This is a genomic window from Paraburkholderia sp. USG1, assembly GCF_031570135.1.
Taxonomy (GTDB): Bacteria; Pseudomonadota; Gammaproteobacteria; order Burkholderiales; family Burkholderiaceae; genus Paraburkholderia; species Paraburkholderia dioscoreae.
In genome coordinates, this window is the sequence record NZ_JAMWXW010000006.1 from 230,686 (window position 1) to 343,413 (window position 112,728).

Sequence of the window (112,728 nt, forward strand, 5' to 3'; positions counted from 1 at the left end):
CGCGTGGCAGCAAGCCCAGGAAAAACCCGCACCAGCGCGGCGCTCACTGAGTGTTCCTTCTAGCGAAGCCGCGCGCGGCAACGTCCTAAGCGTGTACGCTGTCGGGCAGTGTTTGAGGCGCGCGTAAAACGCTGGACGCGGCGCCGGGACCGCCCACCGTTGATGGTCCCGCTCAAACAATAACGACAACACCGTCTGCGCACGGCGCGACGGCCAGGGACCACGGAGGAAGACACGATGCAATTCGATGCCGAATTGCTGCTGCTCGGCATGGCGCCAGTCTTTCTCGCATGCATCGGCTGGGAAGCCTGGCACCTGAAGCGCACGCGCCCGGGCGCGCAACTCTATAGCTGGCACGACACGCTCTGCAACGCCGCGCTCGCGCTGATGCAGCAAGCCGCCGACAAGCTCGCGTGGCTCGCCATCATCCCCGTCTACGCCTTCTTCTACGACCACTACCGCGTTGTCACGTGGCAGGCGAACCGGGTCTCGTTCGTCGTCCTGTTCGTCGCTCAGGATCTGCTCTACTACGTGTTTCACCGTTGCAGCCATCGTGTGCGCTGGCTGTGGGCCGCGCATGTCGTACACCACTCGTCGGAACGCATGAATTTTTCGACCGCGTTTCGCCAGAGCCTGATGTATCCGGTTGCGGGCATGTGGCTGTTCTGGATTCCGCTTGCCGTGCTCGGCTTTGCGCCGAAGCAGATCGTCGCGATCGTGCTGATCAACCTGGGCTTTCAGTTTTTCGTGCATACGCAGGCCATCGGCAAACTCGGCTGGCTCGAATACGTGTTCAACACGCCGTCGATCCATCGCGTTCATCACGCGCGCAACGACCGCTATATCGACCGCAACTATGCCGGCGTGCTGGTGATCTGGGATCGCCTGTTCGGCAGCTACGTGGAGGAAGACCCGCGCGATGCGCCCGCCTACGGCATCGTCGAGTCGCTTCACACATACAACCCGCTGAAGGCGACGTTTCACGAGTGGGCGTCGATGGCCGCCGACTTCGCAAGCGTATCCGGCTGGCGCAACAAGCTGCGCGCGCTGTTTGCGCCGCCCGCGTGGGCCGCGGATTATCATGCGCGGCGCGGCGGCGCCGGTGCATCGGTGTCGCGTGCGGACTCAAGTGAAAATTCAGGCGAAGCGATTCGCGTGAAGCAGGACCATACGGCCGCGTTTCGAGCACCACGCAGGCCGTAGAAGATTCTGTAAGCTGTCGTCACGCCGCTCAAGCGGTGGGCGCTGCCTGCAGCACATGGCATAAGGGCCACACATACGAGGAGATGTAGTCAACATGAAGCAAACAGCATCGAGGAAACAACATTGGCTGCGCGTGACGCAGATCGCCGTCGCCAGCACGGCTTTTGCGTTGCTTGCGGCTTGCGGCGGGGGCGGCGATAACAACAATGCGAGCAGCACGCCTGCCGGCGGCGTCAAATTGCAGGTCGTGTCGTTCGGCGACAGCCTGTCGGATGTCGGCACGTACGCGCCGGTGATTCAGGGGAGCTTCGGCGGCGGCCGCTTCACGACGAACCCGGGTGAAGTGTGGACACAAAAGGTCGCGGAGTATTACGGCGACACGTTGAAGCCGGCGTATCTCGGCGGCTTCGGCCAGCCGCTGGTCGCAGCGGGCGGCTACGGCTACGCGCAGGGCGGCTCGGACGTCGTCAACGCCCAAGGCCAGGGTTGGGCGCCCAATAACATGGCCGCGACGACCGTGCCGGTGGTGGCGCAGGTGGCCAACTACCTGGGCGAGCATACGAGCTTCAACGCGAACCAGCTCGTGCTGATAAACGGCGGTGCGAACGACATCTTCCAGTTCGCGGGAACCACCGCCAATCTGACCGCGCTCGGCGCCGCGCTGCAGACGCAGTACCCGCTGCTCGTGCAGGCCGGCAAACTGCCGAACTCGCAGGCGGGTCAGGTGGCGTTCATCGTCGGCTACCTGCAGCAGCTGGCCAACCCGCAGATCGCGCAGGCCGCCACCCAGCTCGCCGCGCAAGTGCAGACCATCGTCAACTCGGGCGCGACTCACGTGGTGGTGTCGACGGTGCCGGACATCGGCAATACACCGCTCGGCGTTGCAGCCAACGCGAGCACGCCTGGCTCGGCTGCACTGCTGACCGGGATTACCGCGGCGTATAACTACCTGCTGGTTCAGAACATGACGGCCCTTGGCCTGATGGGTACGGGCAAGGTCATCGTGGCCGATGCGTTCACGTGGCTGGATCAGCAGTTGCCGAACTACCAGGCGCTGGGCTTCGCGGTGTCCAACACCGGCACGGCCTGTAACCTGACGTCGATGCAGAACAATGCGACCGCGTACGCCACCGCCAATCCGAGTGCGACGAACGGGCTGACTCCGGCCCAGTATGGCGCCCAGTTCGGCTCGTCGCTGTTCTGCTCGCCGCAGACTTATACGGTGGCTGGCGCTGACCAGACGTACATGTTCGCGGACACGGTCCACCCGAGCTCGCACCTGCATGCGTTGTTCGCGCAGTACGTGCAGCAGCAGATCGCGGCAACGGGATTGGGGAAGTAAATTGAGGATGGCCGCGTCGCAGGTTTGGGCCAGCGGCGTGGCCCTGTTTGTTGGGCTGGCTTTTTTGGTCTTTTCTTGAGTTGTTAATGGTCTATCAGTCTTGCGCTGCAAACGCAGCCGCAGCCCGCCCCAACCGATCATTAACAGCAATCCACTCAATCGTATCCGGCAGCTTCTCGATAAGAATTCGCGAAACGTTCGCGTGGTCGAGAACCCTCAGCAGGCCGTACAGTTCACGCGCATAGACATGCGGATCTTCAGGCGCTGCGATGAAATGCACGCCCTCGGCATCGGCCCAATGTCCCGCACGCGAAGCGCGCGCCACCAACGCCACGCGCTCATCCGCTTGCCGCGCGGCAAGCAAAGTCTCCAGCGCGCCAAACGGCAATAGCGCCAACGGCGTGCGCGGCGCATAGTGCGCCTTCAATGTACCGGACGCGCGCGGCGCAGTCGCGTCCGAACCGTCGGGCAAGCGCGGCGCCTCGCCGAGCACGTCGGCGATATCTTGCGGCGTGACGCGCCCCGGCCTCAACAGCGCCGGAAAGCCGCGCGACAAATCCAGAATGGTCGATTCGATACCGACATCCGACGCGCCGCCGTCCAGCACATGAATCGTGTCGCCGAACTCGTCTCGCACATGTTGCGCCGTGGTCGGGCTCACATGCCCGAACCGGTTCGCCGACGGCGCCGCCACACCGCCATGTCCACTGCGCAATGCGCTGAACGCCTCCAGCAAAGCTTGCGCAACAGGATGCGATGGACAGCGCAACCCCACCGAATCCTGCCCGCCGCTCACCGCCGCCGGAATACGGGCGGCGCGCTTCAGTATCAACGTGAGCGGCCCCGGCCAGAACGCGTCGATCAGCCGCTGTGCTTCCGCAGGCAAATACTCGACCCAGTAGTTCGGATCGCCTTGCGGCGCAAGATGCACGATGACGGGATGATTCGCCGGCCGGCCTTTCGCCGCATAAATACGCGCGACCGCGTCGGGATTCTCCGCGTCGCCGCCGAGACCGTACACCGTCTCCGTGGGGAATGCGACCAGCTCTCCCGCATCGAGCAAGGCCGCCGCGTGTTCGATCTGCGCGGCGCTCACAGGCAATGCGCCTTCGGCGGGTTTCTGTTGATCCGGCATGGCTTTCGTATCAGCTCGTGATGATGTGCAGAAGCCGTGCGCAATCGCGCGCAGCGGTACGGGCTTCTTCGAGCGTAGCCGCCGTGAAGTTCACGTGGCCCATCTTCCGGCCACAACGCGCCTCTTCCTTGCCGTACAGATGCAAACGCGCCGCCGGCATCGCGGCGACCTCCTGCCAGGGCGGCGTGACCGCCGGGCGCTTCGGCCCGTCCGGAAACCACACATCGCCGAGAATGTTCAGCATCACCGCCGGCGAATGCTGACGTGTATCGCCCAGCGGCATGCCGGTCATGGCGCGCACCTGCTGCTCGAACTGACTGGTCGCGCAGGCGTCGACGGTGTAATGGCCAGAATTGTGCGGACGCGGCGCCATTTCATTGGCGACCAGCGAACCGTCTTCGAGAATGAAGAACTCGACGCACAGCACGCCCACGTAACCGAGCTTGTCGGCGATTTGCAGCGCGGCCTGTTGCGCCTGCTGGACGAGCGTCGGGCTCGCGTCCGGCGCCGGGACGATGGTGTGCGACAGCACGCCGTCGCGATGCGTGTTCTGCGCGAGCGGATAGACCACCGAGGCGCCGCTCGCCGCCCGCGCAATCAGCGCGGACACTTCGAACTTCAACGGCAAACGCTTTTCCAGCACGCACGGCACGCCGGCGAGCGAAGCATGCGCCTCGCGCACTTCCTCGGCGTTGCGCACGCGAATCTGGCCTTTGCCGTCGTAGCCCATGCGGGCGGTCTTGAGAATGCCCGGCAGCACGGCTTCGAGTTTGGCGTCGTCGAGCGCGGCGAGCGCATCCGACGACTCGATCACCACATGCGGCGCGACCGTCACGCCCGACGACGCAATGAAGCGTTTCTCGGCAATACGGTCCTGCGCCACGGCGACGCAGCGGCCAGCCGGACTCACGAAGGTGGTCCGCGCGAGGAAGTCGAGGCTCGCGGCCGGCACGTTCTCGAACTCCGTGGACACCGCCGCGCACAGCCGCGCGAGTTCGATGAGCGACGCTTCGTCGTTGTACGCCGCGCGCAGATGGCGATCGGCAACGGCGCCCGCCGGACTGTTTTCGTCCGGATCGAGCACGGCGACGCGATAGCCCATAGCCTGAGCGGCAAAGCAGAACATGCGGCCGAGCTGGCCGCCACCGACCATGCCAAGCCATGCGCCGGGCAGAATCGGTGAAACCGGTGTGTTGTCTGGGTTCATCTTAGTAGTCGGTCGCGGCCGGGTGTGCATGCAATGCGATGGCAGGCACCCGGCCGGGGGTCGGACAGGGGGACGTCTTGAAGCAATCAGTCTGTGCGCTTACAGCGCCGGCAACACCATAGCGTGGGCCGCTTCGTTCTGGCGCACGCGGAATGCAGCCAGCTTCTCCGCGTATTCATTGCTCGTGCCGCTCAGCAGCGACACGGCGAACAGTGCCGCATTCGCCGCGCCTGCTTCGCCAATCGCAAACGTAGCGACCGGCACGCCCTTGGGCATCTGCACGATCGAATGCAACGAATCGACGCCCTTCAGGTACTTGCTCGCCACCGGCACGCCGAGCACCGGCACCGTGGTCTTGGCCGCCAGCATTCCCGGCAGATGCGCCGCGCCGCCCGCGCCGGCGATGATCGCGCGAATGCCGCGCTCACGCGCGCTTTCAGCATAGGCGAACATTTCGTCGGGCATGCGGTGCGCGGACACGACCTTCGCTTCGTAGGGCACGCCGAATTCCTGCAGAATGGCCACGGCGTTTTTCATGACTTCCCAGTCGGAACTGGAACCCATCAGCACGCCGACAACCGGCGCGCCGTGCGTATGGGCGGTTTGAGCTTCACTCATGTTACGGCTTCCTTGTTTCTCGAGAGCGCCCCGGAACCGGTCGCTTCGCGCCAGGTCCAGAGAGGGTGATTCCCCAATCCCTTCCGGGACTTCCTTCGGGGCGAGGTACTTTCCCTGGCGAAGGACTTCCTGCGGCACGGAACCGTTGAGGCGGCCTTTTCAGGCGGCGCGAATCCAACCGGTGCGCGGAATCAGGCGAGCTTGTGCCCGGTCAGGCGTTCGAGCGCTTCCTGGTATTTCTCGCCCGTCTTCGCGACCACGTCGTCGGGCAGCTTCGGTGCTGGCGGCTCTTTCTTCCACGGCTGGGTTTCGAGCCAGTCGCGCACGAACTGCTTGTCGAACGACGGCGGATTGGTGCCGACCTGATATTGATCGGCCGGCCAGAAACGCGACGAGTCCGCGGTCAGCGCCTCGTCCATCAGGTACAGCTTGCCGTGGTTGTCCAGCCCGAACTCGAACTTCGTATCCGCGATGATGATGCCGCGCGTGGCCGCGTAATCTGCGGCTTCCTTGTACAGCTTGATCGAGATGTCGCGGATCGTGGCCGACAGTTCGGTGCCGATGCGGCGTTCCATCTCGTCGTACGTGATGTTTTCGTCGTGGTGACCCATTTCCGCCTTGGCCGCCGGCGTGAAAATCGGCTCGGGCAGCTTCTGCGCGTTCTGCAGACCCGGCGGCAATACGACGCCGCACACCGAACCGGTAGCCTGGTAATCTTTCCAGCCGCTGCCGGCCAGATAGCCGCGCACCACGGCTTCGACGAGGATCGGCTCGAGACGCTTCACGACCACCGCGCGGCCCTTGACCTGCTCCACTTCGTCTGCCGCCACCACGGATTCGGGCGCGACGCCCGTGAGGTGGTTCGGCACCACGTGCTTGAGTTTTTCGAACCAGAAGTTCGCCATTTCGTTGAGCACACGGCCCTTATTCGGAATCGGCTCGCCCATGATGACGTCGAACGCCGACAGACGGTCGGTCGTGACGATCAGCAACTGGTCGTTGCCCACCGCATAGTTGTCGCGGACTTTACCGCGGCCGAGCAGCGGCAGCGAGTGGAGCGTGGATTCGTAGAGGGTAGACATCGTCGTGGTTCGCTAAAAATGGGACAAAAAGTGTGACCGGAACAAAAGGGAAACGCCGTTCCCCGGATGATGCGGGAACGGCGATCTAACAACAACCTGGCCAAACGGCCAGGCGCAGTGCATGTTGACAGCTTAGCGGACGACTTGCGCGAGCTCGCCCGACTTGTACTTCTCCGCGATTTTATCAAGCGTAACCGGCTTGATCTTGCCTGCCTAGCCTTCGCAGCCGAATTGCGTGTAGCGCTCGATACAGATCTTCATCGCCGCTTCGCGCGCCGGCTTCAGGTAATCGCGCGGATCGAACTTGCCCGGGTTGGTCGCCATGTAGCGGCGGATCGCGCCGGTGATCGCCAGACGCAGGTCGGTGTCGATATTGACCTTGCGCACGCCGTTCTTGATGCCTTCCTGGATTTCCTCGACCGGCACGCCGTAGGTTTCCTTCATGTCACCGCCGAATTCGCGGATTTCAGCCAGCAGTTCCTGCGGCACCGACGACGACCCGTGCATCACCAGGTGCGTGTTCGGAATGCGCTGGTGGATTTCCTTGATGCGCTGGATCGACAGAATGTCGCCCGTGGGCTTCTTGCTGAACTTGTACGCGCCGTGCGACGTACCGATCGCGATAGCCAGCGCGTCGCACTGGGTCAGCTTGACGAAGTCGGCCGCCTGCTCCGGATCGGTCAACAGCTGCTCGCGCGTCATCGTGCCTTCCGCGCCGTGGCCGTCTTCCTTGTCGCCCTTCATGGTTTCCAGCGAACCGAGCACGCCCAGTTCCGCTTCCACCGTGATGCCGATCGAATGCGCCGCTTCCACGACCTTGCGCGACACATCCACGTTGTACTCGTACGAGGCGACCGTCTTGCCGTCGGCTTCGAGCGAACCGTCCATCATCACGCTGGTGAAACCGCTGCGGATCGCCGCCATGCAGACCGCTGGCGACTGGCCGTGGTCCTGGTGCATCACGACCGGAATATGCGGATACGACTCGACCGCGGCTTCGATCAGGTGGCGCAGGAACGCCTCGCCCGCGTACTTACGCGCGCCGGCCGAAGCCTGCATGATGACCGGTGCGTTGACCTTGTCGGCGGCCGCCATGATCGCCTGCACCTGCTCCAGGTTGTTCACGTTGAATGCCGGAAGGCCATAGCCGTTTTCAGCGGCATGGTCCAGCAGTTGACGCATTGATACGAGAGGCATGCTTAACTCCTTAGATTGAAACGAATTCCTGGGCCGTCGGCATCTTTTGGGCGATTTTATCGCGAAGCAAGCTGCATACCCGTCACACACGCCCTGAAGCGCGGAGCGGTGCTGCCCGCTGCAACGCGCGACTGGAGCCTGTGCGCCGCCTCTCGCGGGGCACGGCAGCCTGCTTCGGCCAATCAGCCGGGTGCCGATCGAGCCGTGTGCGTCGATCCGGAGGAAGGGCTTCAGCACTTCCTCCGTTGCCACGCAGCACGATCAATACGGCTCGCCGACCCGTACGATCTTCAGCGTATTCGTGCCGCCGGCCTGCCCCATCGGCTCGCCGACGGTCAGCACCACCATGTCGCCGCGCGACGCGTAGCCCTTGCTCACCACGGTTTCCAACGCCTGCTGCAACGCGGTGTCGCGGTCTGTGTTGGTATCGAGGTGCAGCGACGTCACGTTGCGGTACAGCGCCATTGCCCGTTCACTGCCCACGCGCGGTGTGAGCGCGAAGATCGGCACGTGAGTCCAGTGACGCGACATCCACAACGCGGTCGAGCCGGATTCCGTCAACGCCACGATCGCCTTCGCGCCGAGATGGAACGCTGTGAAGAGCGCGCCCATTGCGATCGACTGGTCGATCCGCGTGAACGTGCGGTCGAGGAAATCCTTGTCCAGCTCCGACTGCTCCGACTTCTCGGCTTCGATACAGATCGCCGCCATGGTCTCGATGGTCTGCACCGGATACTTGCCCGCCGCCGATTCCGCCGACAGCATCACCGCGTCCGTGCCGTCCAGCACGGCGTTGGCGACGTCCGACACCTCGGCGCGGGTCGGCACCGGCGCGTGAATCATCGACTCCATCATCTGCGTGGCGGTGATCACGAATTTGTTCGATTCGCGCGCCATACGAATCATGCGCTTTTGCAGCGCCGGAACTGCGGCATTCCCCACTTCCACGGCCAGATCGCCGCGCGCAACCATGATGCCGTCCGACGCGTCGAGAATGCCTTGCAGCGCCGGAATCGCTTCGGCGCGCTCGATCTTGGCGATCATCTTCGGCTTGACGCCGAACGGCGCGCCGGCAATGTTCGCCAACTGGCGGGCCATTTCCATGTCGGTCGCGTTCTTCGGGAACGATACCGCGACATAATCGACGCCGAGCGACATGGCGGTGCGAATATCTTCCATGTCCTTGGCGGTCAGCGCCGGCGCGGAAAGACCGCCGCCCTGGCGGTTGATGCCCTTGTTGTTCGACAGCTCGCCGCCGATCTTGACGACCGTGTGGATCTCGTTGCCGATCACGCGCGAAACGCTCAGCACGATCAAGCCGTCGTTGAGCAACAGCACGTCGCCCGGTTTCAGGTCGCGCGGCAGGTCTTTGTAGTCGAGGCCGGCGCGTTGCTCGTTGCCGAGTTCGCAGTCGGCGTCGAGCACGAACGGCTCGCCGGCGACCAGCATGATCTTGCCGTTTTCAAATTTGCCGACCCGGATCTTCGGGCCTTGCAGGTCCGCCATGATGGCGACTTCGCGGCCGGCCTGGCGGGCCGCCTCGCGCACGAATTCGGCGCGCTGGCGGTGGTCGTCGGCGGTGCCGTGCGAGAAATTGAGCCGCACCACGTCCAACCCCGCCTGAATCATTTGCAGCAGGATTTCCGGCGTATTGGAAGCCGGTCCGATGGTAGCGACAATCTTGGTGGCGCGATGCATGAGTCTCCTCGTCTGGGTGAGATCGCTGGAAAGAACGCTGCGAGTCGGATGCGGAGGCTGCGCACCGAAGGATGCTGCCGGGGGCTGCGCGCCGGTTGAAACCAGCGTCGCTTTATAGGGTGAAGCGGTGTTCGATGCCAGCACGGGGGGTGCCGGTGGGGAGATGAGCGTGATCTCGTCGTCCGGGAGTTCCGCGGGAGAGGGGGCGCTTTGCACAGCGTTTGTGCTGGACGATTCCGCAGCCTTCCCTGCAGTGGTCAACTCCACGCGCGCGAGCGGCGAGCCGGATTCTTCGTGTTGCTTGCCAGCTGGGCCGCTCGCGGACTCAACCGCGGAGCCGGCCGCCGCCGGAGTGGCGGCAGAGCGCGCCGCGCGCTCCCCTGCCGATGCCGCTGCGCTGTTGCGCGGCTTGCCGCCACGCGCTTTCGCAGACTTTGCCGTGGGGGAGCGCGTCGCCACGTTAAGCCCGCGATTCCAGAACTTCGACCGCCGGCAGCTTCTTGCCTTCGAGGAATTCAAGGAAAGCGCCGCCGCCCGTGGAGATATAGCTGACCTTGTCGTGGATGCCGTACTTGGCGATCGCAGCGAGCGTATCGCCGCCGCCGGCAATCGAGAACGCCGACGATTTGGCGATAGCCTCCGCCAGCGTCTTCGTGCCGTTGCCGAACTGGTCGAATTCGAACACGCCGACCGGACCGTTCCAGACGATCGTGCCGGCCTTTTCCAGTTGCGCGGCGAGCACCCTGGCGGTTTCCGGCCCGATGTCGAGGATCAGGTCGTCGTCCTGAACGTCGGCGACGGCCTTCACTTCTGCCTTGGCGGTCGGCGAAAACTCCTTGGCCGTGACCACGTCGGTCGGGATCGGCACCGAGGCGCCACGCGCTTTCGCGGCGTCGATAATGGCTTTGGCTTCGCTCACCAGATCGGCCTCGGCGAGCGACTTGCCGATCTTCAGGCCCGCGGCCAGCATGAACGTGTTGGCAATGCCGCCGCCCACGATCAGTTGATCGACCTTGTCGGCGAGCGACTTCAGAATGGTCAGCTTGGTCGACACCTTGGAGCCGGCGACGATCGCCACCAGCGGACGCTTCGGCGCGCCCAGCGCCTTGCCGAGCGCTTCGAGTTCGGCCGCGAGCAGCGGGCCTGCGCACGCGACGGGCGCATATTTGGCGATGCCGTGCGTGGTGGCTTCGGCGCGGTGAGCGGTGCCGAACGCGTCGTTCACGTAGATGTCGCAGAGCTTCGCCATTTTTTGCGCGAGTTCGTCGGAATCTTTCTTTTCGCCCTTGTTGACGCGGCAGTTTTCCAGCAGCACGACCGAGCCCGGCGCGACGTTCACGCCGTTTTCGACCCAGTTCGCCACCAGCGGGACGTCGCGGCCGAGCAGTTCGGCCAGCCGCTTCGCGACCGGCGCGAGCGAGTCTTCAGGCTTGAAATCACCCTCTGTGGGACGGCCCAGGTGCGACGTGACCATCACGGCGGCGCCCGCGTCGAGCGCAGCTTTGATGGCCGGCACGGAAGCGCGGATACGGGTGTCTTCGGTGATGTTGCCTTGATCGTCCTGCGGCACGTTCAGATCGGCGCGGATGAACACGCGTTTGCCGGATAGCTTGCCTTCGGCGATCAGATCGGAGAGACGCAATACCTTGTTCATGGGCGTGTGTGTGCGAGTTGATGGGAAGGCGGTGGCGGACGGCGCGCGGCACTCGGGCGCGGTGAACTCCAGCGCTCAGGCACGGCAGCGGCTCCACTGAATCGGGTGCCGGCGGCTGGGCCGCGGCTGCGCGCGCCTTGCAGCGGCGCGGTTATCCCGGAAACGACCATTTTAACTGATCCACACTGCCTTCTGACCCGCAACGGGGCGAATGTCCCGTATTTGAAGGATGCGGCGCGCATGCCGCGGCGCAGCATTTCCTGCCTCGTCCATCACATGAAGAGGCGCAACAGCGTGAACACAACCATTCCGACCACAATGGTGCCGAGCATGGTGCGCCGCCACAAAAACCATCCGAGACCCGACAGCGTGGCGTAGAACTCATGGTTCGACAGCGCGAACGACAGGCCCTCCGGGGTCGCCAGCACGTCCGGCAACACCACGGCGGCGAGCGCCGCGGCCGGTGCATAGCGCAGCATCCGCTGGATCCGCGCCGGTAAAACCGTGCGCTCGCCGCCGATTAGAAACATGGCGCGTGTCAGGGTGGTGACGAAGGTCATGCCGAATATGGCCAGCCAGATCTGCGTGGAGGTCATCGGGAGCCCCCGGTGCTGTTACGGATGCGGCGCAGGTCGGCGCGTTCGACCATCAGGTCGGCGGCGCTGCCGGCAACGATCGCCGCGATTACCGCGAGCGGCAGCCCGAGCCGGTACGGCAGGTCGAACGCGAGCAGCGACACCACGCCGGCGATCGCGACCGCAACCAGCGTGGAGCGCGTCGCGATCGCCGACACCATGATGGGCAGCAAGGCCAGCGTGCCCGCCAGCGCGAGACCCCAGTTGTCGGGAATCAGGCTCGCCAGCAGAATCCCGACGATCGACGACACTTGCCACGACAGCCAGCTGCACAGCGCCATGCCCCAGTAGTACGCCTCCTTGCCCGGTACATATCCGGTCGGGAAGCTCTTCTTCTGGAACAGCAGATAGATCACGTCGCCGTTGAAGTAGCCGAGCACGATGCGCCGCCACATCGACAGATAGGAGAAGTGCGGCGCCAGACCGACGCTGAAGATCACGAAACGCGTATTGACCATCGCGGCGGTAAGCAGCACGGTCCAGACCGGCAGCTTGGCGGCGAGCAGCGGCAGCACCGCCAGTTGCGACGAACCGGCATAGCACAGCAGCGACATGGTGAGCGCCTGCGGCAGCGTGAGCACCGATTTGCTCATGGCAATGCCGGTGACAAGCCCCCAGGAGAGGATCGCCATCAGCGTGGGCGAATAGTCGCGCGCGCCCTCGCGGAAGGCACGGCGATCGGTTTCTGACAGGCGAGCGAGCATGAGGCGAAACGCGGGCGCGAGAGGCGTCGTAACGAAGGGAAGTCGGCGCCAGGTCGTCAAGCACCCGCTGGCGCATCCGGATTTGAATTATGCGTGCGCCGGATTATAGCGTCCGGAATGCGGCCAAATGCTCGTTCCGCGCGCAAAAGACGCTAAAATGCCGGTCTTGGCTATGCCTGTCATAGCTATGCCTAACAACGCACCTGCTGGAGAATCGTATGTCAATGGCCGACCGCGACGGCAAGATCTGGATGGATGGCAAGCTTATCGACTGGCGCGATGCCAAAATCCACGTGCTCACCCACACGCTGCATTACGGCATGGGCGTCTTCGAGGGCGTACGCGCCTATAAGACGGTGGACGGCAGCACCGCGATTTTCCGTTTGCAGGAACACACCAAGCGCCTGCTGAACTCGGCCAAGATTTTCCAGATGGACGTGCCGTTCGACCACGAAACGCTCGCCGCCGCGCAATGCGAAGTGGTCCGCGAAAACAAGCTCGAGTCCTGCTACCTGCGCCCCATCATCTGGGTCGGTTCGGAAAAGCTCGGCGTGTCGGCCAAGGGCAACACCATCCATGTGGCGATCGCCGCCTGGCCGTGGGGCGCTTACCTCGGTGAAGAAGGCATTGCCAAGGGCATCCGCGTGAAGACCTCGTCGTTCACGCGCCACCACGTGAACGTGTCGATGGTCCGCGCCAAGGCGTCGGGCTGGTACGTGAACTCGATCCTCGCCAATCAGGAAGCCATCGCCGACGGTTACGACGAAGCCCTGCTGCTCGACGTGGACGGCTATGTGTCCGAGGGCTCGGGCGAGAACTTCTTCCTCGTGAACAACGGCAAGCTGTACACGCCGGACCTGGCGTCGTGCCTCGACGGCATTACGCGCGACACGGTCATCACGCTGGCGCGCGACGCGGGCATCCAGGTGATCGAAAAGCGCATTACGCGCGACGAGGTCTATACCTGCGACGAAGCGTTCTTCACCGGCACCGCCGCCGAAGTCACGCCGATCCGCGAACTCGACAACCGCACGATCGGCTCGGGCGCACGCGGTCCCATCACCGAGAAGCTGCAATCGGGCTTCTTCGATATCGTGAACGGCAAGAGCGACAAGTACGCGCACTGGCTGACCAAGATTTAACGTGCGTTGCGCCGGCACAGCCAGCGCAACGCACGCCCCCTGCATACAACGAGAACCCCTCATGAGCGAAATCAAGGAAATGCCGCTGGTCGAACTGTCGGCAAAAGATCTGCCGGCTTACTGCCCGAACCCGGCCATGCCGCGCTGGAGCGCCCATCCGCGCGTTTTTATCGACGTCACGCACGGCGAAGCCAAGTGCCCGTACTGCAGCACGCGTTACAAGCTGCGCGACGGCGAAGTGGTCAAGGGTCATTGAGCCCCGCGCACTGAGTACTGATTGCTTGTGGTGGCGCTTGCCGGGCCGGCTGCGTGCTTCGTCGCGGGTTGCGTTTCGGGTCGCGCTGCGGTTTGCGTTGCGGAGGTCGCTTCGTGACCTGCCGCGTGTTGCGCGGCCCGGTTCGCTGTTCGACAGGCCGGCCGTGATCGTGCTGCACACGGTGGTCACGCCGACGCGAAAGCAAACGCGACCGCGCACCCCAATCCGACAGCAGCCACGCCACAGCAGGGCCGCCGCCGCGGCGCGTCCGGCCACGCCGGAATCGCGCTACGCGGCTTGCGGCTTTACCCCTGGCTTTACCCCTTTTACCTATCCGAATGCCACGCGCATGGCTCGCGCGAGGTTTCGTTTCGACACCGGACACTCATTCTGATGCGTCGCGCGTTGGTTATCGCACCGAACTGGATCGGTGACGCATTGATGGCGCAGCCGCTGTTTGCGCGCCTCGTGAAATTGCATCCGCGCATCGTCATCGACGCGGTCGCGCCCTCCTGGGTCGCGCCCGTACTTGAACGCATGCCGGAAATCCGCGACGTCTACGCCACGGATCTCGCGCACGGCAAGCTGCAGATGCTGCGCCGCTGGCAGCTGGCGAGCGACCTGCGCGACGTGGGCTACGACGCCGCCTACGTGCTGCCGAACTCGCTCAAGTCGGCGCTGATTCCGTGGATGGCGGGGATCCGGCTGCGCATCGGCTACACCGGCGAAAGCCGCTACGGCCTGTTGAACGTGCGCCACGCGAATCCGCGCAAGGACGAGCGCCCGCCAATGGTCGGCCAGTACGCCGCCCTCGCCTACGCGCCCGGCGCCAAGGTGCCCGACGACCTGCCGATGCCGCGCCTCGAAGCCGACCTGAACGAAGCGGCGCGCGTCTCGGCGCGCTTTAACCTCGATACGCGCGTGCCGCTGCTGGTGTTCTGTCCGGGCGCCGAATACGGCCCTGCCAAGCGCTGGCCGCCCGAACACTTCGCGGCGCTCGCGCAGATGGTCGGCCAGTCGTTCCCGTACACGCAGATCGTCGCGCTCGGTTCGCCCAAAGATGCGCCGCTCGCGCAGGCTATCGCCGAGAAAGCGCCGAACGTGCGCAACCTGTGCGGCCAGACCGCGCTGGGCGAGGCGTGCGCGCTGATCTCGCGCGCCAACGCGGTCGTCACCAACGACTCCGGGCTGATGCACGTGGCCGCCGCGCTGCGCCGGCCGCTGGTGGCCGTGTACGGGTCGACCGATCCACGCCACACGCCGCCCTTGTCCGAGCTTGCGAAGGTACAATGGCTTCATCTCGAATGCAGCCCCTGTTTTGAGCGCGAGTGTCCGCTCGGTCATCTGAACTGCCTGAAGCAGTTGAGCGCCGAGCAGGTATTCGGCGATTTGCGCGGCATGTTGCTCGCGCAACGCTGAGTCTGTCGGCACCGCTGACACTTGCACGCAACACCGCACGCCCCTGAGCGCGTCGCGTCATGTTCGCGCCTTGCGGCGCGGGCATTCTGGCGCTCGGGTGCGATTGTCCGGTGCTCCGGACTGTCCCGCTGACCGCTGCCCGCAACCGCGCGCCGCGCACAAGAGACTGACGAGCCATGCCACGTTTTGCCCATATCTTCGAAGCCGCCGCCGATACCCTGAACGCCTATTACCAGGCCGTCGCCGAGGTCAATATCGACAGCTTGATGGGTCTGTGGATCGATGAAGAGTTCGTCAGTTGCATCTGCGCCGACGGTTCGCACCTGCACGGCCTCGAGAGTATTCGCGCCGGCCTGCAGATCCAGCTCGAAGCCGCGCCCGTTTCCATCGAACCGCTCGACATCCGCGTCTACGACAGCCTCGGCACGGTGGTCTACGCGATTGCCGAAGCACACCGGCCGGCCGATCCGAAAGCCACGCCCGCAATGGTGTTCACTACTTACGTGATGGTTCACGAACGCGGCGAATGGCGCATTGCGCACATTCACGCGAGTCCGATGCCCAATGAAGCCGCCAGCCAGTTCGCCACGAAAATGCGACATGGCCAGGGTTCGCTGCACTGACGCGTTGCACGCGTTTTACCTTTTTCGAAGCAGGCATGAGCACGCCCCGCAGGAAGTCCTCCACACCGAAAGAAGTCCCCTTGGGGGATTGGGGGACGGCGCACGACAAAGCCGCGTCTTCGGGCACGGCACGCGCCGCGGCCGCCGTCGAGGCTGCCGTCGGTGCTGCCGTCGGTGCCACTGTCGAGATGCTCTACCGTGCACCGCTCTGGCTGCCGAACCGGCACGTGCAGACCATCGTCCCGTCGCTGTTCGCACGCCGCCCCGCGGTTTCGTTTCGGCGCGAGCGCTGGGACACGCCCGACGGCGACTTCATCGACCTCGACTGGGTCGAGCATGACAGTCAGGCCCAGTCAGCGCTCGCGCGCGGCGCCGTACCCCGGATTCCCGCCGACACCGCTCCGCTCTTCGTGCTGTTTCACGGCCTGGAAGGCAGTTCGGGCTCGCACTATGCCGCCTCGTTGATGGCAGCCGCACGCGAGTACGGCTGGCACGGCGTGGTGCCGCACTTTCGCAGTTGCAGCGGACCGATGAACCGGATGCCGCGCTTCTATCATCTCGCCGACAGCAACGAAGTCGACTGGATCCTGCGGCGTTTGCGCGCCGCGCATCGCGGGCCGGTCGTCGCGGCCGGCGTGTCGCTCGGCGGCAATGTGCTGCTGCGCTGGCTGGGCGAGCGGCGCGAGGACGCGGCGTCGGTGGTCTCGGCCGCCGCGGCGATTTCGACGCCCATCGACGTGCATGCCGGCGGGCGCGCATTGTCGCAGGGTTTCGGACTCGTCTACACGCGCAGTTTCCTCAAGACGCTCAAGCAGAAAGCAGAGCAGAAGCTGATCCAGTTTCCCGGCCTGTTCGATCGTGACGCGATGCTGGCGAGCCGCACCATGTACGAATTCGACAACGTGGTGACCGCGCCGCTGCACGGCTTTCGCAATACCGACGAGTACTGGAGCACGGCGACCACGCGCCCGCTGCTGCCGCACATTCAGGTGCCGACACTGGTGCTGAACGCGCGCAACGACCCGTTTCTGCCCGCTGAGGCGTTGCCGGCGCGGCATGAGGTATCGGCGGCGGTGGAACTCGACCAACCCAGGCACGGCGGCCACGCCGGCTTTATGACCGGGCCGTTTCCGGGCCGCATCGACTGGCTGTCGCGGCGCGTGTTCGGCTATCTGGAGCGGCACGTCGATCATGGATGACATCGTCAGGCAGGCCCTGGCCAAGTGGCCGAATGTACCCAGTTGCACGGGGTGGCTGATGCTGGATCGGCGCGGCAACTGGCGCATGCGCGACGAGGCCGCGCAGGCGAGCGGTTCGCCGGGCACGCCGATCCGCCATGAAGCATTGCTCGGGTTCATCAACCGGAATTACGACGCCGACGAACGCGGGCAGTGGTTTTTCCAGAACGGCCCGCAGCGCGTGTACGTGGAACTGGGCTATACACCGTGGGTGGTGAGGTTGTCGGCCGATGCCGACGGCGCGCTCGCGTTGCAGGATCAGGCCGGCGGCGCTTTTGAACCCGCGGCCGTGTTCGTGGATGAAGAAGGCGGAATACTCTTTGCCGACGGCTCGGCGCAACCGAGAGTCGCGGTCTTGCACGATCACGATCTGGACGTGTTCTCCGAGCACGCAGCGCTCGCGGACGACTCGATGAGCGGCGAGTTTCGCTGGAACAACGGGATGACGTTGCCGCTGCAGGCCGTACGGCGAGGCGATGTTGCCAGCCGGTTCAGGTTTGTGCCGAGTCCGGCAGCCGCGGGCGCTTAAGTACCATAGCGGCTTGCGCCGTGGCCTGTTTCATCGGGCAAGGTCGGAGAAACGCAGCGAACCGTGAGCAACAGCTAGCTCTTTTCGTCCAGCCGCTCCTCCTTATAGCGGCTCTCCATCTCATGCAACCTCGCGTCGACGGTCGCGAGATCATAATAGCCAATCGCCTTCAGATCGCGCGCGTCCTTCAATTGCCGAATCGCCGAAGGCCATGCTCCTTCGAGCGCGAACTTTTCAGCCATCGCCCGATGCTGCGTCAACGCGTCGCCCGTGCCGGCGCTGGCCTGCGCGAGATACAGCCACCAGGCAGGCTGATCGGGCTCGGCACGCGTCTCTTTTTGCGCGAGCGCCTGAGCATCGGCAAAGCGGTGCAACGTCAGCAAGGTGCGGATATGCATGTCGATTGCGGCGTTCGACTGCGGCCAGCGCTTCTGCGCGAACTCGGCCAGACGGGCGGCCTCGTCGTCGCGGCCGGCACGCCGCGCGATGTCGGCGGCTAGCACGTCCAGGCTCGGCGAACTCCGCGCGGTTCCGCCCTCGGCCTGTTCGCCCGCCGCGAACGCCGCGCGACACGACGCCAACGACGCCACTGCATCGTCGTAACGTTCGAGCAGCATCTGCCCGTATGCAATGCCATACCAGTTCGCCGCGACGTTGACCGCCGTGCGGTCCTCGATCTCGGAGCGCAGGCGCGAAATCTCATCCCCGTACTCGCTGCGCGACTGGTCCTGCAGCAGCCGCGAGCGAGCGCGCACAAAGCCATACTCGGCCGATTGATGCGGCTGCCGGTAAGGCGCTCGGCGCGCACGGTCCTCCATGTCGGCAATCCGTTCGCCGGTCAGCGGATGGGTACGTGCGTAAGCCGGGATACCCGTGTCACTCATCGCGGCGCGATCGAGCCGGCCGAAGAAGGTCGTCATCGCGTACGGATCGTAGCCGGCGCCGGCGAGCAGCAGAAAACCGACGCGGTCTGCCTCCTGCTCGGCGGAACGCGAGAAACGCAACTGGTTGTCGACCGCATACGCCTGGCCGCCGATCGCAATCGCGCTGCCCAGATCGCCGCTATGCGCAAGCACGCCGGCGAGCACACCGAACAGCAGGCCGGCGAGCGCGGCATAGGTGCTACGCTCGCCGGCCGTGATCATGCGCGAGATGTGCCGCTGCAACACGTGTCCCATTTCGTGACCCAGCACCGACGCCAGTTCGGATTCCGTCTGCGTCGCCACGATGAGGCCGGTGTTCACGCCGATAAAACCGCCCGGCAGCGAGAAGGCGTTGATCTGCGGATCGCGCACCGCGAACAGATCGAAGTCCGGACGATACCCGCCGATATAGAGCGCGCTCGCCGCCGCAGCAAGTTTCGCGGCGACCGAGTTCAGGTAGTCGCGTACCAGCCAGTCGTCGAGATAGTCGGGATCGCGGCGCAGTTCGCGCATCACACGCTCGCCGAGTTTGCGCTCGGCCTGCGGCGTGAGCGAGCCCGAACCGCCGTTGCCCAGATCGGGTAATTGCTGCGTGACGATCGGCGCCCGCCAACTGGTGTTCGCGCCGGAATTGCCGGAGAAGCGGCTCTGCGCCCCGCCATACACGCCGAACACACCTTGTGCGATGTCGGAGGGGATGAGCGGATCGGCGTAAGTATCGGCCGGGCCACTGACCAGCGGTGGTTCCGCGGAGAGCGTGCTGGGCGCCGCGCCCGAAATACCCTGCGATTGCGCGAACGCGCCCGGCGCCGTCGCCAGCGCAACAGACAACAACGCAGCAAGGAACCGTTTCGGGCGCATCGCGAGGTCGATATGACGAAGTCGAAAGCGAAGCCCGCCGCTCGGACTAAGATAGCGGGCATGGGGCAATTGTAATCAGTCGTCGTGCGAATTCGTGTGATTCACGTCATGGCGATTCGGGCGTAGTCGGGCCTTCCAGGCGATCGCCGCGCCGCAAGCGCCGTGTAACTACAAACCGACGATGCCCTTGCGCAACGGCGCGCGCCAATGCACTGCCGCCGCCGTCCGGCCGCGCCGCTGCTATGATAGGCGCCCTCTGAAGGAGCCCGACCATGTCTGAACTCACTCATTTCGACGCCGCCGGCCAGGCGCATATGGTGGATGTCGGCGGCAAGCAGGAGACCAAACGCATTGCGGTTGCGCGCGGCTCGATTCGCATGCTGCCGCAGACGTTCGCGCTGATCCGCTACGGCAACGCCAAAAAGGGCGACGTGATCGGCATCGCACGGATTGCCGCGATTCAAGGTTCGAAGCGCACCGCCGATCTGATCCCGCTCTGTCATCCGCTCGCGCTCACGCGCGTCAAGGTGGATTTCGAGCTCGACGAAACGCTGCCTGGCGTGCATTGCACGGTTCAGGTCGAAACGCTTGGGCGAACCGGCGTGGAGATGGAGGCGCTGACCGCCGTGCAGGTCGGGCTGCTGACCGTGTACGACATGTGCAAGGCGGTGGATCGCGGGATGACGATTACTGATGTGCGCGTGCTGGAGAAGCACGGCGGGAAGTCGGGCGATTGGATGGCGGGTTGACGACCTTCTGGACCGTCGCCCCGCGTCACCTTCACAACCCTTTGAAACGAAGATAGCGAGCGGCTCAATCCTCGTCGCTGTCGTCGTCCTCATTCACGTCACCAGGCGGCGCACCGTAGCGCTTGACCAGCTCCGCCTTGAAACCGGCCAGCGTTTTCTGCTCGTCGCAGAGTTCGTACAGATAGCTCAGTTGCGACGGCCAGTCCTTCAACTCCTCGGCGAAAATCTTCAGGCGTTCGACAGTGTCGAACGCCGCCGTCTGGTCGCCGCTCAACGCCTGCAGCACCGCATAGCGGCGCAACACGGTTTCGCCCGGCAGCAGCGCAATCGCCTGTCTGTGCATAGCGAGCTTGTGCTGCAGATCCATCGAGTTCATCGGCAAAAGCGTCGCCATTCCATACTCGCCCCACGCCTGGAACAGGAACGACGGATCCGCACGATACTGCTCGGCGGGACGCGAGCCGTAGTACAACACCTCGGCGCGCGCGTAGTCGCGATACACCGGATACAACGCGGCCAGCCCGCCGAACACCACCACGGCAAACGCGCCGAACGACACGCGTGCGGGCACGAGGCGCAGCGGCCGCGTTTCCAGCAAGCCGAACACGAACATTGCCGGCAACAGGAAGAACATGTACTGCTGCGGATATTCGACCAGTGCGTGCATAGCCAGCACACCGATCAGCGCAATGCCGAACACGCGCGCCGAGCTTTGCGGCGCGCGCACCGCACGCACGAGCCATGTGATCAGGCCGAACAGCACGATCGCGAGGCCGATCAGGCCGGTCTTCGCGAGCAGGTCGATGAAGATGTCGTGCGAATTGTTGGCGATCTCGACGCCGCCAAGCGACTTCACAAACTCGTACTGGTAGCTCGGAAATTCGCCCCAGCCGACACCCAGCAGCGGATGCGTCCTGAACATCGTCCAGCCGTACTTCCACAGCGCGAGACGCGGCGCGATCTGGCCGGCGTCCTTGAAGCGCTCCGCAGCGGACTGTCCGAGTTCCAGGTGATAGTGAACGTTGGCCCAGCGAATCAGCGCGTTGACCACAAAAAACAGCACGGCCAGCACAATTGGAATAATCCACTCGCGGTTGCTGCGGCGTAGCTGTAACTGATTGCGGGTCTGCGCGAATGCCATCCAGAAACCCGCCACCACGATCACGCCCATTTGCAGCCATGGACCACGCGATACGGTCAGAGCGAGACCAATCGCGAAAATTGTCGACACGAGGAACCAGATGCTGACGGCGATCCGCCGCGTCTGCACGAGAAACAGTGCGCCCGCCATCGCAAATGCGATATAGGTAGCGAGGTGATTGGCCTGTGCCATATTGCCGAACGGCCGGCGCTCGACGGTCACGTTATAGGCAACGACGAGCGGCGAAACGCGTGTTTCGAGGTGAAACAACTGGATAACCTGGCAGAACACCGCGAACAGCCCACCGACGATCAATGCCCCGGCCGCCCAGCGCAACGCGGTCTCGTTGAGCTTGGCCCGCGTGAAACCATAACCGGCATGGGTCGCCATGAAGGCCGCCAGCAGATAGCCGCCGCCGAGCCAGTTCATCGACGGCTGCGAAATCGGCAATACCACCGATTGCGCCACTACCAGCAGCCCGAACAGCAATGGCACCAGCGCGACCGTCGGCGAGGCGAACGTCACGCGCGGCCTCGCGCTCGCCACCAGCAGCACGACGCCCGCGCCGGTCAGCAAATACAGCGCGAGTGCCGTGAATTCAGCGTAAAACGTCGGAATCGGATACGTATGGTTGACAACTGCATAAGGCAGCACCAACGCGAGAGCCAGCAGAATGAAGGACAGGTAGCGCGCAAAAGGGGTGGGCATCGAATAACCGGTGGGCGTCAGCAACCGGCGCACTATACAAAAAAATTCTCCTGCTGTGCGCCGGCCGGGCTGAAATATCCCGGAAATCAGCCTTTTACGTGCAAACGGCGCGGGCGGCCACGGACTGGCCGGCGCTCGCGGTCATCGCGCGCCTAGCTGTCCCTCATCTCTTCATGACTTCACGAGCGGCACTCCGGCGGGGCGAGATTCGACGCCAGGCTGGGCGCATCGGCAGGTGCCGGCCCGGCACCCGGCGCCGGCAGCGAGGACGCCGTTTTGCCGCCCGCGAAGCATTCCCACGTGAGCGCACCCGCCTGCACCGCGCCCTTGCTTAGCGCAACGCGCGCAGTCGGCGCATCCACATTGTCAGGAACCGACGGCACGAGCGTGAGCGTGTTCGAACCCGCGGGCGCGACGCGCGTCGTGAAAGCGACGGTGATCTGGCCGGTGTCGTCGTCGACCCGGATGGATTCGACGTTGCGGGTAGCGGGCGGCGATGCATAACCGCCGCTGAATGCATTGCCGCTGGCGGCGTTTTCAGATACGGCGAGGCGCGCGGAAGCCGCCAGCGACAGCCCTTCGCCGACGCGGCTGCGAGCCAGATAGTCCTGATACGCGGGAATCGCATAAGCGGCGATCACACCGACGATCGCCAGCACGATCATCAGTTCGATCAGCGTGAAACCGACGCCGAGGCGCCGGCAGGCACGGGCGAACCGCGCGGACCAGGCGGCACGGCCCAATCTCGAACGCGTGGCCAGCGAGGACTGGGAGTAAGGGGAATACGGCAAGGTAACGATCATCGGCAGGCTCCTGAAACGAAAAACGCCTGCTCCACGGATCGGGAACAGGCGTTTCAATCGTAGCCAGCGGCGCTCGTGTCGGACAGTCAGCCAAATGGCTAACGTTGCAGCGTGGTTCGGCTCAGGTTCACACCACCTGAAATTCAATCGTGTCGGCACCAATCGCAGTCTCAAGCCGCCGCGCGACTGGCATTGCGGCGCTTGAGCAGATACCCGAGTATCACGACGAACAGTGCGCCCGCGATGCTCATGCCATATTCGGCCAATGGCGTATCGAGAATCGGCCAACGGTCGCCGGCCGGGTCGTTGATGATCAGCCCGCCCGCGATCCAGCCCAGCAATGCGGCGCCGAGCGTGATCACGATCGGGAAGCGGTCGAGCAGCTTGAGAACCAGCTGGCTGCCCCACACGATCAACGGAATGCTCACCAGCAGGCCGAAAATCACCAGCGCGAGACGGTGTTCGGGATCGGCGGCCTCGGCCGCGCCCGCAATCGCGATCACGTTGTCGAGGCTCATCACCGCGTCCGCGACGATGATGGTCTTGATTGCCGACATCAGCTTGTCGGCCGGCTTCACGTTCTCGTGCGCGTCGTGCGCGGGCGCCATCAGGCGCACGCCGATCCACAGCAGCAGCAAGCCACCCGCGAACTTCAGCAACGGCACATCGAGCAGCACGACCGCGAACGCGATCAACGCCACGCGCAACACAATGGCGCCGGCCGTACCCCACAGCACGCCCTTCGTGCGCTGCGACGGCGGCAAATTGCGGCAGGCCAGCGCGATCACGACGGCGTTATCGCCACCCAGCAGAATGTCGATGACGATAATCTGAATGACAGCGCCCCAATGGAGCGTGGCGAAGAACTCGAGCATGATTGAAAGAATAAGAAGAAGTCCGGCGCGCGGCCAATAAAAAAGCGGAGGAGTCTGCACTCCCCCGCTTTTTGAACCGCACGCTCACGAAAGGGTCTCGTAAGCGTATCAAAAAAAACGCCGTGACTGCGCGTGAATTTCGATTTACAGCATCGCCTTCAGAAGACGCGCCATTTCCGACGGGTTCTTCGTGACCGTGATGCCGCAGGCGTCCATGATTTCCAGCTTCGCTTCGGCCGTATCCGCACCGCCCGAGATCAGCGCGCCGGCGTGGCCCATGCGCTTGCCCGGAGGCGCCGTGACACCGGCGATGAAGCCAACCACCGGCTTCTTCATGTTGTCCTTGATCCACTCAGCCGCATTCGCTTCGTCCGGACCACCGATCTCGCCGATCATGATGACGGCGTCCGTTTCCGGATCGTCGTTGAACATCTTCATCACGTCGATGTGCTTCAGACCGTTGATCGGGTCGCCGCCGATACCGACCGCTGACGATTGGCCGAGGCCAATCGCCGTCAATTGGCCGACTGCTTCGTACGTCAGCGTGCCTGAACGCGACACGACGCCGATGCGGCCCTTGCGGTGGATGTGACCCGGCATGATGCCGATCTTCAGCTCGTCCGGCGTGATCGTGCCCGGGCAGTTCGGACCGAGCAGCAGCGTCTTGCGGTTTTCAGCGCGCATACGAGCCTTCAGCTCGATCATGTCACGGACGGGAATGCCTTCCGTGATACAGATCGCCAGATCCAGATCGGCTTCGACGGCTTCCCAGATCGCAGCAGCAGCGCCTGCCGGCGGCACATAGATCACCGACACGGTCGCGCCCGTTTCAGCCTTGGCTTCAGCGACGCTAGCGTAGATAGGAATGCCTTCGAAGTCTTCGCCGGCACGCTTCGGGTTCACGCCCGCAACGTACGCTTCGCGGCCGTTTGCATATTCACGGCAAGCACGCGTGTGGAACTGACCGGTCTTGCCGGTGATGCCCTGCGTGATGACCTTGGTGTCTTTGTTAATCAGAATCGACATGTATTGACCTCTGTTCGTTTGGCGTCGCGCTATTGCGCCGCGCGGCGGGATGTTCTTCGCCTGCCCCGCTCATGCGCCATTCCCGCGCCGCCATTCGTAATCCTGGTTACCTGGAAAAAGCGTCTCGCAAAAACTTGCGGACCAGGCTTAAGCCTTGCCCGAAGCGGCCGCGACGACCTTTTGAGCCGCTTCTTCCATGCTGTCCGCCGCAATGATCGGCAGGCCGGATTCAGCGAGCATCTTCTTGCCGAGGTCTTCGTTCGTGCCCTTCATGCGGACCACGAGCGGCACCTTCAGCGAAACGGCCTTCGACGCCGCGATCACGCCTTCCGCGATCACGTCGCAACGCATGATGCCGCCGAAAATGTTGACCAGAATCGCGGTCAGGTTCGGGTTCTTCAGCATGATCTTGAACGCTTCCGTGACCTTCTCGGTCGTGGCGCCACCGCCCACGTCCAGGAAGTTCGCCGGTTCGCCGCCGAACAGCTTGATGGTGTCCATCGTTGCCATGGCGAGGCCGGCGCCGTTCACGAGACAGCCGATGTTGCCGTCGAGCGAGATGTACGCGAGGTCGAACTTCGACGCTTCGACTTCAGCCGGATCTTCTTCGTCCAGATCGCGATACGCGACGATTTCCGGATGACGGAACAGTGCGTTCGAATCGAAGTTGAATTTCGCGTCCAGCGCGATGACCTTGCCGTCGCCGGTCAGGATCAGCGGGTTGATTTCGGCGAGCGATGCGTCCGTTTCCCAGAATGCCTTGTACAGGCCTTGCAGGATCGCGCGAGCTTGCGGCAGCGAAGCGGCGGGCACGCCGATCTTCGTTGCGAGCTCGTCGGCTTCGGCGTCTTTCAGACCGGTTGCCGGGTCGACAGCGATCTTGTGGATCAGCTCAGGCGTCTTTTCCGCGACTTCTTCGACGTCCATGCCGCCTTCGCTCGATGCCATCACGACGATCTTCTGCGACACGCGATCGATCACGAGGCCGACATACAGTTCCTTCTTGATGTCAGCGCCTTCTTCGATCAGCAGACGATTCACCTTCTGGCCTTCCGGGCCGGTCTGGTGCGTGACGAGCTGCATGCCGAGGATCTGGTTCGAGTATTCGCGAACCTGTTCCAGCGACTTGGCGACCTTCACGCCGCCGCCCTTGCCACGGCCACCCGCGTGGATCTGAGCCTTCACGACCCATACCGGGCCGCCGAGCTCTTCCGCGGCCTTGACCGCATCATCCACCGAGAAGACCGGCTTGCCGCGCGGTACCGCGACGCCGAATTTCCGCAGGATTTCCTTACCCTGGTACTCGTGAATCTTCATGCGTGATTCCCTTCAGTCTGAGAGTTGGATTGAACTTCGTTTCCGCTGCCGTCGTTCATGCCGGACGTGTCGCCGCCTTCGGCTGTCTGGCGAACTGCTCCGTCGCCCGACGATGCCACGCGTTCCGCTGAACGCGGTGCGTGGCCATACCAGCGCGGATAAAACTGCTGCACCGCCTCGCCGTCGAAACGCAGCGCGTGGCAGCGTCCCAGCTGGAATGGCGGTTTATCGTTGGAATGCTCGCCTGTGCTGTTAGACGATTCGTCTCCTGAACCCGCTTTCGCGCCTGGCGCGCTGTCACCGGTATTCCACACTTCGCCGGCGAATGCCTGAATCGCGGCGGTCGGCAGGATGGCGCACAGCTCGGTGAGATGCGTGCAACCCACCGTGCCGCCCAGCAAGCGAGCAGCTTCACGACGGAAGTTTTGACGGAGATTGAGCCCGATGAGGGCACGATAGGCGGGATTGCTGACTTGGCACAAGCCAGGATAGGGCACCCAGTCGGACGACGCCTCGGCGTCGACGACATTGAGCTTGCGATCGATGGTGATGCGAAGCCAGAGTTCATGGATCGGCTGACCATTGGGCCGGACGCCCGACGCAAGCACCACGTCGCGCGGTTTTTCGTCGGTCAAGCACGCTTCCACGTCCCACAGGCCATCGGCTCGCTCATAGGCTTCCGCTCTGATTGCGCGACGATGGCGCAACTGACGGGACACTGGCGGGGAGAGCGGCATGCGGGAAGGGAAGGCCGGATTGGAAAACCCACGAATTTTAGCATACTGAGTATTTGAGACAGATTGGAATGCGCTCGGCCGCGCTACAGGCGGCTGAGCGCGCAAGACGCTGTCCCAACGGCTTGTACGCGGACAAAAGACGACGCGGCTACTCGCCAGCCCACTCCTCGTCGATCCCCTTCAGGACTTTGCCGATCGTGGCGCCCGAAAATCCGCGCGAGGCCAGAAAACGCGCCTGCTTCGCCCGCTCGGCGGGCGTTTCGGGAAGCCGGCCGAATTTTCTCTGCCAGACGGCCTGGGCACGGGCGAGCTCCGTTTCGCGCAATTGCGCGCTCGCCTCTTCGACGAGGGTCCGGTCGACCGCGTGCTGCTTCAATTCGCCGACAATCCGGCTCACGCCCAGCCGCGACGACCGGCGATGAATCAGGCTTTCCGCGAAACGTGAATCGGATAGCCAGTTTTCGGCTTCGAGCGAATCGAGCAAGGTGTCGAGCGAATCGGTTTCCTCGACGAACGGCTTCAGCTTGCGCGCGAGTTCGGTGCGGCTGTATTCGCGGCGGGATAAATAGCCGAGCGCGCGGCCTTTTAGCGACCGTGCCGGACGTTGGGATTTTTTGGCTTCGTCCTGCTCGGGTTTCGCTTCGCCTGGAACGCGACGCGAGCGGGTGTAGGTGGTTTCCGAAGGATCGGAACCGGAGGACGGGGAGGTTTCAAACTGAGCGCGCTGTGGATTGCGGCCCGCAGCGCGATCGTGTGCGTCGAACGATTCGAACGGATCGAACGACTCGTCGTTTTCATCACGCGGGCCGGCCGCATGGCGTCCGGTATCGGACAACGGCCGGCCCTTGCGTATCACGTGATGGTTACTCTTCTTCGTCCGCGACTTCAGCGCTTGCGACAGTCGCGGCTTCAGCCATAGCATTCACACCCAGCGATTCGCGGATACGGTTTTCGATCTCGCGAGCGATATCCGGATTTTCACGCAGGAATTCGCGCGCGTTGTCCTTGCCCTGACCAATACGTTCGCCGCTGTAGCTGTACCACGCGCCGGCCTTGTCGACGATCTTGGCTTGTACGCCCAAGTCGATGATTTCGCCCTGACGCGAGATGCCTTCGCCGTACAGAATGTCGAAAATCGCTTCCCGGAACGGTGGCGACACCTTGTTCTTGACGACCTTCACACGCGTTTCGTTGCCGATCACTTCGTCGTTCTTCTTGATCGAACCAATGCGGCGAATGTCCAGACGCACCGACGCGTAGAACTTCAGCGCGTTACCGCCCGTGGTGGTTTCCGGATTGCCGAACATCACACCGATCTTCATGCGGATCTGGTTGATGAAGATCACGAGACAGTTCGTGCGCTTGATCGTGCCGGTGAGCTTGCGCAGCGCCTGCGACATGAGACGCGCTTGCAGACCCGGCAGCGAGTCGCCCATTTCGCCTTCGATTTCAGCCTTCGGCACGAGTGCCGCGACCGAGTCGATCACGATCATGTCGATCGAGCCCGAACGCACCAGCGCGTCGGCGATTTCGAGCGCCTGCTCGCCCGTGTCCGGCTGCGAAACCAGCAGATCGTTCACGTTCACGCCGAGCTTGCTCGCGTACTGAATGTCCAGCGCGTGTTCCGCGTCGATAAACGCCGCCGTGCCGCCGATCTTCTGCATTTCGGCGATGACTTGCAGCGTCAGCGTGGTTTTACCGGATGATTCCGGGCCATAGATTTCGACCACACGGCCACGCGGCAAACCGCCGACGCCCAGCGCGATGTCGAGACCGAGCGATCCGGTTGAGACCACCTGAATGTCTTCGATTACCTCACCCGCGCCGAGCCGCATGACCGACCCTTTGCCGAACTGCTTTTCGATCTGCGCGAGTGCGGCAGCGAGTGCCTTGCTCTTTTCAGCAGTCAGTCCAGCCGAGCCTTTCTTGCTTTCTTCCATGAATCGTCCTTTGCTATGATGAACGGCGTCTGAGGCGGATGTGCGACCCCGAGTTTCAACCTACTCGCAAAGGACAGCACAGGAAACCCAGACACTGTATAAAAAAACAGTAGTTTTGGCAAGCGCGATTCTCATGCGAACACGCATTTTTACCGTCGCGCGGCCCAAACCACCCACAATAATTTTCGGAGACCGCTGTGCGCCGGGGGACACCCCACGGTGCCGGCAATGCCAGGCTGGCGCACCATGCGAATTCTTATTGCCGAAGACGACAGCATACTCGCGGACGGTCTGGTTCGATCACTCCGCCAATCGGCCTATGCTGTCGATCACGTGAAGACCGGCGTCGAGGCCGACACCGCGCTGTCGATGCAGACTTTCGACCTGCTGATTCTCGATCTGGGCCTGCCGCGCATGTCGGGGCTCGAGGTGCTGCGCCGCCTGCGCGCCCGCAATTCCAATATGCCGGTGCTGATTCTGACCGCCGCGGACAGCGTCGACGAACGCGTCAAGGGTCTCGACCTCGGCGCCGACGATTACATGGCCAAGCCCTTCGCGCTGAACGAACTCGAAGCACGCGTGCGCGCCCTGACACGGCGCGGCGCGGGCGGCGGCCCGACGGTCGTGCGGCACGGCTCGCTGTCGTTCGACCAGGTCGGGCGGATCGCCTATGTCAACGAACAGGTGATCGATCTGTCCGCGCGCGAGTTGGGCTTGCTCGAAGTGCTGCTGCAACGGATCGGCCGGCTGGTTTCGAAAGAACAGCTCGTCGACCATCTGTGCGAATGGGGCGAGGAAGTCAGCAACAACGCGATCGAGGTCTACGTGCACCGCCTGCGCAAAAAAATCGAACCGAGCGGCGTGCGCATCATCACCGTGCGCGGGCTCGGCTACTGCCTCGAGAAAGCGGCGGCGCCGGCTAGCGCGAACCCGAGCGCCAACGCCCTGCCCACGCCCCCGCCCGTCGAACCCGAACCGCCCCCATCGCCGCCGTCCGGCGCGATGCCGGCGAGCCACCACTACAAATAGAGGACGCCCATGTCCGCACGCGCAGACCGCGCTACGGCGCACGCGGCGGACCTCGACGAGGCGCGCGACGAGCGCTACGCCAACCCGTTCGCCCCGCCCGACGAAACCGAAGCCGCCGCCGAGGCTCGCCCGCGTTCGCTGTTCGGTGAGATTCTCGACTGGATGCTGGCGCCGCTGCTGCTGCTTTGGCCGATGAGCCTTGCCGTCACCTATCTGGTCGCCAAGTCGATCGCGAACGGCCCGTTCGACCGCGCGCTGGAAACCGACGCTTACGTGCTTGCCCGGCAGATTCATCCGGTCAACGGCGTGGCGGAGTTGTCGCTGCCCGATTCCACGCGCGACTTTCTGCGCGCCGACAATGTGGACAGCGTGTTCTACCAGGTGCTCGGCACGCGCGGCGAACTGGTGGGCGGCGAGCGCGACATGCCGCTGCCGCACGAGGAAGACCGGCCGCAGCCGGGTCTCGTCGAATTTCGCGACGATGTGTTGCGCGGCAACGATATCCGCGTCGCCTACACGACCGTCGAGTTTCCGCAGACGCCCGGCGCGCAGTCCGTGCTGGTACAGGTGGCAGAAACGCTCGACAAGCGCAGCCAGCTTGCCAACGACATCATCAAAGGCGTGATCCTGCCGCAGTTCGTGATTCTGCCGCTCGCAATCCTGCTGGTGTGGTTCGGCCTCTCGCGCGGTCTCGCGCCGCTGCACGCGCTGCAAGCGCACATCCGCGCGCGCCGCCCGGACGACCTTTCGCCGCTGGAAGCGCGCCGCGCGCCGCCCGAAATCGAGCCCCTCGTGACCTCGTTCAACGATCTGCTGACGCGCCTCGAACAGAACATGGAGTTGCAAAAGCGCTTTATCGCCGACGCCGCGCATCAGATGAAAACGCCGCTGGCCGGCCTGCGCACCCAAGCCGAACTGGCGTTGCGCCAGGACGCCTCCACCGAAGTGCATCGCTCGCTCGAACAGATCGCCACCAGTTCGGAGCAAGCCGCGCGACTCGTCACGCAGTTGCTGGCGCTGGCGCGCGCGGAAAATCGCATGTCGGGGCAGATCTTCACGCCGGTCGAGGTGACGGAAGTGGCGCGCAGCGCCGTGCGCGACTGGGTTCAGGCCGCACTCGCCAAGCAGATGGATCTGGGCTACGAAGCGCCTGACGAACCCGTCGAAGTCGACGGCAATCCGGTCATGCTGCGCGAAATGCTGTCGAATCTGATCGACAACGCCATCCGCTATACGCCGCCGGGCGGGCGCATCACGGTCAGGGTGAGGCACGACGCGCCAGAGAGGCTCGTGCATCTGGAAGTCGAGGATACCGGGCTCGGTATTCCGGTGGCCGAGCGTTCGCGGGTGATCGAGCGCTTCTACCGGATTCTCGGACGCGAGGGCGACGGCAGCGGCCTGGGGCTTGCGATCGTCCGCGAGATCGCGACCATGCATGGCGGCGAGCTGATGATCGACGACAACGTCTATCAAACCTCGCCGCGGCTGGCCGGCACGCTCGTACGCGTCAGTTTGCACGTGCATGAGCGGGGCGGGACTTACCCTAACGCGTCCTGATCACGCAAACGCGCAATCTCAATATTGAGATAATTAAGCGGTCTGTTAGGCGAATTTAAAGTCAGGTTAGCTGATTTTTAACGAAATCCGCCGATACACGTCAAACCACAATTTCGCCCCGCCACGTCAGTACACCGTAAGTTTCCACTCCAATAATCGGTTTCACGGGAACGCCGTCACCGGCAGACCGCGTGCATATCAATATTGGAGATGACATATGGCTACCGTTGGCGGGCAAATCTCGCACGTGCCGATGACGAACGAAGAGAAGCGGGTAATCTTCGCCTCGTCGCTGGGTACGGTTTTCGAGTGGTACGACTTCTATCTGGCCGGTTCGCTTGCGGCCTTCATCAGCAAGAGCTTCTTTTCCGGCGTCAATCCGACCGCCGGCTTCATCTTCACGCTGCTCAGCTTCGCCGCCGGCTTCGCGGTCCGGCCGTTCGGCGCGATCGTGTTCGGGCGGCTCGGCGATCTGGTCGGACGCAAGTACACGTTCCTCGTGACGATCGTGATCATGGGTCTGTCGACGTTCCTCGTCGGTTTTCTGCCGGGCTACGCGGCGATCGGCATTGCTTCGCCGGTGATCTTCATCGCCATGCGGATGCTGCAGGGCCTCGCGCTCGGCGGCGAATACGGCGGCGCGGCCACCTACGTGGCCGAACATGCGCCGGCGGGACGCCGCGGCTTCTATACGGCCTGGATCCAGACGACCGCCACGCTCGGCCTGTTCCTGTCGCTGCTGGTGATTCTCGGCGTGCGCACGCTAATGGGTGAAGACGCGTTTGGTGCCTGGGGCTGGCGCATTCCGTTTGTCGCGTCGATCATCCTGCTGGGCGTGTCGGTGTGGATTCGTCTGCAACTGCATGAATCGCCGGTGTTCGAGCGCATCAAGGCCGAAGGCAAGACCTCCAAGGCGCCGCTGTCCGAAGCGTTCGGCCAGTGGAAGAACCTGAAAGTCGTGATTCTCGCGCTGATCGGGCTGACCGCCGGCCAGGCCGTGGTCTGGTACACGGGCCAGTTCTACACGCTGTTCTTCCTGACGCAGACGCTGAAGGTGGACGGCAGCAGCGCCAACATCATGATCGCCATCGCGCTCCTGATCGGCACGCCGTTCTTCCTGTTCTTCGGCTCGCTGTCGGATCGTATCGGCCGCAAGCCGATCATCATGGCCGGCCTGCTGATCGCCGCATGCACGTACTTCCCGCTGTTCAAGGCGCTGGCGCACTACACCAACCCGGCGCTGGAAACCGCAACGGCGAAGGCGCCGATCGTCGTGATCGCGAATCCGGACGAGTGCTCGTTCCAGTTCAACCCGGTCGGCACCTCGAAGTTCACGAGTTCCTGCGACATCGCCAAGAGCGCGCTCTCGAAGGCCGGCCTGAACTACGAGAACGTCGCCGCGCCGGCGGGCACGCTCGCGGAGATCAAGGTCGGCGATACGGTGGTCAACACGTATGACGGCAAGGCCGCCGACGCCAAGGATCGGGGCAAGGCGTTCGACACGACCCTCGCGACGACGCTGAAGACCGCGGGTTATCCGCCAAAGGCCGATCCGTCGCAGATCAACTGGCCGATGAGCGTGGTGATCCTGACGATCCTCGTGATCTACGTGACGATGGTCTACGGTCCGATCGCGGCCATGCTGGTGGAAATGTTCCCGACGCGCATTCGCTACACCTCGATGTCGCTGCCGTATCACATCGGCAATGGCTGGTTCGGCGGCTTCCTGCCGGCCACCGCGTTCGCGATCGTGGCGGCGAAGGGCAATATCTACTCCGGGCTGTGGTATCCGATCGTGATCGCGCTCATTACCTTCGTGATTGGCATGCTGTTCGTCAAGGAAACCAAGGACTCGGACATCTACGCGAGGGACTGAAACGCCTGATGCCCACAGCAACCTGAAAAAGTTGCGCGCCGGGGGTTGACAGCCTCCGGCGCCATCCGCATAATCTCGCTTCTTTCGGCGAATTAGCTCAGTTGGTTAGAGCGACGGAATCATAATCCGCAGGTCCGGGGTTCGAGTCCCTGATTCGCCACCAGTTGCAAAAAAAAAGCCGCTGATCCGCAAGGTTCAGCGGCTTTTTTGTTTTGGCTTTCCAAATCGCAACTTCAAGGAGGTTTCTTGATGACGTTCCGCACCGCCATGCTCGCCGTGGCCGCCGTTTCCATCACGTTTCTCGGCGGCACTGCCGCGTCGGCCGCCCAGGCCCAGACACCGTCCGACAGCCAGTGGCGCACGAGCGCGACCACCCTCTCCACGCTGCTGCAGGACGGCTACAAGATCGTCGCGGTCGTCAACGGCGCCCACGGCAACGCCGGCCCGGCCGAAACGATTTTCGTCCAGCGTGATCAGAGCGCCTTCAAATGTATCGACCCGCAGCAGCCTGACGCGAAAACGAAAACGTCCGTCGCGCCGCCGGCATGTTTCGAACTCGTGCCGCCGTCGGGAGCGGCCGGAGTCTCCGGAACGAACTAGCCGCGCTTATCCAGGCATGACGCAAAAAAGGGAGTCAGCGCGAGGCTGACTCCCTGTGAAGTGCCACTTCTTGCGCTCCTCGCGCGGTCCTGCTGCTGCCTTAACTCGTCACGCCCATTGCCGGGTCGCTGACGCTATCCTTGCCGGTTTCGATACGGCCGGCAAAACGCCGCGAAAACCCACCGGCCGCGCTCAGCGTGAAGTCGTACCAGCCACCCACGGCGCCGGTCGACCAGTACGGCTCGACCTGCATCCCCGCCGGCACCGCATACGTCCACGGACCGTCGCTGCGATACGCGTTCGACGTCACCGTGACGTTGGCGACCGCATTGCCCGTATTCATGATCGTCAGATAGACGGCGTTGTTGACCACGTCGTAGCAGACGCGCACTTCCGGATTCGGTCCGGTCGCCACCGTGGCGACATTTCCCTGAAACGAACGATGGAACCCGTTCGGTCCTAGCACCCATAGACTGTAGTTACCATGGTCGTCGGCGAGCGCGCTCCATGAGTCCGACAGTTCCTTGCCGGCTTCGACGGTATAGCGGCGCGGCACGCGGTCGAGATGCAACTGGTCGTACACATGGAAAACCGCGCCCGCCGTGCCCGTGTTGCTGAAGACCAGCCAGATCAGGCCATCCTGCACGTCGGCGTTGGCACTCACATGCAGCAGATACGGCAGCGCGCGCGACGGCCGCGACATCAGCACCTGCTGCGGCATCTGCTGACTGGCCGCCGACGGCACCGGCACCGCGCCGAGCGCGCTCTGCTGCGTGTTCTGCGCGTCCGCCTGGGCCTTGCTCGGGGCCGCTGGCAGCGAAGCCGGCGGCGCGTCGTTCGGATTGCGGAAGTTGAACGCCGACGTGAGGTCGCCGCACACCGCGCGCCGCCACGGGCTGATATTGGTTTCGGTCACACCGAAACGCTGCTCGAGGAAACGCAACACAGAAGTGTGATCGAACACCTGCGAGTTCACCCAACCGCCGGTGCTCCACGGCGATACGACGAACATCGGCACGCGCGGCCCTGGGCCGAAACATTGTCCGTCCGGCACGATCGGCGACGAATCACCCGGCGGGTTGGCTTTCGTGAAATATTCGTACTGCGTGTCCACGGTCGACTTGCCGGCAAACGTGCCGTCCGCATTTTTGCTCGGCGCATCGGGCGGCGGCATGTGATCGAAGAAGCAGTCGTTCTCGTCGTAATTGACGAACAGCACCGTCTTGCTCCACACGTCGGGGTTCGCGGTCAACGTGTCGAGCAGCAGTTGCAGATAGTAGGCGCCCTGCCCCGGCGTCGAGGCGCCCGGGTGTTCACAGTACGCCTGCGGCGACACGATCCAGCTCACTTGCGGCATTTGCCCTGCGGCGATGTCGTCTTTCAACGCCTGCAGGAAACCGCCGTCGGGCATCGTATTACCGATGCCCTTGTACAGCGGCGCCACCGCTTCGAGCGACTGCGTGTACGGCAGCAACGGCGAGCCGGGCAGCGTCTCGTTGACCTTGCGATAGGTCGCGAAGCCGGCGAGCGAATTATCCGTATAGTTGTCCGGCATGTTCTGGTAGACCTTCCAGCTCACGCCCGCTGCCTGCAGGCGCTCGGGATAAGTCGTCCACGTCAGGCCGGTGGCGGAAGCGCCGAGGCCATCCCAGCCGTCGTTGTTGACCACCGGATTGGCGCCCGCGCTCGCGCCGTTGGTGCCGGTCCACAAGAAAATGCGATTGGAGTTGGTGCCGCCATGCAGCGAGCAGTGATAGGCGTCGCAGATCGTGAACGCGTTCGCCAACGCGACATGGAACGGCACGTCGGCCTGGTTGAGATAACCCATCGACACATCGCCCTTGGCCTTCGGCCATTGCGTCATGCGTCCGCTGTCCCAGGCCTGATGCGCGTCGCTCCACGAATGCGGACCACCGGCGAGCAGCGCGTTGCCTTGCGTGCTGTCGAGATGGAACGGCAGCACGGTGCGCGTACCGTCGTTCTGCTGAAACACGGTCGTGCCGCCGAGCTGGGGAATCGCGAAGCGGTCGCTAAAGCCGCGCACGCCCGGTAGCGTGCCGAAATAATGGTCGAACGATCGGTTCTCCTGCATGAAGATGACGACATGCTGCACGTCGTTGATGGTGCCGGTCGTGTTGTTCGCGGGAATCGCCAGCGCGCGGCGAATCGCGGGTGGGAACAGGCCGAGCGCGGCAGCGCCCGCGGCGCTGCGCAGGAAGGTACGGCGGTCCAGTGAGGTCATGTTTGGTGTGTTGGGATCGTCAGAATCTGTGCGCTTGCGTGGCCGCCGTATGGGACGGCCGGAAGGTCGACATAACAGGCGCACGCGGCAGGGGTCGCGTCAGGGCGCGCAGACAAGCTGCGTGTTCTGCAACGGTTGCACGGCACTCGCCCCCGACGCGGCGCACGCGCCGGAAGCGGGTGCCGCGACGATCGCCACCGCTGCGCTCGCGCCGCCCGCGCCGGCCGGCGCGCTGTTGGCTGCCGGGGCAGCGCCGTTCGCGGCGCTGGTGCCGTTGCCGCCGCTTGAGCCGCTTGAGCCGCCATCGCAGCCGGCCAGCGTGACGCACACCGCGCACAAGGCCGCCGCTGCAAGCAGCCCGCGCTTCGCCGCCTCGCCGCAGCGCGCGAGAGCCTCACCTATCTCATGCGCCTCGCGCACCTTCGAACAGGAAGTGGTCGGGTTCATTGCGGAACTCCGTTTAGTGGATCAGGGTGGAGAGCGGTTGCCCGGAACCGTAGACCGACTGCAACTCGGCTTCAGTGACGATACGGGTCCAAAGCGCGAGATCGCTGAATGCCTGTACGTCCGGCGGCGTGGCCGCGCACTCGCCAACGGTGTACGGTGGGCTGTCGTTACAGGCATTCATGTAGTAGCGGCCCGTGCCGTCCTCGTTGAGCCCGAACACGCCGAGACCCGGCAGCTTGGCGATGTTCACGCTCAACGTCTGGCCCAGCACCTTCTGCTCGCCTAGCACCGGGTCGAAGATGTACGCGTTGATCGTCTTCGCGGCGGTGTCGATGCTCAGCGCGAGATACGTCCATTTGTTCGCACTGACGTTCAGGCTGTTGATGTCGTTGCGCGTACTGCCGTCGCCGACATTGAAGCGGATGTTGCAGCTCGTGCCCGAGCCGGGGAACAGACCGATCGCGATGCCCGCATTGCCGCCCGAGTAGTAGTTCTTGTTCGAGAACACCGGCGTGCCATTGCCCGTGAGATTTGCGCACGACGTATAGAACCAGAAGCCGATCGTGAACTGCGCATGCGTCGTCACGTCGTCGATCTGCGCGAGCTTGTAGCCGTCGAAACCATTGCTGTCGACCGTGTGCGTGTCGATCTGCAGGCCCTTGCCGCCGAACGGGTCGGCGACGAGTGTGCCGGCGTCGGCGTCCGCGGCCCACGGACCCATCGTGCTGGCATTCAGACGGTCCGCCGGCGGCAGTGCGCCGAACGGGTAGTAGCTGCTCAACCCCGTGGTCAGCGTGGTGGCCAACGGCGGCGGCGGGGGCGGCGGAGGCGGAGGTTGCACGTACACGACCTGGGTGATGGTCGAGAGCGGCGCGCTGCCGGCCACCACGGTGTAGTTGAACGGGTACACGCCGGTGGTCGTCAGACCGAGCTGGTTGTCGGTGTAGGTTGCCGTGCCGGCAGGCAGGCTCGCAATCACGCTACCGTTGCGCAGCACGCTGATCGCGCCGCTGGCCGGCGCCGTCCACTTCAGCACGAGGCTGGCGTTGTCGCTGCCGGTCGTGCCGAGCAGTTGCGAGACCGGCGTGGCGCCGAGCAGTTGGCCGCCGTCGAGCGCATAGGACGCAGCGTCCGGCAGTGCGCCCTGATAGGCGAGCAGCGTCGGCGTGACGTCTGCGATGCTGGCGCGCGTGTAAAGCGCGGCCATCGTCGCCGGCGCGGCGGTGTTGCCGAGGCGCGCGTTCGGCGTCTGGTTCAGCGCGATAAAGCTGGTCGACTCCGGCGGCAGCGGCAATCCGTCGGTGCCGCCGGCCGCGTTCAGCCCGTGACCGGCGGTCACCATGACGAGCCAGCTCTCGTTGCTGCGTTTGGCGGTTTCGCCGATCAACGTGCCGACCGCGGCATCCAGTTGCACCAGCGTGTTCGCATAGTTCGTCGATGCGAGGCCGGTGTTGAGCGCGGCGTCCTGCGCCGAATGGTATTGCGCGACCACGAACGAATAGCCGTTGCCGATCATGCCGGCGCCGGTCTGTGTCACACAGGTATCGACCGATGCGCAGTTCACCAGCGTGTTCAGGTAGCCGGCATTCTGATCCGGGCTCAACAGGGCCGCGAGGCTTTCCGAATCGACGACCGCGCCCGTCGAACCGGCGCCCGCGCTCTTGAGCCTCTGGAACACGGTACTGCTGTGCAGAGCCTGATTGGGCGCGTCGGAATTGATCTGGTGACGGTCCGCCCATGTGCCGGTGAGCACCGAGGCCCAGCCTGGCGTGTCGAGGTTCGGCTGCTGCGACAGCGTGCCGTTGACGCCGCCGCTATAGGCGGGCGCCACGGTCAGTTTGGCGAGGTTCGGCAGCTTGCCACCGGCGATGCCCGCACTCAGCGCGCTATACGTCACGCCGTCCAGTTCGATCAGCAGCATTTTTCTGGCGGGCGGCGCCGTGCCTGCCGCCGGTGTGCTGGCGGGCGTGCCGCCCGCACCGTTGTTGACGTTACCGCTGCCCGACTGCGAAGCGCCGCCGCAGCCGCTCAGCGCTGCCGTTGCGCCGAGAGCGCCGAGCAACGCCAGGCCGCATGCGAATTGCGCGACGGTGTGCCGTGTCATGTTGGTCCTCTCTTCGATGCCGATGTGCGCCGGACCATCCGGCGAGTCGGTGCAACGATAGGGACCGCGGACGACGCGGGTATGTCGTTCTGCGCAAGCTAGCCGATAACCGCATCAGCTTTTTTTGTGGGCTGCCGGGTACAGGCGTCGACGTTGGCCATGAACGAGGTAATCAGACGCGAACCGGCTCGCGCTTGCAGGTAGTACAGATACTCCTGCAGGATCGGCGCATCGGCTTCGAGAGGAACTTGTCGCAGATCGGGATGCGCAGGCGCCTCGCCGAGTGGCATCAGCGTGCAGCCCATGTTGTGGCGGATCGCTTCGTAGATTGCTTCACGGCTGCCGATCTCGATCAGCACGGCCGGCTGCACGCCGATTCGCTTGAGCGCCATCTCCGTCGCCTCGCGAGTGCGCGACCCGGGTTCGCGCAACAACAGCGTATGCGCGGCGATATCGGCGAGCCTGACCGTTTTCTGCGCGGCGAGCGGATGCCTGCAATGCGCGACGACGACAAGCGGGTCGTCGGCAATCGTGCGGCGTGCGAAACGCGGGTCGTCAACGCGCTGCGACGACACAGCCAGATCGACGCGGAAGTCGAGCAGCGCATCGAGAATCTGCTGCGAATTGCCGATCTCGACGCAAATCTTGACGGCGGGATAGAGGCGATGAAACGCCGCGATGGCCGGCAGAATGTAATAAGGCCCGGTCGCGCCGACCCGCAGATTGCCGGCCGCCAGCTCACGCTCGTTGCGCAGCGTGAAGTCGATGTCGCTCTCGATCTGCTGCATCCGGTCGATCAGCGGCATTAACGCGGCGCCCGCGTCGGTCAGATCGAAGCGGCTGCCGCGCCGGTGGAACAGCTCGACGCCGTACTGCTTTTCGAGTTGCTGGATACGCGCCGTGATTGTCGGTTGACTGACTTCGAGACGCTTCGCGGCGGCGGTCACGCTGCCCTGTCGGACAGTTTCATAAAAAGCGACCAGTAGCGGAGCGAGCATGGAAGAGTCGAAAGAAAACTTTCAATCTATTGCCGCGACGTGGCAATTTCGTTACGAACGGCTTTTATTTCCGTAAGCTGGTCCACCGGCCGGTGCGCTCCGCCGCGCGCGATATTCATACATCAGCGATCCACCAGCCGGCTCAGATTGCCCCGCACCCGCTGCAACAGCGCAATCAACTGCTTCGCCTCTTCGTCGGTGAAGCCGTTCAACGCTTCGAGCGCGACCTCGTCACCCACCTTGCGGGCCTTGCCGAGCGTGCGCTCGGCCTTAGGCGTCATGTGCACCTGGCGTTCGCGGCGGTCCTGCGGATTGGCGGTCCGCTCGATCCAGCCGCCCTCTTCCATCCGGTCGAGCAGACGGCCCGCCGAAATCGGCGCGACTTCGAGCAGATCCGCGAGCCGCGCCTGATTGGTGTCGCCATAATGCGCGAGATAGGCCAGCACGCGGCACTGCGCGCGCGTCAAATCGACTGAAGACTTCGCGAGATCGTCGAAACGCTTACCGGTCAGCCGGCCGACGTCGGAAATCAGGAAGCCGAAGCGCTCATCGAGTTGGGTTTTCATGCGCGAATTATACGAAAGGCCTTCGTTCTTCAGCGCTGAAACTGGCGAATTCAGGCTCCGCATAATTCCCGATGGCGCGCACGCACGCAACCGATATACTAAGCATGCTTACTATATCGACGACCTCCGCTCATTCATGTCTTCCGACACCCCGGCGGCCAACACCGCCGCGCCGCTCAACCGGCCGATGATCACCATCTCGATCATGCTGGCGACGTTGATCCAGACGCTCGACAGCACGATCGCCAACGTGGCGCTGCCGCATATGCAGGGCACGCTGTCCGCGTCGCAGGACGAGATCACGTGGGTGCTGACCTCGTATATCGTCGCCGCCGCGATCGCCACGCCGCTCACCGGCTGGCTCTCGGACCGGCTGAGCGTCAAGCGCCTGCTGATCGTCGCGATCGGCGGCTTCACGGCGTCGTCGGCGCTGTGCGGGTTGTCTGAGACGCTTACGCAGATCGTCGCGTCGCGTTTGCTGCAAGGCGTTTTCGGCGCGTCGCTGGTGCCGCTGTCGCAGTCCATCCTGCTCGACATCAACCCACGCGAAAAGCAGGGCCAGGCTATGGCGGTGTGGGGCATGGGCGTGATGGTCGGACCGATTCTCGGCCCGACGCTCGGCGGCTGGCTCACTGACAGCTACAACTGGCGTTGGGTGTTTTTTATCAACGTGCCGATCGGCGCGTTCGCGCTGTTCGGCGTGGCGACCTTTCTGCCCTCGCGCGAACCGAAGCACGACGTGAAGTTCGACGCGTTCGGCTTCGCCACGCTCGGTCTCGCCATCGGCGCATTGCAGGCCATGCTCGATCGCGGCGAGCAACTCGACTGGTTCGGCTCGAACGAGATCGTCATCGAGGCACTGACCGCCGCGATCAGCTTCGCGTTCTTTCTCGTGCACACGGCAACGGTCGGCAAGAAGTCGTTCTTCAAATACGAACTGTTGAAAGACCCGAACTTCGCCACCGGCACGTTCTTCATCTTCGTGATCGGCGCGGTGATGTATGCGACGCGCGCATTGCTGCCGCCCATGCTGCAAAACCTGATGAACTATCCAGTCGCGACCACCGGCCTCGTCACGGCGCCGAGCGGCGCGGGCACGATGGTCGCCATGCTGTTCGCGGGGCGCCTGCTGAAACGGATCGACGCGCGGATCCTGCTGCTCACCGGCTTCCTGATCTCGGCGTTCGCGCTGTGGCAGATGATGCATTACACGATCGTGCTGTCGGCGTCGGACATCGTCTGGCCTGGGGTGGTTCAGGGCTTCGGGCTCGGTCTGGTGTTCGTGCCGCTTAGCGCGCTGACCTTCTCGACGCTCACGCCCGAACTGCGCGCGGACGGCACCGCGACGTACAGCCTGATGCGCAATATCGGCAGCAGTATCGGCATTTCGATCGTGCAAACGCTGATGACGCGCAACACGCAGGTCTCGCACGCGGACCTCGCGGCGAATATCACGGCCTTCAATCCCGCGGTCCAGCCCATGCTCAATACCGGCTCGAACTACGACATGGCCGCGCTGAATGCGTCGATCACCCAGCAGGCGTCGATGATCGCCTATCTGAACGACTTCAAGCTGATGTTCATGGCGACGCTGCTGGTCATTCCGCTGCTTCTGCTGATCCGCCCCACGCACAAGGCGCCGGACGCGTCGGTGGCGCACGCCGCGATGGATTGAAGCGCGGCGGCGTAGTCAGCCGCGAGGCTGACGCCTAAGCCTCGATGCGCGCGCGTGTCACACCTAAAAGTCCCGCCATCGCTGCGCGCGCCGCAGAGGCGTCGCGATCGCGAATGGCTTCGAATACCGCCGTATGCTCGGCCAGCGACGCATTGAACACGTCCGCGCGTTTCGCGTTCAGGCGCAGTTGCGCTTCGAGCGTCCGCTCGATCAGCGTGCCGAGTGGAATCAGCAATTCATTGCTGCACGCAATCAGCACGCTCAAATGAAACCGCAGATCGGCGCGCACCCATTCGTCGACATTGCGCGCCGCGATCATGGCCGCATGAGCTGCGTCGAGTGCGCGGAAAGTGTCGTCCGTGTGCGAGGCCGCCGCCAGACCCGCGGCGTACGGCTCGATCATCTCGCGCATTTCCTGCAGCTTGAGTGCGAACGCCATCGGCTCGGCGACCCGCGAGTACCAGTCAAGCACATCGACATCGAGCAGATTCCACGCACGCTTCGGCCGCACCCGCGTGCCCACGCGCGGACGCGATTCGATCAATCCTTTCGACGTGAGCGTGCGCAACGCTTCGCGCAACACCGTGCGGCTCACGCCGAAGGTCTCCATCAACTCCGCTTCGCGCGGCAGGATCGACTCGGGCGCATAGTCGCCGCGCAGAATCGCGGTCGCCAGCAGATGGGCGACACGCCCATGCAGATCATGCTGAATAGCTTTCTCCTAGCTGCCTTGCGGCGCTATTGATATCGGAACCGAGCCCGGCACGGGCGCGATTATCCGGCACCTCGACCGTGACACCCACTGCTTCGACAAAGCCATGTCGAGGAGATGACGTCGCCACTATGTGGCCAATAGTACTATTAATAGTACTTAAAAGCGCTTTTGTTGTAGCATGTGAATCCTCGAAATATTTCGCAGGCGCCCAAGCCGCAAGGAGACGCACACCATGAAAATCACCAGGCTCGAAACTTTCATCGTCCCGCCGCGCTGGTGCTTCCTGAAGATCGAAACCGACGAAGGCATTGTCGGCTGGGGCGAGCCGGTGGTCGAAGGCCGCGCGCATACGGTGGCGGCCGCGGTGGAAGAACTGTCCGATTATCTGATCGGCAAAGATCCGCTTCTGATCGAAGACCATTGGCAGGTGATGTACCGCGCGGGCTTCTATCGCGGCGGCCCGATTACGATGAGCGCGATCGCCGGCGTCGACCAGGCGCTGTGGGACATCAAGGGCAAGCATCATGGCGTGCCGGTTCATGCGCTGCTCGGCGGCCAGGTGCGCGACAGGATCAAGGTGTATTCGTGGATCGGCGGCGACCGTCCGAGCGACGTGGCCAACAACGCGCGCGCCGTGGTCGAACGCGGCTTCAAGGCCGTGAAGATGAACGGCTCGGAAGAACTGCAGATCATCGACACCTTCGACAAGGTGCAAGGCGTCATCAACAACGTAGCGGCGGTGCGCGAGGCGGTCGGACCGAACATCGGCATCGGCGTGGACTTCCACGGCCGCGTGCATAAGCCGATGGCCAAGGTGCTGGCGAAAGAACTCGACCCGTACAAGCTGCTCTTCATCGAAGAGCCGGTGCTGTCGGAAAACGCCGAAGCGCTGCGCGACATTGTCAACCAGACCAATACGCCGATCGCGCTGGGCGAGCGGCTGTATTCGCGGTGGGACTTCAAGCATATTCTGTCGGGCGGCTACGTCGACATCATCCAGCCGGACGCGTCGCACGCGGGCGGCATTACCGAATGCCGCAAGATCGCGTCGATGGCCGAAGCCTACGACGTCGCACTCGCGCTGCATTGCCCGCTCGGCCCGATCGCTCTGGCGACCTGCCTGCAGATCGACGCAGTGAGCTACAACGCATTCATCCAGGAACAGAGTCTCGGCATCCACTACAACCAGGGCAACGATCTGCTCGACTACATCAGGAACCCGGAGGTCTTCAAGTACGAAGACGGCTTCGTGTCGATTCCGCAGGGCCCGGGGCTCGGCGTCGAGGTCAACGAGGAGAAAGTGCGGGAGATGGCGAAGGTCGGCCACCGCTGGCGCAATCCGGTGTGGCGCCATGAAGACGGCAGCGTCGCCGAATGGTAATCAGGTGAAAGAACGCCGCCCGTGGGCGGCGTTTCCGATTGGCGCGGACGTTCGTGTTTTGACGTCGGCGTTTTCAAGCGTTCTCGTGAGACGCGCCGAGCGCGTTACGGTGACGTGACGCGCCTGGCGTCGCAGTTACGTAACATCCCGGACCGAAGGGCCCGAAACAGGCGCTTCCCAGCCCTTCCCCGCCCTGCAAACCTCCCCATAAAGCCTTATCCATCAAGGCTCTCGCACCGTTTGTTCGGCATCGGACATACGCATGGCCCACTCCTTGCTCAAATGCATTCAAACGACAAATGCATCGGGGTACATCATGGGCGAATTCCTTCCTGACTATCTGTTGCGCGAACAGGCCGCCGTCGGCGCGCTGGTGGTGTTCGGCGTGCTGCGCATCATCGGCGCGGCGCTGGCATTCGAGCGCGGCTGGCGCATCTCGACCGTCGAGAAATGCTTCATCGGCGCCGCGGTGGTCTACTGCCTGCCGCAACTGTTTGATCTGCTGACACATACGTACGGGATGCGCGCCGCCGGCGCCGAACTCGAAGGCAAAGCCGCGGGCTGCGCCATCGCGCTCTTTTGCGCGCCGATCCTCGGACATCGGCTCGGCTTCGAATAAGCGGAGGGCCATCATGCGGCTGCCCAGGCGTCTCACGAAGCGCACGAAACCCGCGTATCGCTCGGGCGACGTCCTGAAGCTCAAGTCAGGCGGCCGCCCGATGACCGTGACCTGGAGCGGGCCCGTGCTGTTCGCGCCGGGCAACTGGCTGATCTGCCAGTGGTTCAGCGACGCCGGCGAGTTGCAGCAGGAGATGTTTCCGGAGGAGACACTGGAGCGGGCAAGCCACATGGTCGCCGCCTGAAGAGCAGTAACGGATTGCCGGCGACCGCGAGGCGATTCCGTGGATTGCGCCGCACGTGTTTGCCGTGCGGCGCTTTTTGCGGCTTGCAGGACGCGTGCGAGTCTTCGCAGCACCGAGCCACGGCGGACGCGCCTGCGGCCCAGGCGGCATGGCGGCCTTCATGCCACGTGAGCCGCCCACCCTCTCGCGCCACGGCCTCAACCGAGCGCAGCAAACGCCGGCACGCTATGCGACAGCGCGGCCGCCACGACGAATGCGCCGATCATTGCCAGCGCTTCCAGATACAACACGTTGACGAACGTATGGGCGTCCATTGTCGAAGCCGTCCGGCGCAGGCGCGGCAGCGCCGAAAAGCGGTTGAGTCCGCCGAGCACGAGCGCGAGTGCGACAAGCGCGAGCTTGAGCATCAGCACATGGCCCCACGTGCTCAGCTCGATCGCCTCGAACGAGCCGCCCGAACCCCGCACCGCGTTGAAGATGCCGGAGAGCAGCACCAGCGCAACGGCCACCACCGAAACGTTCGACACCTGAGTCGCCGTGCGGATCAACATGCCGCGCGCGGTCGAAGTACCGAGCGCCGGCAGAACCGCAAGCCCCGCCGCCATCGCCAGCCCGCCCCACACGCTGGTGACGAGCACGTGCAGCGTTTGCATGGCGATTGCGGCCGAGGCGGGCCCGGCATCGGCCGCATGCCCTAGTGACGCCTTGCCCGCGGCGACCGCGATCACGGCCAGCCACAGCAGCGCATTGCGCAGCATGCCGGTATGACTGGCCATCGCCGTGCCGAGCAGCATCAGCGCGCCGGCAAACGCGAGGCTCCAGCCATAGCCGACATGGGTTTGCGTGAGCACGGTCGGCACCACGCCGATCGCGGCCGGCAATGCGACACCGCCCATCGACGCCGCCTGATACAACAGCCAGCCGAGATCCGCGAGCACCAGCACGACCGTGGCCGTCAACATCGAGCGTTGCGCGCGCAACCACGCGGGACGCGCGGGTGAGATCTTCTGCTGGGCGTCCTTCGCGAGCCACGCGCCGAGCAACGCGGAACCAACGGCAAACGCAAACGCGACATTCATGAGCGCGGCCATTGCGACCTGCCCGATCGAGAGTCCGTCGATGCTCATTTGACGATGAACGCAAAGTCGCCTTGGGTACGGTGGCCGTCCGTGGCTACCGCCGTCCAGTGCACCGCATAGCGCCCGGCGCCCAACTGCGGCAGCGGCAGATGCATGGCCCTGGCGTCGCTCGCGTCGACCTGCGACGCAGCCGGCGCGGCCGCGTTACCGCTCGCGTCGGCAAGCGCGATCTTGCTGAAAGCCGGTTCGAGCGGCTCAGTGAAATGGATCGTCACTTCGGTAGGCGCGACGACTTCGGCGTTTGCCGCGGGCTGGCTCGAGATCAGATGTGCATGGGCGAACGCCGTGGACGTCACGACTAGCGCCGCGGCGCCGAGCATCGACGCTCGCAGCGCCGGACGGGAAAATTTCGGTAGCTTCATGTGAGGCCGATAGGGGATGATCAGGAAAACAGTGGACGTTGGACCCGGGGCATTCCCGGCCGGGTGGAGGCCGGCGGGCCTGGAAGTGTACGCTTCGATGGCTGGTACGGGCATCGGTTCCACCTGCTTTGTGGATAGATCGTCTGCATTCGGCGCTTGCCCCTTGATTGCGCAGGCAAATTCAGATGATCGACAGGTAGCCCGAAGCAGCGCTGCGCGTCAAACTGTCGCATAGCTGTGACAGCCGGAACCTTCTCTAATGAGGCAAATAGTCACCATCACCCTTCGATGATAGAATGCTGCGTCGCCGCAGCGCCGGCTGCCCTTCACACCGAGCCGCTCGAAGTTCGGTCAGGTCCCCGATTTTGATGGAGTTACGCGTGTCTTCAAGACGCATTTTCCGCCCGTTGCTTGCCCTTCTGCTGATCGGCTCCGCGGGTGTCTATAGCGCTGCGAAAGCGCAGACTCAACCGAAGGCCCCCGACACGATGGAAGCGCGCGTGCAAGGCTGCACGGCCTGCCACGGCACTCACGGCCAAGGTACCGACAACGACTACTTTCCGCGCCTCGCGGGCAAGCCGGCCGACTATCTGTACAACCAGTTGCAGAACTTCCGCGAAGGGCGCCGCAAGTACCCGCCCATGAACTACCTCGTCACGTATCTCTCAGACGACTACCTTCATCAGATCGCCACGTACTTCTCGCAGCAGCGTCCGCCGTATCCGCCGCCGGCCAAGCCGACGGTGTCGGCGAGCACGCTCGCGCGCGGCCAGCAGATCGTGCTGAACGGCGACGCCTCGAAGCAGATTCCGGCTTGCGCGGCTTGCCACGGCAAGGGTTTGACCGGCATGGAACCGGCTATTCCGGGTCTGGTCGGTCTGCACTCCGACTACATCAGCGCGCAGCTCGGCGCATGGCGCTCGGGCTCGCGTCACGCCATTGCGCCTGATTGCATGCACACCATCGCCACGCGCCTGACTGATGAAGACGTGAACGCCGTTGCTGCATGGCTTTCCACGCAACAGGCTCCACAAAACCCCGTGCCGGCTCCGGCCCGCTCGATGAAGACTCCGCTTGCCTGCGGCAGCGAACCGCAATAAGGCACCGGGAGAGACACTCAAATGAAACGCAAGTCTTTGTTCGCCCTCTCGGCAGTCGTCGTCGTTGCGGCTGCCGCACTCGTTCCCGTCCTGTGGTCGGGCGGCGACAACCTGCATAACGGCACGGCCATGGCGGCAACGCCCGCCGACCAGGCCGCGCTGATCAAGAAAGGCGAGTACCTCGCCCGCGCCGGCGACTGTATCGCCTGTCACACGGTGCGCGGCGGCAAGCAGTTCGCCGGCGGCCTGCCCATGGCTACGCCGTTCGGCACCATGTTCACGCCGAACATCACGCCTGACGACCAGTACGGTATCGGCAAGTGGACGCAGGACGACTTCTACCGCGCCATGCACACCGGCCGTTCGAAAGACGGCAGCCTGCTGTATCCGGGCTTCCCGTTCACCAGCTACACGAAGGTCACGCGCGCCGACTCGGACGCGATCTACGCGTATCTGCGTTCGGTCACGCCGGTCAACGTGCCGAGCCGTCCGCACGAACTGAAATTCCCGTTCAACCAGCGCAACATGCTGATCGGCTGGCGTACGCTGTTCTTCCGTGAAGGCGAGTACAAGCCGGATCCGACCAAGTCGGTCGAGTGGAACCGTGGCGCTTACCTGATCGAAGGCCTCGGCCATTGCGGCATGTGCCACACGTCGATCAACGCGATGGGCGGCCCGGTCAGCTCGGCCGCGTTTGCCGGCGGCCTGATCCCGCTGCAGAACTGGTACGCGCCGTCGCTCACGTCGAACAAGGAAGCCGGCCTGGGCGACTGGGAAACCAAAGACATCGCCGATCTGCTGAAGACCGGTGTGTCGAACCGCGGCGCCGTGTTCGGTCCGATGGCTGAAGTGGTTCACAACAGCCTGCAATACATGTCGGACGAGGACATCAACGCGATGGCCACGTACCTGAAGACGATTCCGCAGAAGAGCGAAGCACCGGAACCGTTGCAGCTCGAAACGTCGGAAAAGTTCGGCGGCGAACTGTTGAAGCAAGGTCAGAAGATCTACGCTGACAACTGCGCGAAGTGCCACGCGGAAAACGGCCTCGGCATGCCGCCGGCCTTCCCGCCGCTCGCGAACAACCAGTCGATCCAGATGCCGTCGGCGGTCAACCCGATCCGTATGGTGCTGAACGGCGGTTACCCGCCGAGCACGGACGCCAACCCGCATCCGTACGGCATGCCGCCGTTCGCGCAAGCGCTGTCGAATCAGGAAGTGGCAGCCGTTGTGACGTACATCCGTATGTCGTGGGGCAACCACGGTACGGCCGTGTCGCCGCAGCAAGTGTCCGATTTGCGTTCGGCGCCGCTCGACTAAGCAGCGTTCGTTGCACCCGGGGCGCGGCCTGCGGAATTCGCGGCCGCGCCCTTCGTTTTTTCAGGACCGGTATCATATGGATATATATGTCCTTATGAAACCGCGCAGGAGGAAAGAGTCGTGCATGTCGGTGAGCGTTTCAACAGCATTACCCACCTCGTCGGCGCCGTGCTGTCGGTGGCGGGTCTTGCAACGCTCGTCACGATGGGCGCGCTCGACGGCGACGCGTACAAGGTAGTCAGCTTCAGCGTGTACGGCGCGATGCTGTTCGTGCTGTATGCTATCTCCACGCTTTACCACAGCGTGCGCAGTCCGCGCGTGAAAGCGGTCCTGCAGAAATGCGACCATTCGGCGATCTACCTGCTGATCGCCGGCAGCTACACTCCGTTCACGCTCGTCACATTGCGCGGACCGTGGGGCTGGTCGCTATTCGGCGTAAGCTGGGGGCTCGCCGCTCTCGGCATCGTGCAGGAATTGACGCTGGGGCGACGCACCCGCAGCGTTTCGATGGTGCTGTATGTGTTGATGGGATGGCTCGCGCTCGTTGCCGTCCGCCCGCTGGTGCAAGCCTTACCGGCAGCGGGTACCGCCTGGCTCGTGGCCGGCGGAGTCATCTACAGCGCCGGCATCTACTTCTTCATCAACGACGAGCGCATCCGGCACGGACATGGTATCTGGCACCTGTTCGTACTGGCGGGCAGTCTGTGTCAATTCGTCAGTGTTGCGCGCTACGTCGCGTGACATCCCACGGCGGCGAAATGCAACTTAAGGCCAGTCAACGTGTCTGCATAGCGCGTTGAAGCATTCGGCACGCGTTTCCCGCGTGCCGCCGATTTCTCTGCGACCGGAAGTGGGCTTGGGCCTCGAACACGCCATGCGGGCGTGTTCATGCCGCTTTTATGCCTGCCTTGGCCCATTTGTGCCGTTCGCGAAACTGCATTGCAAAGAGCTTTTATGTCTTTTGATTCTCTCGGCTTGTCCGAACCGTTGGTCCGCGCTGTACACGAACTTGGCTACACCACACCGACTCCGATCCAGACGCAAGCGATTCCCGCTGTGCTCAACGGCGGCGACCTGCTGGCCGGTGCGCAAACCGGCACCGGCAAGACCGCCGGCTTCACGTTGCCGATCCTGCAACGTCTGAACTCCTCACCCGCCGTTGCAAACGGCTCGGGCAAGCGCGCCGTGCGCGCGCTGATCCTCACGCCCACGCGTGAACTGGCCGCGCAGGTGGAAGAAAGCGTGCGCGCTTACGGCAAGTATCTGAAGCTGAAGTCGACCGTGATGTTTGGCGGCGTCGGCATCAATCCGCAGATCGGCGCACTGCGCAGCGGCGTGGATATCGTCGTCGCGACGCCGGGTCGTTTGCTCGACCACATGCAGCAGAAGACCATCGACCTGTCGCATCTCGAGATTCTCGTGCTCGACGAAGCCGACCGTATGCTCGACATGGGCTTCATCCACGACATCAAGCGGGTGCTCGCCAAGCTGCCGCCGAAGCGTCAGAACCTGCTGTTCTCGGCCACCTTCTCCGACGAGATCAAGACGCTCGCCGACAACCTGCTCGACTCGCCCGCGCTGATCGAAGTCGCGCGCCGCAATACGACGGCGGAATCGGTCGCGCAGAAGATTCACCCGGTGGATCGTGACAAGAAGCGCGAATTGCTCACGCATCTGATCAAGCAGCACAACTGGTTCCAGGTGCTGGTGTTCACGCGCACCAAGCATGGGGCCAATCGTCTTGCCGAGCAGTTGACCAAGGACGGCATCAACTCCCTGGCGATTCACGGCAACAAGAGCCAGTCGGCACGCACACGGGCGCTTGCCGAGTTCAAGGACGGCACGCTGCAGGTACTGGTCGCGACCGACATCGCCGCGCGCGGCATCGATATCGATCAATTGCCGCACGTGGTCAACTACGATCTGCCGAATGTGCCGGAAGACTACGTGCACCGCATCGGCCGCACGGGCCGCGCAGGCGCGACGGGCGAAGCAGTCTCGCTGGTATGCGTCGACGAACTGCAACTGCTGAAGGACATTGAGAAGCTGATCAAGCGTCCGGTGCCGCAGGAAGTGGTCGTCGGTTTCGAACCGGACCCGACCGCGAAGCCGGAGCCGATCCTGCGTCGCGGTCAGGGTGGTGGTGGCGGCGGTGGCCGCTCGCCGCGTCAGGGTCAAGGCGCACCGAAGCGTGACGATGCAAGGCGCGACGGAGCCGGTTCCGCGAAACCGGCGCAGCGGTCGGGTCAGCGCCCGGCGAACGGTCAACAGCAGCCGAAGCCGCAGGGTGCGAAGCCGGCCGGCAACGGCGGTCAGCCGCGTCGTGACGGCCAGCGTCATGACGACCGGCCGCGTGCCGTCGCGCATGAAGGCAGCGCTGCGCAGCATGCGCCGCGCAAGCCGCAGGCTGCGAAGCCGCAAGGCGGCAATCCGGGTGCGTTGCTGGGTGGCACTAAGCCGCGCAACGACGCGCCGCGCGGTGGCCAGCCCACGCGCAGTGGTCAGCGCGGGCGTTGAGGTTCTGCGTTGAGGTTCTGCGTTGAGGTTCTGCGTTGAGGTTCTGCGTTGAGGTTCTGCGCTGAGCCTTTGCGCTGAGCCTTTGCGCTGAGCCTTTGCGTTGAGCCTTTCCGCTGGGCCTTTGCGTTGAGGTTCCGTGTTGGGGCTCCGCTTCGAACCTTTGCGTTAAGCCTCTGCACTTAGATCCCAAGCGGCCGCCTTCCCCGGCCGCTGCCCTCACGCGAAGAAGGACTACCGGCCGGCCGCAGCCGCGGCTTGCTTCAGGTGCTCGATCTGTTGTTCCCATCGATCGAGCACCGCCTTTCCCTCCCCTTCCAGTTCGAACGTAATGCCGCTAGTCAGGCGCGCATAACGGACGTTTTGCGCCTCCGCGGTGTCGATCGAACCGTGCAGATAGACGAGCCCGCTGGCGTCGCCGGCAACGCTCGCCAGCGGCGTCATCAGCAGTTGCACCTGATAGAACGCTTCGTCGCAGACAAAGGTAAGCGCCGCCCGTCCGCTTTGCGCTATGGCGCGCGTCGCCCTCGCTTGCGGCCACAACGCGATGCATAGCGTGCGCGAATCCGGCGCATACAACTCGCCGACGCCGAGCAGCGACGTGCGCACATGGCCATTCGCATCGACGCTCAGCAACGACGCCGTAAAACCCGTCTTGCTCGCAAGCGACGAACCGTCGAACAAAACGCGCACGGCATCGGGCCATTCATCGAACACGTTGTGTTCGAGCGGACGTTCGGGGGCAGGAGTATCGCTCATCGTCTCGATCCGGTTAGAGGTGGACAAGTCTGGTCAACAAGTCCGGGGGAACAAGCCCGCATCATGCACCGGGAAGCAAATGGCCCGCATGAGCGGGCCATTTGCAACGCCGTACATCGACGCCGGACATCGACCGTGAATCAGCGGAAGAACACGTGCTGCGTAATCTTGGCGAGCGGGTAATGCACACCCGGCTGGATCCTCGCCGGCAGATCGAGCGGCTTGAGCAGCATCTTCACACACATGTCGGCCGACAGATTGCGCCGCACCAACGCATTGATACGTGCCGCGCGCTCGCGGTTATAGGCCGAGTCGTGCACGCGCTCCGGATAACGAACCGCGAAGACGTGCCGCAAGGCGATCTCGGAGTCCTCGTTCTTGATCTCTATGACGCGGCGCATCAGCGCGCCCAGCACAGCAAGCCGGCCGTTGCCTTCGATCTTGTTGTACTTCTTGAAGTACTTGAAAAAGTGCTTGTAGTGACGGACTTCGTCGGTGCGGATGTTGTCGGTGATCTGCTTGAGCACCGGCTCGTCCGAGCATTCGCCGATCGCGCGATACAGCGTTGCCGTACCGGTTTCCACCACGCAGCGCGCGACCATCTCGAGCGCGCGGGTCTTTTCGAAATCCTCCACTGAACAGGTCAGCGAGTACTCTTCCATGAAATTGCGAAACGCCGTGTCCCAGTCGAACTCGGGCCACACGTAAGCGATATACGTCTTGAGCGCGCGGCCGTGCTGCAGTTCTTCGGGCTCCCACTCCTGGTTGAGCCAGGCCGAGACTTCGGGATCGCCGTTGAAAAACGTGCTCAGGTTGCTGGTGTACAGATCGGAGCCGCTTTCGATAAACGAAGACGCGCACAGCAGCAGCAGCAAGTCTTCGTTAGCGACGGCCTTTTGCCGATCGATGCGGGTGAGGTCGATATCCTCGATCCGCCAGGGCATGACATGGTTCAGCTCAGTGTGCATCGTGTCTTGCTCCGAAAGCTGTATCGACTCGTGGAGCGTGCTCGAAACAGCCCGCTCTCGCCCGAACGGTCTGCCGTGTCAGATACAGCGCCTTGAATTAGAGTTAACCCCTTGTATCTTGCATCTTAGCCGGTGTTTCACAACTCTGCAGATAACCCAGCACAGACCATGCCGGTCCGCCGCAGTTCCAATTCCTCGATAGTCGAAACATTCAGTCGGACAAAATAGCGGCGTCAAGGCACAAAAAAAGCCAGCTCGAAGAGCTGGCTCAAGTCTGCAACGATGCCTCGCCGATCATGTCAGGCAGGCCCGTCGGCGCCTCGGTTCGGCGCCGGCCGCCTTGCCGGTCAGGCGGGCTGAACGCCCTGCATCAGACGCATGCGGCGCATACGCCAGGCTACGACGACGAGCGAGAGGCCCGACAGCACCGCGGCAATCAGCACGTAGTAACTTGGCGCAAGTTTGTCGCCGGTCAAATGAATGAACGTTTCGACAATCGTGGGCGCAAAGCCACCGAAGATCGTCACGCCAATGCTGTAACCGATTGAAAGACCCGTCGAGCGCACTTGGGTAGGAAAGATCTCCGACATCAACGCGGGCATGGGCCCGGAATAGGCCGCCTTGAAAATTCCTGCGGTGCCCTGCAACAGCAGCAGCCAGCCGATGGTCGGATGAGTCTGCAGCAGTGCGAACATCGGATAGATCAGCCCGCCCATCAGGATCGACGTGGTCAGCATGATGCGAATCCGGCCGATCCGATCGGACCATGCGCCCATGACTGGCGAAAGCAGGAATTGCAGGCCGCCGTTGAGCACCACCACGCCGAACGATGCCGCCGCCGGCATGTGCAACTGCTTGACCGCATACATCGGCATGTAGAGTTGCAGCACATACACACCGACCGTGGATTGCGCGACGATACCAACGGCGAGCAGCAGGTTGACCCACTGGCTGGCGAACGAGGCGTCCTTCTCGCCGCTCGCCTCCGTGCGCGCACCGCCAGCCTCACGCGCCTCGCGCAGCGCGAGGAATTCGGGTGTCTCGTCGAGATGCGAACGGATGTAATAGCCCACCGGGCCGACCAGCAAGCCGAACACGAACGGCATGCGCCAACCCCAGTCGTTCAGTTGCGCGGGCGGTAGCCACGCGGTCAGCAGCGAGCCGAACGCGGCCGCCGTGATCGCGGCGAGACCCTGGCTCGCGAACTGCCAGCTGGCGTAGTAGCCGCGGCGCGACGCGCTATGTTCGACCATGAAGGCCGTCGCGCTGCCGAACTCGCCGCCCACCGCGAAGCCTTGCACGAGCCGCGCGAGCAGAATCAGGATCGGCGCCGCCATGCCGATGGTTGCATATGGCGGCATCACCGCCATCGTGAAGGTGCCGACCATCATGAGCGCGATGGCGAGCGTCAGCGCCGCCTTGCGGCCTTTGCGGTCGCCGTAGATACCCAGTACGACCGCGCCCAGCGGCCGCATCAGGAACGAAATGCCGAAGGTGGCAATGGCGAGCAGCGTGGAGAGCCACTCGTCCTGCATCGGGAAAAACTCTTTGGCGATGATGGTCGCGAAGTATCCGTAGACCAGAAAGTCGAACCACTCGAGCGCATTGCCGACCGACGATGAAAACACGATCCGCCGTACCATCGCTTTGGAAAGCGGCGCAGTCGGGGAATGCGCGGAAGTGGTCGCCGACGGCGACGCGGGGGTCTGCATGATATCTCCTGCCTGTCTGATGCTGATGCCCGATACCGGGTGTGCCAGAAGCGCCGCTGGCGTCCGGTGTAGCTGATTCGCGCGATACCTTGCCGCGGCAGTCGATCAATCGCGCCGCCGCGAGCGATGCACGAAGCCTCGCGTGCGTGCGCGGCGAAGCGCCGCCTCAACGGGCGGCCGTTTCGCTGATGGATGCCTTTTCTAGAACCCGGCGGCCAACCCGTCGCGGCGGCTGTCGCTCGCCGCCACATAGCCGCGCTCCGGATCGTTGCGATCGAGCTTCCAGATGTACTGGCCGGAGCCGAAGTCCATGTACGGATCGTCGACCGACTTGATGGTGTGGCCGAGCTTCTGCAAGGCCTCGGCGGTCTTCGGATCGAGCGTCGATTCGATGTCGATCGTGAAGTCGCGATTGACCTTCCAGCGCGGCGCGTCGCACGCGGCCTGCGGCTGCTGACCGTAGTCGAGCATCCGCACGATGGATTGCAGATGACCTTGCGGCTGCATGTCGCCGCCCATCACGCCGAAGCTCATCACCGCTTCCTGCTGCCCGTTCACCTGCTGCGTGAGGAACGACGGGATGATCGTGTGGAACGGCCGTTTGCCGCCTTCCACCACGTTCGGCGACTTCGGATCCATCGAGAAACCGCAGCCGCGATTCTGCATGGCGATGCCGCTATCCGGCACCACGATGCCCGAGCCGAAGCCCATGTAGTTCGACTGGATGAAGCTGACCATCATGCCGCGCTCGTCCGCCACCGACATGTAGATGGTGCCGCCGGCCTTCGGCATGCCGAAGTTGAAGTGCGTGGCGCGCTTGTGATCGATCAGTTTCGCGCGCGAGGTGAGGTATGCGTCGTCGAGCATCTGCTCGGGCGTGACGTCCATCGAACGCGGATCGGCAACGTAGCGGTAGACGTCGGCGAACGCCAGCTTCATCGCTTCGATCTGCAAGTGCTGCGACTCGACGTTGTCGACCGCCAGCTCCTTCACGTCGAATTTTTCGAGGATGCCCAGCGCGATCAGCGCCGCAATTCCCTGCCCGTTCGGCGGAATCTCGTGCACCGTGTAGCCGCGATAGTCCTTGCTGATCGGCTCGACCCAATCCGCGCGGTAGTTGCGCAGATCGTCGGCGGTCAGCGCGCCGCCGCCTTCGCGCGAAAATGCGGCGATCCGTTCGGCGATTTCACCCTCGTAGTACGCGCGCGGGCCCTGCTCGGCGAGCTTGCGCAGCGTCTTCGCATGGCCGGGAAAGCGCACCAGCTCACTCACTTCCGGCGCGCGGCCGCGCGGCATGAAAGTTTGGGCGAAGCCCGGCAGGTCCTTCAGTTCCGGCACGGCTGCCGCCCACTTGTAGGCGACGATGCTCGCCACCGCATGCCCGCGCTCGGCGATTTCGATGGCCGGCTCCATCAGGTCGGCGAACGGCAGCGTGCCGAATTTCTGATGCAGCGCCTCCCAGCCGGCGATCACGCCCGGCACCGTCACCGCGTCCCAGCCGCGCTTGGGCTGCTTCGCGAGACCGTTTTCCTCGCCGTATTTGCGCTTGAAGTAGTCGACGTTCCACGCCGCCGGCGACACACCCGAGGCGTTCAGGCCATGCAGCTTCTTGCCGTCCCACACCAGCGCGAAGGCGTCGCCGCCAAGCCCGCACGATACCGGCTCGACCACCGTGATGGCGGCGGCGGCCGCGATCGCCGCATCGACGGCATTGCCGCCTTTCCACAGCATGCGCAGCCCGGCTTGCGCGGCGAGCGGATGCGAAGTCGAAACGATGTTGCGCGCGAACACAGGCAGACGCGGTGTCGGGTAAGGGTTTTGCCAGTTGAAGCCAGTCATGTCGAACACTCTAGAAAGCGCGGCCCGGCTTGCGGAACGCGGAACCAATGGAAACGGGGCGAATGGGGTAGATGGAGTGAAGCACAAGTCAACGCGGAATTCGGGATTGCATCGTGATCCGGCCCAAAAAACAAATTCATTTATCAAATGAATAAATGCGCAAAACGCCTGAATGGATCGTGCCGCCGTCGTGTTGCATCTCATGCATGTCGCACGACTTGGCAGACAGTGCGCGCGATGGTCTTACAATACGCTCACCCCGTTCGCTCACCCCGTTCGCGCATCACCCGCCCACCGGTCGAGCCCTGGCGCGCCGGCGGCGGGCAGCGCCGACAAAAATCCCACGAACCGAGACACATGACCCGAGACCCCCGCCTGACTCTCAATGCCCGGCAACAGGAACTGCTGGAGTGGGTGCAACGCGACGGCTTCGTGACCGTGGACGACCTCGCGGCGCACTTCGACGTGACGCCGCAGACGATCCGCCGCGACGTCAACTGGCTCGCCGACATGAATCTGCTGCGCCGTTATCACGGCGGCGCCAGTCTTCCGACCAGTTCCGAAAACGTCTCCTACACTGCGCGTCAGCGCATGTTCCACGAAGAAAAGCGGCGCATTGCGGCGCTAGTGGCCACTCACATTCCCGATCAGGCCTCGCTCTTCATCAACCTCGGCACCACCACGGAGGAAGTGGCTCGCGCGCTCAATCGCCACCGCGGGCTGCGCGTGATCACCAACAATCTGAACGTCGCCAGCATGATGAGCGGCTATCCGGATTGCGAGGTGCTGGTGACGGGCGGCATCGTGCGGCCGTGGGACAAAGGGATTGTCGGCGAACTGGCGATCGATTTCATCCGCCAGTTCAAGGTGGACTTTGCGATCGTCGGCACGTCGAGCATCGAAACGGACGGCACGCTGCGCGACTTCGACACGCGCGAAGTTCGCGTGGCCGAAGCGATCATCCAGCACGCGCGCACCGTTTTCCTCGCCGCCGACAACTCGAAATTCGGCCGCCCCGCGCTGGTTCGCCAAGGCCATCTCGATCAGATCGACGCCCTGTTCACGGACATGGCGCCGCCCGCCGCGATGACCGAAACGCTCGCCGCCGCCAACTGCCAAGTATATGTGGCCGAGTGAGGCCAGGCATTCTCCGCCATGCTGCAGCGCACGAAAAACTTCGAGTGAAATCAAGGAACTGACGGCGGCTCCCAACCGCCGCTGAGGCGCCCAATTGTCAAAGGGAAAATTTACTGGGGCCGATTTGGTGTTTAACGTGCGGTTGACTACACTCCAGTTCCCCGGCGTTCGTTGCGCGTTCCGCGTAGCGCCGGTTGCGTGAAACTGTCGTGAGCCGTACCTCCCGCCTGATCCTTTGCGGACTCACTGGCTTGAGCCAGTCGCCGGCAAGGCCGTCCGCGTTTGCCTGACATGGAGAGAACGATGCTGAGTCCGCATGAATTCGCTACGTTGTTGCTCGTCAAGGACGCTCCCAATCAGGTCGACATGGAGCGAGAAGAACTCGACGCCCTGCTGGAACGTCAGTTGGTGGAACTGGAACGGCTCGCGTCAGGCAACGAACAATGGCGCGTGACTGAAACCGGCGACAGCGCATTGCGGGCCATCAAGCGTCTTTCCTAGTTTTCCCGGTTTCACCGCGTCTCTCCGTTGAACGGGCAGTTTATGTCCCAAAAGGGGAGAGGCGCGCAGCACACGGCGCTTTGATCGCGCGGTTGTGCTGCGTTGAGACCGCCCAAATATTCTTCGCGTGAAAAGCAGGACGCCACCTAGCGTCCTGCTTTATTGTGCCCGCCTCATTTACGCAGTAAATTGACGCGACGGACTTTCTGCCTTCGCGCATGCCCAAAACGCTCTCCCCCGACGACATTCGCCAATTCCGCGAAGCCATGCGGCATGTGGCCGAGAATGCGTTCGCCACGCGCGGCGCCGAGGGCGTGACGATGCGCGAACTGGCAAAAGAACTGCGGTGTAGTGCCATGACGCCCTATCGCTACTTCCGCGACAAGGACGAGATTCTCGCGATGGTCCGCTCAGCCGCATTCAATCGTTTCGCGGCACGCCTCGAAGCGGCAGCGGAGGCCGCCACGGAAACGGATCATTCCGTGGTGAGCGAAGCCTACGTCGCTTTCGCACTCGACGAACCGCACGCCTACCGTTTGATGTTCGACCTGACCCAGCGGGACAGCGTCTACCCGGAACTCGCCGCGGCGTCACAGCGCGCGTGGCGCATGCTCGGCGCGCATTTCGAGCGGCTCGTCGCGGCGGGCATTCTGGAAGGCGATCCACGGCTGATCGGCTACGCGTATTGGGCCAGTCTGCACGGCTTCACCATGCTGGCGCTGGCCGATCAGTTGCCGTTGCCGCAGGCGCAACAACCCGACGCCCTCAATACGCCGACGCGCGAAGCCGTATTCGCGCAAATTCGCCGCATGCTGTGGCGCGGCGCGCAGCCGCAGCGCGGCTAGCGCCGGCTACGCGCAACGCCGTTCAGCCAACGGCGGCGCTCGGCAAGACAGCAGGCGCACGCGCCAGGCTCAGCCGTTACGCAAGGTCGGATCCACAGCCGCGCGCCAGCTCAACGCCCTGGCGCGCTGGTCGGTGAAGAACGTCACCCACTGATTACGGATTTGCGGATCGGTGCTCGCGCCCTGGCTCGTGTAACGCTGCGCGATCGACGTCTGGAATGCACAGAAATCGTCCTTCGACAACTTGCCGTGCCGGTTCGCCACATACGCGTCGAACATGGCCGCGTAGACGCCTTGGGCGTCGTTGCCATAGTCGACTGTCTGGGCGCTGCACATCTGTTGCAACGACACGAACGACGGTGCGCCCCTCGTTCCGCTCAGGCTCGGCGAGCTGACGCACCCCGCGAGAAGCGCTGCGGCGCCGATCATCAAAAGTCCACGCATGAATTCACCTCGAAATGGCTGCTGCCGAGAGTATCGTCCGTGGCTGCGCGTTGCGCCACTACCCGGACGACCGTTAGAGGGTCAGCCAGGCAATCCGAACTTTACTTTTTCGAATATGTTCATTAAAGTTCGCAAACGAACACTATCGGTTCGATAGATTTTCCAAACGGCTTTCCAGATCGACGTAGGGGACACAGCAGGTGACGCAAGGCTCAAGATACGATTTGCTCGTGGTGGGCGGCGGGATCAACGGCGCCGGCATCGCTCGCGACGCGGCGGGCCGCGGCCTGTCGGTTCTGCTGTGCGAACAGGACGATCTGGCGGCGCATACGTCGTCGGCCAGTACCAAGCTGATTCACGGCGGGCTGCGCTATCTGGAATACCGCGAGTTCGGGCTGGTGCGCAAAGCCCTGCAGGAGCGCGAAACGCTGTTGCGCGCCGCGCCGCACATCATGTGGCCGCTGCGCTTCGTGATGCCGCACATGCCCGACCTGCGCCCGGCCTGGCTGATCCGCGCCGGTCTGTTCCTGTACGACCATCTGGCCAAACGCGAACTGCTGCCCGGCTCGCGCGGCATCGTGATGCGCAACCATCCGGCGGGCGCGCCGCTCGTCGATTCGATCAAGCGCGGCTTTGTGTACTCGGACGGCTGGGTCAACGACGCGCGGCTGGTCGTGCTGAACGCGCTGGATGCCGAGGAGCGCGGCGCGAAAATTCTCACCCGCACGAAACTGTTGAGCGCCGTGCGCGCCGGCGGCGAATGGCGCGCGCAACTCAAACGCGCCGACGGCACGATTCTGGACGTGCGCGCCGCCTCGATTGCGAATGCCGCGGGGCCGTGGGTCGGCGAACTGCTGCAAGGCGCGCTCGGCCGCGCGGCGTCGCACAGCGTGCGGCTCGTGAAAGGCAGCCACATCGTCACGCGGCGTCTGTTCGAACACGACCACGCGTACATCTTCCAGAATCCGGACAAGCGGATCATCTTCGCGATTCCGTACGAACACGATTACACGCTGATCGGCACAACGGATCTCGAATATCGCGGCGACCCGTCGCAAGTGGCGATAAACGCCGAAGAAACGCAATACCTGTGCGACTCGATCAACCGCTATTTCAAGCAGAAGATCTCGCCGGCCGACGTGCGCTGGACCTATTCGGGCGTACGCCCGCTGCTCGAAGAAGAAGGCGCGGACAACCCGTCCGCGGTCACGCGCGATTATTCGCTTGAACTCGACGCGCCCGCCGGTGAAGCGCCTCTGCTGTCGGTGTTCGGCGGCAAGATCACCACCTTCCGCAAACTGGCGGAAGAAGCCGTCGACCAACTCGCGCATGCGCTGCATCACGACGCATCGTCATGGACAGCCGGCGCGCCATTGCCCGGCGGCGATATGCCCGGCGCCAACTTCGAGCGCTTTCTCGGCGAATTCAGGCAGCAGCATGCATGGTTGCCGGCCGACCTCGCGCACCGCCTCGCCCGCGCCTACGGCACACGCGTCAAGCATGTGATCGGCAATGCGCGTTCCGTGGCCGAGCTCGGCCGCGCCTTCGCGCCCGGTCTTTACGAAGCGGAACTGACTTACCTGCGCGATACCGAATGGGCGCGCAGCGCACAAGACGTGTTGTGGCGCCGATCGAAACTCGGCTTGCACGTCGAACCGGGCACGCTCGATTCGATCACACGCGATATCGACGCATGGTTCGCCCGCGAACCCGCGCGACAGAGCGCATAGTCAGACATCGGCACGCGGCGCGCGCTGCATTTGAACGAACCGGATTGCTTCACCCCTCGGCTGGAACAAGCCGGGACGCATCACCACAAACTGTTGCAGCCCGCTTAAAACAACAAGCCGTTCCCGTCGCCGGCTACCCCGCTGGCGATTCATGAAACGCATGGAGAAGAGACAATGCAGGATCAGTACATTCTCGCGCTTGACCAAGGCACCACCAGCTCGCGCGCGATGCTGTTCGATCGGCTCGGCAATATCATGTCGACCGCCCAGAAGGAATTCCAGCAAATCTACCCGCGCCCGGGCTGGGTCGAACACGATCCGCAGGAAATCTGGTCGACCCAGGCCGGCGTCGCCGCCGAGGCCGTGACGCGCGCCGGCATGAACGGCACCTCGATCGCCGCGATCGGCATCACCAACCAGCGCGAAACCACCATCGTGTGGGATCGCGAAACCGGCCATCCTGTCTATAACGCGATCGTCTGGCAGGATCGCCGCACCGCGGACTTCTGCGACCTGCTCAAAGAGCAGGGGCTCGAAGAAAAAGTTCGCGCAAAAACCGGCCTGCCGATCGACTCGTATTTCTCGGCCACCAAGATCCGCTGGATTCTCGACAACGTCGAGGGCGCGCGCGAAAAAGCCAAACAGGGCCGTCTTGCGTTCGGCACCGTCGATAGCTGGCTGGTGTGGAATTTCACCAAGGGCGGCCTGCACATCACCGACGTCACCAACGCGTCGCGCACGATGCTGTTCAACATCCACTCGCTGAAGTGGGACGACGAACTGCTCGAAGCGCTCGACATTCCACGCAGCATGCTGCCGGAAGTGCGTGCTTCGTCGGAAACGTACGGGCCGACCAAGACCACCGTGTTCGCTTCGAAGATTCCGCTCGCGGGGATCGCCGGCGATCAGCACGCCGCGCTCTTCGGCCAGATGTGCACGGAGTCGGGCATGGTGAAGAACACCTACGGCACGGGCTGCTTCCTCGTGATGAACACCGGCGACAAGCCGATCGAATCGAAGAACAATCTCGTCACCACGATTGCCTGGCAGATCGGCGACCAGATCAATTACGCGCTGGAAGGCAGCATCTTCATTGGCGGCGCGGTAGTGCAATGGCTGCGCGACGGCCTCGGCATCATCAAGAACGCCGCTGAAATCGAAACGCTGGCGCGCAGCGTGCCGCATTGCGACGGCGTGTATCTGGTGCCGGCCTTCGCCGGCCTTGGCGCACCGCACTGGAATGCGCGCGCTCGCGGCACGCTGTTCGGCGTGACGCGCGGCACGTCGTCGGCGCATATCGCACGCGCCGCGCTCGACTCGATCGCCTATCAATCGCTCGACGTGTTGAAGGCGATGGAAGCCGACTCCGGCATTCGCATCGGCGAATTGCGAGTGGACGGCGGCGCCTGCGCGAACAATCTGCTGATGCAATTCCAGGCGGACATTCTCGGCGTCGACGCCGTGCGCCCCAAGGTGTCGGAAACGACCGCGTTGGGCGCCGCTTATCTGGCCGGTCTCGCGGTGGGTTACTGGAAAGATGTCGACGAGCTGCAAAGCCAGTGGAAACTCGACCGCCGCTTCACGCCCGCCCTGCCGCACGCCGAGGTCAAGGCATGCCTCGACGGCTGGAAGCGTGCGATCCGCGCCGCGAAGGCCTGGGCCGATACGCCCTGAGCGCGTTTTTCCAGCACGCCTGTCTCGACATAAGAAGCCGCTTATCCCGCGGCTTCCCCGACAACTATAGTTCGGATAACCAACGATGCATCCTTACATTGCGGAATTCATCGGCACGGCGCTCGTGGTGCTGCTCGGCGACGGCGCCGTTGCCAACGTGCTGCTTGCGCGGACCAAAGGCAAAGGCGCGGATCTGATCGTGATCGTGATGGGTTGGGCGATGGCCGTGTTCATCGCCGTCTACGTCACCGCGTCCTTCAGCGGCGCGCACCTGAATCCTGTCGTGACCGTCAGCCTCGCGCTGGCCGGCAAGTTCGCGTGGGCCAAAGTGCCGGGCTATGTGGCCGCGCAGATGCTCGGCGGCATGGCCGGCGCGCTGCTCGTGTGGGTCGCCTATCGCCAGCACTTCGCGAAAGAAGGCGATGCCGACGTAAAGCTCGGCGTGTTCTGCACCGCGCCGGCGATTCGCAGCGTGCCGCATAACCTGCTCACCGAAATGATCGCCACCTTCGTGTTGATTCTCGGCGTGCTGTATCTGGCTTCGCCGCAAGTCGGCCTCGGCGCGCTCGACGCGCTGCCGGTCGGCCTGCTGGTGCTCGGCATCGGCATCTCGCTCGGCGGCCCGACCGGCTACGCGATGAGTCCCGCACGCGACCTGTCGCCGCGTTTGATGCACGCGCTGCTGCCGATTCCGGGCAAGCGCGATAGCGACTGGCACTATGCGTGGATTCCGGTTTGCGGTCCGCTGCTGGGCGGTGCGGCGGCAGCGTGTCTGTATTTGTACCTGCACGTGCATTGATCCGGGCGCGCGCTTAAGACCCGCCTCAGGGGCATGTCAAGGACGCGCCCGAGGCGCGACGGAAAGCGGCGGCGCCGCGCGGGCGGCGCCAAAGCACGTATCATGACGCTTTCACTCTGTGCGCATGCGCTTGCAATCGCCTTGCCCCATGCGCTTCGCTTTCCGTTTCCAGGCATGATCGACCACCTCATCTGTGACTGCGACGGCGTGCTCGTCGACAGCGAAATCATCGCTGACCGCGTAATGCTCGAAACGCTGAGCGCCACGTTCCCCGGCCTCGAATTCGAACCCATCGTCAAAACGGCCTTTGGCCAGCAAACGTCGCGCTTTCTCGAAGGCATCGAGAGGTCGTTCGATATCACGCTGCCCGCCAATTTTTTCGACACTATCGAACACAACGTCGAGCTCGCGCTCGCGGCTTCGCTCAGCCCGATCAACGGCGTGCGCGACGCGTTGCAACGAGTCGCCTTGCCGGCCGCCGTCGTCTCGAACAGCCGCATGACGCGCGTGAATGCATCGGTGCGGCGCGCGGGTCTGCAGCAGATTTTCGGCGAACGCATTTTCAGCGCGGAACAGGTGGCCCGCCCGAAGCCTTATCCCGACGTGTATCTGTTCGCCGCGAAGACGCTGGGCGTGGAGCCGTCACGATGCGTCGTGGTGGAAGACAGCGTGGCGGGTTTGAATGCAGCGCGGGCGGCGGGTATGAAAACGATCGCTTTCGTCGGCGCGAGCCATATTCCCGATGGCTACGCGGACGCGCTGCGCAAGATGGGCATGACGCGCATCATGCAGCATATGGATGAATTGCCCGCGCTGGTCGAAGCGGGCATGCGCGGCGAATTCGGTGACGTGCAGTCGTAGCCGTTCGCGGCGATAAGAAAGCCGGTAGTTCAATGAAGACTGCCGGCTTTTTTTGCCTCAACGCATGAGACGAGACGCAATAACGTATGCACACGTCACCTCACGCCCGCACACTCCTCGCGTATCAAGCCTCGTCGGCCACGCATTCGCGCGCCTGCGCCAGCGCCTGACGAAACTCCACCAGCTCGGCGATGGTCAGCATCGGCAGATTGTGTTGCGTGGCGAAGCGCTCCACGTCCGCGCCGCGCGTCATCGTGCCGTCCGCGTTCATCAGCTCGCACAGTACGCCGGCCGGCTTCAGACCCGCGAGAATCGCCAGGTCCACCGTGCCTTCGGTGTGACCGCGGCGCGCGAGCACGCCGCCGGGTTGCGCACGCAACGGGAACACATGGCCGGGACGCACGATATCGGCGGGCTTCGCCGTATCGGCAATCGCGGCGCGAATCGTCGTCACGCGATCGAGCGCGGACACGCCGGTGGTCACGCCCTCGCGTGCTTCGATAGAAACCGTGAACGCGGTGCCGTGACGGCTTTCGTTGTTGACGGCCATTGGCGGCAGTTCGAGCGCGCGGATCTTCTCGTCGGGCAGGCACAGGCACACAATGCCGCTGCATTCGCGGATCAGCAACGCCATGGTTTCGACGGGCAGACGCTCGGCGGAGACGATCAGATCGGCTTCGTTCTCGCGGTCGTGGTCGTCTTGCAGCACGACGGCGCGGCCATCGCGCATTGCTTGCAAGGCGGCGGCGATACGCGGCGGAACGGCTTCGGTGTCGAGCAGCGGGAGATCGAGGAATGCGCTATCCGCAATCGTCGAAGGAGCAGGAAAAGTAGCAAAAGACATAGTTGAAACGCTCATCGCAAAAGTTGGGCGAGAAACGTTTCAGGGCATTGCAAACAGACAAAGACGCACCGTTGAGCGCCGCGCAAGGCAGCGTTCGCGCACCGCCCGAAGCTGCAAGCGGCGCCACGGAAACGAACGTGACTATCTGCACATCTTCTTCCATCCGGACTCTAACCGTCGGCTCTGGCTTCTCACCAGATCTGCTGACCCCATGTCGACCAGAGTTGGTGCTTTAGCTGTCGGCCGGAGTTCACGCTTTAGCGCGTTACTCCGGTCCCATGCAAAGCACTGACTCGGGTCCCATGCAACGTAGTTGCACAGATCCAAACACCTTGACGACGCGGGCGCTCGCGGGCTCGCCGGCTCACGCTCTCGCGTTGCCGGCATACCGCCGGTGGGGAATTTCACCCCGCCCTGAAGACGCACTGATTGCCGGATCAACCGGCTGGCAAAGCATACAACAGTCGCGCCGCCCATGCAGCGCAACCCTACTGGTCAGACGGTAATCCCGGATTGCGGGCTCACGCGTCTGCGAACACGAGTCAAACCGGCGCAGCCTCGCGGGCCGGCTCGGCGTGCGCGGGCACGTCCCAGCGCGGCGGCGTCTCCGCCTTCAGCGTCACGCGAAACGCGCGCGCTTCCGTGTCGCCGGGATTGCGCAGGCTGTGCGGCTGGTCGGCGTCGAACACGATCGCGTCGCCGGTGGCCAGCAACTGGCGCTGATCGTGCACGCTGACTTCCAGCGTGCCTTCGCTCACCACCAGATTCACCGTCGTGCCCGGCGCGCGGCGCGTGCCGGCCTCGGTGTGCAACGGCGCGATACGCAACTCGTGAAACTCGGCGGCGGTCGGCTCGGCGTCGGGGTAAAGCGGCCGTGCCGAATAGCGGCCGTTCGAACTGACGAGGCGCGACGAACGCTCCGCCGGCAAATGCTCGAAGCCGTTGGTGGCGTGACGGCGCAGGAAGGCCGCCACCGACACCTTCAACGCGGCGGCCACCTTGCACAGCACCTTGATGGACGGCACGCTGCGCGCCGACTCGATTTGCGCGAGCATGGCGCGCGAGACGCCGGACGCGCGGGCGAGAGCGTCGAGCGACAGTTGCCGTTCGGCGCGTAGGCGGGCGAGATTCACGCCGACCAGATGTTCCAGTGCATCGAAGGGTTCTGCGGCACGCGGCGACGCATCGGTGTCAGCCGTGGGATCGCGAACCAGCGCAAGCGGGGAATGCATGATTGCCTCCAGAAGCGCCGCCGGACGGCGGGCAAGCGGTTAGTGCAAGCAAGATAGCATTGCGTCCCGCCGCGCCCAACGAAGTTATCTTCACACTGTTATCAGCATTGCGGAGGACGTTTTCCGCAATGCTTGTGCGAATTTTTCATAAGGGCGTCCCCACGGTCGATTCACCGGCCGTCACGCGTTCACGCGCCCTGCGCCACGCTCGCCGCCGGTGCATCCATGCGCGCCGCCAACCACGTCAACAACAGCGCCGCCACGCTGACAGCGGCCGCGACCCACGGCAGGGTATCGAGCGAATGGCCGTGATTGATCACGAGTCCGCCGAGCCACGCGCCGCCCGCGTTGCCGACGTTGAACGCACCAATGTTCAACGTCGAAGCCAGATTCGGCGCCGCGGCGGCCTTCTCGACCACGCGCATCTGCAAAGGCGGCACCGTCGCGAAGGCGGCAATGCCCCACACGAAAATGGTGATCGCCGCCGCTACCTGCGAATGACTGGTGCGCGCGAAGATCGCCATCACCACCGCGAGCGCGACCAGAATGCCCATCAGCGAAGGCATCAGCGCGCGGTCCGCCAGCTTGCCGCCCACCGTGTTGCCGATCGTAAGACCCACGCCGAACAGCACCAGAATCAGCGTGACGCCGCGCGGCGAGAAGCCGCTCACCTGTTCGAGAATCGGCGCGATATAGGTGAACACGACGAACACGCCGCCGAAGCCGAGCACCGTCATCGCAAGCGCGGTCCACACTTGCGGATCCTTCAGCACGCGCACTTCGTGACCGAGCCCGGCCGGACCGGCATCGTGACGATTCGGCAGCAGCGCCGTGACGCCCGCGAGCGACAGCACGCCGAAGCCGCTGACGATCCAGAACGCCGCGCGCCAGCCGAACTCCTGACCGATGAAGGTGCCGAACGGCACGCCGAGCACGTTCGCCAGCGTGAGGCCGGTGAACATCAGCGCGATCGCGCTCGCGCGCTTTTCGGCCGGCACGAGCGAAGCCGCCACCACCGCGCCGATGCCGAAGAACGAACCGTGCGCGAACGAGGTCACCACCCGCGCGATCATCAGCACGGAATAGCTCGACGCGATCGCGCACAACGTATTGCCGACGATGAACACGCCCATCAGCAACTGCAACGCCAGCTTGCGCGGCATCTTGCTGGTCACCACCGCGAGCAGCGGTGCGCCGACGGCGACGCCGAGCGCATAACCGCTCACCAGCAGGCCCGCCGATGGAATCGACACGGCCAGATCATGCGCGACCTCGGGCAGCAAGCCCATGATGACGAATTCGGTCGTGCCGATCGCGAATGCGCTAATCGCCAGCGCCAATAATGGAATGGGCATTTGTCTTCTACTCCAGCGTTTAAGGTTGAGCGTGATGCAGCGCCGTCACGAATTCGACGACGACGCCCGGCGCGAGCGCCACGAAGAGTTGCGCCTGCGCCTCTTGCGGACCCATCTGCGGCACATGCGCCGTTTGATAGTCCACGCCGTGTACGCGCAAACGGCCGAGCAGCGCCTGCCATTCGGCGGCACTCTCCATCCGGAACGCGATGTGGTCGATACGCGGCGCCGTCCTGCCGGGCGAGGCAGGCGCCGTCGCGTCGATCAGATGAATCAGCGGGCGGCCGTTCGCGTACAGCCAGTAGCCGTCGATCGAGAACGGCGGACGCGCGCCCTCGGTCAGCCCGGCAATATCGACGAAGAAACGTCGGGCGGACTCGAGGTCGGCGGTAACGATCGTTGCGTGATCGAGTTGCATGGCGTGGGCGGCATCAGGGATTTCGATGCAGCATTGTCGAGGACACACAGTGATTTGATAATTGGCGTAGCATTTGAAGCATTTTCAAATTCTGTTTGAAAGCGCCACTCCATGGATAACCTCGGTGACATTCGCCTGTTCGTCGAAGCGGCGCAGCAAGGCAGTCTGTCGGCGGCGGGCCGCAAGATGGGCCTGACGCCGGCCGCCGCCAGCGCGCGCCTCGCCAAACTCGAAGCCGGCCTCAAGGCGCGTCTGTTCGAACGCACCACCCGTCAACTCAGGCTCACCGACGAGGGCCGGCTGTACCTGAATTGCTGCCGCCAGGCGCTGCAATCGCTCGACGACGCAGAAGCCGCCCTGCAAGCCGGCCAGGGCGTCGTGCGCGGCAAGGTGCGGGTGTCGGCCACCTCGGACTTCGGCCGCAATCTGCTGATGCACTGGCTCGACGAATTCAACGCGCTGTATCCCGAAGTCACCTTTGCGCTGACGCTGTCGGACTCGCTGGCGAATCTGGTGCAGGAAGATATCGATCTGGCGATCCGCTTCGGCGTGCCGCAGGACAGCTCGCTGGTCGCCCGCAAGCTGGCGCCGAACCGGCGCGTGCTGTGCGCGTCGCCAGAGTACATCGCGCGCAAGGGCGAGCCGAAGGATCCGCACGATCTGGCAAATTTCGACTGCATCGTGCTGGCCACCGCCACCGGACTGGCGAACGAGTGGCGCTTCACGCGCGGCGACGAGGTGCAGCACTACACCGTGCCGTTCGAAACCGCCCGCGAGACCAACGACGGCGCCGTCGCCCGCGAATGGGCGCTGCGCGGCTACGGCATCGCGATCAAGTCGATGTGGGACGTGGAAGCGGACCTGCGCGCCGACGGCCTGAAAATCCTGCTGCCGGAATGGCGTTATCCGGACGCGCCGCTGCACGCGCTCTACCATCGCAACCGCTTCATGGCGCCGCGCGTGCGCGTATTGCTGGATTTCCTGAGCGAGCGTTTCGCACAGGTGTCGGACGAACTGGAAGGTCTGCTGGGCTTGCCGCCGGAGCGGCCGGGCGGCCAGGCGGGCGCGGAAACCGCGTCGCGCGAAGGGCTATAATAATGAGCTGCGCTGCAAACGTGCGCCGCAACTCGCCCGACAGTGGCCCAAAGCGCCGCCCCGCGGCCCGCCCGCACGTTTCGCCCCTCTTCACCTTTTAAACGACGCCCCCAGGTTAACCACTGCGACCGGCGAAATTAGATGACCAAGAAAGTTTATGTAAAGACCTTTGGCTGCCAGATGAACGAGTACGACTCCGACAAGATGGTCGACGTACTCGGCGCGGCTGAAGGACTCGTCAAGACCGACACGCCGGAAGACGCGGACGTCATTTTGTTCAACACGTGCTCGGTGCGCGAAAAGGCGCAGGAAAAAGTCTTCTCCGACCTCGGCCGTGTACGCGAGCTGAAAGAAGCGAATCCCAATCTGATCATCGGCGTGGGCGGTTGCGTGGCGAGCCAGGAAGGCGCCTCGATCGTTGCACGTGCACCTTATGTCGATCTGGTGTTCGGTCCGCAAACACTGCACCGCCTGCCGCAAATGATCGACAAGCGCCGCGAAAGCGGCCGCGCGCAAGTGGACATCTCGTTCCCGGAAATCGAAAAGTTCGATCATCTGCCGCCTGCGCGTGTGGACGGCCCGACCGCGTTCGTGTCGATCATGGAAGGCTGCAGCAAGTACTGCAGCTACTGCGTCGTGCCGTACACGCGCGGCGAAGAAGTGTCGCGTCCGCTGGACGACGTGCTGACCGAAATCGCCGGTCTCGCCGACCAGGGCGTGCGTGAAGTCACGCTGCTCGGCCAGAACGTGAACGCCTATCGCGGCGGCCTGACGCTCGGCTCGTCGGAAATCGCCGACTTCGCCACGCTGATCGAATACGTCGCGGATATTCCGGGCATAGAGCGGATTCGCTACACCACGTCGCATCCGAAGGAATTCACGCAGCGCCTGATCGACACCTACGCCAAGGTGCCGAAGCTCGTCAGCCACTTGCATCTGCCGGTGCAGCACGGCTCCGACCGCATTCTGATGGCCATGAAGCGCGGCTATACGGTGCTCGAATACAAGTCGGTGATCCGCAAGCTGCGCGCGATCCGCCCCGATCTGTCGCTCTCCACCGACATGATCGTCGGCTTCCCCGGCGAGACGGAAGAAGACTTCGACAAGATGATGACGCTCGTACACGAAATGAAGTACGACACCAGCTTCTCGTTCATCTACAGCCCGCGCCCCGGCACGCCGGCCGCGAATCTGCACGACGACACGCCGCGCGAAGTGAAGCTTAGGCGGCTGCAACATTTGCAGGCCACCATCGAGGAAAACGTGCAGCGCATCAGTGATTCGATGGTCGGCAAGATCGAGCGCATTCTGGTCGAGCGCCCGGCGCGCAAGGACCCGAACGAACTCGCGGGCCGCACCGAGAACAACCGGGTGGTAAATTTCCCGGCGCCGGTCGCCTCGCACGCGCGGCTGATCGGCCAGATGGTCGACGTGAAAATCGTCAAAGCGTACCCACATTCGCTACGTGGCGAACTCGTGCTGGTGCATGACGACGCGCCGGCCACGACCCACTAAGCGACGCAAACCCGCGACGCCAACCCGCGACGCCAACCCACGACGCCAGCCCGCGAACCGAAACCGACAGGATCGACCCACCGCCTTGAAGACCACTCAGCAGCATCTGGAATTCACCGCACCGCGCGACGACAACGCGCGGCTCGCCAACCTTTGCGGCCCGCTCGACGAAAATCTGCGCCAGATCGAGCAGGCGCTCGACGTGACGCTGCAACGCCGTGGCCACCGCATCACGATTCGCGGGCGCGGCGCGAAACTCGCGCTCACCGCGCTCGAAAAGTTCTACGACAACTCACAGAAGCCGCTGTCGGTCGACGACATCCAGCTTGCGCTCGTTGAAGTACGTCAACCGGCACGGCATCGCGCGAACGGCAACGGCCACGGCACGGAAGCAGTGGACCCGCGTTTCCCCGGCAATCCGGACCATCCGTTCGACCAGCCCGCCGACGTCGCTGAAGACGATCTCGAAGAGCTTGGCCCGAAGCTGTACACGCGGCGCGCGGATCTGCGCGGCCGCACGCCGGCGCAGCGCGAGTATCTGAAGCAGATCATCTCGCACGACGTGACCTTCGGCATCGGGCCGGCCGGCACCGGCAAGACCTATCTCGCGGTGGCCTGCGCGGTGGACGCGCTGGAGCGCGATCAGGTCAAACGCATCGTGCTGACACGGCCGGCTGTCGAAGCGGGCGAGCGTCTCGGCTTCCTGCCGGGCGATCTCGCGCAAAAGGTCGATCCGTACCTGCGTCCTTTGTACGACGCGCTGTACGACCTGCTCGGCTTCGACAAGACCGCCAAGATGTTCGAGCGGCAGATGATCGAGATCGCGCCGCTCGCGTACATGCGCGGCCGCACGCTGAACCACGCGTTCATCATCCTCGACGAGGCGCAGAACACCACGCCCGAGCAGATGAAGATGTTCCTCACGCGGATCGGCTTCGGCTCGAAGGCGGTGGTCACCGGCGACACGACCCAGGTCGACTTGCCGCGCGGCCACAAGAGCGGGCTGATCGAAGCGCAACAGGTGCTGGCCGACGTGCGCGGTATCGCGCTCACGCGCTTTACCAGTGCGGACGTGGTGCGGCATCCGCTGGTCGCGCGAATTGTGGAGGCGTACGATGCGCATTCGCAAAAAACCGCCAGTCCGGCCGATTCGCGCTAATCACCGGCAGCCGCAACGAACGCACTGCACGCAACGAAAGCACCACCACGAAACCGCATGAGCCGCACCCCGAAACTGACGTTGAATCTGCAATTCCCCGCCGCCAAAGCCTGGCCGGAACACAAGGCGCTGCTGCCGCGCGCCACCGTGGCCGGCTGGATCAAGGCGGCGCTCTTCGCGGACGGTGAGCTGACCGTGCGTTTCGTCGATGCCGAAGAAGGCCGCACGCTGAACCGCACCTATCGCGGCAAGGATTATTCGACCAACGTGCTGACCTTCGCCTACGCCGAATCGGAAGACGATCCGGTGACAGGCGATCTGATCCTGTGCTGTCCGGTGGTGGAGAAAGAAGCCGCCGAGCAGGGCAAGCCGCTGCTCGCGCACTACGCGCATCTGCTCGTGCACGGCACGCTCCACGCCCAAGGCTACGACCACGAAGCCGAAGAAGAAGCCGAAGAGATGGAAGCGATCGAAACGGAGATCCTCGGCAAGCTCGGGTTTCCCGATCCTTACCAGTAGGCGTCGATCGCCGAAGCACCCGTCACGTCCAACCGTTCAAAGCCCATCGTGAGTACCTCCGCCCCTGAAGCCGACACCCGAATGCCCTGCCCGGACTATCCCCCGGTGCTCGGCGATTCGCGGCTTCTGACGGACGAGGAATTGCGCGCATCGCTCGAATGCACGATGCGCGACTGGGATCGCAAGAGCGATTTATGGCTGTTCGGCTATGGTTCGCTGATCTGGAATCCCGGCCTGCCCACCGTCGAAGCAGCCCGCTCAAGAGTTCACGGCTACCATCGTGGCCTCTATCTCTGGTCGCGCGTGAATCGCGGCACGCCCGAGCAGCCGGGCCTCGTGCTCGCGCTCGATCGCGGCGGTTCGTGCACCGGCATAGCGTTCCGGCTCGCGGCCGAAGGCTCGGCGCCGCATCTCGAAGCGCTCTGGCGCCGCGAAATGGCAATGGGCTCGTACCGTCCGGCGTGGTTGCCGTGCGTGCTCGCCGACGGCCGGCGCGTCGACGCGCTGGCGTTCGTGATGCGCCGCGACGTGCCGAGCTACACCGGCAAGTTGCGCGACGACGTCGTCAAAACCGTGTTCGGCTGTGCGTGCGGGCGCTATGGCACCACGCTGGATTACGTCAGCCGCACCGTGCATGCGCTGCGTGAAAGCGGCATGCCTGACCGCGCGCTCGAAGCGCTACTCGAACGGTGCCGCGAGGAAAGTCACGGAACTGGACTAACAGCAGGCTTGAGAGCGGACCTGAAATAACCGTCACGAGCGGCGCTTTTTTTCTCGAAAACGCTTTTCCGCGCGTAATCAGTTAGGATTGACCCACGCCCGCCCGTCATGGCGAAGCCGCTTTACCCCAGCTTCACTCATCGCCCAGCCCGGCAGGACACGGTCCTGCCATGTGCCTGGTGTATCCTTAATGCTCTGCAACAGCGCGCCCAGTCTTGCCGGGCGCACTACCATGAACGACACGTATCCCAGTCGACGCCATACCGACAAACCGCAGGAAAAACGCTCGCTCCTCGAGCGTCTGACCGACTTCATCTCGCCCGAGCCCGACTCGCGCGCCGAACTTCTGGAAATCTTGCAGGACGCGCATGAGCGCAACCTGATCGACGCCGACTCGCTGTCGATGATCGAAGGCGTATTCCAGGTGTCCGAACTCAGCGCGCGCGACATCATGGTGCCGCGCGCGCAAATGGACGCGATCAACATCGCGGACAATCCCGCCGAATTCATCCCTTACGTGCTGGAAAAAGCGCACTCGCGCTATCCCGTCTACGAGGGCAATCGCGACAACATCATCGGCGTGCTGCTGGCCAAAGACCTGCTGCGCTACTACGCCGAAGAAGAATTCGACGTGCGCGGCATGCTGCGCCCCGCTGTGTTCATCCCCGAATCGAAGCGTTTGAATGTGCTGCTGCACGATTTCCGCGTGAATCGCAATCACCTCGCGGTGGTGGTCGACGAATACGGCGGCGTGGCCGGCCTGATTACGATCGAAGACGTGCTGGAACAGATCGTCGGCGACATTGAGGACGAATACGATTTCGACGAGGAAAGCGGCAACATCATCGCCTCGCCCGACGGACGCTTCCGCGTGCGCGCGCTGACCGAAATCGAACAGTTCAACGAAGCCTTCGGCACCCATTACCCGGACGACGAAGTCGATACGATCGGCGGACTCGTCACGCATCACTTCGGGCGGGTACCGCATCGTGGTGAAAAAGTCCGCCTCGACGATCTGATCTTCGAGATTCTGCGCGGCGACGCCCGCCAGATTCATATGCTGCTGGTGCGCCGCGATCCGCTCGCCGGCCAGCGCGAGCGCGAAGCGCAGCACGTGCAGACCTGACCCGGTTCCGGCCGGTTCTCTCTTCACTTCTTCAACCCGCTTTTCGACCGCTTTTCAACCCTTCACGCCGACCGCGCAACAATGGCCGACCCGATGACTTCCCGCTCGCGCCGCGGCGTGAGCGCCTCTGCCGCCCAGCAAACACGCGGTCGCACGCTGCCCCGCTGGCACTACCTCGTCGCGCTGGCCGCGGGCGCGGCCAATACGCTTTCGTTCGCACCGACGCCGCACGGCGGCTGGCTCGAACTCGCGATCTTCGCGTTCTTCTTCGCCTGGCTCACGCGCACTACCGGCTGGAAGAGCGCGGCGCTGACCGGCGGCGCGTTCGGCTTCGGCAATTTCGTGACCGGCGTGTGGTGGCTCTACGTGAGCATGCATTTCTACGGCGGCATGGCGGCTCCGCTGGCCGGCGCGGCCGTCGCGCTGTTCTCGCTCTATCTAGCCGTTTATCCCGCGCTGGCGGCGGCCGTCTGGTCGTTCTGCGCCGGTCACGCGCGCAATGGCGCGGCCGACGACGACACGCCGTTCTCGCCCACATGGCACGGCGCGCTGGCGTTCGCGAGCGCGTGGGCGATCGGCGAATGGTTGCGCGGCACGGTGTTCACGGGCTTTCCGTGGCTCGCGAGTGGTTACGCTCAAGTGGACGGCCCGTTCGCCGGCTTCGCGCCGGTGGCGGGCGTGTACGGCGTCGGCTGGATGCTGGCGCTGGTGGCTGCGCTGATCGTGCAGGCGCTGTTGCCGCTGCTGCCTTCGCGCCAACCGGGCGGAAGCAGCGGCGCCAGCCGCAATGGCGGGAAACCGGGCGTGTCGCGCGTCGTGGTGCCGGGCGCGATCGCGCTGGCGCTGATCGCAGCCGGTCTGCTGCTGCCGCTCGTCCAATGGACCGTGCCGGCCAATGCGCCGCTGACCGTGCGCCTGCTGCAAGGCAACGTCAAACAGGAAATGAAGTTCGAGGAAGCCGGCATGCGCGCCGCGATCGACCAGTATCAGCAGATGATTACCTCGAAGCCGGCCGATCTGATCGTCACGCCGGAAACCGCGATTCCGGTGCTCGCGCAGCAATTGCCGGCGCCCTTTGCGTCGGCGGTGCGCAACTTCTCGGACACCACGGGCAGCGCGATCCTGTTCGGCGCGATCGGCGGCACGATTACGCCGGAAGGCCAGGTGATCGACTATACGAACAGCCTGTTCGGCGTCACGCCCGGCACGCGCGACGTGTATCGCTACGACAAGCATCACCTCGTGCCATTCGGCGAATTCGTGCCGTGGGGATTCCGCTGGTTCGTCAACCTGATGAGCATTCCGCTCGGCGATTTCTTCCGTGGCGCGCCGGTGCAGAAGCCGTTCATCGTCCACAATCAGCCGGTTGCCGTGGACATTTGCTACGAGGATATTTTCGGCGAAGAGATTGCGCGGACCATTCGCGAAAGCGATACGCCCGCTGGCGTGCTGGTCAATTCGACCAATCTGGCCTGGTTCGGCGACACGATTGCGCTCGACCAGCATCTGCAGATCGCGCGCATGCGTTCGCTGGAAACCGGCCGCCCGATGCTGCGCGCGACCAACACCGGCATGACCGCCGCGATCGATGCCAACGGCAAGGTGCTCGGGCGCCTGACGCCGTACACGGTCGGCTCGCTCGACCTCACGGTGCAGGGCACTTCCGGCAGCACGCCGTATGTCACGAGCGGCAACAACACCGTGCTGGCGGTTTCATTGTTCCTGCTGGCGTTCGGCTTTGCGTTCGGACCGGGTATCAGGCGGCGGCAGAACGGCAAGCAATGAGGCGCCGGCTCAGTTGACGGGCACCGTGTCGATGAACGACTGGCGCAGCGAGAGCTTCTGGAAGTGTTTGTCCAGATTCGGATGCGGTTCGCGCCAGTTCAATTCGGGCATGCGGAAATCCAGATAGCCCAACGCGCAGCCCACCGCGATGTCGGCGAGCGTGTAGTGATTGCCCGCACACCACATCTTGCCGCCTAATCCCTGCCCCATCGCGATCAAAGCTTCATCGATCTTGCGCTGCTGGCGCGCGACCCACGCTTCCACGCGCTGCTCGGGCGCGCGCTGCGTGCCTTCGAGACGGATCAGCACCGCCGCTTCCAGCACGCCGTCGGCGAGCGCTTCCCAGCAGCGCACCTCGACACGCTCGCGCCCCGACTGGGGAATCAGCTTGCCGACCGGCGACAGCGTATCCACGTATTCGCAGATGACCCGCGAGTCGAACACCGCTTCGCCGTCTTCCATCACGAGGCACGGCACTTTGCCAAGCGGATTGAAAGTGTGAATTCTGGTGTCCGGCGCCCAGACATTCTCGGGCACCAGTTCGTAGTCGATTTTCTTGTCGGCCAGCACGATCCGCGCTTTACGTACGAAGGGGCTGCCGAGCGAACCGATGAGTTTCATCATTACCATCTGCCTTTTCCTGAATCCGGCGAAAGTATAAGTGGTTGGCGGCTTAAGCGAGCGTTCACGCGCGTCATGGCGACGCTTCGCGAGCCGCATGCAGACTCGCTGTGGACGGATTGCAACAGCGCCGTGCGCGCCTTCGCCTCCACTTGCGCCAGTATCCCGCGCAAAATAACTCCGCGCATGGGCGCTACAATCGCACGATGAACCAGCCGACCGAACCCACCATCGCAATCGACGTCTACCGCACGCGCCGTGAGCGCATACTCGCCGCGCTCCGGGCGGCGGGCGGCGGCGTCGCCATTGTCCCCACCGCGCCGGAGGCGTTGCGTAACCGGGACGCCGATTATCCCTATCGGCACGACAGCTATTTCTACTACCTGACCGGCTTCACCGAACCCGAGGCGTTGCTGGTGCTCGACGCCAGCGCCGCGCCCGGCGAGCCGGCTTCGGTGCTGTTCTGCCGCGAGAAGAATGTCGAGCGCGAAACGTGGGAAGGTTTCCGCTTCGGCCCGGACGGCGCGCGCGCGGCTTTCGGTTTCGACGCGGCTTTCGCCATCGGCGAAATCGATACGCAACTGCCGCGTCTGCTTGCCGACAAGCCGTCGTTGCACTACGCGCTCGGCACCTCGCCGCAACTGGACGAACGGGTGCGCGGCTGGCTCGACGCGGTGCGGGCTCAAGCCCGCGGCGGTGTCGCCGCACCGGCCGCCGCGCACGATCTGATTCCGTTGCTCGACGACATGCGGCTCATCAAGGACGACCACGAACTCGCCATCATGCGCCGGGCCGGGCAGATTTCCGCCGAGGCGCATCGTCGCGCGATGGCAGCGTGCCGTCCCGGCGTGCACGAGTACGAACTCGAAGCCGAACTGCTCTACACGTTCCGCAAGTTCGGCGCACAGGCGCCGGCTTACACGTCGATCGTCGCGGCCGGCGCGAATGCCTGCGTGCTGCACTACCCGGCGGGCAATGCGATGGCTCGGGACGGCGACCTGATCCTGATCGACGCGGCCTGCGAGCTCGACGGCTACGCGTCCGACATCACCCGCACCTTCCCCGCGAGCGGCCGCTTCACGCCGGCGCAGCGCGAGCTGTACGACATCGTGCTGGCCGCGCAGCAAGCCGCCATCGACGCGACCCGGGCCGGCGCCACCTTCGACGACCCGCACCAGGCCGCCGTGCGTGTGCTGTCGCAGGGCCTGCTCGACACCGGCATCATCGAGCGAGCGAAGTTTGCCTCGGTCGACGACGTGATCGCCGAGCGCGCCTACGTGCCCTTCTATATGCACCGCACCGGCCACTGGCTCGGCATGGACGTGCACGACGTGGGCGACTACCGCGAACGCGGCGCGGCGCGCGACGAAGCGGGCGCGCTGCCGTGGCGCACGCTGCAGGCCTCGATGACGCTGACCATCGAGCCCGGCCTGTATATCCGGCCGACCGAAGGCGTGCCCGAGTGCTACTGGAACATCGGCATCCGCATCGAGGACGACGCCATCGTCACGCCGGACGGCTGTGAGCTGATCACGCGCGGCGTGCCCGTTGCCGCCGACGAGATCGAGGCGCTGATGCTGGAAGCCCGCGCGGCCCAGGAAGCCGTGAAGTAACTCGGGGAAGTAACTCAGGAAATGACCCAGGGAAGTAACTCGCAAGGAAGTAATCCGCAATGAACGACGTTTCCCAGTCGACGGTGATTCTGAAGCCCGGCGCGGGCGGCCACCCATTCGATTTCGACGTGACGATCGTCGGCGCCGGTCCGGTCGGGCTGGCGCTGGCCGGCTGGCTCGCGCGCCGCAGCGCGACGCGGGCACTGAAGATCGCGCTCATCGACGCGCGCGAGCCGGAAGATTCGATCGCCGATCCGCGCGCCATCGCCGTATCTCACGGCAGCCGGATGATCCTGGAGCCGCTGCGCTGGCCCGCCGACGCCACCGCGATCCGGCGCATTCACGTCTCGCAGCGCGGCCACTTCGGCCGCACGCTGATCGACCACAGCGAACACGGTTTGCCGGCGCTCGGCTACGTGCTGCGGTACGGCTCGATCGTCCACGGTCTCGCCGAGGCGGTGCACGCCACCCCGGTGCACTGGTTCCGCTCCACCTCGGCCGGGGCGCCGACGCAGGAACTCGACGGCGTCACGCTGCCGATCGAAACCGCGGGCGTCACGCGGCAGTTGCGTACGCGCATTCTGGTGAATGCCGAAGGCGGCCTGTTCGGCGACCAGAAGTCAGGTCGAGGCGTGGCCAAAGGCGCCAGCGCGAAGGTGGACCAGCAGTCCGACCACCACGCGGACGCCGAAACTCCCGACAATCGGGCCGCCGGCATCGAGACGAAAGACGCCGGTCAACAAACTGGCCGGGACGGCGCCGCCGCGCGGCACGCTGGCCGAACCGCCGTCGAACCCGGCTCGCGCGACTACGGCCAGACCGCGCTCGTCGGCACCGTGACCGTGTCCTCACCACAACCGCACGTCGCGTGGGAGCGCTTCACGTCGCAAGGTCCGATCGCGTTGCTGCCGACGGGCGGCGTGCGCGGCGCCGACTACGCGCTGGTCTGGTGCTGCGCGCCCGAGGAAGCCGCGCGCCGCGCGCAACTCTCCGACGAAGCCTTCCTGCATGAACTCGGAGCCGCATTCGGCGACCGCATGGGCCGCTTCACGCACATCAAGGGGCGCGCGTCGTTCCCGTTAGGGCTGAACGCTGTGGAAACGCTCGTCGACGGGCATATCGTCGCGATCGGCAATGCGGCGCAGACGCTGCACCCGGTGGCGGGTCAAGGGCTGAATCTCGGTCTGCGCGACGCGCACTCGCTTGCCGACGCCCTCTCGACGGAAGGCCCGACGCCGCTCGCGCTGGCCACCTTCGCGCAACGCCGCGCACTCGACCGGCGCATGACGATCGGCGCCACCGACACGCTCGCGCGCCTCTTCACCGTCGACTTCGCGCCGCTCGCGATCATGCGCGGCCTCGCCCTCACCGCGCTCGAATTCCTGCCGCCGGTGAAAACCGCGCTGGCACGGCAAATGATGTTCGGACAGCGGCGCTAGGCACGTCACCCGCTCGCGCCGCACGGCCTTTTTGCTTCACGCGCAAGGTGCCGCGCGGGCGGTGCCGGTTCTATGAACCGGCGCACTTTCATAGAAGATTTAATGGGTTACGAGAGACACATGTCGGGTGTCGGCTATCTGTTAACGCTAAAATAGCGGTTTTCCCTCGCATTTCGCGAACGCTCCGATTGACAGAAACTGGGCAATCGGTCGCGCGCGTTCACCGCGTCTCACGTTATGCCCACTCTCGGCTCCCACAATCTGCGTAATAACCTGTTCGTCGCGCCCATGGCCGGCGTGACCGACCGGCCGTTCCGGCAGCTCTGCAAACGGCTGGGCGCAGGCTACGCGGTGTCGGAAATGGTCGCCTCGAACGCGCAGTTGTGGAAAAGCGAGAAGACCATGCGCCGCGCCAATCACGCGGGCGAGGTCGAACCGATCGCCGTGCAGATCGCCGGCGCCGATCCGGCCATGATGGCCGAAGCGGCCCGCTACAACGTGGCGAACGGCGCGCAGATCATCGACATCAACATGGGCTGCCCGGCCAAGAAGGTGTGCAACGTGGCGGCCGGTTCGGCCCTGTTGCAGAACGAGCCGCTGGTGCAGCGCATCGTCGAGGCGGTGGTCGGCGCGGTGGGCGTCGGGCCCGACGCGGTGCCCGTCACGCTCAAGATCCGCACCGGCTGGAATCGCGAGAACCGGAACGCGCTGAGCGTCGCGCGTCTGGCCGAATCGGCCGGTATTTCGATGCTGACCGTGCATGGCCGCACGCGCGCCGACCTGTATCACGGCGAGGCCGAATACGACACCATCGCCGCAGTGAAAGCGGCCGTGCGCATTCCGGTGGTCGCCAACGGCGACATTACGTCGCCGCAAAAAGCACGCGAGGTGTTGGCCGCCACCGGTGCCGACGCGATCATGATTGGCCGCGCCGCGCAAGGGCGCCCGTGGCTGTTCCGCGAGATCGGCCATTTCCTGCAAACGGGTGAGTTGCTGCCGCCGCCGCGCATCGACGAAATCCAGCAGGTGATGAACGAGCATCTCGAAGACCACTATGCCTTCTACGGCGAATTTACGGGCGTGCGCACTGCGCGCAAGCACATCGGCTGGTACACTCGCGGCCTTTCTGGCGCCAACGTGTTCCGGCATCGCATGAATACGCTGGACACCACACGCGAACAACTCCTCGCCGTCAACGAGTTCTTCGACGCACAAAAGGCGATCTCCGACCGCCTCGTCTACGTCGACGAAACGCTCAGCACGGACGAGGACCCAACCGACCGACTAGCAGCATGAGCAAGAACAATATCGAACAATCTGTCCGCGACAGCCTGGGCATGTATTTCCAGGATCTCGACGGCTCCAATCCGCACGACGTCTACGACATGGTGATTTCGTGCGTGGAAAAACCTCTGCTCGAAGTGGTGCTCGAGCAGGCCGGCGGCAATCAGTCGCTGGCCGCCGAGTATCTCGGCATCAACCGCAATACGCTGCGCAAGAAGCTGCAACAGCACGGTTTGTTGTAGTTTTTCCGGCGCCCTGCCACGTTTCCCTTCGGCTTTTCGTCTTCATCATGATCAAGCAAGCGCTCATCTCCGTTTCCGACAAGTCCGGCATCGTCGACTTCGCCAAATCGCTGTCGGACCTCGGCGTCAGGATCCTGTCGACCGGCGGCACCGCAAAACTGCTCGCGGACGCGGGCCTCTCCGTCACCGAGGTCGCCGACTACACCGGCTTCCCGGAAATGCTGGACGGGCGCGTGAAAACGCTGCATCCGAAGGTGCACGGCGGCATTCTGGCGCGCCGCGACCTGCCGGAACACATGGCGGCGCTTGAAAAGCACGACATTCCGACCATCGACCTGCTGGTCGTGAATCTGTATCCGTTCGTGCAGACCGTGTCGAAAGAGGAATGCTCGCTGGAAGACGCGATCGAGAACATCGACATTGGCGGCCCGACCATGCTGCGCTCGGCCGCGAAGAACCATCGCGACGTGACGGTGGTGGTCGATCCGGCCGATTACGCGGTCGTACTCGACGAAATGCGCGCGAACAGCAACGCCGTGTCGTACAAGACGAACTTCCGCCTTGCCACCAAGGTGTTCGCGCACACCGCGCAGTACGACGGCGCGATCACGAACTACCTGACGAGCCTGACCGACCAGTTGCAACATTCGTCGCGCAACGCTTACCCGGCCACGTTCAACCTGGCGTTCAACAAGGTGCAGGATCTGCGCTACGGCGAAAACCCGCATCAGAGCGCGGCGTTCTACCGCGACCTGTCGGTGCCGGCCGGCGCACTCGCCAACTACAACCAGTTGCAAGGCAAGGAACTGTCGTACAACAACATCGCGGATTCCGATGCAGCGTGGGAATGCGTGAAGACTTTCGACGTGCCGGCGTGCGTGATCGTCAAGCACGCGAATCCGTGCGGCGTGGCAGTCGGCGCGGACGCCAACGAGGCCTATGCGAAGGCGTTCCAGACCGATCCGACCTCGGCGTTCGGCGGCATCATCGCCTTTAACCGCGAAGTGGATGAGGCGGCTGCGCAAGCCGTGGCCAGGCAGTTCGTCGAAGTGCTGATCGCGCCGTCGTTCAGCGCCGCAGCGCGCCAGGTGTTCGCGGCGAAGCAGAACGTGCGTCTGCTCGAAATCGCGCTGGGCAACGGGCATAACGCGTTCGATCTGAAGCGCGTGGGCGGCGGCCTGCTGGTCCAATCGCTCGACTCGAAGAACGTGCAGCCGCGCGAATTGCGCGTGGTCACGAAGCGTCACCCCACGCCGAAGGAAATGGACGATCTGCTGTTTGCGTGGCGCGTGGCGAAGTACGTGAAGTCGAACGCTATCGTGTTCTGCGGCAATGGCATGACGCTCGGCGTCGGCGCCGGCCAGATGAGCCGCGTGGACTCGGCGCGTATCGCCAGCATCAAGGCGCAAAACGCCGGTCTGACGCTGGCCGGTTCGGCCGTGGCGTCGGACGCGTTCTTCCCGTTCCGCGACGGCCTCGACGTGGTGGTGGCGGCAGGCGCGACCTGCGTGATCCAACCGGGCGGCTCGATGCGCGATGACGAAGTGGTCAGCGCGGCGGACGAGCACAATATTGCGATGGTGCTGACGGGCGTGCGTCACTTCCGGCATTGATTCGGGTTGAATGGCGGTGCGTGTTTCTTGATGAGACTGCGCCGCTGGATGAGATCTGAGCTTTAGAAAAACGGCCTGGCGGGTTTTCCGCCGGGCCGTTTTCTTTGGCGCGGCGCTTGGCCTTGCTTGTACCGTGCTCGCGCCACGCTCGTGCCGCATGTGCCCCACCCCTCACGCACCGCTCAATCGTCCGGCTCCTTTCTCGCATAACCTCCGCTCACCTCGGCGTGCCGGCTGATATAAGTGCTGAGCCCCCGGCCGCGCCGCGCAAGACGCTTGAGCGAGGAAACGTGCCGTTCGCCGACACTCGCCTCGGTGTACCAATACACCACGCCATGCCTGAAGCGGACCGCGACAAAATCGTCGCCGATTTCATAAGCCTCGACGCCCGAGCCGCCGCTGAGATTCCGATAGCGCTCCATCTGCGAATACCTCCTTGCGCGCCGCCCTGCACCACACGCAGCAGTTTTTATTCCGCTGACATCGACGCGCGCCGTCCGCCGGGCGACGCGCGTGTTGTAGTATCGCAAGCACTTGGTTTTTACCGCTCCCGCGGCACCTCATGAGAATTCTCGGCATCGACCCCGGCCTGCGCGTGACCGGCTTCGGCGTGATCGACCAAAGCGGCCACACGCTCAGCTATGTCGCGAGCGGCGTCATCAAAACCGCCGACGCCGATCTGCCCTCGCGTCTGGGCACCATCTTCGAAGGCATTTCCACCCTGATCCGCCAGCACTCGCCGGATCAATCGGCGATCGAAAAAGTGTTCGTCAACGTCAACCCGCAATCCACCTTGCTGCTCGGCCAGGCACGCGGCGCGGCCATCTGCGGACTGGTCGCGGGCGGCGTGCCAGTCGCCGAATACACCGCCCTGCAACTGAAGCAGGCCGTGGTGGGTTACGGCCGCGCAACCAAGGAGCAGATGCAGCAGATGGTCGTGCGCCTGCTCAATCTCTCCGGCGTACCCGGCACCGACGCCGCCGACGCGCTCGGCATGGCGATCTGCCACGCGCACGGCGGCACGACGCTGAGCACGTTGGGCGGCATCGCGCCTTCGCTGGCGAAGAAAGGTTTGCGCGTGAGGCGCGGACGGCTGGTCGGATAGAAGCTCATGCGGCAACGCATGGATCAACCGCGATTGACGCACGATTCGCGAGCCACTCGACGCTCACTCGCTGCGCTACACTCGCCCTTTCTCTCGAGATTGAATTCGCCATGATCGGTCGCATTGCCGGCGTTCTGCTGGAAAAAAACCCGCCGCATCTGCTCGTCGACTGCAACGGCGTCGGTTACGAAGTCGATGTGCCGATGAGCACGTTCTACAACCTGCCCTCCACCGGCGAACGCGTGGTGTTGCTCACACAGATGATCGTGCGCGAAGACGCGCATCTGCTGTACGGCTTCGGCACCGCCGAGGAACGCTCGACCTTCCGCGAACTGCTGAAAATCTCCGGCATTGGCGCACGCATGGCGCTGGCGGTGCTGTCGGGCATGAGCGTTCACGAACTCGCGCAGACCGTCACGATGCAGGACGCGGCGCGTCTGACGCGCGTGCCGGGCATCGGCAAGAAGACGGCGGAGCGGCTACTCCTCGAACTGAAGGGCAAGATCGGCGCAGACCTGGGCGCGATGGCGGGCGCGGCGTCGGCATCCGACCACGCCTCCGATATCCTGAACGCACTGCTCGCATTGGGTTACTCCGAAAAAGAAGCGTTGGCCGCCGTCAAGAACGTGCCGGCCGGTACCGGCGTTTCCGAAGGCATCAAGCTCGCATTGAAGGCGCTGTCCAAGGGCTGACGCTCGACCCTCGTGTCCGGCATGCATGCGATGAGTGAAGCTTCGCACATGCCGGCGAGCGGCGCACCCTGGCCATTCGGCCGAGTTTCGCGGCGGGCGGCTCGCGGTACAATGAACGCATGATCGAAACCGACAAACTCGCCGCCGAGCGCATCATTGCGGCCACGCCCGTCTCGCCGAACGAAGAAGCGTTCGAGCGCGCGTTGCGCCCGCGCCAGCTCGAAGAATATGTCGGGCAGGAAAAAGTGCGCGGCCAGCTGGAAATCTTTATCGAGGCCGCCAAACGCCGCTCCGAATCGCTCGACCACGTGTTGCTGTTCGGGCCGCCGGGTCTCGGCAAAACCACGCTCGCGCACATCATTGCGCGGGAAATGGGTGTCAATCTGCGGCAAACGTCGGGGCCGGTGCTGGAACGCGCCGGCGACTTGGCCGCGCTGCTCACCAACCTCGAAGCGAACGACGTGCTGTTCATCGACGAAATCCACCGGCTCTCGCCGGTCGTCGAAGAAATTCTGTACCCGGCGCTGGAGGATTATCAGATCGACATCATGATCGGCGAAGGGCCGGCCGCGCGCAGCGTGAAGCTGGACCTGCAGCCGTTCACGCTGGTCGGCGCGACCACGCGCGCGGGCATGCTGACCAACCCGCTGCGCGACCGCTTCGGAATCGTGGCGCGGCTCGAGTTTTATAACGCCGAGCAACTGGCGCGCATCGTCACGCGTTCGGCGTCGCTGCTCCATGCGCAGATCCATCCGGACGGCGCGTTCGAAATCGCCAAACGCGCGCGCGGCACGCCGCGGATCGCGAACCGCCTGCTGCGGCGCGTGCGCGACTTCGCCGAGGTGAAGGCCGACGGTAATATCACCGCGCAAGTGGCCGACGCCGCGCTCAAGATGCTCGACGTGGACGCGGTCGGCTTCGACCTGATGGACCGCAAGCTGCTCGAAGCGATTTTGCACAAGTTCGACGGTGGCCCGGTCGGCGTCGACAATCTGGCGGCGGCTATCGGTGAAGAGCGCGACACGATTGAAGACGTGCTCGAACCGTATCTGATCCAGCAGGGCTTCCTGCAGCGCACGCCGCGCGGCCGCGTCGCCACGCTGCTCACGTACCGGCATTTCGGCCTCGCCGCGCCCGACTCGTCGAGCAGCACACTGCCCGGCCTGTGGGATTCGGCCGCGACCTGAGCCGATACGCGCAGCACGAGACCGAATCAGGATGTCCGACCAAACTAGGCAGCCCAACTCATCCAGCGGTCTCTCGCAGCTTCTTACCCGCAGGCTCCGTTCAAAGCTGGCCGCCGGTGTCACGCATCTGACAAGCGGCAGCGGTCCCACGCTCGACTATTCTTCCCCTCCGGGCGACCCGGGCCTGTTCGGGCCGGACTCGGTGTGCTGGAAAGTGCACGCCGATTTCACGTCGATGATGACGGGCGGCATCAGCGCGCTCCTGCTCCAGGCATTGCACCCGCTGGCTCTTGCCGGCGTGTGGGACCACTCGACGTTTCGCACCGACATTCTCGGCCGCCTGCGGCGCACCGCGACTTTCATCGCGGGCACGACGTACGGCAACCGGCACGACGCGCTGGCGCTGGTCGAACGTGTGAAGCGCATTCATCTGGGCGTGAGCGGCGTCGCGCCTGACGGCCGGCCATATCGCGCGAGTGAGCCTGCGCTGCTGACGTGGGTGCATGTCGCCGAGGTGTCGAGTTTCATGACCGCGCACTTGCGCTATGTGAATCCGTCGCTGCCCGTTGCGGCGCAAGATCAGTATTTCGCGGAAACCGCGCGCATTGCCGAGATGCTCGGCGCGTCGGACATTCCGCGCTCGCGAGCTGAGATCGACGCTTACTTGCAGGCAATGCAGCCTGAGCTCGTAGCCAGCGAACGCACGCGCGAACTGGTGAGGATTCTGATGAACGCGCCCGCCCCGAGTGCATCGATGCGGCCGGCCGGCGTGTTGATGCTCAACGCCGGCGTCGACCTTCTGCCCGATTGGGCGCAGGCGATGCTGGGATTCCGGCGCTACGCGGCGCTTCGCCGCGCGGTCACGAGACCCGGCGTGCGGCTGGTCGCGCCGGTGATCCGCTGGGCGCTGGTGAATGGCGTATCGAAACGCGCGCGCCGCCGCGTGGCTGCGGGCATGCGCGAGCCGGAATAACGCAGCCGGACGCGGCTCGCACAACTCGCACAAGCGCGAACAACCCACATCAGCTTGAACCGCGCGGATGGAATATGCGCGCAAACCGCCGCGCCGATGGCCAGTTCAGCGAAGGGCGACCGACACGCATGCAAGCTGACTTGCGAAAGTTTGCGCTACGCCAATGAGCGGAAGGTTCGCGAACGGTCCAAGTCGGCCGCCGAACAAACTCACGCTCACGCCGCCCAACCGGGCATGTGCCGATCAACGGCCCGGCTGCGTCGCTTTCTTGAAACTATCGTCCGCACTCGGCGCATCGAGATGCGAGACGTCCGCCCACGTCACAATCGTCGCCTTGCCATTATCGAAATCCACCGCGTTCACGCTCGTGTTCAGCAGCGGATAGTCACGCGGCGCATCGAGCGGCAAACCACAGGCGAGGCGCCGCACGCAATCGAGCACGCCACCATGCGCGACGCAGGCAATCCGCCCGCCGGGATGCGCGGCAACCAGTGGCTCGATCGCGTGCAGAACGCGGTGGTAGAGCGCGCGTTGCGACTCACCGTCCGGCGGCGAGAAGCCAGGGTCGCGAGTTTGCCAGTGCGCGTATTCGTCGGGGAAGCGCTGGGCGATCTCGTCGCTGTCATGGCCCTGGAAGGCACCATATGAACGCTCGCGCAGATTTTCGCGCAACTGCAACGGCAAGCCGAGCGCGTCGGCGACCGGCTGGGCGGTTTGTTGCGCGCGTTGCAGGTCGCTCGAATAGATTGCGTCGAGCCGTGCGCCCTGCTTCGCCTCTTCGGCCATGCGGCGCGCAAGGCGTTGCGCTTGCGCCAGCCCAGTGGTGGCGAGCGGAATGTCGACGTGACCTTGAATGCGCTTGATGCGGTTCCAGTCGGTCTCGCCGTGCCGGATGAACAGAATCTGCGTAGTCATGGGATGAAAGTGGGCGCCATCAGCCGGTTATGCCGAGCCGCCATTGTCGCAAAAAGCGGCCGGAGGGTAGATGCGCGCCGCGGCGCGCATGCGGGAACGACCGCCGGAGATCAGGCGTGCGTCTGCAACCAGAACGTGACCGGCCCGTCATTGACGAGCGACACCTGCATATCGGCGCCGAATTCGCCGGTCTCGACGATCGGATGTTTCGCCCGCGCTGCCGCGACAAAATAATCGAAGAGGCGCTTGCCTTCATCGGGCGGCGCGGCCGGCGTAAAGCTGGGACGCAGGCCGCTGTTGGTGTCCGCGGCCAGCGTGAACTGCGATACGAGCAGCAGGCCGCCCGCGCGCCCGGCGCCGTCGAGATTTTGCACGGAGAGATTCATTTTGCCGGCCGCATCGCTAAAGACGCGGTAGCCGAGCACCTTGGCGAGCAGCCGATCGGCCGCCGCCTCGGTATCGCCGCGTTCGGCGCAGACGAGCGCGAGCAGACCCGCCTCGATCGCGCCCGTCACGCGGTCGGCCACGCGCACCTCCGCGCGCCGCACGCGTTGAATCAGCGCGATCATCGGCTCGACTCCAGATGCGACGCCGGGCCCATCAGGCCGTCAGCGTGACGCGTGAGAAACGGCGCTTGCCGACCTGCACGACATACTCGCCGGCTTCAATTTTCAGGCCCTTGTCGGACACGGTCGCGCCATCGATCTTCACGCCGCCCTGCTCGATGTTGCGCAGCGCTTCGCTGGTCGACGGCACGAGGTTGGCCTGCTTGAGCAGTTGGCCGATCGCGAGCGGTGCGCCCGCGAGCGTCACGGCCGGGATATCGTCCGGCACGCCACCCTTCGCACGATGGTTGAAGTCTTCGAGCGCGCGTTCAGCGTCGGCTTGCGAGTGGAAGCGCGCGACGATTTCCTGGCCGAGCATCACCTTGAAATCGCGCGGATTGCGGCCTGCCTCGGTTTCTTTCTTGAAGCCGGCGATTTCTTCCATCGGCCGGAACGAAAGCAGTTCGAAGTAACGCCACATCAACACGTCGGAAATGCTCATCAGCTTGCCGAACATGTCGGTCGGCTTTTCGCTTATGCCAATGTAGTTGTTCTTCGACTTCGACATTTTCTCGACGCCATCCAGCCCTTCGAGCAGCGGCATGGTCAGGATGCACTGCTGTTCCTGGCCGTATTGCTTCTGCAACTCACGGCCCACGAGCAGGTTGAACTTCTGGTCCGTGCCGCCGAGTTCGAGGTCCGCGTTCAGCGCGACCGAGTCGTAGCCTTGCATCAACGGGTACAGGAACTCGTGGATCGAGATCGGCACGCCGCTCTGAAAACGCTTGGTGAAATCTTCGCGTTCGAGAATCCGCGCCACCGTATAGCGCGACGCGAGCTTGATCATGCCGTCGGCGCCGAGCGGCATCGACCATTCGCTGTTGTAGCGGATTTCGGTCTTGTCGCGGTCGAGCACGAGCGCGGCCTGCTCGAAATACGTCTTGGCGTTCGATTCGATCTGCTCGCGCGTGAGCGGCGGGCGCGTGGCGTTACGGCCCGACGGATCGCCGATCAGCGAGGTGAAATCGCCGATCAGGAAAATCACGGTGTGGCCGAGGTCCTGCAACTGGCGCATCTTGTTCAGCACGACCGTGTGGCCGATGTGGATGTCCGGTGCGGTCGGATCGAGCCCGAGCTTGATGCGCAGCGGTTTGCCGGTCGCCGCGCTCTTCGCGAGTTTTTGCGCGAACTCGTCTTCGATCAGCAGTTCGTCGACTCCGCGTTTCGTGACGGCGAGCGCGTGACGGACTTCGTCGGTGATCGGGAAGGCGGAAGCGGGGCTAGGCTTGGTGGACTCGGTGCTCATGCTGGAAACGTGAAGTCGCAAAAAAAGGAGATTGTCCCATAGATGCGCGCCGCCGCGCCCATCGACGCAGCCGCAGGCGCGCCGCCGACGTGCGATTTCCGCATCCGGCGCCGTGCCGCCGGCATTGCCGCGCTTTATATTCGCCCGCGCTTCGCCCGATAATCTGCTACAACGAATCGCAACGAACCATCGAGAGGAGCAACAACGTGGCGCAAGACCCCGCAGACGGCGTCTACTTTGGATTGATGTCCGGAACGAGCATGGACGGCGTGGACGGTGTGGCCGTCAGGTTCGCGCAAGGCAAGCCGCCCATGGTGCTGGCCGAGGCGTTTGTCGGCTTTGCCGCGGGCCTGCGTGACGCACTGTTCGCGCTCCAGCAACCCGGAGACAACGAGATCGAGCGCGAGGCGCTGGCTGCCAATGCGCTCGCCACGCGTTACGCGGTGTGTTGCCATGACCTGCTGCACAACAGCCGTGTACCCGCCGCGGAGGTGCGTGCGATCGGCGTGCATGGGCAGACGGTGCGGCATCGGCCGGAAAAGGGTTATACGCGGCAGATCAACAACCCGGCGCTGCTCGCGGAAATGATGCATATCGACGTGATCGCCGATTTCCGCAGCCGCGACGTCGCGGCCGGCGGCCAGGGCGCGCCGCTCGTGCCGGCGTTTCACGCCACCGTATTCGGCGCGAAGAACGAAACTCGGGTGGTCTGCAATCTTGGCGGCATCAGCAATATCACGATCCTGAACGCGACCGGCAGCGTGCGCGGCTTCGACTGCGGGCCGGCCAACGCGCTTCTCGACGAATGGGCGCAGCGCCATCTAGGCAAGTCTTTCGACGAGAACGGCCATTTCGCGGCCGGCGGCCAGGTGGATCGCGCGCTGCTGAATGCCTTGCTCGACGAGCCGTTTTTCAGCCAGCAGCCGCCGAAAAGCACCGGCCGCGACCTGTTCAACGCTGATTGGCTCGATGCGAAGCTGCAGCCGTTTGCCGCGCTTACCCCCGCCGACGTGCAAGCGACGCTGGTCGCGCTCACCGCGGTGACGGTCGCACGCGAGATTGAACGGCACGCGTCGGACGCGCGAGCGGTCTACGTCTGCGGCGGCGGCGCGCGCAATCCGGAAATTCTGAAGGCCTTGCAGCAGGCATTGGAAGACAGCGGTGTCAGCGGCGTGCCCGTCATGACAACCGATGCGCTAGGCGTGCCGCCGAGCCAGGTGGAGCCGCTGGCGTTCGCCTGGCTCGCCATGCGCTGCGTGGCGCGTCGCCCGGGCAATTTGCCTGCGGTGACAGGCGCGTCCGCCGAGCGCGTGCTCGGCGCAATCTACCCGCGTTGAGCTGAGCTGAGCGCGGCGCGGATTTCGGCGCAGGCAATAAGAAACGGAGCCGAAGCCCCGTTTCTCACAATCGGTTGCTCAACAACCAGTCGTCACACCGAGAACGATGAGCCGCAACCACAGGTGGTCGTAGCATTGGGGTTCTTGATGACGAACTGAGCGCCGTTGATATCGTCCTTGTAGTCGATCTCAGCGCCCACCAGATACTGGTAGCTCATCGAATCGATCAGCAGCTGGACGCCGCTCTTGTTCATGACGGTGTCGTCTTCGTTGACGGCTTCGTCAAACGTAAAACCGTACTGAAAGCCCGAGCAGCCGCCGCCCTGCACGAAAACGCGCAGTTTGAGGTCCGCATTGCCTTCTTCTTCGATCAGTTGCTTGACCTTGTCAGCCGCTGCGTCGGTAAAAACGAAGGGGGCGGGCATCTCGGTCACGGGTGTATCGGTGACTGCGTTCATTCGAACTCTCCAAAAAGCTTCTAACCGCTATTGTAGGGCTGATCTCGATATCGTGCCGAAGCCCACAAAGTCAATGGGTTCTTCCAGAGAATCAATGGATAACGCGTTCTTCCGCCACCAGCCCGGCTGAGCGGGATGTATCGCCGCTCTGCGGACGAGTTCGTTGCCGCAACACTAAATCGCAACGACCCGCGAACCCATGAAAAAAGCCGCCTTCGCGAAAGCGTTGGCGGCTTTTGCAGCGCACCGGCCCGAGAGCCGGTTTGCACCCGAAACGATTAACGCTTCGAGAATTGCTTCCGGCGACGCGCCTTGTGGAAGCCGACCTTCTTACGTTCGACTTCACGAGCGTCACGCGTGACGAAACCAGCTTTCGACAGTTCCGGCTTCAGCGTTGCGTCGTAGTCCATCAGCGCGCGGGTGATGCCGTGGCGAACCGCGCCGGCTTGACCCGTTTCACCGCCACCGTTCACGTTGACCTTGATGTCGAACGTAACGCCGTGGTTCGTGAGTTCCAGCGGCTGACGCACGATCATCAGTGACGTTTCGCGCGAGAAGTAATCGGCGATAGGCTTGCCGTTTACAATGATCTCGCCCTTGCCAGCCTTGATGAAGACGCGTGCGACGGCGCTCTTGCGGCGGCCCGTGCCGTAATTCCAGTTACCGATCATGTGGGCTCCCCTTAGATCTCGAGCGCTTTCGGCTGTTGTGCCGAATGCGGATGCGTTGCTTCAGCGTAGACCTTCAGCTTCTTGATCATCGCGTAGCCGAGCGGGCCCTTCGGCAGCATGCCCTTGACCGCTTTCTCAAGCGCACGGCCCGGGAAGCGTTCCTGCATCTTGCCGAACGTCGTTTCATAGATACCGCCCGGGTAGCCCGAGTGACGGTAGTACTTCTTGTCAGTAGCCTTGTTGCCCGTGACGCGCAACTTACCCGCGTTGATAACGATGATGAAATCACCGGTGTCGACGTGCGGAGTGAATTCAGGCTTGTGCTTGCCGCGAAGACGGTGTGCCACTTCGCTGGCGACACGCCCGAGAACTTTATCCGTCGCGTCAATCACGTACCATTCACGCGTAACCTCATGGGCTTTTGCGGAAAACGTCTTCATGATCGATCCAAAAAAATTGCTGCGCCCAATGTGTTTTTTCCTGCTTGTAATGTGCGCATCGAGGCGCGTGCAGGCTCTCCCTGGTTCTTCCTCCGCGGGCGCGGATGCGGAAAAGCCCTGAATTATAAAGGAATTTGCTACGGCAAGTCAAAACGTACGGGGGTTTGCGCGAGATTTGCGGCAATCCGGCAGCGGCGGAGCGCGTTTTAGCGCCCTTTCGTGCACAAACCGCCCGGGCCCGGACAGGGCGCGGGCGAAAAAAAACCCGAACGAGCGGTTCGGGTTTAATCCACCAAAGGAGGAGGTGGAGGAGACAGATCGAATTATATGAGCGCACCTTGTGCGACGCAAGAACATTTGCATTGCGAAATACGATTTCATAATACGGCAATCGCATTTTGCGACTTAAGGGCGCCAAAAATTCTTTTGAATCAAATACTAAAGAACACCCGAGCGCCAACGCCCGCAGACATCGCCTAGAGTAAAACCCCTAAACTCGTCAGGGCATTCCCGGATTGGCTGAACATGCCGCAGCGCAGCACGCAAGCTGTCATCACGCATAACTTGTGACAAAAGTCGCCTCGGGCGGACACCCGAACACCGGGCTACAATGCCGTCTCGATAAGCGAAGCGCGGTGGAGCAGAGCATGGAATGCAAAGTAAGCTGGATGGGGCAAGACGGGATGGCGTTTGCAGCCGAGACGGGCAGCGGCCACCTGGTGGCGATGGACGGCGCGCCTGAAGGCGGCGGCCGCAATCTCGCGCCGCGTCCGATGGAAATGGTTTTGCTCGGCACCGGCGGCTGCACCGCCTACGACGTCGTGATGATCTTGAAGAAAAGCCGTCAGGAAATCGCCGGGTGTTCGGTCACGCTGAAGGCCGAACGCGCCAGCGAAGATCCGAAAGTGTTCACGAAGATTCACTTCCACTTCACTGTGACAGGCAAGAATCTCAACCCGGCCACGGTGGAACGCGCCATCAACCTGTCGCACGACAAATACTGCTCGGCCTCGATCATGATCGCCAAGACCGCCGAGCTGACGCACTCGTTCGAGATCGTCGCTACCTGAAAGCGGACTTGCGGTTGCGGCGCGGGCCGGAACGCTCGCCGCCGGACCGAGCGTACAAAAAGTAAAAATGCCGGCGTCCATATGGACGCCGGCATTTTTTTGTCAGATGGCAAAGCAGGCCGATAAGCCGGATTCTGTGCACGCGCCACGTCCGAAGACGCGGCGCGCGTGGCAGCCATTCCTCTAGGCGCGCCATTGCTGACGCGCTCAAGCTTCCTACCCGCAGACGTGACGGGGGCCCCGTCCTGCATCTCGAAGATGCTAGCCTGCCTACTTGGAATTGCTCCGGGTGGAGGTTACCGTGCCGGTCTGCCTTGCAGCAGCCGCGGTGCGCTCTTACCGCACCGTTTCACCCTTACCTGATCCCGGCTTGCGCCGGGCCATCGGCGGTTTGCTTTCTGTTGCCCTATTCCGCGTGTTGCCACGGATGGCCGTTAGCCATCACCCTGCCCTGTGGAGTCCGGACTTTCCTCGCCCTCTTTGGCCGAAACCGCGGAGGCCGCGACTGCCTGGCCTGCTTTGCTGGGGCGGATTTTAACACCTGCGGCAGCGGCAAGCCGGGGCAACGGCTGAAATAGCCGGATGGCCAGGGAATACCGCGACACCCCCCCCGCGCTCAGCGCGCGCGCCGCCCCGTGCGAAACACGGACGTGTCGTCGTAAAACACGGACGATTCGTTGTCCGGCCACCAGCCCGGAATGCCCAGCACGGGCAATGGCGCGAACATCCGGCTCGTCAGTGCATCCGTGCCCAGCAGCGCTGTGGCGACCGAGTCGTCCAGAAACGCTTCGCGCTTCATGGCGTCCCATTCAAAGTATGCGGCCGGCACATCGACGATCCACGCATGCCCCGTGCAGGCCTTGAACGGCACAACCAGCTTTTCCATCAGCGCATGGCCGAAGCAGCGCACTTCGCAACCTGCGCCCCAGGCATCGCGCCGGGCGAGCAGCAGCGTTTGCCAGTCGAACCCACGCAATGCCGCGCTCAAAGCAGGGTCCGCGCATGCGAACAGCAGCGCATTTTCGTCGAACAGGGTCAGCATGTCGCGTACGCCGCCGCGGCTCGGACCAACGCCCAACGCGTCAATCGCCGCCGACTGACGCGCGTTCAGTGCCGCCTTGATATGCGGAAAGGCGAACCACATCGACGCATTGAAGAAGTCGTGCAGATTGTGGCGTGTCGGCACGCAGCCGGTTGCCGCGATATGCGCCTCGTACGCCGCGCCGGGCGGCAGATCGTCCTGCGCGATGAACGCGAGGCGTTGACCACGGCCTGTGCTGTGCCGAATCTCTCCGGCGTCGGCGTTCATTTCCGCGAGCAATGCCTCGTAGCTCGTCAGCGCAGCCCGCTGCCAGCGCTTGCCGCGTTCGGCGAACGGCGCGAACCACGGCTTGGTCCAATCGATGGCAGCGAAGCCCGGCGGCTCCGCCTCACGCGCCTGCATCGTGCTGATGCCTTAAACCAGGCGCCAGCCAATCGACTCGCCGCCGCGCAGCGGTACGACCGGCGTATCGCCGACCGGCAGTTCGGCCGGCAGCGTCCATTCCTCACGACGCAGCGTAACTTTCTCTTCACTGCGCGGCAGACCATAGAAATCCGCGCCGAAAAAGCTCGCGAAGCCTTCGAGCTTGTCCAGTGCGCCGGCCTTGTCGAACGCTTCCGTATAAAGCTCCAAAGCATGCAGCGCCGTGTAGCAACCCGCGCAGCCGCACGCATGCTCCTTCAGCCCCTTCGGATGCGGCGCGCTGTCCGTGCCGAGGAAAAAGCGCGGATTGCCCGACGTCGCCGCCTCGACCAGCGCCACCCGATGCGTCTCCCGTTTCAACACCGGCAAACAGTAGTAATGCGGGCGAATGCCGCCCTGGAAGATCGCGTTGCGGTTGTACAGCAGGTGATGCGCGGTGATCGTCGCGCCCAGCAGTTCCGGCGCCACGCCGGCTTCGCGGATATAGTCGACCGCGTCTTTCGTGGTGATGTGCTCGAACACCACCTTCAGCGCCGGAAACGCGCGGCGCAGCGGCGTCATGACCCGGTCGATGAACACCTTCTCGCGGTCGAACAGATCGATTGACGAATCCGTCACTTCGCCGTGCACCAGCAGCGGCATGCCCAGTTCCTGCATCACTTCGAGCGTTTTCGCGCACTTCATGATGTCGGTGACGCCCGCGTCCGAGTTGGTCGTCGCGCCCGCCGGGTACAGCTTCACGCCGTGCACGAAGCCGCTTTCACGCGCGCGGCGGATTTCGTCGGGCGGCGTGTTGTCGGTCAGGTACAGCGTCATCAGCGGTTCGAACTTCGCGCCTTCGGGAATCGCGGCGACGATGCGCTCGCGATAAGCCTGCGCCATTGCGGTGGTCGTGACCGGCGGCTTCAGGTTCGGCATGATGATCGCGCGGCCGAACTGGCGCGCGGTGTCCGGCAGCACAGCAGCCAGCATCGCACCGTCGCGGACGTGCAGATGCCAGTCGTCCGGCCGGACGAGCGTGATGGAGTCGAGGGAAGCGTTGGAAGCGGTCATGGCGAAAAGGGGGACGAGTTTCGGCGACAAAAGCCAATCTATGCGGTCAAACCGCGACGTTGCGGCATAAACACACGTCAATTTTGCTATTTGGCGTTTCTGGCTCGGTGATATGCTTGGAAAATCATCATTGTAACGGCTCGCCCCGTTCACAGGCTTACCCGCAACATGTGCCAACTTCTCGGAATGAACTGCGCCGCGCCAACGGACGTCACGTTCTCGTTCACCGGCTTTGCGGCGCGCGGCGGCGTCACCGACCACCATGCCGACGGCTGGGGCATCGCCTTCTTCGAAGACAAAGCCTGCCGCCTGTTCATCGACCATCAATCGTCGGCTACCTCGCCGATCGCCGAGATGGTCAAGCGCTATCCGATCAAATCGAAGAACACCATTGCGCATATCCGCAAGGCGACGCAGGGGCACATCCTGCTCGAAAACTGCCACCCGTTCATGCGCGAACTGTGGGGACGCCACTGGATCTTCGCGCACAACGGCGACCTCAAGGATTATTCGCCGGCCCTGTCGGGCGTGTACCAGCCGGTCGGCACGACCGACAGCGAACTGGCGTTCTGCGCGCTGCTCGAAGGCTTGCGTAAGGCTTTTCCCGGCGCGCAGCAGCCGCCGCTCGACGAATTGTTTGCCGCACTCGAAACGCTCACGCGCGAAATCACGCAATTCGGCGTGTTCAATTTCCTGATGTCGAACGGCCAGGCGCTGTTCGCGCATTGCTCGACCCATCTGTATTACATCGTGCGGCGCTGGCCGTTTTCCACCGCGCATCTCGTCGACGCGGACGTGTCGATCGATTTCGCCAAATACACGACGCCCGAAGACCGCGTCGCGGTGATCGCCACCAAGCCACTGACCGACAACGAAGTCTGGACCGCGTTCGAACCGGGCGATCTGATGATGTTCCAGCACGGCGAGGTGATCGGCCGCGTGAACGTGCCGGTGCCGGTTTCGGTGCTCGAAAAACTGCGCAATCCCGCTTTGGACGCGTCGGCTTCGGCCAGCACAATCGCGGCTTCGACCGAAGCCATGCAAGCCGAGAGGGACGCCGAGGTGGATCTGGAAGCTGCGGACGACGCCGCCGCATTCGAATCCTGAGCGCTCGAGCAGTTAAGCCCGCCGACGTTCGCTCAAATCGAAGCACCAGAAACAGAAAAGCCGCTTTCGAAGCGGCTTTTCTGTTTCCGTGCTCGTGGGCCGCACCGCCTGAACGGCGCGGCCCCAAGGCACACTCAGTGCAGGATCTTGGCCAAAAAATCCTTGGCGCGATCCGACTTCGGATTGGCGAAGAAGTCTTCCTTGCGGTCGTCTTCCACGATCAAGCCCTTGTCCATGAAGATCACGCGGTGCGCGACCTTCTTCGCGAAGCCCATTTCGTGCGTGACGCACATCATGGTCATGCCTTCCTGCGCGAGTTCGACCATCACGTCGAGCACTTCGTTGATCATTTCCGGATCGAGCGCCGAAGTCGGCTCGTCGAACAGCATGGCGATCGGGTCCATCGACAACGCGCGCGCAATCGCCACGCGCTGCTGCTGACCGCCCGACAACTGGCCCGGAAACTTGTCCGCATGCGCGCGCAAGCCCACGCGATCGAGCAGCTTCAGCCCTTTCGCCGTGGCTTCGTCTTTCGAGCGGCCGAGCACCTTCACCTGGGCGAGCGTGAGGTTCTGCACGATCGACAGATGCGGGAACAGTTCGAAGTGCTGAAACACCATGCCGACCTTGGAGCGCAGCTTCGACAGATTGGTTTTCTTGTCGGTGAGCGACTGACCGTTGATGATGATCTCGCCCTTCTGGAACGGCTCGAGGCCGTTGACGGTTTTGATCAGCGTGGACTTGCCCGAGCCCGACGGCCCGCACACCACCACCACTTCACCTTTTTTGACTTCCGTCGTGCAGTCGGTCAGCACCTGAAACTGACCGTACCACTTCGAAACATTCTTGATAGAGATCATCTTGCGACCTTTTTCTGAAGACCTTTGACGAGGCTCGACGCGATCACGCAGATCACGAAATAACACGCGCCCGCGAACAGTACCATTTCGACATTCGTACCGTCACGGTCGCCAATATTCGTAGCGGTGCGGAAGAAGTCGGCGAGGCTGATCACGTAGACGAGCGACGTATCCTGAAACAGCACGATACCCTGCGTGAGCAGCAGCGGCACCATCGCGCGGAATGCCTGCGGCAGCACGATCAGGCGCATGGCCTGCGCGTAGTTCATGCCGAGCGCGAACGCCGCGTTGACCTGTCCGCGCGGCACGGCCTGAATGCCGGCGCGGATGATCTCCGAATAGTACGCCGCCTCGAACAGCGAGAACGCGACCATGGCCGACGCAAGGCGAATGTCGATATCCGCCGACAACCGGAGCACGTTCTGCAGCACTTGCGGCACGATCAGGAAGAACCACAGCAGCACCATCACCAGCGGGATGGAACGGAAGATCGTCACGTAGCCCTTCGCGAACCACTCGAAGGGTTTGAACGACGACAGCCGCAACATCGCGAGAACGGTGCCCCAGATAATGCCGAACACGATCGCGATCACCGTGATTTTCAAGGTGACGACGGCGCCGGTCCACAGCGTAGGCAATGCGCCCGGAATACCGCTCCAGTCGAAATGGTGCATTACTTGCCTCCGATATAGCCGGGCAACCGGGTCTTCGCTTCGACCCAGCGCATGAGTTGCATCACGACCAGATTAATCAGCATGTACGCCACCGTGACCGCGATAAACGACTCATACGTCTGCGACGTATAGTCGACCAATTGGCGCGCCTGAGCGGAGAGATCGAGCAAACCGATCGTCGACGCGACCGCCGAGTTCTTGAAGATATTCAGAAACTCGGACGTGAGCGGCGGCACAATGATCCGGTACGCGACCGGCAGCAGCACGTAGCGATACGTCTGCCATTGCGTGAAGCCCATTGCCAGACCCGCGGCGCGCTGGCCGCGCGGCAGCGCATTGATACCCGAGCGCACCTGCTCGCACACGCGCGCGGCAGTGAAGAGCCCGAGACAGATGATCGACGACGAGAAGAACTGCGCGCCCGGCGGGAGTTGCTTGAACCAGTTGCCCACCGAAACCGGCAGCAACTCCGGTATCACCAGATACCAGATGAAGAACTGCACGATCAGCGGAATGTTTCGGAAAATCGCAACATAGAGCGTGCCGATGCCCGACGCCCATTTATTCGGCACCGTGCGCAGCACGCCGAACAACGAACCGACGATCAGCGCGATCACCCATGCCGACAGCGACACGGTAATCGTCACCCAGAAGCCCGACAGCAACCAGCCCAGATAGGTGGTCGGCTCGCCGGTGGAGACCGGACTCAGCAGAATGCCCCAGTTCCAGTGATATGACATGACCAAGACTCCAGCAAAAAGAAACGGAAGAAGCGCGTGGCCCCTTCCGTTTCGTTCAGCGTTTCAAAAAAACAGCTAAGGTTTAATCGATTGCCTTGTCATTCGGGCTCTTGTAGAGCGCCTTGATGTCGTCGCTTTCCGGGAAGTTCAGGTTCAGGCCCTTCGGCGGAATCGGCGATTCGAACCACTTCTTGTAGATCGCGTCGGCTTCGCCCGAGGTTTCGACCTTGGCGATCGCGTCGTCGACGACCTTCTTGAATTCCGGATCGTTCTTGCGAATCATGCAGCCGTACGCTTCATGCGATTGCGGCGCGCCGACGATCACGAAATCGGCCGGGTTGTTCGACTTCGCGCGTTCGCCCGCGAGCAGTGCGTCGTCCATCATGAAGGCAGCGGCGCGGCCCGTGGAGAGCGTCAGGAACGACTCGCCGTGGTCTTTCGCGCTGATGATGTTCATGCCCATGCTCTTGTCCTGGTTCATCTTGCGAAGCAGGCGCTCGGAGGTGGTGCCGGCGGTCGTGACGACCGTCTTGCCCTTCAGGTCGGCCCAGTCCTTGATACCGGAGTCTTTCTTGGTCATGAGGCGCGTGCCGATCACGAAGATCGTGTTCGAGAAGGCAACCTGCTGCTGACGTTCAGCATTGTTGGTGGTCGAGCCGCATTCCATGTCGACGGTGCCGTTCTGCACCAGTGGAATACGGTTTTGCGACGTGACCGGCGTGAGCTTGACCTTCAGGTTCGGCATGTTCAGCTTCTGCTTCACCGCGTCCACCACTTTCAGGGCGAATTCCTGCGAGTAGCCGATAACGTTCTGCTTGTCGTCGTAATACGAAAACGGGATCGACGATTCGCGATGACCCAGCGAAATGACGCCCGTGTCCTTGATCTTTTTCAGCGTACCCGCGTCTTGCGCATGCGCGCCAACCGTGAACAGTCCGAGAGTCGCGAGCAGCAGCGCAGCTTTTTTAACCTTCATTTTTGATCTCCTTGGCAAGAACCGGCGCCAGTTTAGCAAAGTAATTATTCTGAAAGTATCGCTATAAACCATGTTGTTGCGTGGCCGCCGCTAAGCGTTTGCGGCGCTTGCGGCCGGTCGGTCAACCTTTCCGGATATGCAAAGGCGAGCGGCATCGATACGATGCCGCTCGCCGGGCCCAACACGCGGTCTCGTGAACCGCGTCAAAGCAGGGATTGGCGGCGGTCCTGCCAGATAGCAGAGCCGCCGTTCGCAACGGAAAGATCAGGGATACAGGCCGCGCAGTTCGCGCGCTTCCAGGATCCGCTTACACGCGACGATAAACGCCGCGGTCCGCACGGACACCTTCTGCTCGCTCGAAACCTGCCACACAGCGGCGAACGCTTCGCGCATCACACGCTCCAGACGCTGGTTGATCTCGTCTTCCGTCCAGAAGAAGCTCGAAAAGTCCTGCACCCATTCGAAGTACGACACGGTCACGCCGCCGGCGTTGGCCACCACGTCCGGAATCACGAGAATGCCGCGATCGTGCAGGATGTCGTCCGCCGCCGTGGTGGTCGGGCCGTTGGCGCCTTCCACGACGATCTTCGTCCTGATCTTCGCCGCGTTCTTTTCGGTGATCTGGTTTTCCAGCGCGGCCGGAATCAGGATGTCCGATTCGACCGTCCAGAATTCTTCATTGGTTACGGCGTCCGCTTCCGGGAACCCGCCCACGCCGCCGTGCCTGGCCACGTGGTCGAGGAGTGCGACCGCGTCGATACCCGTCGACTTGTACAGCGAGCCGGTGTGGTCCTGCACCGCGACCAGCTTCGAACCCGCTTCCTGGAACAGACGCGCCGCGATTCCGCCGACGTTGCCGAAACCCTGCACCGCGATGCGCGCGCCTTCGATGTCCACACCGATACGGCGTGCGGCTTCGGAAGCCACCACGAACACGCCGCGGCCCGTCGCCTCGCGGCGGCCGAGCGAGCCGCCCAGCGTGATCGGCTTGCCCGTCACGACGCCCGTGGCAGTTTGGCCCTGGTTCATCGAGTACGTGTCCATCATCCACGCCATGATCTGCTCGTTCGTATTCACGTCCGGCGCGGGAATGTCGGTATTCGGTCCGATGATGATGCCGATTTCGCTGGTGTAGCGGCGCGTCACGCGTTCGAGCTCACCGCGCGACAGGGTGCGCGGGTCGACCCGGATGCCGCCCTTCGCACCGCCGTACGGCACGTTGACCGCAGCATTCTTCACCGACATCCACGCCGACAGCGCCATCACTTCCGACAGCGTCACGTCCTGGTGGTAACGCACACCGCCCTTGCCCGGACCGCGCGACACGTTGTGCTGCACGCGATAGCCTTCGAAGTGTGCGACCGTGCCGTTATCGAGTTCGATAGGCACATCGACGATCAGAATGCGCTTCGGGCGCTTCAGGGTTTCGAGCCAGCGGGACAGGGAGCCGAGGTACGGCGCGACGCGATCGACCTGACGCAGGTAGTTGCCCCACGGGCCGAGGTCGTCTTTATTCAGGTAGGAAGGAACCGAGTGCAACGTTGCTGCGGATTGTGCGAGTTGTGCTGCCTGTTGCTGGGATGACATGAACGCTCCGGCGTTGATCGAATGACAACATTGTCGAAAAACGCCGTTTTGAAATCCAATGCCGTTTCCTTATCCGATTATGTTTTTTTTGCATAACCATCAGGAAGCCGCAAATTCGCGTCGTAGGGGGGCAGGTTCAGGCCGCGCCCGGCGCCAGTTCCTGCGACACCACGTCCCACAGCTGACGCACGAGTATCTGGCGGGCATCGTCGCTCTTTGCCGCGAGCTTGTCGCGGTACAGACGGATCTCCATGGTCAGCGTGAGTTGGCCTTCCGGCGTGCCGCGTGTGGCGCGGTCGAGGCGGATCAGCTTGCCGTCGGCGACCGCGTCTTCCACCGCGCTATGCGGCAGGAAAGCGATGCCGTGCCCGGCCAGCGCCATCGCCTTGAGTCCTTCGGCCATGTCGGTTTCATAGAGCCGGTCGAGATACAGACGCTCCGGCGCGTTGGCCAGAATCACTTCGGTCATGCGGCCCAGATAGGCGTTCGGCGTATAGGACAGATACGGCGTGGGCGCCTCGGCGCTGCCCGGCAACGTGTGACGCGGCCGGCCCGCACGGCCGGGCGCGGAGAACGGACTGATCGGCTCGATGCCAAGCGTCAGCATGTCGTAGCGGCCCGGATCGAGCGCGACCGGGTGGCTGGGATGGTGATAGCCCATCATCAGATCGCAGCCGCCTTCCACCAGCGACAACGCCGCATCGTGCACGTTCAGCGCGCGCAGCCGGGTATGGATCGGGCCCATCTGCGCTTCGATACGCTGCAGCCAGCGCGGAAAGTAAGTCAAGGACAGCGTATGCGGCACCGCGAATTCGATAGTCGCCTGCGGCGTCGCCGTATGCCCGCGCAGCAACGCCCGCGCCTCGTGGAACTGCGACAGCATGGCGAGCGCCTGTTCGTTGAACACCTGGCCGGCCGCCGTCAACCGCGTCGGATAAACCGAACGGTCGATCAGTTCCGTGCCGAGCCACGCTTCCAGCGCCTGAATCCGCCGTGAGAAAGCCGGCTGCGTGACGTGCCGCAACTCGGCCGAACGACTGAAACTACGCGTTTCCGCGAGCGAAACGAAGTCTTCGAGCCATTTCAGTTCCATGCGGAGCCTGCCACCAGCGGAGGGAAGAAGTCAGCATTCTAGATGCTGCCGCGAAGCTGACCGCGGCGACGCGGCGAGGTCCGGCCATGTCTGCCCGCGAAATCGGACTATGCCGATAGGCCAGGTCGAGGCGACTCTATATCTTGCCTCGGGCAATTCGCGGAGCCTCTGTCGGCCCAGTAGTGTGCCTCGAACGACACCGCGCCGAGCAGAACGAGGTAGTCGCCGTTCCGAATCGCACCACGCCGCAGCCACGCAACTCCGGCTATCGACCACATCCCTTCCTGCACACCCAGCCATGTCCCCACTCGTTTCCATCATCACGCCGACGGCCAATCGCGAAGCTCTGCTGCCGGCCGCCGCGCGCTGCGTCCTTAGCCAGCAAGTCGACTGGGAATGGCTGGTGCTCGACGACAGCGCCGAGCCGAGCGCGTACATGCGGGCGTTGGCATCGCAGGACACACGCATTCGCTATTTTCATTCGCCCACGCGCATGTCGATCGGCGCAAAGCGCAACCACCTGATCGGCGAAGCGCGCGGCCCGGTAATCGCCCATTTCGACGACGACGATCACTACGCGCCGCATTACCTCGCGCACATGATCGGAACAATGCAGGACAACAGCGCCGACCTCATCAAGCTATCGGGCTTTTTCATGTACGCGCCGCATACACAGTTCTTCGGCTACATGGACCTGAACGCGAAGGTGGGCCTCCACTACGAGCTGAGCGGCCGCTCGGTCAGTCACATTGAATTCCACGAGAAAATGCAGATCGGCGCGGATTTCATCCTGTTCTATGGTTTCTCGTATGTGTACGACAAGGCGCTCGCCGCAATGGCGGCCTTCGACGACATCGATCTCTACGAAGACGAGCGCTTTATCCGTCGCGTGGTCGATAGCGGCCGCAAAGTCATCGCGGTAGACGATCCGCGCGCCAGTTGCCTGCATCTGGTCCATCCCGCTTCGACCTCGCGGTGCTTTGCGCGCTACTCGATGCCGTCGTTCATTCTCCCCACGCTGTTTCCCGGCTACGAAGGCCACCGGGGCTAGACGCGTCGGGCCTGCCACGGGAAATCGGGGCTGTCGGCGTCCGGTGGTAAAATTCGCGCTTCCCGCAGTTTCTTCCACGTTTTCACCCTTGCTCTTTGCCCTCACCCGGCCCCCATCATGTCCGACACCCGCCCCGACACCCTGTTCGCGCTGAACGCGCTCTCCCCGCTCGACGGCCGTTATGCCTCGAAAACCGAAGCCCTGCGCGACTGGCTCTCGGAAGCCGCGTTCATGCGCAATCGCGTGACGGTCGAAATCCATTGGCTGATTGCACTCTCGCACGCCGGTTTCGCCGAAGTGCCGCGTTTTTCCGAAGCCGCCGAACAATTCCTGCTGCAACTGGCGGAGCGCTTCACGGCGCACGACGCCGCGCGCATCAAGGAAATCGAGCGTGTGACGAATCACGACGTGAAAGCGGTCGAGTATTGGCTCAAGGAGTCGGTCAAGGGTCAGGAAGAACTGGAACGCGCGAGCGAGTTCATCCATTTCGCGTGTACCTCGGAAGACATCAACAACACCTCGCACGGCCTGATGCTGGCGGGCGCCCGTGAACACGTAATTCTGCCGGCGCTGCGCTCGGTGCATCAGCGTCTCGTCGCGCTGGCTCACGCGCTGGCCGACCAGCCTATGCTGTCGCGCACGCACGGCCAGCCGGCCAGCCCGACCACGCTCGGCAAGGAAATCGCCAACGTGGCCGCGCGTCTGGAGCGCGCGATCGACCGCATCGCGAAGGTCGAACTGCTCGGCAAGATGAACGGCGCGGTCGGCAACTTCAACGCACACCTGTCCGCGTATCCGGAGTTCGATTGGGAAGCGTTCTCGCGCGAAGTGGTCGAGCAGCGCCTGAAACTCACGTTCAATCCGTACACGATCCAGATCGAACCGCACGACTACATGGCCGAACTGTTCGACGCCATGTCGCGCGCCAATACGATCCTGCTGGATCTGGACCGCGACGTGTGGGGCTACATTTCGGTCGGTTACTTCAAGCAACGCACCAAGGCCGGCGAAATCGGTTCGTCCACGATGCCGCACAAGGTCAATCCGATCGACTTCGAGAACTCCGAAGGCAACCTGGGTCTGGCGAACGCCACGCTGCGCCATCTCGCCGACAAGCTGCCGGTGTCGCGCTGGCAGCGCGACCTGACCGACTCGACGGTGCTGCGCAATATCGGCGTCGCGTTCGGCTATTCGCTGCTTGCGTACGACTCGCTGATCCGCGGCCTCGACAAGCTCGAAGTGAATGCGCAGCGTCTGCACGAAGACCTCGACAACTGCTGGGAAGTGCTGGCCGAGCCGGTGCAAACGGTGATGCGCCGTTACGGCATCGAGAATCCGTACGAACAACTGAAGGAACTGACACGCGGCAAGGGCATCACGCGCGAAGCGCTGCAGACGTTCGTCAGCGGCCTGGCGATTCCGCAAGACGCGAAAGATCGTTTGCTCGCCATGACGCCGGCTTCGTATGTCGGCAAGGCTGCCGAACTGGCCAAGCGGATTGCCTGATCCCATTCAGCCGCATCGGCTGTTGCTCGACTCGTTGCATGAGGCATGAAAAAACCGCTCCTCGGAGCGGTTTTTTTGCATCTACAGCGACCAGGCAAACTCACTTACGCGCTTCAACCTGAATCAGCACGCTGTCGACAATCTCTTCCGGCGACAGTTCGATGCTCACCGTGATCGCCTCATCGGCGCCCGGCTCTTCGAGCGTGTCGAGCTGGCTTTGCAGCAGCGACGGATCGAAGAAATGGCCGGTGCGCGTGGTCAGGCGCTGCTCCAGTACCTCACGCGAACCCTTGAGGTAGACGAAGCACACGTCTTTATCGCCGTCGCGCAGAACGTCGCGATACGAGCGCTTCAGCGACGAACACGTGAACACCGCCGTCTCGCCCGCCTTCTGCTTCTCCTCGATCGCCGCGCGGATCGTTTTCAGCCAGGGCCAGCGGTCTTCGTCCGTCAGCGGAATGCCGTGGTGCATTTTCTCTTTGTTGGCGGCGCTGTGAAATGCGTCGCCGTCGGTGAACGCGCAGTGCAGGCGCTCCGCGAGCATTTCGCCAATTCTCGTCTTGCCGGCGCCCGACACGCCCATTGCGATCAGAATCATCAAAAACTCCTTACACGACCGTCGCGAGTGCGAAGGTCAAACCCAAACCCATCAGCGAGATGATGGTTTCGAGAAGCGACCATGTCTTGAAGGTCTGCCCCACCGTCATCCCGAAGTATTCCTTGATCAGCCAGAAACCGCCGTCGTTCACGTGCGAAAAGATCAGCGAACCCGAACCCGTGGCCAGCACCAGCAGCTCCGGCTTCACCTGCACCGCGCCCGCCGCCGCAATCGGCGCGACGATGCCGCAAGCGGTGGTCATCGCGACCGTCGCCGAGCCGGTTGCAAGGCGAATCAGCGCCGCGACGAGCCAGCCGAACAGCAACGGCGACAGATGCGCCGACGTCGCAGCATTGACGATCTCCTTCGAAATGCCGCTATCCATCAGCACGCGCCCAAAGCCGCCGCCCGCGCCGACGATCAGTGTAATGCCCGCGATCGGCGCGAGACATTCGCCGCAGAATTTCTGGATCTGCTCGCGATCGAAGCCACGGCTCGCACCAAAGGTCCAGAAGCTGACCAGCACCGCGATCAGCAGCGCCGCATCCGAATTGCCGACGAAACGCAGCAGATCGTTCGCCAAGGTCTTCGGCGTGAACACGAGGTCGGCCCAACTGCCTACCAGCATCAGGATAACCGGCAACAGGATCGTGAACAGCGTCACGCCGAAGCTCGGCAGTTCGCGCCTGGGCGCGGTCTTTTGCGCACCGTCACCGTTGTTCGCGGCATCGGTTTCATCGGCGCCGAGAAATTGCGAGGCGAGCGCGTTGTCTTTCGGCAGCTTGATATAGCGGCTGATCATCAACGCAAACAGCGGACCCGCGACGATTGCGGTCGGCACGCCGACAATCAGGCCATAGGCGATGGTCCTGCCGATATCCGCGTGATACGCCTGCACCGCGAGCATCGCGGCCGGGTGCGGCGGAAGCAGCCCGTGCACGACGGACAGACCCGCGACCATTGGCAAGCCGACTAGCAGCAACGACTTGTTGGTGCGCTTCGCGACGTTGAAAGCAATCGGAATCAGCAGCACGAAACCGACTTCGAAGAACACCGGCAAGCCCACGATGATCGCGACGATCATCATCGCCCAGTGGATATTCTTCTCGCCGAAGAAGTCGATCAATGTGGTGGCGATGCGCTCGGCGCCGCCGGATTCGGCCATCATCTTGCCGAGCATCGTGCCGAGGCCGACCACGATCGCGATGTGGCCAAGCGTATTGCCATTGCCCGTTTCGAACGATTTGACGATCGTGCCGATCGGCATGCCGGATGCGAGACCCAGCAGCAGCGACACGATGATCAGAACGAGGAACGGGTAAACCTTGTAGCGCGTGATCAGCAGGATCAGCAATGCGATGGCGATCGCCGCGAAGACCAGCAGCATGCTGCCGTGGACAGCTTCCATGAAGCTCCTCCTTTTGCGTTATTGATTCTGAGTGCGGAACACGGTCAGCACCTTGTCTCACGGTGACCTGTGCGGCGCCCTGAAACCGGGCTCACCGCGCGGACGCCGAATTTTACTGTGTGTCGTCTGCCCACGCGCACCGCTTCGTCGCGCATATCGAAAAGGAGCCTCGCCGCGACAGCCCGAACGGCTGTATCGACGAGGCTCCTTTGCATAGGGCCTTGATAACGGCTTAACGTGCGCGCCGCATCAACTTAGTGGGCGGGCGCGGCCAATTGGCTCGCGGCGCGCGCGAGACGCGTGACCTCTTCCCAGTTGTGCGAAGCAAGCGCGGCTTTCGGCGTGAGCCACGAACCGCCGACGCACACCACGTTCGGCAGCGACAGGAAAGTCGAAGCCGATTCGGCCGTGATACCGCCGGTCGGGCAGAATTTCAGATTCGGGAACGGGCCGTAGAAAGCTTGCAGCATCGGCACGCCGCCGGCCTGCTGGGCCGGGAAAAACTTCACGATCTCGTAGCCGAGTTCGAGCGCAGTGATGATGTCGGTCGGCGTCATCACGCCCGGCAGGAGCGGCAAGCCCGCGTCCTGTGCGGCCTTGTGCATGTCTTTCGTCAAACCCGGTGAGACGCCGAACTGTGCGCCCGCCTTTTTGGCCTGAGCGCAGTGCTCGGGCTTCGTAATCGTGCCGACACCGACCACGATATCCTCGGCCAGCTGGCTCGCGCGTTCAATCGCTTCCAGGCCGGCCGCCGTGCGCAGGGTGATTTCCAGCACCTTCACGCCACCCGCATGCAGCGCACGCGACACCTGCTCACCCTGTTCGACCGAGTCGAACGCGAGCACCGGAATCACCGGGCCGAGGCGCACGATATCGCTTACTGTTTTCGACGTCATAGTCAGACTCCTTGTTCTGCAGCGCTTAGCTGGCTTGAGTGGTGCTTGTATGTTTGCCGGTGTGAGCTTTTGCCGCTTCGCCGTGATGCGCCGAATGCTCGCCCACCATCGCGCCGAATACCGACGCACCCTGCTCCGCCGGCGCCGCCGCCGCGCGGAACACACCGAACAGTTCGCGGCCGAAGCCGACTTCGTTTTCCGCCTGATGTAGCGGCTGGACATTCGGCCGCGCGGCCCATTCGGCCACGTCGATCTCGATGTCGAGCACGCCGGCTTCGGCGTCGATCACCAATATGTCGCCCGTGCGCACCTTGCCGATCGGGCCTTGCAGCAAGGCTTCCGGCGACAGGTGAATGACCGCAGGCACCTTGCCCGATGCGCCTGACATACGGCCATCCGTGACCAGCGCGACATGGAAACCTTGATCCTGCAACACACCGAGCAGCGGCGTCAAACGATGCAGTTCAGGCATGCCGTTTGCGCGCGCGCCCTGGAAGCGCACCACCGCGATGAAGTCGCGCTTCAGTTCGCCTTTGTCGAACGCTTCCTGCACGGCTTCCTGAGAATCGAACACGATGGCCGGCGCCTTCACCTTGCGATGCTGCGCCGCCACCGCCGAAATCTTGATCACGCCGCGGCCGAGCTTGCCCTGCATCAGACGCAAGCCGCCATCCGGCTGGAACGGCTCCTTGATGCCGCGCAGCACGGCCGTGTCTTCGCTGGCTTCGGCGCCCGGCACCCATTGCAGCTTGCCGTCGATCAGCTTCGGCTCTTCGGTGTAGTGCTTGAGTCCCTTGCCCGCGACCGTGTTGACGTCTTCGTGAAGCAAGCCGCCTTCCAGCAGATTGCGCACCAGGAACGCGACGCCGCCGGCCGCATGGAAGTGGTTCACGTCGGCCTTGCCATTCGGATAGATCTTCGCGAGCAACGGCACGGCTTGCGATAGCGCGTCGAAGTCGTCCCAGTCGATCACGATGCCCGCCGCGCGCGCAATCGCCACCAGGTGCAGCGTGTGATTGGTCGAGCCGCCTGTCGCCAGCAACGCGACGATGCCGTTGACAATCGCTTTCTCGTCGACCACGTGGCCAATCGGCATGTAGTTGCCGCGCTCGACCGTCAGATCGAGCACGCGGCGCGCGGCCTGCGCGGTCAATGCGTCGCGCAGCGGCGTATGCGGATGCACGAAAGCCGAACTCGGCAGATGCAAACCCATCACTTCCATCAGCATCTGATTGCTATTTGCCGTGCCGTAGAACGTGCAGGTGCCGTGGCTGTGATACGCGGCGGCTTCCGCTTCGAGCAGCGCGTCGCGGCCGCACTGGCCGGTGGCGAAGAGCTGGCGCGTCTTGGCCTTATCGTCGTTGGACAGGCCGCTGCCCATCGGGCCGGCCGGCACGAAGATGGTCGGCAGATGGCCGAATTGCAGCGCGCCGATCAGCAAGCCCGGCACGATCTTGTCGCAGATGCCGAGGCACAGTGCCGCGTCGAACATGTTGTGCGTCAGCGCGACCGCCGTGCTCATCGCGATCACTTCGCGCGAGAACAGCGACAGTTCCATGCCCGCGTTGCCTTGCGTGACGCCGTCGCACATGGCCGGCACGCCGCCCGCGAATTGCGCGACGCCGCCGTTTTCACGCGCGGCCTGCTTGATGATGTCCGGGTAGTTTTTGTACGGCGCGTGGGCCGACAACATTTCGTTGTACGAGGACACGATGCCGATGTTCGGCTCGCGAATCTGCTTGATGACGAGCTTGTCGTTGCCTTCGAGCCCGGCGAAACCGTGGGCCAGATTGGCGCACGAGAGCGCACCGCGCGCCGGGAACCGACCTTGCGCCTGATCGATGCGGGCCAGATACGCCTCGCGCGTAGGCTTGCTGCGCTCGACCACGCGTTGCGTGACCTTCAACAATTGCGAATGCGGGGAAACCATCGGAACTCCTTCGTCGCTGGCGGCGGGCGGGCGCGCACCAGGCCAGCTAGGTATCGCGGGGATGTCGGATCAGTTGACACCGCCATCTTAGTAGAAAAACTACATGATCGCAAGGACGAGCGCTGCTGCGCTGCGGCATCGATCACCGGCTCGCAACGCCCGACCAGCCTAGTTTTCGCGCATGACACCCAGGGTCTAGGGATTACACCTACCGCTAGAAATGTAGTTTTTGTACATGCCCAGCAATCGGATATAGTCCACGCATTCTTCAGCATAGTGCGAGTTTTCCAATGATGCTGTCCCAGGTGGAAGAGATGCGCGACCAGTTGCGGCCGTCCGAACGCAAACTGGCCGATTACGTGATCGAAGCGCCGCGCGAAGTGCTCGACTTGTCCATGACCGAAGTGGCCGCCCGCGCGGGCGTGAGCCAGCCGACCATTGCGCGGTTTTGTCATGCGCTCGGCTTTTCGGGGTTTCGCGAGTTCAAGATCCGGCTTGCGCAGGGGATTGCGTCGGGTGTGCCGACCGTCTATCGGGACGTACGGCCGGACGAGGGCGCGCCCGGTCTCATCGCCAAAGTTTTCGACCGGACCATCGGCACGCTGATCGAAGTGCGCAACAGCTTGTCACCGGATAGCGTCGAAGCGGCCGTCGATCTGCTGGCGAACGCGGCGCGCATCGAGTTCTACGGGGCGGGCGGCTCGGGCATTGCCGCGCAGGATATCCAGCACAAGTTTTTCCGGCTCGGCATGCCGAGCGTCGCGTACTCCGATCCGCATACCTATTCGATGTCGGCGGCGCTGCTCGGACCCGGCGATGTGGTGGTGGCGGTATCGAATACCGGCCGCACCCGCGATATCATCGAAGCCGCGCGTTCGGCGCTTGCCCGCGGCGCGAAAGTGATCGCGATCACGCATGGCAGCTCACCGCTCGCGCGGGTCGCGTCGATCTGCCTGTTCTCGAACGTGGTCGAAGAAAACGATGTGTTTTCGCCGATGACATCGCGCATGTCGCATCTGGCGATCGGCGACATTCTGGCGGTCGGCGTCGCGCTCAAGCGCGGCCCCGAGTTGGTGGAGCGGGTGGGACAGGCGAAAGGGGTGATCGGACGGTTGAGGGTCGATGGCGAGAGTTGATGCCCACGAGATGAAGAAGGCCTGCGCGATGGCAGGCCTTTGAGATCAAACAATGCGCGCTGCTCTTTACTCCGCAAATACGCGGACGTCGACGCGGCGGTTCTGCATGCGGCCTTCGGCCGTGGCATTCGATGCAACCGGATCGGCGCTCCCCAGACCTCGCGCGACGAACTGGTCGACGTGGAGCCCGCCGTCGCGCAGATATTGCACGACAGCGGCGGCACGAGCCTGGGAGAGGTTCAGGTTATGCGCCTCCGAACCTGTCGCATCGGTATAACCCACCACCGTCAAGCGATGCAGGTTGATGCCCTGATTCACGCTCATGAAGTGGTCGAGGTTTTTCTTTGCAATGGGGCTAAGCATTGCGCTATCCGTTGCGAAGTTCGCGTTGCCTTGCAGCAGTAACCGAACCTGCGGCACCGCCTGTTTGGCTTGCGGCTGCGCAGCGGGCTGCGGCGGAACCGGTTGTTGCGCAACCGGCGGCTGCGAAACCGGTTGCTCCACAACCGGCTTGCCGCACATGAAGGTCAACTCGCGCGGATCCTTCTTCGGTGCGGCGTCGCTCACGCGATCCACTGCTTCGAGCCATGTCACAGGTTGAGTCTTACAGGTCTCCCCCGCCACACGCACGCAACTCTTCGCGCTTTCAAAGAGTCCCTCGCAGTTGACCCGATAAATCGGCGCCTGCTGGTTCGGCACGCTCACTGCGCGAAGCGTATAGGTTGGACCCGACTGCGTGGTACATGCAGCAAGAAATGTCACGAGCGCGCCGAGTAGCAGCACGCGCGGAGACTTGGAAAGAGTGGTGTTCATTTCGGGAATTCAGTCGATTGAAGCGGCGCCCTTGCCG

Annotated in this window: 106 protein-coding genes, 1 tRNA gene, 1 other RNA gene, 1 pseudogene and 1 riboswitch (1 of these 110 only partly in view); of the genes and pseudogenes, 52 read left to right on the forward strand and 57 right to left on the reverse strand. The window is 63.6% G+C overall.

Annotated features, from left to right (window positions below):
- The 3 genes from dacB to NE850_RS10635 form a co-directional block, all read left to right on the forward strand.
- Positions 1-50, forward strand: the 3' end of a protein-coding gene (gene dacB / locus NE850_RS10625) for a D-alanyl-D-alanine carboxypeptidase/D-alanyl-D-alanine-endopeptidase (protein WP_007180515.1). The gene continues 1,642 nt to the left of window position 1, outside the view; only the last 50 of its 1,692 coding nucleotides appear in the window; the start codon falls outside the window, past its left edge; its stop codon occupies positions 48-50.
- 187 nt (positions 51-237) lie between these two features.
- On the forward strand, positions 238-1,203 hold the full coding sequence (locus tag NE850_RS10630) for a sterol desaturase family protein (RefSeq protein ID WP_007180514.1): 966 nt from the start codon (positions 238-240) through the stop codon (positions 1,201-1,203).
- 94 nt (positions 1,204-1,297) lie between these two features.
- On the forward strand, positions 1,298-2,545 hold the full coding sequence (locus NE850_RS10635) for an SGNH/GDSL hydrolase family protein (RefSeq protein WP_007180513.1): 1,248 nt from the start codon (positions 1,298-1,300) through the stop codon (positions 2,543-2,545).
- Positions 2,546-2,639: 94 nt separating this feature from the next.
- Here NE850_RS10635 and NE850_RS10640 read toward each other — a convergent pair whose 3' ends face one another.
- The 9 genes and pseudogenes from NE850_RS10640 to NE850_RS10680 all read right to left on the reverse strand — a co-directional run bounded on the left by NE850_RS10640 (position 2,640) and on the right by NE850_RS10680 (position 12,475).
- A complete protein-coding gene (locus NE850_RS10640; RefSeq protein WP_007180512.1) occupies positions 2,640-3,680 on the reverse strand; it encodes an L-threonylcarbamoyladenylate synthase in 1,041 nt (346 codons plus the stop codon).
- A 10-nt stretch (positions 3,681-3,690) separates the two neighbouring features.
- Positions 3,691-4,887, reverse strand: a complete 1,197-nt coding sequence (locus tag NE850_RS10645; protein ID WP_007180511.1) for a 5-(carboxyamino)imidazole ribonucleotide synthase — start codon at positions 4,885-4,887, stop codon at positions 3,691-3,693.
- 99 nt (positions 4,888-4,986) lie between these two features.
- On the reverse strand, positions 4,987-5,505 hold the full coding sequence (gene purE / locus NE850_RS10650; protein WP_007180510.1) for a 5-(carboxyamino)imidazole ribonucleotide mutase: 519 nt from the start codon (positions 5,503-5,505) through the stop codon (positions 4,987-4,989).
- 191 nt (positions 5,506-5,696) lie between these two features.
- Positions 5,697-6,587: a phosphoribosylaminoimidazolesuccinocarboxamide synthase gene (locus NE850_RS10655; protein WP_007180509.1), complete on the reverse strand. Its 891-nt coding sequence runs from the start codon at positions 6,585-6,587 to the stop codon at positions 5,697-5,699.
- 132 nt (positions 6,588-6,719) lie between these two features.
- A pseudogene (gene fba, locus NE850_RS10660) lies at positions 6,720-7,784 on the reverse strand (class II fructose-bisphosphate aldolase).
- Between the two features lie 261 nt (positions 7,785-8,045).
- Positions 8,046-9,482 (reverse strand): pyruvate kinase, encoded by a 1,437-nt coding sequence (gene pyk, locus NE850_RS10665; RefSeq protein ID WP_165187003.1) that lies wholly within the window; start codon positions 9,480-9,482, stop codon positions 8,046-8,048.
- A gap of 460 nt (positions 9,483-9,942) precedes the next feature.
- Complete coding sequence (locus NE850_RS10670) at positions 9,943-11,136, reverse strand: phosphoglycerate kinase (RefSeq protein WP_007180506.1); 1,194 nt, start codon at positions 11,134-11,136, stop codon at positions 9,943-9,945.
- 272 nt (positions 11,137-11,408) lie between these two features.
- On the reverse strand, positions 11,409-11,732 hold the full coding sequence (locus tag NE850_RS10675) for an AzlD domain-containing protein (RefSeq protein ID WP_007180505.1): 324 nt from the start codon (positions 11,730-11,732) through the stop codon (positions 11,409-11,411).
- Positions 11,729-12,475, reverse strand: coding sequence for an AzlC family ABC transporter permease (locus tag NE850_RS10680; RefSeq protein ID WP_310698723.1), 747 nt, complete (start codon positions 12,473-12,475; stop codon positions 11,729-11,731). Before NE850_RS10680 ends, NE850_RS10675 begins: the two co-directional genes overlap by 4 nt.
- Before the next feature lie 218 nt (positions 12,476-12,693).
- Between NE850_RS10680 and NE850_RS10685 the strand changes: the two genes are divergently transcribed.
- The 6 genes from NE850_RS10685 to NE850_RS10710 all read left to right on the forward strand — a co-directional run bounded on the left by NE850_RS10685 (position 12,694) and on the right by NE850_RS10710 (position 17,682).
- Positions 12,694-13,617, forward strand: coding sequence for a branched-chain amino acid transaminase (locus NE850_RS10685; RefSeq protein ID WP_007180503.1), 924 nt, complete (start codon positions 12,694-12,696; stop codon positions 13,615-13,617).
- Positions 13,618-13,678: 61 nt separating this feature from the next.
- Positions 13,679-13,873, forward strand: a complete 195-nt coding sequence (locus NE850_RS10690; protein ID WP_007180502.1) for a zinc-finger domain-containing protein — start codon at positions 13,679-13,681, stop codon at positions 13,871-13,873.
- Positions 13,874-14,266: 393 nt separating this feature from the next.
- Positions 14,267-15,292 carry a lipopolysaccharide heptosyltransferase II gene (gene waaF / locus NE850_RS10695; RefSeq protein WP_310698724.1) on the forward strand — a complete coding sequence of 342 codons (1,026 nt, stop codon included), beginning with the start codon at positions 14,267-14,269 and terminating at the stop codon, positions 15,290-15,292.
- 176 nt (positions 15,293-15,468) lie between these two features.
- Positions 15,469-15,915: a nuclear transport factor 2 family protein gene (locus NE850_RS10700; RefSeq protein WP_007180500.1), complete on the forward strand. Its 447-nt coding sequence runs from the start codon at positions 15,469-15,471 to the stop codon at positions 15,913-15,915.
- Between the two features lie 35 nt (positions 15,916-15,950).
- Positions 15,951-17,114: an alpha/beta fold hydrolase gene (locus NE850_RS10705; protein WP_310698725.1), complete on the forward strand. Its 1,164-nt coding sequence runs from the start codon at positions 15,951-15,953 to the stop codon at positions 17,112-17,114.
- Positions 17,107-17,682 carry a DUF2946 family protein gene (locus NE850_RS10710; RefSeq protein ID WP_007180498.1) on the forward strand — a complete coding sequence of 192 codons (576 nt, stop codon included), beginning with the start codon at positions 17,107-17,109 and terminating at the stop codon, positions 17,680-17,682. Before NE850_RS10705 ends, NE850_RS10710 begins: the two co-directional genes overlap by 8 nt.
- Before the next feature lie 74 nt (positions 17,683-17,756).
- Here NE850_RS10710 and NE850_RS10715 read toward each other — a convergent pair whose 3' ends face one another.
- Positions 17,757-19,466 (reverse strand): M48 family metalloprotease, encoded by a 1,710-nt coding sequence (locus NE850_RS10715; RefSeq protein ID WP_007180497.1) that lies wholly within the window; start codon positions 19,464-19,466, stop codon positions 17,757-17,759.
- A 272-nt stretch (positions 19,467-19,738) separates the two neighbouring features.
- Between NE850_RS10715 and moaC the strand changes: the two genes are divergently transcribed.
- Positions 19,739-20,215 (forward strand): cyclic pyranopterin monophosphate synthase MoaC, encoded by a 477-nt coding sequence (gene moaC, locus NE850_RS10720; protein WP_007180496.1) that lies wholly within the window; start codon positions 19,739-19,741, stop codon positions 20,213-20,215.
- A gap of 64 nt (positions 20,216-20,279) precedes the next feature.
- On the opposite strand, the gene NE850_RS10725 is transcribed toward moaC, so the two are convergent.
- The 8 genes from NE850_RS10725 to recA form a co-directional block, all read right to left on the reverse strand.
- The gene (locus tag NE850_RS10725; RefSeq protein ID WP_007180495.1) at positions 20,280-22,064 is read right to left on the reverse strand and encodes a Wzy polymerase domain-containing protein; all 1,785 of its coding nucleotides are present in this window, start codon (positions 22,062-22,064) and stop codon (positions 20,280-20,282) included.
- A gap of 179 nt (positions 22,065-22,243) precedes the next feature.
- Positions 22,244-22,867 carry a pilin gene (locus tag NE850_RS10730; RefSeq protein ID WP_007180494.1) on the reverse strand — a complete coding sequence of 208 codons (624 nt, stop codon included), beginning with the start codon at positions 22,865-22,867 and terminating at the stop codon, positions 22,244-22,246.
- A 170-nt stretch (positions 22,868-23,037) separates the two neighbouring features.
- Positions 23,038-23,742, reverse strand: a complete 705-nt coding sequence (locus NE850_RS10735) for a TerC family protein (RefSeq protein WP_007180493.1) — start codon at positions 23,740-23,742, stop codon at positions 23,038-23,040.
- Between the two features lie 144 nt (positions 23,743-23,886).
- Positions 23,887-24,768 (reverse strand): succinate--CoA ligase subunit alpha, encoded by an 882-nt coding sequence (gene sucD, locus NE850_RS10740; RefSeq protein WP_007180492.1) that lies wholly within the window; start codon positions 24,766-24,768, stop codon positions 23,887-23,889.
- 147 nt (positions 24,769-24,915) lie between these two features.
- Positions 24,916-26,085, reverse strand: coding sequence for an ADP-forming succinate--CoA ligase subunit beta (gene sucC, locus NE850_RS10745; RefSeq protein ID WP_007180491.1), 1,170 nt, complete (start codon positions 26,083-26,085; stop codon positions 24,916-24,918).
- On the reverse strand, positions 26,082-26,822 hold the full coding sequence (locus NE850_RS10750; protein ID WP_165187016.1) for a DUF2889 domain-containing protein: 741 nt from the start codon (positions 26,820-26,822) through the stop codon (positions 26,082-26,084). Before NE850_RS10750 ends, sucC begins: the two co-directional genes overlap by 4 nt.
- Positions 26,823-26,970: 148 nt before the next feature.
- Positions 26,971-27,678 (reverse strand): recombination regulator RecX, encoded by a 708-nt coding sequence (recX, locus tag NE850_RS10755; RefSeq protein WP_035518492.1) that lies wholly within the window; start codon positions 27,676-27,678, stop codon positions 26,971-26,973.
- A gap of 7 nt (positions 27,679-27,685) precedes the next feature.
- A complete protein-coding gene (gene recA, locus NE850_RS10760; protein ID WP_007180488.1) occupies positions 27,686-28,762 on the reverse strand; it encodes a recombinase RecA in 1,077 nt (358 codons plus the stop codon).
- A 246-nt stretch (positions 28,763-29,008) separates the two neighbouring features.
- Between recA and NE850_RS10765 the strand changes: the two genes are divergently transcribed.
- From NE850_RS10765 to NE850_RS10785, 5 genes are all read left to right on the forward strand, one after another.
- A complete protein-coding gene (locus NE850_RS10765; RefSeq protein ID WP_007180487.1) occupies positions 29,009-29,791 on the forward strand; it encodes a response regulator transcription factor in 783 nt (260 codons plus the stop codon).
- A 9-nt stretch (positions 29,792-29,800) separates the two neighbouring features.
- Complete coding sequence (locus NE850_RS10770) at positions 29,801-31,348, forward strand: sensor histidine kinase N-terminal domain-containing protein (RefSeq protein ID WP_310698726.1); 1,548 nt, start codon at positions 29,801-29,803, stop codon at positions 31,346-31,348.
- 217 nt (positions 31,349-31,565) lie between these two features.
- Complete coding sequence (locus NE850_RS10775; RefSeq protein WP_007180485.1) at positions 31,566-33,224, forward strand: MFS transporter; 1,659 nt, start codon at positions 31,566-31,568, stop codon at positions 33,222-33,224.
- Between the two features lie 86 nt (positions 33,225-33,310).
- Positions 33,311-33,387 (forward strand) — tRNA-Met (locus tag NE850_RS10780).
- Between the two features lie 86 nt (positions 33,388-33,473).
- On the forward strand, positions 33,474-33,824 hold the full coding sequence (locus NE850_RS10785; protein WP_007180484.1) for a hypothetical protein: 351 nt from the start codon (positions 33,474-33,476) through the stop codon (positions 33,822-33,824).
- Between the two features lie 100 nt (positions 33,825-33,924).
- Here the strand turns inward: NE850_RS10785 and NE850_RS10790 are convergent, their stop codons facing one another.
- The 5 genes from NE850_RS10790 to NE850_RS10810 all read right to left on the reverse strand — a co-directional run bounded on the left by NE850_RS10790 (position 33,925) and on the right by NE850_RS10810 (position 40,181).
- Positions 33,925-36,066, reverse strand: a complete 2,142-nt coding sequence (locus NE850_RS10790) for a phosphocholine-specific phospholipase C (protein ID WP_007180483.1) — start codon at positions 36,064-36,066, stop codon at positions 33,925-33,927.
- Positions 36,067-36,165: 99 nt separating this feature from the next.
- Entirely contained in the window at positions 36,166-36,513 is a 348-nt protein-coding gene (locus NE850_RS10795; RefSeq protein WP_007180482.1) for a hypothetical protein, read from the reverse strand.
- Positions 36,514-36,526: 13 nt separating this feature from the next.
- Positions 36,527-38,617, reverse strand: coding sequence for a LamG-like jellyroll fold domain-containing protein (locus tag NE850_RS10800; protein ID WP_310698727.1), 2,091 nt, complete (start codon positions 38,615-38,617; stop codon positions 36,527-36,529).
- Positions 38,618-38,715: 98 nt separating this feature from the next.
- Positions 38,716-39,615: a LysR substrate-binding domain-containing protein gene (locus tag NE850_RS10805; RefSeq protein WP_007180480.1), complete on the reverse strand. Its 900-nt coding sequence runs from the start codon at positions 39,613-39,615 to the stop codon at positions 38,716-38,718.
- 122 nt (positions 39,616-39,737) lie between these two features.
- Complete coding sequence (locus NE850_RS10810) at positions 39,738-40,181, reverse strand: MarR family winged helix-turn-helix transcriptional regulator (protein ID WP_007180479.1); 444 nt, start codon at positions 40,179-40,181, stop codon at positions 39,738-39,740.
- 136 nt (positions 40,182-40,317) lie between these two features.
- Here NE850_RS10810 and NE850_RS10815 point away from each other — a divergent pair, with 136 nt between their 5' ends.
- Positions 40,318-41,856, forward strand: coding sequence for a DHA2 family efflux MFS transporter permease subunit (locus NE850_RS10815; protein WP_007180478.1), 1,539 nt, complete (start codon positions 40,318-40,320; stop codon positions 41,854-41,856).
- Between the two features lie 34 nt (positions 41,857-41,890).
- Here NE850_RS10815 and NE850_RS10820 read toward each other — a convergent pair whose 3' ends face one another.
- Complete coding sequence (locus NE850_RS10820) at positions 41,891-42,568, reverse strand: FadR/GntR family transcriptional regulator (protein ID WP_007180477.1); 678 nt, start codon at positions 42,566-42,568, stop codon at positions 41,891-41,893.
- 235 nt (positions 42,569-42,803) lie between these two features.
- Here NE850_RS10820 and dgoD point away from each other — a divergent pair, with 235 nt between their 5' ends.
- The 3 genes from dgoD to NE850_RS10835 all read left to right on the forward strand — a co-directional run bounded on the left by dgoD (position 42,804) and on the right by NE850_RS10835 (position 44,815).
- Positions 42,804-43,952: a galactonate dehydratase gene (gene dgoD, locus NE850_RS10825; protein WP_007180476.1), complete on the forward strand. Its 1,149-nt coding sequence runs from the start codon at positions 42,804-42,806 to the stop codon at positions 43,950-43,952.
- 316 nt (positions 43,953-44,268) lie between these two features.
- A complete protein-coding gene (locus NE850_RS10830; RefSeq protein WP_035517892.1) occupies positions 44,269-44,571 on the forward strand; it encodes a hypothetical protein in 303 nt (100 codons plus the stop codon).
- A gap of 13 nt (positions 44,572-44,584) precedes the next feature.
- Positions 44,585-44,815, forward strand: coding sequence for a YodC family protein (locus NE850_RS10835; RefSeq protein WP_007180474.1), 231 nt, complete (start codon positions 44,585-44,587; stop codon positions 44,813-44,815).
- Between the two features lie 197 nt (positions 44,816-45,012).
- On the opposite strand, the gene NE850_RS10840 is transcribed toward NE850_RS10835, so the two are convergent.
- Both NE850_RS10840 and copC read right to left on the reverse strand, forming a co-directional pair.
- Positions 45,013-45,942, reverse strand: coding sequence for a CopD family protein (locus NE850_RS10840; RefSeq protein ID WP_310698728.1), 930 nt, complete (start codon positions 45,940-45,942; stop codon positions 45,013-45,015).
- Positions 45,939-46,316, reverse strand: coding sequence for a copper homeostasis periplasmic binding protein CopC (gene copC, locus NE850_RS10845; RefSeq protein WP_035517890.1), 378 nt, complete (start codon positions 46,314-46,316; stop codon positions 45,939-45,941). Before copC ends, NE850_RS10840 begins: the two co-directional genes overlap by 4 nt.
- A 368-nt stretch (positions 46,317-46,684) precedes the next feature.
- Between copC and NE850_RS10850 the strand changes: the two genes are divergently transcribed.
- The 4 genes from NE850_RS10850 to NE850_RS10865 all read left to right on the forward strand — a co-directional run bounded on the left by NE850_RS10850 (position 46,685) and on the right by NE850_RS10865 (position 51,253).
- Positions 46,685-47,416, forward strand: coding sequence for a c-type cytochrome (locus NE850_RS10850; RefSeq protein ID WP_011489774.1), 732 nt, complete (start codon positions 46,685-46,687; stop codon positions 47,414-47,416).
- Between the two features lie 21 nt (positions 47,417-47,437).
- Positions 47,438-48,736: a cytochrome c gene (locus tag NE850_RS10855; RefSeq protein WP_007180470.1), complete on the forward strand. Its 1,299-nt coding sequence runs from the start codon at positions 47,438-47,440 to the stop codon at positions 48,734-48,736.
- A gap of 120 nt (positions 48,737-48,856) precedes the next feature.
- Entirely contained in the window at positions 48,857-49,477 is a 621-nt protein-coding gene (locus NE850_RS10860) for a hemolysin III family protein (protein WP_007180469.1), read from the forward strand.
- A gap of 213 nt (positions 49,478-49,690) precedes the next feature.
- Positions 49,691-51,253, forward strand: a complete 1,563-nt coding sequence (locus NE850_RS10865; RefSeq protein WP_310698729.1) for a DEAD/DEAH box helicase — start codon at positions 49,691-49,693, stop codon at positions 51,251-51,253.
- A 231-nt stretch (positions 51,254-51,484) separates the two neighbouring features.
- Here NE850_RS10865 and NE850_RS10870 read toward each other — a convergent pair whose 3' ends face one another.
- The 4 genes from NE850_RS10870 to ggt form a co-directional block, all read right to left on the reverse strand.
- Positions 51,485-52,009 (reverse strand): hypothetical protein, encoded by a 525-nt coding sequence (locus tag NE850_RS10870; RefSeq protein WP_310698730.1) that lies wholly within the window; start codon positions 52,007-52,009, stop codon positions 51,485-51,487.
- A gap of 140 nt (positions 52,010-52,149) precedes the next feature.
- Positions 52,150-52,977, reverse strand: coding sequence for a ferritin-like domain-containing protein (locus NE850_RS10875; protein ID WP_007180466.1), 828 nt, complete (start codon positions 52,975-52,977; stop codon positions 52,150-52,152).
- A 347-nt stretch (positions 52,978-53,324) separates the two neighbouring features.
- Positions 53,325-54,689, reverse strand: coding sequence for an MFS transporter (locus NE850_RS10880; RefSeq protein ID WP_007180465.1), 1,365 nt, complete (start codon positions 54,687-54,689; stop codon positions 53,325-53,327).
- Positions 54,690-54,890: 201 nt separating this feature from the next.
- Positions 54,891-56,528: a gamma-glutamyltransferase gene (ggt, locus tag NE850_RS10885; RefSeq protein WP_310698731.1), complete on the reverse strand. Its 1,638-nt coding sequence runs from the start codon at positions 56,526-56,528 to the stop codon at positions 54,891-54,893.
- Between the two features lie 357 nt (positions 56,529-56,885).
- On the opposite strand from ggt, the gene NE850_RS10890 reads away from it, so the two are divergent.
- From NE850_RS10890 to NE850_RS10900, 3 genes are all read left to right on the forward strand, one after another.
- Entirely contained in the window at positions 56,886-57,665 is a 780-nt protein-coding gene (locus tag NE850_RS10890; protein ID WP_007180463.1) for a DeoR/GlpR family DNA-binding transcription regulator, read from the forward strand.
- A 303-nt stretch (positions 57,666-57,968) separates the two neighbouring features.
- Positions 57,969-58,166: a hypothetical protein gene (locus tag NE850_RS10895; protein ID WP_007180462.1), complete on the forward strand. Its 198-nt coding sequence runs from the start codon at positions 57,969-57,971 to the stop codon at positions 58,164-58,166.
- 218 nt (positions 58,167-58,384) lie between these two features.
- On the forward strand, positions 58,385-59,011 hold the full coding sequence (locus NE850_RS10900; RefSeq protein WP_007180461.1) for a TetR/AcrR family transcriptional regulator: 627 nt from the start codon (positions 58,385-58,387) through the stop codon (positions 59,009-59,011).
- Positions 59,012-59,080: 69 nt separating this feature from the next.
- Here the strand turns inward: NE850_RS10900 and NE850_RS10905 are convergent, their stop codons facing one another.
- Entirely contained in the window at positions 59,081-59,455 is a 375-nt protein-coding gene (locus NE850_RS10905) for a hypothetical protein (protein WP_007180460.1), read from the reverse strand.
- Positions 59,456-59,655: 200 nt separating this feature from the next.
- Here NE850_RS10905 and glpD point away from each other — a divergent pair, with 200 nt between their 5' ends.
- The 4 genes from glpD to NE850_RS10925 all read left to right on the forward strand — a co-directional run bounded on the left by glpD (position 59,656) and on the right by NE850_RS10925 (position 64,519).
- Positions 59,656-61,185: a glycerol-3-phosphate dehydrogenase gene (gene glpD, locus NE850_RS10910; protein ID WP_007180459.1), complete on the forward strand. Its 1,530-nt coding sequence runs from the start codon at positions 59,656-59,658 to the stop codon at positions 61,183-61,185.
- 174 nt (positions 61,186-61,359) lie between these two features.
- Entirely contained in the window at positions 61,360-62,859 is a 1,500-nt protein-coding gene (glpK, locus tag NE850_RS10915; protein WP_007180458.1) for a glycerol kinase GlpK, read from the forward strand.
- 85 nt (positions 62,860-62,944) lie between these two features.
- Positions 62,945-63,658, forward strand: coding sequence for an MIP/aquaporin family protein (locus NE850_RS10920; protein ID WP_007180457.1), 714 nt, complete (start codon positions 62,945-62,947; stop codon positions 63,656-63,658).
- Between the two features lie 174 nt (positions 63,659-63,832).
- The gene (locus tag NE850_RS10925; RefSeq protein ID WP_007180456.1) at positions 63,833-64,519 is read left to right on the forward strand and encodes an HAD family phosphatase; all 687 of its coding nucleotides are present in this window, start codon (positions 63,833-63,835) and stop codon (positions 64,517-64,519) included.
- Between the two features lie 124 nt (positions 64,520-64,643).
- Here NE850_RS10925 and ribB read toward each other — a convergent pair whose 3' ends face one another.
- The 4 genes from ribB to NE850_RS10945 all read right to left on the reverse strand — a co-directional run bounded on the left by ribB (position 64,644) and on the right by NE850_RS10945 (position 68,368).
- Positions 64,644-65,363, reverse strand: a complete 720-nt coding sequence (gene ribB, locus NE850_RS10930) for a 3,4-dihydroxy-2-butanone-4-phosphate synthase (RefSeq protein ID WP_310698732.1) — start codon at positions 65,361-65,363, stop codon at positions 64,644-64,646.
- Positions 65,364-65,510: 147 nt separating this feature from the next.
- Positions 65,511-65,789: riboswitch (FMN riboswitch) on the reverse strand.
- Positions 65,790-65,905: 116 nt separating this feature from the next.
- On the reverse strand, positions 65,906-66,595 hold the full coding sequence (locus NE850_RS10935) for a helix-turn-helix domain-containing protein (RefSeq protein ID WP_007180454.1): 690 nt from the start codon (positions 66,593-66,595) through the stop codon (positions 65,906-65,908).
- A gap of 188 nt (positions 66,596-66,783) precedes the next feature.
- A complete protein-coding gene (locus NE850_RS10940; RefSeq protein WP_007180453.1) occupies positions 66,784-67,950 on the reverse strand; it encodes an MFS transporter in 1,167 nt (388 codons plus the stop codon).
- Between the two features lie 19 nt (positions 67,951-67,969).
- On the reverse strand, positions 67,970-68,368 hold the full coding sequence (locus tag NE850_RS10945) for a VOC family protein (RefSeq protein WP_035518491.1): 399 nt from the start codon (positions 68,366-68,368) through the stop codon (positions 67,970-67,972).
- A 111-nt stretch (positions 68,369-68,479) separates the two neighbouring features.
- Between NE850_RS10945 and NE850_RS10950 the strand changes: the two genes are divergently transcribed.
- The 7 genes from NE850_RS10950 to lnt all read left to right on the forward strand — a co-directional run bounded on the left by NE850_RS10950 (position 68,480) and on the right by lnt (position 76,287).
- Positions 68,480-69,463, forward strand: coding sequence for a LysR family transcriptional regulator (locus NE850_RS10950; RefSeq protein WP_007180451.1), 984 nt, complete (start codon positions 68,480-68,482; stop codon positions 69,461-69,463).
- A gap of 141 nt (positions 69,464-69,604) precedes the next feature.
- The gene (gene miaB, locus NE850_RS10955) at positions 69,605-70,978 is read left to right on the forward strand and encodes a tRNA (N6-isopentenyl adenosine(37)-C2)-methylthiotransferase MiaB (protein WP_007180450.1); all 1,374 of its coding nucleotides are present in this window, start codon (positions 69,605-69,607) and stop codon (positions 70,976-70,978) included.
- 85 nt (positions 70,979-71,063) lie between these two features.
- Positions 71,064-72,137: a PhoH family protein gene (locus NE850_RS10960; protein WP_007180449.1), complete on the forward strand. Its 1,074-nt coding sequence runs from the start codon at positions 71,064-71,066 to the stop codon at positions 72,135-72,137.
- A gap of 57 nt (positions 72,138-72,194) precedes the next feature.
- Positions 72,195-72,656: an rRNA maturation RNase YbeY gene (ybeY, locus tag NE850_RS10965; RefSeq protein WP_007180448.1), complete on the forward strand. Its 462-nt coding sequence runs from the start codon at positions 72,195-72,197 to the stop codon at positions 72,654-72,656.
- 81 nt (positions 72,657-72,737) lie between these two features.
- Positions 72,738-73,406: a gamma-glutamylcyclotransferase gene (locus NE850_RS10970; protein WP_007180447.1), complete on the forward strand. Its 669-nt coding sequence runs from the start codon at positions 72,738-72,740 to the stop codon at positions 73,404-73,406.
- A gap of 202 nt (positions 73,407-73,608) precedes the next feature.
- A complete protein-coding gene (locus NE850_RS10975; RefSeq protein ID WP_007180446.1) occupies positions 73,609-74,502 on the forward strand; it encodes an HlyC/CorC family transporter in 894 nt (297 codons plus the stop codon).
- A gap of 81 nt (positions 74,503-74,583) precedes the next feature.
- Positions 74,584-76,287, forward strand: coding sequence for an apolipoprotein N-acyltransferase (gene lnt / locus NE850_RS10980; protein ID WP_165187030.1), 1,704 nt, complete (start codon positions 74,584-74,586; stop codon positions 76,285-76,287).
- A gap of 9 nt (positions 76,288-76,296) precedes the next feature.
- Here the strand turns inward: lnt and NE850_RS10985 are convergent, their stop codons facing one another.
- Complete coding sequence (locus tag NE850_RS10985) at positions 76,297-76,911, reverse strand: glutathione S-transferase N-terminal domain-containing protein (protein WP_197740237.1); 615 nt, start codon at positions 76,909-76,911, stop codon at positions 76,297-76,299.
- Between the two features lie 203 nt (positions 76,912-77,114).
- Here NE850_RS10985 and NE850_RS10990 point away from each other — a divergent pair, with 203 nt between their 5' ends.
- From NE850_RS10990 to purH, 5 genes are all read left to right on the forward strand, one after another.
- Positions 77,115-78,521 (forward strand): aminopeptidase P N-terminal domain-containing protein, encoded by a 1,407-nt coding sequence (locus NE850_RS10990; protein WP_007180443.1) that lies wholly within the window; start codon positions 77,115-77,117, stop codon positions 78,519-78,521.
- Between the two features lie 59 nt (positions 78,522-78,580).
- Positions 78,581-79,960, forward strand: a complete 1,380-nt coding sequence (locus NE850_RS10995) for a UbiH/UbiF/VisC/COQ6 family ubiquinone biosynthesis hydroxylase (protein WP_007180442.1) — start codon at positions 78,581-78,583, stop codon at positions 79,958-79,960.
- Between the two features lie 237 nt (positions 79,961-80,197).
- Positions 80,198-81,256, forward strand: a complete 1,059-nt coding sequence (gene dusB / locus NE850_RS11000; RefSeq protein ID WP_007180441.1) for a tRNA dihydrouridine synthase DusB — start codon at positions 80,198-80,200, stop codon at positions 81,254-81,256.
- Positions 81,253-81,486, forward strand: a complete 234-nt coding sequence (locus NE850_RS11005) for a Fis family transcriptional regulator (RefSeq protein WP_007180440.1) — start codon at positions 81,253-81,255, stop codon at positions 81,484-81,486. Before dusB ends, NE850_RS11005 begins: the two co-directional genes overlap by 4 nt.
- A 47-nt stretch (positions 81,487-81,533) precedes the next feature.
- Positions 81,534-83,099, forward strand: a complete 1,566-nt coding sequence (gene purH / locus NE850_RS11010; RefSeq protein ID WP_007180439.1) for a bifunctional phosphoribosylaminoimidazolecarboxamide formyltransferase/IMP cyclohydrolase — start codon at positions 81,534-81,536, stop codon at positions 83,097-83,099.
- 182 nt (positions 83,100-83,281) lie between these two features.
- Here the strand turns inward: purH and NE850_RS11015 are convergent, their stop codons facing one another.
- On the reverse strand, positions 83,282-83,521 hold the full coding sequence (locus NE850_RS11015; protein ID WP_007180438.1) for a hypothetical protein: 240 nt from the start codon (positions 83,519-83,521) through the stop codon (positions 83,282-83,284).
- A gap of 140 nt (positions 83,522-83,661) precedes the next feature.
- On the opposite strand from NE850_RS11015, the gene ruvC reads away from it, so the two are divergent.
- The 4 genes from ruvC to NE850_RS11035 all read left to right on the forward strand — a co-directional run bounded on the left by ruvC (position 83,662) and on the right by NE850_RS11035 (position 87,056).
- The gene (gene ruvC, locus NE850_RS11020) at positions 83,662-84,204 is read left to right on the forward strand and encodes a crossover junction endodeoxyribonuclease RuvC (RefSeq protein ID WP_007180437.1); all 543 of its coding nucleotides are present in this window, start codon (positions 83,662-83,664) and stop codon (positions 84,202-84,204) included.
- A 110-nt stretch (positions 84,205-84,314) separates the two neighbouring features.
- Positions 84,315-84,896, forward strand: a complete 582-nt coding sequence (gene ruvA / locus NE850_RS11025) for a Holliday junction branch migration protein RuvA (protein WP_007180436.1) — start codon at positions 84,315-84,317, stop codon at positions 84,894-84,896.
- A gap of 119 nt (positions 84,897-85,015) precedes the next feature.
- Positions 85,016-86,083, forward strand: a complete 1,068-nt coding sequence (gene ruvB, locus NE850_RS11030; protein WP_007180435.1) for a Holliday junction branch migration DNA helicase RuvB — start codon at positions 85,016-85,018, stop codon at positions 86,081-86,083.
- Between the two features lie 31 nt (positions 86,084-86,114).
- Positions 86,115-87,056 carry an oxygenase MpaB family protein gene (locus tag NE850_RS11035; protein WP_007180434.1) on the forward strand — a complete coding sequence of 314 codons (942 nt, stop codon included), beginning with the start codon at positions 86,115-86,117 and terminating at the stop codon, positions 87,054-87,056.
- Between the two features lie 243 nt (positions 87,057-87,299).
- On the opposite strand, the gene NE850_RS11040 is transcribed toward NE850_RS11035, so the two are convergent.
- The 3 genes from NE850_RS11040 to tyrS all read right to left on the reverse strand — a co-directional run bounded on the left by NE850_RS11040 (position 87,300) and on the right by tyrS (position 89,822).
- On the reverse strand, positions 87,300-87,971 hold the full coding sequence (locus NE850_RS11040; protein WP_007180428.1) for a histidine phosphatase family protein: 672 nt from the start codon (positions 87,969-87,971) through the stop codon (positions 87,300-87,302).
- A gap of 110 nt (positions 87,972-88,081) precedes the next feature.
- The gene (gene dtd / locus NE850_RS11045) at positions 88,082-88,540 is read right to left on the reverse strand and encodes a D-aminoacyl-tRNA deacylase (RefSeq protein ID WP_007180427.1); all 459 of its coding nucleotides are present in this window, start codon (positions 88,538-88,540) and stop codon (positions 88,082-88,084) included.
- Between the two features lie 31 nt (positions 88,541-88,571).
- Positions 88,572-89,822, reverse strand: a complete 1,251-nt coding sequence (tyrS, locus tag NE850_RS11050; protein WP_007180426.1) for a tyrosine--tRNA ligase — start codon at positions 89,820-89,822, stop codon at positions 88,572-88,574.
- A 206-nt stretch (positions 89,823-90,028) separates the two neighbouring features.
- Between tyrS and NE850_RS11055 the strand changes: the two genes are divergently transcribed.
- The gene (locus tag NE850_RS11055; protein ID WP_007180425.1) at positions 90,029-91,159 is read left to right on the forward strand and encodes an anhydro-N-acetylmuramic acid kinase; all 1,131 of its coding nucleotides are present in this window, start codon (positions 90,029-90,031) and stop codon (positions 91,157-91,159) included.
- Between the two features lie 92 nt (positions 91,160-91,251).
- Here NE850_RS11055 and erpA read toward each other — a convergent pair whose 3' ends face one another.
- The 3 genes from erpA to rplM form a co-directional block, all read right to left on the reverse strand.
- Positions 91,252-91,617: an iron-sulfur cluster insertion protein ErpA gene (gene erpA / locus NE850_RS11060; protein WP_007180424.1), complete on the reverse strand. Its 366-nt coding sequence runs from the start codon at positions 91,615-91,617 to the stop codon at positions 91,252-91,254.
- 278 nt (positions 91,618-91,895) lie between these two features.
- Positions 91,896-92,288, reverse strand: a complete 393-nt coding sequence (rpsI, locus tag NE850_RS11065) for a 30S ribosomal protein S9 (protein ID WP_007180423.1) — start codon at positions 92,286-92,288, stop codon at positions 91,896-91,898.
- An 11-nt stretch (positions 92,289-92,299) separates the two neighbouring features.
- Positions 92,300-92,728, reverse strand: coding sequence for a 50S ribosomal protein L13 (gene rplM, locus NE850_RS11070; protein ID WP_007180422.1), 429 nt, complete (start codon positions 92,726-92,728; stop codon positions 92,300-92,302).
- A 647-nt stretch (positions 92,729-93,375) separates the two neighbouring features.
- Here rplM and NE850_RS11075 point away from each other — a divergent pair.
- On the forward strand, positions 93,376-93,798 hold the full coding sequence (locus NE850_RS11075) for an OsmC family protein (RefSeq protein ID WP_007180421.1): 423 nt from the start codon (positions 93,376-93,378) through the stop codon (positions 93,796-93,798).
- Positions 93,799-93,905: 107 nt separating this feature from the next.
- On the opposite strand, the gene rnpB is transcribed toward NE850_RS11075, so the two are convergent.
- The 3 genes from rnpB to pyrC form a co-directional block, all read right to left on the reverse strand.
- Positions 93,906-94,319, reverse strand: an RNA gene (gene rnpB / locus NE850_RS11080) — RNase P RNA component class A.
- A 95-nt stretch (positions 94,320-94,414) separates the two neighbouring features.
- Positions 94,415-95,242 (reverse strand): DUF3025 domain-containing protein, encoded by an 828-nt coding sequence (locus NE850_RS11085; RefSeq protein WP_310698737.1) that lies wholly within the window; start codon positions 95,240-95,242, stop codon positions 94,415-94,417.
- 12 nt (positions 95,243-95,254) lie between these two features.
- Positions 95,255-96,316 carry a dihydroorotase gene (pyrC, locus tag NE850_RS11090; protein ID WP_165187035.1) on the reverse strand — a complete coding sequence of 354 codons (1,062 nt, stop codon included), beginning with the start codon at positions 96,314-96,316 and terminating at the stop codon, positions 95,255-95,257.
- 168 nt (positions 96,317-96,484) lie between these two features.
- On the opposite strand from pyrC, the gene NE850_RS11095 reads away from it, so the two are divergent.
- Positions 96,485-97,423 (forward strand): class II glutamine amidotransferase, encoded by a 939-nt coding sequence (locus tag NE850_RS11095; protein WP_007180418.1) that lies wholly within the window; start codon positions 96,485-96,487, stop codon positions 97,421-97,423.
- A 134-nt stretch (positions 97,424-97,557) separates the two neighbouring features.
- Here the strand turns inward: NE850_RS11095 and NE850_RS11100 are convergent, their stop codons facing one another.
- The 6 genes from NE850_RS11100 to NE850_RS11125 form a co-directional block, all read right to left on the reverse strand.
- Positions 97,558-98,283, reverse strand: coding sequence for an amino acid ABC transporter ATP-binding protein (locus NE850_RS11100; protein ID WP_007180417.1), 726 nt, complete (start codon positions 98,281-98,283; stop codon positions 97,558-97,560).
- The gene (gltK, locus tag NE850_RS11105; RefSeq protein WP_310698738.1) at positions 98,280-98,957 is read right to left on the reverse strand and encodes a glutamate/aspartate ABC transporter permease GltK; all 678 of its coding nucleotides are present in this window, start codon (positions 98,955-98,957) and stop codon (positions 98,280-98,282) included. The genes NE850_RS11100 and gltK overlap by 4 nt, the downstream gene beginning before the upstream one ends.
- A complete protein-coding gene (locus NE850_RS11110) occupies positions 98,957-99,697 on the reverse strand; it encodes an amino acid ABC transporter permease (protein WP_007180415.1) in 741 nt (246 codons plus the stop codon). Before NE850_RS11110 ends, gltK begins: the two co-directional genes overlap by 1 nt.
- An 82-nt stretch (positions 99,698-99,779) precedes the next feature.
- On the reverse strand, positions 99,780-100,673 hold the full coding sequence (locus NE850_RS11115) for a glutamate/aspartate ABC transporter substrate-binding protein (RefSeq protein WP_007180414.1): 894 nt from the start codon (positions 100,671-100,673) through the stop codon (positions 99,780-99,782).
- 264 nt (positions 100,674-100,937) lie between these two features.
- Positions 100,938-102,260, reverse strand: a complete 1,323-nt coding sequence (locus NE850_RS11120) for a Glu/Leu/Phe/Val dehydrogenase (RefSeq protein WP_007180413.1) — start codon at positions 102,258-102,260, stop codon at positions 100,938-100,940.
- A 136-nt stretch (positions 102,261-102,396) separates the two neighbouring features.
- On the reverse strand, positions 102,397-103,353 hold the full coding sequence (locus NE850_RS11125) for a LysR family transcriptional regulator (RefSeq protein WP_007180412.1): 957 nt from the start codon (positions 103,351-103,353) through the stop codon (positions 102,397-102,399).
- 298 nt (positions 103,354-103,651) lie between these two features.
- On the opposite strand from NE850_RS11125, the gene NE850_RS11130 reads away from it, so the two are divergent.
- Positions 103,652-104,404 (forward strand): glycosyltransferase family 2 protein, encoded by a 753-nt coding sequence (locus NE850_RS11130; RefSeq protein ID WP_007180411.1) that lies wholly within the window; start codon positions 103,652-103,654, stop codon positions 104,402-104,404.
- Positions 104,405-104,521: 117 nt separating this feature from the next.
- A complete protein-coding gene (purB, locus tag NE850_RS11135) occupies positions 104,522-105,910 on the forward strand; it encodes an adenylosuccinate lyase (protein ID WP_007180410.1) in 1,389 nt (462 codons plus the stop codon).
- 100 nt (positions 105,911-106,010) lie between these two features.
- Here the strand turns inward: purB and NE850_RS11140 are convergent, their stop codons facing one another.
- The 4 genes from NE850_RS11140 to edd all read right to left on the reverse strand — a co-directional run bounded on the left by NE850_RS11140 (position 106,011) and on the right by edd (position 110,742).
- Positions 106,011-106,508 carry a gluconokinase gene (locus NE850_RS11140; RefSeq protein WP_007180409.1) on the reverse strand — a complete coding sequence of 166 codons (498 nt, stop codon included), beginning with the start codon at positions 106,506-106,508 and terminating at the stop codon, positions 106,011-106,013.
- A 10-nt stretch (positions 106,509-106,518) separates the two neighbouring features.
- Positions 106,519-107,916 carry a GntP family permease gene (locus NE850_RS11145; RefSeq protein ID WP_310698739.1) on the reverse strand — a complete coding sequence of 466 codons (1,398 nt, stop codon included), beginning with the start codon at positions 107,914-107,916 and terminating at the stop codon, positions 106,519-106,521.
- 254 nt (positions 107,917-108,170) lie between these two features.
- Positions 108,171-108,812 carry a bifunctional 4-hydroxy-2-oxoglutarate aldolase/2-dehydro-3-deoxy-phosphogluconate aldolase gene (gene eda, locus NE850_RS11150; protein WP_007180407.1) on the reverse strand — a complete coding sequence of 214 codons (642 nt, stop codon included), beginning with the start codon at positions 108,810-108,812 and terminating at the stop codon, positions 108,171-108,173.
- Between the two features lie 25 nt (positions 108,813-108,837).
- Positions 108,838-110,742, reverse strand: a complete 1,905-nt coding sequence (edd, locus tag NE850_RS11155; protein ID WP_007180406.1) for a phosphogluconate dehydratase — start codon at positions 110,740-110,742, stop codon at positions 108,838-108,840.
- A gap of 290 nt (positions 110,743-111,032) precedes the next feature.
- Here edd and NE850_RS11160 point away from each other — a divergent pair, with 290 nt between their 5' ends.
- The gene (locus NE850_RS11160; protein WP_007180405.1) at positions 111,033-111,878 is read left to right on the forward strand and encodes a MurR/RpiR family transcriptional regulator; all 846 of its coding nucleotides are present in this window, start codon (positions 111,033-111,035) and stop codon (positions 111,876-111,878) included.
- 66 nt (positions 111,879-111,944) lie between these two features.
- On the opposite strand, the gene NE850_RS11165 is transcribed toward NE850_RS11160, so the two are convergent.
- A complete protein-coding gene (locus NE850_RS11165) occupies positions 111,945-112,691 on the reverse strand; it encodes an OmpA family protein (RefSeq protein WP_007180404.1) in 747 nt (248 codons plus the stop codon).
- Between the last annotated feature and the right edge of the window lie 37 nt (positions 112,692-112,728).

What these genes read in the sequence shown, in the direction of transcription:
- NE850_RS10705 (WP_310698725.1), top strand. Translation starts at nt 15,951, where the DNA reads ATGAGCACGCCCCGCAGGAAGTCCTCCACACCGAAAGAAGTCCCCTTG.
- NE850_RS10630 (WP_007180514.1), top strand. Translation starts at nt 238, where the DNA reads ATGCAATTCGATGCCGAATTGCTGCTGCTCGGCATGGCGCCAGTCTTT.
- dusB (WP_007180441.1), top strand. Translation starts at nt 80,198, where the DNA reads ATGCCCACTCTCGGCTCCCACAATCTGCGTAATAACCTGTTCGTCGCG.
- NE850_RS10680 (WP_310698723.1), bottom strand. Translation starts at nt 12,475, where the DNA reads ATGCTCGCTCGCCTGTCAGAAACCGATCGCCGTGCCTTCCGCGAGGGC.
- glpK (WP_007180458.1), top strand. Translation starts at nt 61,360, where the DNA reads ATGCAGGATCAGTACATTCTCGCGCTTGACCAAGGCACCACCAGCTCG.
- sucC (WP_007180491.1), bottom strand. Translation starts at nt 26,085, where the DNA reads ATGAAGATTCACGAGTACCAGGGTAAGGAAATCCTGCGGAAATTCGGC.
- NE850_RS10645 (WP_007180511.1), bottom strand. Translation starts at nt 4,887, where the DNA reads ATGAACCCAGACAACACACCGGTTTCACCGATTCTGCCCGGCGCATGG.
- gltK (WP_310698738.1), bottom strand. Translation starts at nt 98,957, where the DNA reads ATGCACCATTTCGACTGGAGCGGTATTCCGGGCGCATTGCCTACGCTG.
- NE850_RS10880 (WP_007180465.1), bottom strand. Translation starts at nt 54,689, where the DNA reads ATGCAGACCCCCGCGTCGCCGTCGGCGACCACTTCCGCGCATTCCCCG.
- NE850_RS10725 (WP_007180495.1), bottom strand. Translation starts at nt 22,064, where the DNA reads ATGCCCACCCCTTTTGCGCGCTACCTGTCCTTCATTCTGCTGGCTCTC.
- NE850_RS11035 (WP_007180434.1), top strand. Translation starts at nt 86,115, where the DNA reads ATGTCCGACCAAACTAGGCAGCCCAACTCATCCAGCGGTCTCTCGCAG.
- NE850_RS10865 (WP_310698729.1), top strand. Translation starts at nt 49,691, where the DNA reads ATGTCTTTTGATTCTCTCGGCTTGTCCGAACCGTTGGTCCGCGCTGTA.
- NE850_RS10975 (WP_007180446.1), top strand. Translation starts at nt 73,609, where the DNA reads ATGAACGACACGTATCCCAGTCGACGCCATACCGACAAACCGCAGGAA.
- NE850_RS10655 (WP_007180509.1), bottom strand. Translation starts at nt 6,587, where the DNA reads ATGTCTACCCTCTACGAATCCACGCTCCACTCGCTGCCGCTGCTCGGC.
- NE850_RS11015 (WP_007180438.1), bottom strand. Translation starts at nt 83,521, where the DNA reads ATGGAGCGCTATCGGAATCTCAGCGGCGGCTCGGGCGTCGAGGCTTAT.
- waaF (WP_310698724.1), top strand. Translation starts at nt 14,267, where the DNA reads ATGCGTCGCGCGTTGGTTATCGCACCGAACTGGATCGGTGACGCATTG.
- NE850_RS10840 (WP_310698728.1), bottom strand. Translation starts at nt 45,942, where the DNA reads ATGAGCATCGACGGACTCTCGATCGGGCAGGTCGCAATGGCCGCGCTC.
- NE850_RS10770 (WP_310698726.1), top strand. Translation starts at nt 29,801, where the DNA reads ATGTCCGCACGCGCAGACCGCGCTACGGCGCACGCGGCGGACCTCGAC.
- erpA (WP_007180424.1), bottom strand. Translation starts at nt 91,617, where the DNA reads ATGAACGCAGTCACCGATACACCCGTGACCGAGATGCCCGCCCCCTTC.
- NE850_RS10765 (WP_007180487.1), top strand. Translation starts at nt 29,009, where the DNA reads ATGCGAATTCTTATTGCCGAAGACGACAGCATACTCGCGGACGGTCTG.
- NE850_RS10790 (WP_007180483.1), bottom strand. Translation starts at nt 36,066, where the DNA reads ATGACCTCACTGGACCGCCGTACCTTCCTGCGCAGCGCCGCGGGCGCT.
- NE850_RS10995 (WP_007180442.1), top strand. Translation starts at nt 78,581, where the DNA reads ATGAACGACGTTTCCCAGTCGACGGTGATTCTGAAGCCCGGCGCGGGC.
- NE850_RS11100 (WP_007180417.1), bottom strand. Translation starts at nt 98,283, where the DNA reads ATGATCTCTATCAAGAATGTTTCGAAGTGGTACGGTCAGTTTCAGGTG.
- NE850_RS10775 (WP_007180485.1), top strand. Translation starts at nt 31,566, where the DNA reads ATGGCTACCGTTGGCGGGCAAATCTCGCACGTGCCGATGACGAACGAA.
- ruvA (WP_007180436.1), top strand. Translation starts at nt 84,315, where the DNA reads ATGATCGGTCGCATTGCCGGCGTTCTGCTGGAAAAAAACCCGCCGCAT.
- NE850_RS11160 (WP_007180405.1), top strand. Translation starts at nt 111,033, where the DNA reads ATGATGCTGTCCCAGGTGGAAGAGATGCGCGACCAGTTGCGGCCGTCC.
- lnt (WP_165187030.1), top strand. Translation starts at nt 74,584, where the DNA reads ATGGCCGACCCGATGACTTCCCGCTCGCGCCGCGGCGTGAGCGCCTCT.
- NE850_RS10905 (WP_007180460.1), bottom strand. Translation starts at nt 59,455, where the DNA reads ATGCGTGGACTTTTGATGATCGGCGCCGCAGCGCTTCTCGCGGGGTGC.
- tyrS (WP_007180426.1), bottom strand. Translation starts at nt 89,822, where the DNA reads ATGAGCACCGAGTCCACCAAGCCTAGCCCCGCTTCCGCCTTCCCGATC.
- NE850_RS10800 (WP_310698727.1), bottom strand. Translation starts at nt 38,617, where the DNA reads ATGACACGGCACACCGTCGCGCAATTCGCATGCGGCCTGGCGTTGCTC.
- NE850_RS10870 (WP_310698730.1), bottom strand. Translation starts at nt 52,009, where the DNA reads ATGAGCGATACTCCTGCCCCCGAACGTCCGCTCGAACACAACGTGTTC.
- recA (WP_007180488.1), bottom strand. Translation starts at nt 28,762, where the DNA reads ATGGAAGAAAGCAAGAAAGGCTCGGCTGGACTGACTGCTGAAAAGAGC.
- dgoD (WP_007180476.1), top strand. Translation starts at nt 42,804, where the DNA reads ATGAAAATCACCAGGCTCGAAACTTTCATCGTCCCGCCGCGCTGGTGC.
- purH (WP_007180439.1), top strand. Translation starts at nt 81,534, where the DNA reads ATGATCAAGCAAGCGCTCATCTCCGTTTCCGACAAGTCCGGCATCGTC.
- ybeY (WP_007180448.1), top strand. Translation starts at nt 72,195, where the DNA reads ATGAGCCGCACCCCGAAACTGACGTTGAATCTGCAATTCCCCGCCGCC.
- NE850_RS10835 (WP_007180474.1), top strand. Translation starts at nt 44,585, where the DNA reads ATGCGGCTGCCCAGGCGTCTCACGAAGCGCACGAAACCCGCGTATCGC.
- NE850_RS10875 (WP_007180466.1), bottom strand. Translation starts at nt 52,977, where the DNA reads ATGCACACTGAGCTGAACCATGTCATGCCCTGGCGGATCGAGGATATC.
- NE850_RS10925 (WP_007180456.1), top strand. Translation starts at nt 63,833, where the DNA reads ATGATCGACCACCTCATCTGTGACTGCGACGGCGTGCTCGTCGACAGC.
- ggt (WP_310698731.1), bottom strand. Translation starts at nt 56,528, where the DNA reads ATGACTGGCTTCAACTGGCAAAACCCTTACCCGACACCGCGTCTGCCT.
- NE850_RS10940 (WP_007180453.1), bottom strand. Translation starts at nt 67,950, where the DNA reads ATGCCCATTCCATTATTGGCGCTGGCGATTAGCGCATTCGCGATCGGC.
- ruvC (WP_007180437.1), top strand. Translation starts at nt 83,662, where the DNA reads ATGAGAATTCTCGGCATCGACCCCGGCCTGCGCGTGACCGGCTTCGGC.
- NE850_RS10735 (WP_007180493.1), bottom strand. Translation starts at nt 23,742, where the DNA reads ATGCTCGAGTTCTTCGCCACGCTCCATTGGGGCGCTGTCATTCAGATT.
- pyrC (WP_165187035.1), bottom strand. Translation starts at nt 96,316, where the DNA reads ATGACCGCTTCCAACGCTTCCCTCGACTCCATCACGCTCGTCCGGCCG.
- NE850_RS10640 (WP_007180512.1), bottom strand. Translation starts at nt 3,680, where the DNA reads ATGCCGGATCAACAGAAACCCGCCGAAGGCGCATTGCCTGTGAGCGCC.
- NE850_RS10750 (WP_165187016.1), bottom strand. Translation starts at nt 26,822, where the DNA reads ATGCCGCTCTCCCCGCCAGTGTCCCGTCAGTTGCGCCATCGTCGCGCA.
- miaB (WP_007180450.1), top strand. Translation starts at nt 69,605, where the DNA reads ATGACCAAGAAAGTTTATGTAAAGACCTTTGGCTGCCAGATGAACGAG.
- NE850_RS10730 (WP_007180494.1), bottom strand. Translation starts at nt 22,867, where the DNA reads ATGATCGTTACCTTGCCGTATTCCCCTTACTCCCAGTCCTCGCTGGCC.
- pyk (WP_165187003.1), bottom strand. Translation starts at nt 9,482, where the DNA reads ATGCATCGCGCCACCAAGATTGTCGCTACCATCGGACCGGCTTCCAAT.
- NE850_RS10690 (WP_007180502.1), top strand. Translation starts at nt 13,679, where the DNA reads ATGAGCGAAATCAAGGAAATGCCGCTGGTCGAACTGTCGGCAAAAGAT.
- eda (WP_007180407.1), bottom strand. Translation starts at nt 108,812, where the DNA reads ATGACGTCGAAAACAGTAAGCGATATCGTGCGCCTCGGCCCGGTGATT.
- NE850_RS11085 (WP_310698737.1), bottom strand. Translation starts at nt 95,242, where the DNA reads ATGCAGGCGCGTGAGGCGGAGCCGCCGGGCTTCGCTGCCATCGATTGG.
- purB (WP_007180410.1), top strand. Translation starts at nt 104,522, where the DNA reads ATGTCCGACACCCGCCCCGACACCCTGTTCGCGCTGAACGCGCTCTCC.
- NE850_RS11075 (WP_007180421.1), top strand. Translation starts at nt 93,376, where the DNA reads ATGGAATGCAAAGTAAGCTGGATGGGGCAAGACGGGATGGCGTTTGCA.
- NE850_RS11005 (WP_007180440.1), top strand. Translation starts at nt 81,253, where the DNA reads ATGAGCAAGAACAATATCGAACAATCTGTCCGCGACAGCCTGGGCATG.
- NE850_RS10815 (WP_007180478.1), top strand. Translation starts at nt 40,318, where the DNA reads ATGTCTTCCGACACCCCGGCGGCCAACACCGCCGCGCCGCTCAACCGG.
- NE850_RS10715 (WP_007180497.1), bottom strand. Translation starts at nt 19,466, where the DNA reads ATGCGCCCGAAACGGTTCCTTGCTGCGTTGTTGTCTGTTGCGCTGGCG.
- NE850_RS11110 (WP_007180415.1), bottom strand. Translation starts at nt 99,697, where the DNA reads ATGTCATATCACTGGAACTGGGGCATTCTGCTGAGTCCGGTCTCCACC.
- NE850_RS11120 (WP_007180413.1), bottom strand. Translation starts at nt 102,260, where the DNA reads ATGTCATCCCAGCAACAGGCAGCACAACTCGCACAATCCGCAGCAACG.
- NE850_RS10920 (WP_007180457.1), top strand. Translation starts at nt 62,945, where the DNA reads ATGCATCCTTACATTGCGGAATTCATCGGCACGGCGCTCGTGGTGCTG.
- NE850_RS10670 (WP_007180506.1), bottom strand. Translation starts at nt 11,136, where the DNA reads ATGAACAAGGTATTGCGTCTCTCCGATCTGATCGCCGAAGGCAAGCTA.
- NE850_RS10970 (WP_007180447.1), top strand. Translation starts at nt 72,738, where the DNA reads ATGCCCTGCCCGGACTATCCCCCGGTGCTCGGCGATTCGCGGCTTCTG.
- NE850_RS10985 (WP_197740237.1), bottom strand. Translation starts at nt 76,911, where the DNA reads ATGATGAAACTCATCGGTTCGCTCGGCAGCCCCTTCGTACGTAAAGCG.
- NE850_RS10700 (WP_007180500.1), top strand. Translation starts at nt 15,469, where the DNA reads ATGCCACGTTTTGCCCATATCTTCGAAGCCGCCGCCGATACCCTGAAC.
- NE850_RS10805 (WP_007180480.1), bottom strand. Translation starts at nt 39,615, where the DNA reads ATGCTCGCTCCGCTACTGGTCGCTTTTTATGAAACTGTCCGACAGGGC.
- NE850_RS10950 (WP_007180451.1), top strand. Translation starts at nt 68,480, where the DNA reads ATGGATAACCTCGGTGACATTCGCCTGTTCGTCGAAGCGGCGCAGCAA.
- NE850_RS11140 (WP_007180409.1), bottom strand. Translation starts at nt 106,508, where the DNA reads ATGATTCTGATCGCAATGGGCGTGTCGGGCGCCGGCAAGACGAGAATT.
- edd (WP_007180406.1), bottom strand. Translation starts at nt 110,742, where the DNA reads ATGGTTTCCCCGCATTCGCAATTGTTGAAGGTCACGCAACGCGTGGTC.
- NE850_RS10935 (WP_007180454.1), bottom strand. Translation starts at nt 66,595, where the DNA reads ATGCATTCCCCGCTTGCGCTGGTTCGCGATCCCACGGCTGACACCGAT.
- NE850_RS10895 (WP_007180462.1), top strand. Translation starts at nt 57,969, where the DNA reads ATGCTGAGTCCGCATGAATTCGCTACGTTGTTGCTCGTCAAGGACGCT.
- ruvB (WP_007180435.1), top strand. Translation starts at nt 85,016, where the DNA reads ATGATCGAAACCGACAAACTCGCCGCCGAGCGCATCATTGCGGCCACG.
- NE850_RS11165 (WP_007180404.1), bottom strand. Translation starts at nt 112,691, where the DNA reads ATGAACACCACTCTTTCCAAGTCTCCGCGCGTGCTGCTACTCGGCGCG.
- moaC (WP_007180496.1), top strand. Translation starts at nt 19,739, where the DNA reads ATGTCTGAACTCACTCATTTCGACGCCGCCGGCCAGGCGCATATGGTG.
- purE (WP_007180510.1), bottom strand. Translation starts at nt 5,505, where the DNA reads ATGAGTGAAGCTCAAACCGCCCATACGCACGGCGCGCCGGTTGTCGGC.
- NE850_RS10710 (WP_007180498.1), top strand. Translation starts at nt 17,107, where the DNA reads ATGGATGACATCGTCAGGCAGGCCCTGGCCAAGTGGCCGAATGTACCC.
- NE850_RS10785 (WP_007180484.1), top strand. Translation starts at nt 33,474, where the DNA reads ATGACGTTCCGCACCGCCATGCTCGCCGTGGCCGCCGTTTCCATCACG.
- NE850_RS10850 (WP_011489774.1), top strand. Translation starts at nt 46,685, where the DNA reads ATGGAGTTACGCGTGTCTTCAAGACGCATTTTCCGCCCGTTGCTTGCC.
- dtd (WP_007180427.1), bottom strand. Translation starts at nt 88,540, where the DNA reads ATGATCGCGCTGATTCAACGCGTGCGGCGCGCGGAGGTGCGCGTGGCC.
- copC (WP_035517890.1), bottom strand. Translation starts at nt 46,316, where the DNA reads ATGAAGCTACCGAAATTTTCCCGTCCGGCGCTGCGAGCGTCGATGCTC.
- NE850_RS10685 (WP_007180503.1), top strand. Translation starts at nt 12,694, where the DNA reads ATGTCAATGGCCGACCGCGACGGCAAGATCTGGATGGATGGCAAGCTT.
- rpsI (WP_007180423.1), bottom strand. Translation starts at nt 92,288, where the DNA reads ATGATCGGTAACTGGAATTACGGCACGGGCCGCCGCAAGAGCGCCGTC.
- NE850_RS10990 (WP_007180443.1), top strand. Translation starts at nt 77,115, where the DNA reads ATGAACCAGCCGACCGAACCCACCATCGCAATCGACGTCTACCGCACG.
- NE850_RS11095 (WP_007180418.1), top strand. Translation starts at nt 96,485, where the DNA reads ATGTGCCAACTTCTCGGAATGAACTGCGCCGCGCCAACGGACGTCACG.
- NE850_RS10890 (WP_007180463.1), top strand. Translation starts at nt 56,886, where the DNA reads ATGACCCGAGACCCCCGCCTGACTCTCAATGCCCGGCAACAGGAACTG.
- NE850_RS11130 (WP_007180411.1), top strand. Translation starts at nt 103,652, where the DNA reads ATGTCCCCACTCGTTTCCATCATCACGCCGACGGCCAATCGCGAAGCT.
- NE850_RS10810 (WP_007180479.1), bottom strand. Translation starts at nt 40,181, where the DNA reads ATGAAAACCCAACTCGATGAGCGCTTCGGCTTCCTGATTTCCGACGTC.
- NE850_RS11145 (WP_310698739.1), bottom strand. Translation starts at nt 107,916, where the DNA reads ATGGAAGCTGTCCACGGCAGCATGCTGCTGGTCTTCGCGGCGATCGCC.
- NE850_RS10795 (WP_007180482.1), bottom strand. Translation starts at nt 36,513, where the DNA reads ATGAACCCGACCACTTCCTGTTCGAAGGTGCGCGAGGCGCATGAGATA.
- ribB (WP_310698732.1), bottom strand. Translation starts at nt 65,363, where the DNA reads ATGTCTTTTGCTACTTTTCCTGCTCCTTCGACGATTGCGGATAGCGCA.
- NE850_RS10945 (WP_035518491.1), bottom strand. Translation starts at nt 68,368, where the DNA reads ATGCAACTCGATCACGCAACGATCGTTACCGCCGACCTCGAGTCCGCC.
- NE850_RS10830 (WP_035517892.1), top strand. Translation starts at nt 44,269, where the DNA reads ATGGGCGAATTCCTTCCTGACTATCTGTTGCGCGAACAGGCCGCCGTC.
- NE850_RS10675 (WP_007180505.1), bottom strand. Translation starts at nt 11,732, where the DNA reads ATGACCTCCACGCAGATCTGGCTGGCCATATTCGGCATGACCTTCGTC.
- NE850_RS10635 (WP_007180513.1), top strand. Translation starts at nt 1,298, where the DNA reads ATGAAGCAAACAGCATCGAGGAAACAACATTGGCTGCGCGTGACGCAG.
- NE850_RS11040 (WP_007180428.1), bottom strand. Translation starts at nt 87,971, where the DNA reads ATGACTACGCAGATTCTGTTCATCCGGCACGGCGAGACCGACTGGAAC.
- NE850_RS10855 (WP_007180470.1), top strand. Translation starts at nt 47,438, where the DNA reads ATGAAACGCAAGTCTTTGTTCGCCCTCTCGGCAGTCGTCGTCGTTGCG.
- rplM (WP_007180422.1), bottom strand. Translation starts at nt 92,728, where the DNA reads ATGAAGACGTTTTCCGCAAAAGCCCATGAGGTTACGCGTGAATGGTAC.
- NE850_RS11125 (WP_007180412.1), bottom strand. Translation starts at nt 103,353, where the DNA reads ATGGAACTGAAATGGCTCGAAGACTTCGTTTCGCTCGCGGAAACGCGT.
- NE850_RS11115 (WP_007180414.1), bottom strand. Translation starts at nt 100,673, where the DNA reads ATGAAGGTTAAAAAAGCTGCGCTGCTGCTCGCGACTCTCGGACTGTTC.
- sucD (WP_007180492.1), bottom strand. Translation starts at nt 24,768, where the DNA reads ATGTCGATTCTGATTAACAAAGACACCAAGGTCATCACGCAGGGCATC.
- NE850_RS10900 (WP_007180461.1), top strand. Translation starts at nt 58,385, where the DNA reads ATGCCCAAAACGCTCTCCCCCGACGACATTCGCCAATTCCGCGAAGCC.